Source organism: Paenibacillus sp. FSL R5-0473, assembly GCF_038004565.1.
Taxonomy (GTDB): Bacteria; Bacillota; Bacilli; order Paenibacillales; family Paenibacillaceae; genus Paenibacillus; species Paenibacillus amylolyticus.
On sequence record NZ_JBBORL010000001.1, the window covers coordinates 2825901 to 2941243 of the forward strand.

A 115343-nucleotide genomic window follows, 5' to 3' on the forward strand; every position below is an offset into this window, starting at 1 on the left:
CACTCTGATAGACCCGATCCAGAAAAACCGCCTTGATCTTGTCTTTCTCCATGGCGATAATATCTTGCTCATCAATCCGAAGCTCTTCGTAGATAATGACACCATCCACCCGCCGACCCAAAATATTACTCATAATAACGTGTTTATCCTTGGTCACAAATACATTCAAACCATACCCAAGACGATCACATTCGCGAGACATTGACTCAACCAGCTTATAGAAATACGGACCTGATACACTTGTGGTGAAAAAACCGAGCATTTTGGTTTGACCGGACTTCAATAGCTTGCCATTCAGATTGGGCACATAATTTAAACGCTCTGCCACCTTAAGAACATGTGATTTCGTCTCCGGGTTCAAGACATCCACACCATTCAAGGCGTTGGAGACCGTAGATATGGATACGCCCGCTTCCCTTGCTACATCTTTAATCGTTATCTTTGCCATAAGTTTTGTTCCTTTACTATAAAAACGTTTTTATAATGTTTAAATTATCATAAAACCGTTTTCATGGCAACACTTTAATTTGCGAGTTCAGGCATCATATACTTTATTCATAGCTATAGGCCACTGCGGGCGCAAAAAAACGGCTCATGTATGAGCCGCCGTTCATGAAGGTTTAGCTTTCTATTCCTCATCTTGGATATACATGGAGTGAATCTGTTGCAACTGCTCTTCCAGACGTTCCAAGCGAACAAAACGATCTGCTCGAATATATTCCTTCTGCTCCACAAGCATGATCATTGTTGGAACGGTAAAAATAAGAAACTTGGAAGCAACCTCTTCCACTTCATTAGCATTAATGTGACCCAGGTATACCGATGGATAAGGTTCAAGCAACATCCTGATCTTAGGAAGTAAAGCGTGACATACACTGCACTCTGGACGAGATACATACAAAAAAACCAATTCATGTTGTTGAATAACTTCTTCAACCATTTCTATGGATGTTAACTCATGAATATCTTTCATAGAAGCTCAACCCTTTCAGTCATTCAATAGCTTGCTCATTTAAACTTTTTCTTTTCAAGTGTAGCCTATATGCGTTAGAATCAAATGGAATATATCCCCATATGAAAGAGGTTATGGTATGAAAAAATCATTCTTATTTCTGTTCACTGCTCTGGTAGTTGTTACTTCCTTCTCAGCATATGCACCTGTGTCGAATGCCTCTGGCGATATTGGAGTCAGCTTATTGTCCGATCGTCAGCAAGGTACAGTAAAGTAGAACTTGTACAGAAAGTAACAGGCGACAATTCGGATAACATCTGAATTAGTCGCCTGCTTTCATTTATTCTTATTGATTTTTATTTCCAATCTCTCTTTCGAAGATAAGATTCGAATACAAAAGTACCAAACGGCAGTAGACCGGCGAGTCCACCCATTAACCAGCGTGTTATCTTCCACTTTTTGACCAGAGCCAAATGCACTAGTGCAATAAGATACAAAGGAAATAAAATACCATGAATCATGCCCATTACGGCTACAGCGGAAGAGATATCTGCAAAATATTTCAGAGGCATAGCAATAAAAATCAACAGAAGTAAGGATACACCCTCCCATATGCCCGCAATTCTGAATCGGCCTGTCACTGTCTTCATAAAGTCCATTCTCACCTTTCATGCTAATCGTTTGTGAAATATGTAACTTGTAACATGATACAAAAACCTCACGCCACATCTCTGTACAGATATGTCGTTCTGAAGCTCATATTCAGTATAACGTATGTGTCCGATTCGAAGATGCTTCAAATTTGAATAATTATTGAATCCATAAAACCAGATTCCCACATCAGGTCTTACGGATTCAAGTCGTCTCACGCTCAATCAGCTGGTATGTCAGCTGTTCGGTCTGTAACTCCGTTTTACCCAATACGGCCCACAATTGATGGAAAGCCTGGGTGGCTTGCTCCGCAATCGGATTGTGTATGGTCGTGATTCCAAGAACACGGGAAAGCTCGATATCATCAAACCCCACAATGGCGAGTTGTTCCGGTACCTGAATTTTCCGTCTGCGTGCTTCACTAAGAATGCCGATGGCTGCATAATCATTTGAACATAATACGGCCTGTGGCAGTTCTGGCCCCTCAGCCATTCTTCGCATCGCTTCTTCGCCATCGGAGGAGCTAAATACGGAATATTGATATGCTTCAGTCCACACATGCAACCCTCTGCTCTTCATGAAAGATTCATAGGCTTCACGGCGGCTCTGGGTATTCAAACTTTCAGCCCTGCCAAATGCATTTGCAATTCGGGTGTATCCTCTCGAAACCAGATGCTCCAGAGCTAACTTATACCCTTCTGCCTGATCCATAGCAACAGACGGAATCTCGTCATTCCCCATTCGCTGCCAGGAGACAATCGGACCGTATTCCATATACGCCTTTAATTTCCGAGGATCATTAACACAAGCAATAATAACTAGCCCATCGACTCGTTTACTGCGCAGATCTTCGAACGCCTGCAATTCAATCTCCGGATCTCCACGGGATGTATAGATAATCGTCTGAAACCCAAAATCCATGGCTGTATCAATGAATTGATTCATGAAGGTAAGAATGATCTCACCTGTGGTAGAGGTCACAATTCCAATCTGCTTTGTTTGCCCTGTCGATAACGATACCGCATTCCGGTTGGGAATATAATTCAACTGTTTCATAATATCCGTTATGATCTGTCTTGCTTCATCACTAACATGCGGAGAATGGTTAATCACTCGTGACACTGTCGCTTTTGAGTAACCAGACCGCTTCATAATTTCATCAAACTTGGACATCGGAGACTCCCTTCTTGCTAACGAACTATAGAATAATAGTATGCCTTAATTTGAGGTCAAAAGTAAAACTTGACGTGTAACCCGTTACAACGTTTAAGCTTTTTTTATGTCATATATGAATCATCTTAAAATCAATTTGATGAATGGAGCGATACACATGAGCAACTCTCAAAATCATACTTATCAATTCCCGGAAAATTTCCTATGGGGTGGCGCAATTGCAGCCAACCAGGCTGAAGGTGCATACAATCAAGGCGGCAAAGGATTATCTACTCAGGATGTAGCTCCCAAAGGCATCATGGGTCCAATCACGGAAGAACCAACCGAAGATAACATGAAACTGATCGGTATCGATCTGTATCATCGCTACAAGGAAGATGTGAAACTGTTTGCCGAGATGGGCTTCAAGGTATTCCGTACTTCCATCGCCTGGTCCCGTATTTTCCCAAAAGGGGACGAGCTGGAACCAAATGAAGAAGGTCTGCAATTCTACGACGATCTGTTTGACGAGTGTCACAAATACGGGATCGAACCACTGGTTACGCTATCCCACTATGAGACACCTCTTCACTTGTCCAAAGAGTACGACGGCTGGGTTAACCGAAAAATGGTTGGATTCTACGAGCGTTATGTAACTGCCGTATTTAAACGTTATAAAAACAAAGTAAAATACTGGCTTACTTTTAACGAAATCAATTCGATTCTTGAAGCGCCATTCATGAGTGGTGGTATCTACACACCTAAGGAGAAGCTTAGCAAGCAAGATCTGTATCAAGCGATCCATCATGAGTTTGTAGCCAGCGCTTCCGCTGTGAAGCTCTGTCATGAGATCATTCCTACGGCACAGATTGGTTGTATGATGCTCAGTATGCCTACCTACCCGCTGACACCGAATCCGGACGATATGATCAAAGTCATGGAATTCGAGCATAGCAACTATTTCTTCGGTGATGTACACGTAAGAGGTCGCTACCCTGGTTATATGAAACGTTACTTCCGTGAAAATGGAATCGAGATTCAGATGGAAGCTGGCGACGAGGAAATGTTGCTGAATACGGTAGACTTCATTTCTTTCAGTTATTACATGAGTATCTGTCAGACAGCAGACCCGGAGAAACAAATCGCAGGTGAAGGTAATCTGCTTGGGGGTGTACCTAACCCTTATCTGCCAGCAAGTGAATGGGGATGGCAGATTGACCCGCAAGGATTGCGTTATGTGCTTAACATGTTCTATGACCGCTATCAAAAACCACTGTTTATTGTAGAGAATGGTCTTGGTGCTGTTGATGAATTGATCACGGATGCGGACGGCGAGAAAACAGTTGAAGATGACTACCGAATCCAGTATCTGAATGATCATCTGGTTCAGGTTGGCGAAGCCATTGAAGATGGCGTTGAAATTATGGGTTATACTTCATGGGGTTGCATTGATGTTGTCAGTGCGTCTTCTGCCCAGTTGAAAAAACGTTATGGCTATATCTATGTGGATCGTCATGACGATGGATCAGGAACACTCGAACGTTATCGCAAGAAATCCTTCCATTGGTACAAAGAAGTGATCAGCAGTAACGGGAAAAGTTTGCAGCGTTAAGGATCTTTAAGCAAATGTAACAGATACCTTCTTCTATCCCTCAGACATATCACATGAAAAGTGGTCGGTCATACGATACCTTGGCATGTTTTCTGTCTGGGGGATTTTATTTTTATTTTCAAAAAGAAACACCCGATGATACACATCGGGCATTCTCATTAGCTACGATCACGTTGTTCACTATTTATTCTTCACTAGATGTTCTTCACTACATCCCTGCTGTACTTGGTTTTGTCTTCTTCCGTTATCTTGCGAAGGACCCTGCAAGGATTACCCGCAGCAATCACACCAGAAGGTATACTTTTGGTCACTACGCTCCCTGCGCCGATGATCGTATTATCTCCAATCGTCACACCGGCAAGAACTGTCACACCGCCACCGATCCACACATTATTGCCCACCGTGATGGGTCCAACGATCTCCAGACCTTCATTGCGCTGCTCAACATCATAAGGGTGACCTGCTGTATAAAATCCGCAATTGGGAGCAACAAAAACGTTATCTCCAAAACTGATTTTTCCTCCATCCAGCATGACAATATTATGATTGCTATAGAAGTTCTCACCAATTTCAATATTATAGCCGTAATCACATACAAATGGCTGTTCAATCAGGAAACGATCCGTCGTTTTCCCCAGCAGTTTCTTGATTAACGCTTCTCTTTCATTGATCTTGGCTGGATGGAGCTGGTTATAATCGTAACAAAGCCCTTTGGCATGTAAACGCTCTTGAATTAACTCTTGATCATAATTGGCGTTATACAAGAGCCCTAATTGAGATTTCTCTTTTTCAGTCATCATTTCGTAAGCACTTCCCATCTTCTATCTAAAATAAATTAAAGCTCAATCTCTCTAATAATTCTAGCAGGATTACCGCCCACGATCATATTATCGGGAACATCCTTTGTAACCACAGACCCGGAAGCAATGACCACGTTGTCTCCAATGATAACCCCCGGATTAATAACGGCTCTACCACCAATCCATACATTATTGCCAATCGTGACTGGCTTGCCATATTCTGCACCCGTATTGCGTTCATGCGGATGGAGTGGATGAGTAGCCGTATAGATATGTACATCTGGTCCCATTAAGCAATGGTCTCCAATACGAACTTCACACACATCTAATATCGTACAGTTAAAATTGCTATAAAAATGATTGCCTACATGAATGTTATATCCATAATCCACATGAATATTAGGTTCCATGCCCAGGTGTTCACCTGTAGATCCCAACAGCTCCTTCAATAACTTGGTGCGAAGCTCACCGTCCGTTTCCGTCGTTTGATTGAACATTCGCGTCATTTTCCTTGCATACTCTCTGTCCTCAGACAATTGAAGATCCGAAGCCATGTACAGCTCGCCATCCAGCATTTTTTGTTTTTCCGTCTTCGTAGTCATGATCACCGCTCCCTCAATACACATCATGTAATGCAACATTAAACAACACTTTTAAAAACTATTTTAATTATATAGATTAGTATGAATAAAGCAAGTTTTGCTCGATATGAAAATGGTTTATTCTACTGACGCGTACTCTAGCGAAACAGCAAAAAAACCTCTACACCCATTAGACTATGGGAATGCAGAGGTTCAAGCTTTTTGTCTAATTTCTTTATTCTAAGCAACCGCCTGAACGGTTTTTTCCTTAACGCTAATGGCATAGATGGCAGTCACCAAACCAAGCAGAATCAGAACAGAACCAACCCATCCGGTGTTCAGAATCGATGAATGATCGATCACCATGCCGCCGATATAGGTACCCAGTGCAATACCTGCATGGGCAATACCTGAGTTGGTGCTGATTAGCGTTTCGGCTGTTTCCGGCGAAGTTTTGATAATGAGACTATTCTGCACAGGCGTAACGGTCCAGCTCAGTGCACTCCAGATGCTTAACAACAGTAAGAAGGCGATCAAAGGCAATCCCACACTGAACGGAATGACAGCCATACTCACGATAAAGGGAATCAGCACAATGATAATGGCTTTAGCAGGATGCAGACGATCGGATAACATGCCCCCGATGCCTCCACCTGCAACAGCGGCGATTCCAAACATCATATAGATAAAGGTGACCATCGTCGCACTGGCACCCAGCGTTTCTTGCAAGAATGGCGTGAAATACGCATATAAAGTCAAATGACCCGCAAGCACAAGCAAAGTTGTAGCATGGATTGCCAACATTTTTGGATTCCACAGAGCCGTAAGCTGTTTCTTCAGGGATACAGCAGGAATAGGCTGCACACGATCCATCGCAATCCAGATGGCCACCATAACCACTGCTGTGAGAATAGCGATCAACATAAACACCTCACGCCAGCCTGCCAAGTTACCTACAAAGATTCCAAGAGGTACACCCAGGATAAGTGATGCACTACCTCCCATCGTAATGATGCCCACGGCGCGTCCTTTATACTGTGGTTCCACAATGCGAGCTGCAAGGGTCAGGGAGAGCACAAAAATAAGTGAGCCCGTGGCGGCTCCGAGCGCTCTGCCCGCCATCAGCATATAAAAGCTGGAACTAAATGCAGAGATCAGATTACTGATCAGAAATACAAACAACGTACACATATATACTTTTTTACGCTCGAATCTGGCCGTCATATTTAATAAAATCGGCGCAGACAACGCATAGACAAGTGAGAAAATAGAGATTAAATACCCGGCTTTCGCTAGGGAAAGATGAAGATCCGTAGCAATCAAGTCCAGAATTCCGCCCAAGATCAGTTCAACGGTTCCGACCACAAATGCTGCGATAGCAAGCACATATACTTTTTTATTCATTTTTGAATCCTCCTCAAAAAGTTACAACTACGATAGTAACCCATAAGAATGAAAGTTTCAATAGTTATTTTCATGACTGTTTTCAAACAAAGATATAACAAAAAAACTATCCTCCAAGAGAATAGTTTTAATAGATTAATCTGGTGAGCAGTTTCTCGATTTCAGCATCCTGTAACAGTTGGTCACCGTATTTTTTGGTAATCTGAGTAAGGGCAACATCATGGTAGAAATAATCAGTCATCGCTTTGACAATCGGTTTGGACATCGTCTTGATCGCTCGCCATGAATCGTGCTCCACACCGGCAAACAGCAAATACGCATGATCCACAATAAGCAGCTGTGAAGGTTCTGGCGCATCAAGCAATGGAATCAACGAGTATATCCGGTTTAAGGATGTCTCCATTCCCCCAACGGCAAGCACTTCAACGTACACGCCCTGCTTTTCCTTCTGCTCCAGCAGTTCACGATATTTCTCCATTCGCTCATTCCAGGCCAGAAAAAGAATTGATGAATCAGCTTCCTCGATCAGCTGTTCAATATTTGATGCGATGGACGACTCATCTTTTAACGTCCAGATATGTTCATCGGTGAATGTACGTTTGATTTTGTAACTCTTCAATTCCTCAATATCTTTCTCAAAATCAGCCTTGATCTTATGAATAATAGATTGAAGATCCACAGCCATATATAGTTTCTTCTTCCCATCCATCGTTGTCAGCACCGTTCCCTTGTCGATCAGACGGTTGAGCACTTCATAGATTTTGGCTTTGGGAACGTTGGAGTAATTAACAATCGATGTGGCATCAAGCGGTTCATCCTGGGCAAATATAGCCTCGTATACCTGACTTTCATATTGTGTAAACCCGAATTTCTGCAACATGGTTTGGATCGGCGCATCCCTTCTTAGTGTGTCTGGTCTATCTAGTTTAGACGCATGAACTTCCCATGTCCAGTTTATCCCACGTGGCTATGTCCGATCCCAAAAGCGCTGCTGGGTCATCGCTTGAATGAATTGCTCTGCAAACGCCGCAGGCTGCTGTTCCACAATGACGCCAGGTTTGCCTATAATGCCGACCGGCTGGATCACCGCTGCACCCGTCGGTGTAGCACCGATCGGTTTGAAATGATTGTACGTTTCGATCGCATAGGATCGGGTGTATTTCTGAACATAATCGTTTTCCTGCTGTCCTCCAACAATGAACAGACCATCATATACCAAGGGCGAGCCGGTCAAAAAGCTGTCGTCCACCTTGAGCTCCACATTCCCTGTTCCACGCACCACACCCTGTCTTTCATGTACAATGACCGGTTGAAGTCCCGCTCCCTTAAGCTCTTCCAAAATGTATTGTGTGCTCGGGCCATCGAATCCTTCCCCAACAATCACTCCGACACGCAATGTCTTGGGAGAAAACACCGTATTTGCCATGCTGAGCGCAGGTGACGACTTCGTCACTGGAGATTCAGGGACGTTAGGTACATTGACTCCGAGTTCCACGGCCAGAATGGTCGCCAGCTCCGTGCTGATATGACCTAACATATTGACAACCTGCTGACGAATGGAAACATCCTTTACCTTCCCAAGTTCAAACGTAAGTGCCTGAATGATATGGCTTCTCTCCAAGCCTGACATGCTGTTCCAGAAGAGACGTGCTTGCGAGAAATGATCCAGGAAGCTGGGTGCCGTTTTCCGTTCTTTAAGACCTTGCACTGGGGAAGGATATGTCACAAATCCCCCTTTTGTTCCCGGCACAGTATAAGGTGAGTTATTGGCAAGCGAATTGTCATGATAGGCGACTCTCCCCTGATCAATGGTATAGCGAGAGGCTCCATCTCTCTGGTTGTTATGTACAGGGCATATCGGACGATTGATCGGCAGTTCCTGATAATTTGTGCCCACCCTCGCCAATTGAGTATCCGTGTACGAAAACAGTCGCCCTTGAAGCAAAGGATCATTGCTAAAGTCAATGCCACGTACGATGTTCCCTGGATGGAAAGCAACCTGTTCCGTTTCCGCAAATACATTTTCGACATTGCGGTTAATCGTCATTTTGCCAATGATTCGCACCGGAATGTCTTCTTCAGGCCATAATTTCGTTGCATCCAAAATATCAAAATCAAACTTGAATTCATCCGCTTCCTCCAAAACTTGTATTCCGAGTTCAAACTCCGCAAAATTACCCGCATTGATGTTTTCCCACAGTTCCCTGCGATGAAAGTCCGGATCCGCACCTCCCAGCTTTTGAGCTTCATCCCACACAAAAGAATGCATGCCAAGTACGGGCCTCCAATGAAATTTCACGAATCTGGATTTGCCTTCATTGTTCACCAGTCGGAAGGTATGTACTCCAAATCCTTGCATCATTCGAAAGCTTCGCGGTATCGTGCGATCCGACATAATCCACATGACCATAGCAGCCGACTCCTGGTTATTCGCAATGAAATCCCAGAAGGTGTCGTGTGCAGTAGAGCCCTGTGGAATTTCATTGTTAGGTTCCGGCTTTACCGCATGAATCAAATCCGGGAACTTAACTCCGTCCTGAATGAAAAAAACAGGTATATTGTTGCCAACCAAGTCAAAATTGCCTTCCTCAGTATAAAACTTCACGGCGAACCCACGTACATCCCGATTCGTCTCGTTAACCCCTTTGGAACCAGCAACTTCGGAAAAACGCACAAACAGCGGTGTTTTCACTCCTGGATTCTGAAGAAAATGAGCCATCGTTAACTCTTCAAGTGATTCATATAACTCAAATTCACCGTAAGCTCCATATCCGCGAGCATGCACAACTCTCTCCGGGATGCGTTCCCGGTCAAAGTGAGACAATTTCTCACGCATCAGAAAATCTTCAAGCAGCGTGGGTCCGCGATCCCCCGCTTTTAGCGAGTTGCTGTCATCTGATATTTTAACCCCTTCGTTGGAAGACATCTCTTTCCCGTTATTGTCCCGAAGAAAGGTGTTTCTTTGCTCAATCTTTTTATTCTCATCCATAGGTTCCTTGCTCATCCCAATCACCTCCAGAATATATGTATGGGATTGAAAATGCATTTATGAGTATCTGTTATACCTATGAATTGTTGTGAATTCCACAGGCACTAGATATAAATGGAAGGTGTTAACCCCATTTATTGCTCATGACGTCTTTTGTCTAGCACCTTCTACTTCACATTGTCATTTACTATAGAGAATCTAATAGAAAAGAGATGATTAGTATGGCTCGTGTCAATGCTGTTCCGCAACCGGATCTGGTATTAATCTATTGGTCAAGAAATCCCCTCGTCCCTGGTTCTGCGCGCAGAATCCAAAGTGTGCGCGTGATTGGTAATACGTCTCCATGTACATTCACACTGGTTCCCGGTGCACGGCTAATCAATGCACTGAACTGTTTGCTGGACAATGATATTGGATTCAAAGTGGTCTATCGCCATAAAACGTCGGCAATCAGTGGCGTTCTGTTATTAAAACGCAGATAATCAGACCCAAAGAAATGGTGCCTTCCTTTAGGAGAGCACCATTTCTTCGTTCTTTGATCATCAATGGACAGATTTCGAACGCCAAAAAACCGCGATAACCGCGGTCTCTTGTTCACGATATGAATTTAATTCAGAATATCCATCACCAATACATTCACTGAATGAGCTGTTAAGTTAACGACCACCGATGTATCCGACAGTGTAATCTCCTGTTCTTGGGGAACCACTTTCTCATCATTCTTCTGATTCACATTCGGAATATGCACCAAATGATCTTCTCCAGTAAGCGTGATCAATCTGGCTGTAGTATCAACCTTTAGATCCTGAAGGCAAATCCGGGTTGATTTATCCACACCATCTGCATTCACCAGTTTCACAAACACATGCCGTGCGTCCTTCGTAACGGAGTGGAATACTTCCCGGTTGTAAGCTTCCAGCTTGTAATCCAGAACCTTGCTGGTATTACGTCCGTCTGTATAGGAGCAAACCAGATTTTTTCCTGTATCCCCACCATAGTTAACCGTGATTGTATAATGGGTTCCATTCTCGAGTGGTTCATAGTTGGCCGCTCTCAGGTTACCTGCTGCCGAGCTGGATGAATAGTCTCCCAGTGTATAACCCTCAATCCCTTGTTTGTACACCTTCACGCCTGTTGCGTTCCCGCCGTAACTAATTGCGTACTCAATGACATCCTTGTTCTCAGGCGAGATATCCGTCAGTCCCACACCGATGTAAAAACCATCCTCACCTGAAATTCTTTCAGCCTCAACGTGAACTTTGTAATTGGTCCATTCGTCATTCAGCAGATACAATCCATTCAATCCACTTGATTGTGCCTTCAAAATGAGTCCTTTTCCTGCGGTTAACGCATATCCTTCCGATCCGGGAATCTGTCTCCATGCCTCACTAGGCTCTGTACGTTCCCTGAAATCTTCATCAAACATCAAACTGCTATCCACATTGGACGTCACTGTAACTCGTTTCACCACGATGTCTGCATGACCCGTTGCAATCTCGATACCTCCACGAGGAATGAGATTCAACGGTTTGCCTTTGCTATAGGTGGAGAATGAAGTCTCAAGCACCTGATCCCCTACATATTTTGCAAAAAGCTGCTGTACATAGTAATTCGGTGTATACCACACGGTTTCATCATCAAACCAGATGCAGTCTGGCGTCCAGCGGTAAGTACCGTCCGTTAGTACTTTGTTGAACAATGGCGCATAGGCAGCCAAACGAACAACGTCTGCATTATTTTCAAATCCAGTCATGATCGCAGCTTCTGCGACCGCTCCTGCCAGCGTGTTTTTGTCCGTGGAAGCATATTCTCCAACAAATACTTTGGATGTTTCTTTCCAATCGATACTTCCGTCTTCAAGATAAGCCCGGTCATAGTAGTTGTATCGATCCGCGTTATTCAGCAAATATTCATTGGAGCGGTAGTAGTGCTCATCTGCAATGGTGTCCATATAATTGTCCTGGTTTTCATACCAGGTTACCGTCTCCTCAATCACCTCTGTGCCATCTGCAAAAGCAACTTGAGCCGATCCGGTCAGATTCCCGCTGAGGAATTTCCATCCTTCCTGGTACGCATCATCATCCGCCTGAGCACCAACCGTCGAGATAATGTGCAGCTCATGATCAGGATAGTTCTGCTCCATGTAGTCATCTATTGAACGTTTGAATACTTCGAAGTTGGCAAAAAATTCAGTGCCCCAGTTCTCATTGCCTACGCCCAGATAACGAAGATCAAACGGTTCAGGATGTCCCATCTCGCTTCGTACCGCTGCCCATTCGTTGTGTTCAAAGTCTGTACTGAGCGCAAAGTCAATCAGATCTGTAAAGTTGCGGATATAATAATCTCTTAAAGCGCCACCCGCAGGGTGAGCATAATCCGAGCGTGCCTGACACAACACACCGCAAGCCATGACTGGAACTGGAGCGGCATTCAGATCTTCCGCCAGTTGGAAGTACTCCATATAACCAAGCCCCATCGTCATCATGTAACCCCAGACATTATAATTCTCTTTGCGGAGCTCAACCGGACCCACAGAATCCTTCCAGTCATATACGTTATCCCAGATAAAAGACCCCTCCGAGATACATCCTCCCGGAAAACGCAAGAACTTCGGATGCAGATCTGCGAGTGCCTGGATTAGATCTTTTCTCAATCGATAGTTCGGATTACCTGTGTAGTTGGCATGTGCTGTAGCCGATATGCCTTCTTCTGTCGGGTCAGCTCCCCATACATTCTGAGGGACCAAGGACACCATATCGATAGAAATGTCACCTGCAAACATAAGTGCCAGTTGACCAAGTACAGTCTCCGTTCCGGTCAGAGACACACCGTATTTCTTCCATGTGTTCCCACCTTCAACATGCAGTGTTACCGAATCACTGATGGATGTGTCACTTCCATCCTGCAATTGAACAGTGATCGTTCCTGCCGATTCTGCTTTTGCCCATACGGTAAAGTCATATGATTCTCCCTGCTTGATGGACATGGCACAATGCTGGTTGGAGTCTGAGAATCCACGATTCCGAATCGTAGCCCCATCCTGAACCGTTACATAATAAGCATTTACTTCAGGGTCTTCCACGTTAAAGTGAACGTTTAGTCCATCCGTATGCTGTACGAGCATTTTCTCCGTATCGCCTGACCAGGCGAACAAAGGCTCACAATTTCGACCTGTCGAACAACCACACTCTCCAGAGTCATGCGAGTATGTATCAAATGCAAAAGATTCAAATGATCGATTCTGAACAAGCTCTGCATAGATTCCGCCATCTGCCGCATTGTTAATATCCTCGTAAAAAAGTCCATACATGACTTCACTGATATCAGCCACCTTCTGATCTCCATGTATGGTGACGGTATAGGGAGCGACATGTGCTGGCACAACAGACACGTCAAAGCTTTGGCTCAGCTTACGATCACCTCTGTTCAGAAGCGCCCGGAGTGTAACCTCTTGTGCCAATGTGATTGCCTGAACCTCTCCGTTCTCGGACAGAACTTCTGGAGCACTGGAGCTCCATTCAACAGACACTTTACCACCCAGCAAGTCTGCGGGTAATGATACATCCTTGGTGATGATTCGGTTGGGGAAGGACAAGTACTTGTCCGCCGCAAGCTTCACAATCGCTTCATCTGTCAGTGATTCACACATCACTTCAATGACTTCATCCATGGTGAGCGCTGCCCCATAGATCCGAAAGTCGGATAACGAACCTGCAAAGTCCACATCCGCTGCATACTGGGAACGTCCAATATAATTCTGGCTATAATTCTCAGGATCGGTGAACGAATCAAACCATTCGCGCAATTTGGCATAATTGCCGCTCGACGTCTGACTGATCGAGCCGTCTGCGGCCTTCTCCCCGTTCACATACACAATTGGACCCGCACTGCTCAACGTTCCCCCTTGGCTACCTGCCACGGAGAGCGCAATATGCAGCCATTCTCCACTTGCAACTCCTCCACTTGGGTGGACAACCAGATTATCGCCGGCATATAACGTTCCCAAAAGCTGACGTGTCAGAAACAAATACGGCCCCTTCTCCCCTTTGCCAAAGTCAAAAATGCGTTCCCACACATTAGACCCCTTGCCCAGAAACACCCAAGTGGCAATCGTGATTCCCGTGTTATCGCTTACATCACGAAGCAGATTCGAGGGTAATTGCAGATAAGAAGTTCCATTCGCTCCCCCGTTGAAAGTCACCGCCGTTCTGCCTTTCAACTCGGATATCACAGGCGGGATCTCGCCTTTGGCTATACCATCATGGCCCTTACCGGAGCTGTCCTTCCCGATCTGAACGGTATCTTCAAACGTGTATTGTGCAATTAATTGATTTTGATATGTGCTCATGTTCTTACCTCCTATGTAGTTGGGATTTGTCGGTTTACGCTTTTAATTCGTATTAATATAAAATGATTGATAAATAGTTAAACACATTTCTTAAACGTAATAATATCGCATCATCGATCCCCATTTCAATCCTAAATTTGAGAAAGACAACTGGTTTATTTGAATGTAATGACCTTTATCGGCTCTTCCCGTCTCTTATTTATTTTTCATTTTACTCTTATAAACATTAGATTTATGGTTTACAAACATATAAATCAATTGATAATATAACAAATGAAAGCGCTTGATATAATGAAATACTCAAAGGAGGTCTGCCGAACCTTTTATCGTGTGTTGCCAAGTATCGGTTGATTTTTCATTCCGGGGAATAGGAAAGGGGAAACGTATGAAACGTTATTGGGTTCGCGTACTTAACATTTCTGTACTAAGCACCACTTTACTTACTGCAACAACTTTGGCGCCGGTCTCGGTGTTCGCAAATGGTTCAGGGGCAACCATGGGTAACTCGCAGAGTTCCACCATACCTATCGCTAATCCTGCTCCAACATTTAAAAATGTTTCCGTTCATGACCCTTCTGTCATTAAGGTGGATGATACGTTTTATATTTTTGGTTCACATCTGCAAGTGGCTAAGTCCAAAGACTTTCTGAACTGGGATCTGGTCGCCTCCGGCGTTACAGATAACAACCCTGTTGTCCCCAATGTAACCAAGGAATTCGCTGAAGCGCTGGAATGGGCGCAGACAGATACGTTATGGGCAGCAGATGTCATTCAATTGGCGGATGGCAAGTTTTATATGTACTACAATGCTTGTAAAGGGGACTCTCCGCGATCAGCGCTCGGCATTGCTGTCGCAGACAATATCGAAGGCCCTTATAAGGATCAAGGCATTCTGTTGAAATCCGGCATGTGGGATCAGATCAGTGAGGATGGTACCATTTACGATGCAACGATTCATCCCAATGTGGTCGATCCGGATGTCTTTTATGATAAAAACGGCAAGTTATGGATGGTGTATGGCTCGTATTCCGGAGGGATTTTCATTCTGGAGATGGATGCAACGACAGGTAAACCACTGCCAAATCAAGGTTATGGCAAAAAGCTGACCGGAGGCAATCATAGTCGTATTGAAGCCCCTTACATGCTCTATAGTCCGGAAACCGATTATTATTATCTGTACTTGTCTTACGGTGGACTAGGTGCTGATGGAGGATATAATATTCGCGTTGCCCGCTCCAAAACACCGGATGGGCTTTTCCTCGATGCGGAAGGAAACGATATGATCAACGTTAAAGCGGACAAGGATAAACCGTTGTTTGATGATCGTTCTATTGAACCTTTTGGAGTTAAATTGATGGGGAACTTCCTGTTCGAGAGACAGATCGGTGATCCGGGCACAGGCCTAGGTAACGGCTATGTATCGCCAGGGCATAACTCTGCTTATGTTGATCCGGAGACTGGCAAACAATTTCTCATCTTCCATACCCGCTTTCCAGGGCGTGGCGAAGAGCATGAAGTTCGCGTGCATGAGATGCATATGAATGCAGATGGTTGGCCCGTTGTTTCGCCGTATCGCTATGCGGCTTTGGGAGAGGATACCACGCAACTGACAACTCAGGAGATCGCTGGTCAGTACCAATGGGTGAATCATGGTAAGGACATCACGGCGGACATCAAGCCATCCCAGACGGTTCAGTTCACGGCAGATGGGCAGATTCATGGTGCCGTGACAGGAACATGGAGTCTTGGTGCAGACAACAAGGTTCAGATCACTTCGAATAACGTTGTGTACAAAGGCGTTTTCACACATGAATGGAACTCGGAATCTCAAAGTACGGTTCTGACCTTTAGCGCCCTCTCCTTTTCCGGGATTGCCATCTGGGGAAGTCAAGGTGTTGAACAGACTGATCAGGACATTGTAGATGCGGTGAAAAAGGACCTGAGCATTAGCAATACGGATCACGTGTTCTTCAATCTGTCTCTGCCTACCAAGGGAACAAGTGATGCAGACATTACGTGGAAAAGCTCCAACACTTCGGCTCTATCCTCTACAGGTGTAGTGCAGCGACCACGCGCTGGTAAGGGCGATGCCAAAGTGAAATTAACCGCAACGATTCGTAAAGGAACTGCGGTAAGCTCCAAAACGTTTAACGTTATCATTTCACAGCAAGCGGTAAGCCCATTGCTCGGTGAGTTTACTTTTGAACACAAGAAAATTGGCAAAGTCGCACAGGATTACAGCAAAAACGAATATCACGGACAAGCCTTTAACGTGGTCAGTTCTGCTGCTAGTGGCAAAAATCAGGCTGCTACATTCAATGGGACAGACAGTTACATTCAGTTACCTGGACTCATTACAGATACAACGGATTTCACGTTTAGCGCCTGGGTCAATTGGGATGGCGGCGGGTCCTGGCAGCGTATTTTCGACTTTGGAAATGGTTTGACGAGGCATATGTTCCTTACTCCCTCCCAACATAATGGAGCATTACAATTCACCATTCATAATGAGGGACGGGATCAGAGCCTGATTGCTGCAAAACCACTGCCTCCCAAAGAGTGGGTTCATGTCGCTGTAACCCTTCAGGGTGATGTGGGCACTCTTTATGTGAATGGTACATCGGTTGCAAGCAGCTCTGAGATTACTTTTAACCCGAAAGATCTGCAGGCAACGGAAGCTTATGTAGGCAAGAGTCGTTATACGGCTGATCCGTTCTATAAAGGTAGCCTGGATAACGTAAGAGTGTATGATAAAGCTTTAACAGCCAAGGAAATCCAGCGTCAGGCCAAAGAAAAACCATAAGTTAGAGTCCTATCATAGGCGTTGGACTCCATAGCGAACAAACCTATAAAGCAGCCAACGTAATAAACTGCACCCATCTGTTAGAGACGACTAACAGCGGTGTTGCAGTTTGTTACATCAGGCTGCTTTATTTTCACTTCGAATAATGTATGACCATGCTTAACTTGATAGCCGAAGCTCCATGATTAATATAGGCATGGGGCCTGTCTGCTCGGAAACGGATTGACTCCCCTTGGTTCACTGCATATTCCTCCGTCCCTACCCGAATCGTAACTTCCCCTTCAAAGACCGTAATAAATTCTTCCGTACCTTCGATATGCGGTTCAGCATTCAACTCAGACTTAGGGTCCATTTCCATCATGTACATTTCAAAGCGGCGTCCTTCTTCAAAAGGAAAATGCGGATAAATCCGAACCCTTCCCTCATCCTCCATCAATACTTGAATATCATCCCCCGTTACAACGGTTGTATCTGACTTCGGCTCGTGAATCAAAGCAGTAAAGGAAGTTTTCAGGCCATTAGCAATCTTCCATACGGTTGCAATGGATGGATTGGATTCACCACGTTCAATCTGACCAAGCATGGTCTTGCTAATACCAGACATTTCGGCGACCTTGTCCAGACTGAGTTTTCTTTGTTCCCTAAGCTGTTTCAGGTTCTGAGCAAGAATACTATTAATGTTTTTCAAAAATCCATCCTCCTCATTTCATAATTTTGTTGTGCTATATAACGTACATGTTGTACAATGATAAAGACCGTACGCTATAACGTACATTTGAGGTCATTATATCACACAACTAAGAAGACGTGGAGGAACCATGAACATTATACCTTTAGTGACCTATGCAATCATCGCTTCATTTACACCAGGACCCAACAACATCATTTCCATGACGCATGCCAGAAATCAGGGGTTCCGCAAGACCCTTCCGTTTATTAGTGGAGTTGCAGCCGGCTGCCTGCTAATTATGTTTCTGTCCAGTTATTTCAACCTTATTCTTCATCAATATATTCCTAGGATCAAACCCGTCTTAAACGTGTTAGGGTGTGTGTACATGCTCTATCTGGCTCTCAAAATTATGCGAAGTAAACCTGCAGATTCGCAAGAAAACAAGGTTAATCATTATTCATTTCTATTTGGGTTCACCCTGCAATTCATCAATCCCAAAGTCATTCTGTATGGGCTTACTGCCATATCCGTTTTTGTTCTGCCTCTTGGGCAGTCCCATGTACAATTAATTGTATTTTCCTTGCTGCTCACCTTCATCGGGATTAGTGCCAATATGACCTGGGCGTTCGGTGGCATGTTATTCCAGAGCTTTCTATTAAGATACGAGCGTCCTGTTAATATCGTCATGGGTATGTTGTTAATTTACAGTGCACTATCAATCCTGATGTAAAATGTAATAGAAAAAGCGTCCACTCATTTGATGAGCTGAACGCTTTTATTTTTTTCATCCTAATTCCGGTCTCCACCATGGATGTGTAGGGTAATGCTCCGTATGAAGCACAACCTTCTCGCCGATTTTGGGAGTTGCAATCTTAACGTTCAAAGCATGTGCAGCCTTCGTGATTCGTTCAACCGGTTCATTCCAGGCATGATAGGCCAGCGTAAATGCGGCCCAATGAATCGGGATAAGCAACTTACCTCCTACATCCAAATGCGCTTGCACCGTTTCTTCCGGCATCATATGAATATTGGACCAACGCTCGTCATATTGCCCGCATTCCATCAACGTCAGGTCAAATGGACCATATTTACTGCCAATTTCCTTGAAATGAGGACCATATCCGCTATCCCCGCTAAAGAACACCTTCGTATGTTGTCCAGCGATGACCCATGAACACCACAAGGTAGAATTACGGTCAAATAATCCTCTGCCTGAGAAATGTCGCGCTGGCGTGCAAGCGAATGTTAGATTTTTGAACGATAACTCATCCCACCAGTTGTGCTCGGTAATCTGTTCCGAACGCACACCCAGTTGAATTAGCCGTCGACGGACGCCAAGCGGTACGATAAATCGCTTTGTTTTATCCTTTAATCTGCGAATGGAGTCATAATCCAGATGATCATAATGGTCATGCGATATAATGATTGCATCCAGCGTTGGGAAATCCTCCGGTTGAATCGGTAGATTGGTGCTGTAACGTTTGGTGCCCACCCAGGATACGGGTGATGGACGATTGCCCAGCATCGGATCAAAGAGCAATCTGTGCCCTTCAATTTCGAGTAAAAAAGCCGAATGCCCGAACCATGTAACCTGTGGATTATCGGATGCACTGAAGGTTTCAGCAGGTTCACATATCTCCATAGGCATGGTACCAGATGGCCTCCGCTCTACATTGCCACGCATGGAATCTCTCAATATACTGATCAGGGACTTGAAGTTCATGCCTGCCGATGTCGGGAGCTGATTTTCGTATTTTGTCATTGTGCATACCTTCTGTTCTATATAATCAATCTAGGTTCAATATTTGGAAGAGAACTATTCATATCGTAGCTATATATTAATTCATTGGCCGATGATATACAATTTTCACTAGAACACGCCCATCCCCCATGATCGGAAATAAATTCAATTAAGATAGAATTAAGACTCTGTTTTCTCTCCTATAAGATTGGGCATATATGATAGAGAAAATACATGGAGAGTATGTGAGAGAACATGAAGAAATGGCGCAAAAGATTAGTTAAGTTTTTGATATTTGACCTCGCGGTAATTCTGTTGCTTCTGGGTACTGGCGTGATCTACCAACAAGTGGGTTTAAGGCAGGATGCCAAAACACTCGTCCCCCCTGGTAAGCTGTACGAAGTCCATGGAGACAATATGCATCTATATACTGGTGGAGAAGGCGATGTAACAGTCGTACTCGCCTCTGGCTGGGGGACCGCTAATCCCTATGTAGATTATTATCCATTATATGAAAAGCTTGCTCCCAACACAAAATTCGCTGTATATGACCGATTTGGCTATGGATATAGCGATCAGACCGATAAAAAACGTGATGTCGATACCGTAGCTGAAGAATTACACGAGTTGTTGCAGGTATCTGGACAGAAGCCACCTTATGTATTAGTTGGACATTCGCTCGGCTCGCTGGAAACCATCCGTTTCGCACAAAAATACCCGGATCTCGTCAAGGGCATCGTCATGATTGATGGCGGAAGCCCCGAATATTATTCGAATGACGATGACTCTTTGGCAGACACAATTGGTGGTTTTGCGAATAAATTCCGTATCCAAACCGGACTATTCCGCCTCTCCATGCAATCTGACATGGTTGTCGAAACTTCTAATGCCAATCGTAATGAACTGAAACTTGTACCCGATGATCTGAAAAAAATGGATACAACTGCGCTGTTGCACAACTATGGTAATGTGAACACGTTGGATGAATTACGTGAAATAGCTGCCAATGCCAAAGTGGTTGTAGATCACAAGCAAACCTTACCGTTTCCACTCACCATACTGACGGCTGATTACCTTGGTGCAAGTGAACCCGAATGGGATAAATCACAATTAGAATTCAAATCCTGGTCAGATGATTCTAAACAGGTAACCATTAAAGATACCGATCATTACATCCATCAATATCGCCCTGACCTCGTTGCGGATGAGATATTGGCCCTGGTAAAGAAGTAACGTACACTCTGCAAAAGTAAGACTATGTTATATCATAAAAGAAACCCCAAAGATTCTCTAATATCTTTGGGGTTTCTTTTATGTGATTTATTGTGCTATCGCCAGTCTTGGCCGTTGGGACCTGAAATCGCTGAAAGCTTGTTCGATCTCTAATGAAGTCAACTGGTGACGATAAAAGTACTGTTTCATCGTCTCCATTTCGGTTCGATCGCCATTGTAGATGTTATCAATTCTTCGAATGACCTGGTTATATAAGTTCTCACGTCTGGAGTTTACAGGCTCACACAACCAAAAGTTCGTTCTTTTCACATCACCTGTCTTGGTCCAGAGCAGATTCTCATAACGGATGACATCCCAGTCCCAATATCCAACATGAATCTGCTGAAGTTCCGTCGTAAACATATCGTATATCAAGTTGGGAGGAATGTGTCCATAGGTTACACGGTACTCTTTCAGTTTGAATGCTTCAATCCACTCTGTCAGGGTGTACTCCCCTGGTGAATACGCATACAATTTAGGTGCATAAGAATTACTCTGCAATGCCCTAAGTGCCTCACTTTCCATCTCCCCATCCAATCTTGCCCGTGAAGCATATACCTTGAGACAATAGTCTTGCAATCTATATACAACCGAGCTATTACTAATAAGCGATGCCTGTAGAGTGAGATGGCCGTTTTTTTCGTAGTGCAACAGCATCTGTTCAATGTTATTACCAATGGGATTGATGATGATCATAATGAAGTCTCCTTGATTAAAAATAAAATATAAACCGTTTTCGAATTGGTTAAAAATTGTACTATTACATTCTATATTACCCTTTTATATTAGTATGAACATATACAATTTTGCCGGAACATGAAGTATTTGCTCTGAAATTCATTCTTTAAACCGCTGTATTCCGGCTACATTTTTACTCTAAAGGCTGTAACCCGTTTCACGTCAACACCAAAAAAGATAGAATAAGTACGCAAAAAAGCGATGCGTCCTTAAAGTTAAGGGACACATCGCTCAGATACAATATCAAATTGTTATTGTTAGTTATTGGATTAATGCATAGGACCTTGTTGTCCAGCTTGAGCTCCAACTTTGACCCGCTTCACGAAGATTGAAGTAATCAGACCCGTGATCGCCAGAACCAGTGCAAAAACAAATGCATTCTGTATACCTGATGTGAAACCAGCCAGTTTATTCTCCGGACTCTCCGGATTCGCCACACCGCTCAAGAAGCTGGACTGTCCTGCGCTCAGTATACTTACCGCAACAGCCGTACCGATTGCTCCGGATACCTGTTGCAACGTATTCATGATGGCAGTACCATGCGGATAGTACTCAGGTGGCAGTTGATTCAGACCATTGGTCTGTGCAGGCATCATAATCATCGAGATACCGACCATCATGAATACATGCAGCGTAATAATCGTTCCAAGGGAAGTCGTCGCTTCAATACCCGTGTACAAGAACAGGACAATCGCCACGATTGACATTCCGATAATAACAAGCCATTTAGGACCAAACTTGTCAAATAAACGTCCCATGACTGGAGACAAGAATCCATTTAACAGACTACCTGGCAACAAGACTAATCCTGCAGTCAGTGCCGTGACAGCCATCCCCTGTTGCAGATACATCGGCAGAATCAACATGGATGACAAAATAATCATCATACAGATGAAGACCAGGATCAAACCGACAGTAAACATCGGATATCTGAATACACGCAAATCCATCATTGGCTGTTTCATTCTCAACTGACGGATACTGAATAACAGCAAGGACAACACACCAATAACGAGAGTAGCAACAACTACCGGACTGGTCCAGCCTCCGCCACCATCCCCATGTCCACCTGCACTACTGAATCCGTATACGATACCACCAAAACCAAGGGTGGACAATATAATAGACAGTATGTCAATTTTGGGCTTGGTCAATTTCGAAATATTCGGCAAGAACAGCAAGCCACATACCAGTGAGATAATGAAAAACGGCAAGGAAATCCAGAAGATCCAGTGCCAGCTCAGATTAGCCAGGATCAGACCGGAGATACTCGGACCGCTTGCTGGCGCAAACATGATAACCAAACCGATCAGTCCCATGGCAGCACCACGTTTTTCAATCGGGAAAATAACCAATATCGTGTTAAACATCAGTGGCAGCAACAGCGCTGTACCTACAGCCTGAAGTACCCGTGCCACTAACAGAATTTCGAAGCTAGGTGCAAGCGCAGCAACGAATGTGCCTGCAATGGAGAAAATCAGGGACGTTGTGAACAGCTGTCTGGTTGTAAACCACTGTAACAGCGTTCCAGATACCGGTACCAGGATTCCCAATACAAGCAAGTATCCTGTGGTTAACCATTGAATCGTTGTAGGTCCTACTTCAAGCAGTCCCATAAGTGGCGTCAATGCCACGTTTAATGCCGTTTCTCCAAACAGACCAATAAAGCCGCTCAGCAGCATCGCGAACAAAATCGGAAATACCTTGTATTGCTTTGTTTCTTGTTGATTCTGTGCAGAATCAGCCTTCATGGAAACCTCCACGATCCCATCCTCCTCAAACGTATCGAACTTTCTTTTTCTCTGTCTCTTGGTATAAATTATTGAATCTGTTTGGCGTTCTTCGTCACAACCGACAAATACTCAGCAGCCGTCAGCAGAGGCTGTTTATCCTGATTCGTCAGGCTGATAATCAGTGCTCCCTCCATCAAAGAAATGATCAGAAGTGCCGTCTCCCGCGCCTTCTCTTCACCAACGCCATCCAGAATCAGTTGTTTCTTAATGACATCCTGCCAATCTGCAAATACACCCTGACATGCAATACGCAACTGCTGACTAATACACGATGTCTCCACAGCTGCCCAGAAGCTGAATGGCAGAAATCCGGTAAACCCGGCTGCTTCTGTTTCATGAGCCAAATCATGAATAAATCTCTGAATGGCATCCCCCGTATTGTCGTGGGCTGCAAATGTTTTCTCAAATGTCTGCAAGATTTGTTCATTGGCTTTTTGAATACACTCGTGCGCGAGCTCTTCCTTGCCTTGCGGGAAATAATGATACAACGACCCTTTCGGCGTACTACTCTCTTTGATGATCTGATTCAGACCGGTCGCATGATATCCTTGTGAAAAAAACAGTCTCGCTGCTGTGCTGACAATAGACTCTCTAGCATTAGACTTTTCACTCAACGAAAGCCACTTCCTTCAAATAATTATAACAATCGGTCTATATAATTAAACTCGTTCAGATAAGGACTGTCAATCATTTTTATTTCAAATTTTAATGTAAACGCTAACAGTTCAGGAGTGAGAAAATGAACCGAGCGACGGCTCATGGTCAGATCATGATAACAGCCGCTAATTTGGAGACAAAGCTCCAGATTAAGCGGCTGTTTGTTAGCTTGAGTATATTAAGGACTGTATATTAGTAGATATTGGAGTCATCTCCGTCTTAATGTACCTCCTCATGCACAGTTTTAGGAGTTTCACCTGTTCGTTTATTACCTGCCCACACGTCTTGCACGTAGCGTCCTTCGGCCTGAAGCTGAATGAGCCAGTCCTTCGCTTGCTGCACCGTTGCTCCCTGCACCTTCTGATACGCTTGTTGCAAAGTCTCTTCTACCGCAGGGGCCATCTGGCTTCCATCCCCGCATACGTAGAGTTTTCCTTTGCTCATCAGCATGTGAATCAACTGTTCGGAATTCTCCTTCATCAGATGCTGTACATACGTTTTGGGCTTGCCATCCGCACGAGAAAAAGCAGTGTGTAGCTTAACGATCCCTTCTCGCTCGTATTGTTCAAGCTCTTGACGATATATGAAATCTGAATCATTCCTGCACCCAAAGAACAGATGCGCTTCACTCAGAGACAAACCTCTCTGTTTCATAACAGCTCTCGCCTGGAGGAAACCTCTGAATGGTGCAACACCCGTCCCCGGTCCCACCATGATCATTGGAACATCAACCTCTTCGGACAGATGAAATTCGGATTCAGGTGTACGTACAAACATCAGAATATCTTCTCCGGATGAACAACCAGCGAGGTACGATGAAGCAACTCCCAGATATTCGCCCTTACCACTCCATGCTGGCTCTCTTACTACCGATACGGTTATGCTTGCTTGCTCGGAATTCAGACTTGGCGAGCTGGATATTGAATAATATCTGGGCTTAAGCGGAGGCAATAGTTCAAGGAACCTTTCGAAAGGCAACTCACACGCCTCATACCTTTCTAGCAGGTCCAACATGGTGATTCGATTGGCAAGAATATCATCCCTGTAGCTGTTTTCGTTCAACATGCCTTCCAGTTCACGCTTATGAGGTGGACATATCGTATGATTAGCTAACTCCTGCAACTGTGTTCTGGAGACTGGTGTCTGCAATTCCACACAATAAGCGAGCAACTCATGAATCTTGACGGGTCTGTTCAGTGGTAGGTGTGTAAGATGGCTGACGTCCGAAGTTAATTGGATCGGAGTATCCCCACGTAGTCCGAACCGACTGAGTATCCGATCCACATTCTGCTTCGGATTACTAGGCAACACGCCGAGATGGTCACCTTCTCTATAACTCATGCCTTCAGGCAATAACACTTCGATGTGACGTGTGCTTCTTCCACTTCCCAGCGCCTGAAGCTCTTTATTAACTACAACCGTGGCATAGCTGGCATCATAAGTTCGTGCAAGAGGCATATCCGTTTTCTCGCGGACAAACTCCATTTGAAGTCTGCTGGCGCTTGGCTTGGAGGATTTGATTGCTTCCTCGCTAATCCCCAAGACACTCAACACCTGAGGCCACAACATATGCTGCCACACCTCGACTTGTTTCTCCATATCACCTCCGGCATCGGCTTCACCACGGGATAACAGTCTTTTACCTCCCAATTCCTCAAGCCTCTCATCTATCAATCGAGGAATGCTCTGGTACGTCCCGGACCAACTCCGATCTCCACAACCCAGAACGGCATAGTTTACATCCTTTGCTTCCTCTGACTCTACTTCCTTCAACCAGTCTACAAATGCCGTAGCATTTTGCGGAGGTTTACCGTTATACGAAGCAGTGACGATGAGAACGACACCTTCGCGGGGTATGCGGCCAACCCACTCATTCAGAGTGGCTGCTTCACTTGGGATTCCATACAAACGCCCTTTCTCCACAAGCTCTCGGGCAATGCCTTCTGCCGTTCCCAGATTGGAACCATATAACACCAGGAGCGAAGGCTTACCATCTGCTTCAACGGCCAGGGTTTCTCCCCTCTGGCTGTCACTTGCTATATTTTTACGAACAACAGGAGCAGGTTTCTCTTTCGCAGTTACGGTCGACTTATTCCTTGTTTGCGAAGCCACGCGCGCTTTCACCTGGATCCGGAAGTCTCCCGGCTTCAACGTTAGCGTCTGTTTAACATCCAACTCATAGTTGCTATAATCGATCAGCTCAAAATGTTTGAGGACCATGCCAAGCACAAGTGTTGCTTCATATAAAGCAAACTGCATGCCTATACACGCTCTCTCCCCATTACCAAAAGGTTTATACGCATGATGAGGCACTTTCGCCGTATCTTCAAATCGCTCCGGACGGAAAAGCTCCGCATCCTCTCCCCATGCCTCTCTATCACGGTGAAGCTGAGGTAGAAGAATACTGCAACTTTCCCCTTTCTTCAACGGGTATTTGCCACCTATGACGGTGTCTTCTTTCGCATATACATCAAATCCCGGGGCTGTTGGCCAGAGACGAAGCGATTCACTAAGAATCATGCGAATATAGGAAAGCTGAAGAATTTCCTCGTACTGTGGTGAGTCACTGACCAATATCTGATCCACCTCGTCATACGCCTTTTGAAGCGATTCCGGATTTTTCAGTAGAAAGTAAAGAGCAAAAGATAATAGACCACTCGTGGTTTCATGTCCGGCAATGAGAAATGTAATAATCTGATAACGAATGTTCTCATCATCCAGCATTTCGCCAGTCTCCGGATCTTTGCCATTCAACATACGTGCGAGCAAGTCGACCTCTTCGGGTGCTGAACTCGCTTTACGTTCCTCTATAATCTGATCTACCAGAGAGAACATCGTCTGAATATCCGCTTGGAACTGTCGTTTGGTTTTCACCATAAGCAGATTCTGAATTTTCAAACGTGAACTCTTCTGCATAGCTTCATTTAAAGCCCGAACCATACTTTCAATAAAAGGACTGTGGTCCTGTCTGTAAAAACTGTTAAACCGATAATTGAATCCACATAGTCCAATGGTATCCAACGTAAGGCGTGTCATATCATCCGCAACATCAATCGTATCGTTGGAATTGAGGCGTGCCCACTTGTTGATCAACTGTTCGGCAATATCAACCATCATGGGATGATAACCTTTCATGGCCTGTTTGCTGAAGGTGGGAAGCAGAATGTTATGGGCCTTTTTCCAATTGGGCTCTGATGTTCTGCTTGTAAATAAACCATCGCCTCCAAAGGCACGTACATTTTCGAGTTCATTGTATACATATTTGTCAAAACGGGACACATCGCACAACTCAGCGACAAGATCTGGTCCAGATACGATTAAACCGGAATAACCGGGAACGGTAAGTCGATATATTGGTCCATGCTGTTCAGCCAGGACACCTAGCGACAGTGTTGGTTTATCTTTGTCTATCAAAGGCAGATTGCCAAGTGGTCCATACATTTTGGGCTGTGGAATGTAAGTTGCATCACTCATGATGATCACCTCTTAACTGTACGCCGTGGAGCAAGGTATTCGTTAGCCATATGATGGCTGTTCTGCTTTCATTCATAAGTGATCTCTCCTTTGATGATTTTATAAATGATAGTAATATGTATCATTTGATAATACAATAAACCACATTTAACTTAATATCAAATTTTCTTCCGGCTGAATTACTTTCAATTGAACCGTTCAACGTTTAAGTTGATAACAACAAATAGAGGATTGCATATGCAATCCCCTACTGTATGAACCAATGACACTATGATTTTATGACGCTTTTAATTTATTCTAATGATGACGTGGTTCATCCCACTTCTCGAAATTCAATTCATTATTAATGCTTACCGCAGACAATGCCCCCAGAGACGCAGCCGTGATTGCCTGATACATCTCGGATGCTGCATCACCAGCACTGTATACACCCGCTACGGATGTTTTGCCGGAAGCATCAACGATAACCGTTCCTGACTCTGTAATTTCACAGCCGATGGCCTTGGGCAGTTCTGATCCGGTAAACAGTTTCGGTTGGAAGAAAACTCCTGTGCATGGAATCGCTGTACCGTCATTCAGTACAACTTGCTGTACCATTCCTTCTTCAGAGTTAATGGATTGAATCGGTGCATCGAATACAGTAACATGATGCTGCTTCAGCTCTTCACGCTGCTCATCAGTTAAGGAATCTGATCCATTCGTACAGATCGTATAACGTTCTGTCCAGCCGGATATGACTTTTGCCATATGTAATGCCTTATCTCCACTAACGATGATGACCAGCGATTGGTCTCTTAACTCCCATCCATCACAATATGGACACACAAACGCACTTTTACCGTAAACCTCTGTTAATCCGTTAATATCCAAGGGAAGGTCTTTCTTACCTACCGCAAACAAAATCTTTTTCGTGCGATAACTTGCCCCCTGAGTAGTCTTAACTACAAAATCACCATCGCTACCTGTTATCGCTGTTGCCGTATCGGATGCAAATTGAACTGAGGGATAAGCTGCAATCTGTTCTTTGGCAGCTTTCCGGAATTCACGCGGACTTGCCCCATCTCTTGTCACAAACCCATGAGTCTCCCTTGTAACCCAGTTACGCGGTGTCTCATCATCAATGACCACAACGTTCTTGCGGGCCCTGCCGAGTACTAGGGCTGCATTAAGCCCCGCTGGTCCTCCACCAATAATAAGTACATCCAAGCGTTGATTCATATTACTCAAATTATTCACCCTTTCCAGACATTTAATATCTCTAATTGAGCTTTAAAAATAACCTCCGCTTTCTCTTAAGAAAGTAATATCGGAGATTTACAAGCACACATTCAAACATAACTATTAAAGATATCTTATGTCTACAATAAACAAAACCTAATCATTTTGCAACATATATCTTTAACTACTTTCTTCAATCCAGCCTGTGTGAGTTGAATAAAAGATTATTTACACTTACACTACAATGACAGAACAAACTTTAAATCACTGTTATACCCTGATTTTTTGATTCTCTCCTGTAACACAGAAATAATTATTTAACAATTAAAAAAAACCTTGTTTTTAAATTGTTCACAATCAAATGACATTATTTTAAATACTAAAACGTTAATTAAATCACATAGTGTATTGAATGGTATAATAGCGACATAATATATAAGTATAGATATAGGAAGTGAGTTCTTGAAAACATTGAACAATGGTTCACAGACCAATATCAGCCTGGAGTATAGCTCGATTCCGAAAGTATTCTTCGATACGATCAAAATCGGAATCATCAAGTCCAACCTGATCGCCATGTTTGCGGGTTTAAGTTTGGCTTTATATGTATTTGATGCTTCAATCTTAGCTAATATTGTACCAATCATCCTTTCCTTTATTGGGTCTTCTCTCATTATTGGAGCTGCAGGGGTGTTTAACAATCTGTATGATCGTGATATTGATGCGATCATGGAACGTACGAAGAAACGTCCTACCGTTACGGGACGCGTAGATACTAAGTCGGGTCTGATTCTCGGTATTGCAATCACCATCATCGGGGGCATCATGTTGTACATCGCTTCCCCATCCGCTGCTGTATTTGGTATTTTGGGTCTGTTGCTTTACGTGTTCCCTTACACGATGTGGACCAAACGTACAACGATCTACAACACGGAAGTGGGAAGTCTTTCGGGTGCTGTGCCTCCACTCATCGGTTGGGCAGCCATTTCACCGGAACTGGGTCATTTCGAGATCTGGGCATTGGTCGTTACGATGCTCTTATGGCAAATGCCTCACTTCTACGGGATTGCGATTCGTCGTTTTGACGAATACAAAGCTGCTGGTGTTCCGATGCTACCCGTTGTTAAAGGCATCAGACGGACATACATTCAGACAAACGTGTATCTGGTACTGTTACTGATCTCCAGCTTTTTATTCTGGCCGATGAGTCCATTTGTCGCTATTGTGGCATTTCTGGTTAGCTTGGCTTGGCTCATTCTCAGTGTGGCTACCTTTGACAAGAAAGAAACAGAGAAATGGTCCAAACGGATGTTTATCTTCTCCATTAACCATATCACTATTATCTTCCTGGTCATCATTGCGTATTCCTTGATTGCTCAGATGATGAGATAATAATATTCCATCTTTCCACTCGTTATAACGATAAAAAGCCTTACAGACTGTCCTCTTTCAAGGAGTCGTCTGTAAGGCTTTTTTGTTTTTTTATTATCTTTTCTAAATTTTTTAAGCTATCCAACTTTGGCGGGGGTTTGTTCCCCTTGCCACAGCAGCTGCATCTCTTCATTGGTGGCAAGCAATTCGGCCAAACTTCCCTCGGCTTCAATGCGTCCATCTTTCATCACGATAATGTGATCTGCTTTGGAAAGTGCTGCCCTGCGGTGAGAAACTGCAATGCAGGTGACATCCGGCTCTTGGAACAGCCCTTCCCATACTTGTTGTTCTGTCTCCACATCCAGTGCACTGGACAGGTCATCAAAGATAAACAGGTCCGCCTCCGTCATTAACATGCGTCCTGTGGCCGCGCGCTGAATCTGCCCGCCTGACAGCATCACCCCTCTGGGACCAACCGGGGTCTCAAGCCCCTGATCCAAATGTTTGATATCCTTCTCCATCACAGCCAGACGAATGGCTTTTTCAAGCGCTTGCTCGGTGTTCCCCTGTTTGCCTTGGACGATATTTTCTTTCAACGTATCACTGAACAGTCTTGGCACTTGCGGGGTATATGCGGCTCTAGGCGGCATCAGGAACGTGGCTGGATCAACAGCTTCTCGATTCCAGTGAATGTCCCCTTTTTGCTTGGGTAACAGTCCAAGAAGTGTTCGTACCAGCGTTGATTTACCTGATCCAATCCGTCCTGTAATAACAAGAAATTGTCCACGTTCCAGTCGGAAACTGATCTCTTCTATGCCATTTGCAGAATTCGGATATTGATAAGTCAGCTTATTCACCTCAAGAGATTGCAACTTCTCCTTAGGGTCCCTCTGTTCACTTACAAGCTCCGGGGGATCTTCATACAGATAGATTTCCCTCGAATCCATGATCTGGTCTTCTTCCCCTGGGCGGAATAGCTTACGCATACGATCATAGGATACCTTGAGCCTTTTGTGCTGAAACACCATATAACCAAACAGTGAAATGCTAAATCCGATATTGGCCAGATAACTGGTGAATAAGGCAAAATCACCTACGGTAAAGTTCCCTGCTTTCATCTCAGCTGCACACATCAGTAGAATCAATCCAGTACAGATACTTAGAACATGCTGATTCATCGATCTCATCCACTGCTTGAACAGATTGTCTCGAAGTGCAGCCTGGCGACGATCTTCATTCAACTGGTTGAAACGTGAAGAGACATTCTCTTCGGCCTGACCCAGTTTCAGGGCTTGCACGGCTCCAAACGTTTCCGCAATAAAACTGGTAATTCGCCCAGTCGCTTCACGATTAACCTGTGCATACTTCCGAGCCCGATTTCCGGACAGGTTGTTAAGTAAGGTAACGACCACCAATGGCAGCACAGCAACCAACGTGATCTGCCAATTAATGTTCGCCATAATGACGATGGACACAACAGCAAAAACAAGCCGTCCCCAGAAGTCTACCCATGATTCTACATACTCGACGACTTCATCCACATCATCCCGAAAACGACTCATCGCCTCCCCTGGTGAAGCCGGAAGATTACGTCCCGGCCAGCGCATGATTGCTGCGAGCATGTTGGTTCGCAAAATGGCCTGAACATGATACAGATACGTAACCCATGCATAGAAGGCTACAAAAAATGTGCCCACCCGTGCCATTCGGACCAAAGCAATAAAGATAAGCGGCACAGCAAGCCACATGTAGTCATTTGAACCCGCTGTTGTCCGATCAAAAAACCACTGCATCCCAATACCAATAGCTAACGGTAAGGAATGAAATATACACCATAACAATCCGTTGATTATAAACAACAAAGGCCTGAATCGAAACAAACGGCCTATAAATCCTGCTACAGTCATGCCAATTCCTCCTCTCGGCCTGTAATGAGCAGTCTGGCATAGTGAGATGCCGGGTTACTGGCAAGTTCTTCTCTCGCTCCAAACTCCAGTACCTTCCCATCACCTAGCACCATAATCCGGTCCACTTTCTCCAGTGTAGCCAGTCGGTGAGCAATGATGACTCCGGTGGATCGTTTCATTAACTGGTCAATTGCAGATTGCAGCATACCTTCGGTCGCGGCATCCAGACGTGACGACGGCTCATCCAGAATAACCAGACTCGGTTCGGTCAGGAATACGCGGGTTAGGGCAAATAACTGCGCTTCCCCTGCCGACAATGAAGCTCCACCTGCAGCCAGATACGTATTAAGTCCTTCTGGTTGTGAATTAATCCATTGGCTAAGTCCAAGGCGATCCGTCGTCTCCTTGATCATCTGATCCGATACATCCCCATTGAACAGGGTCAGATTGTCACGCAGCGTGCCATCAAACAGCTGTACATCCTGTGTCACCATACCCACCCGGCGATAGAGTGCTTGTAACGAAAGCTTTGTGATATCCGTTCCACCTACACGAATCGTACCCCGATCCAGATTATACAGCCGGAGAAGAACACGACTAAGACTCGATTTGCCGCTCCCTGTGCGACCGATGATTCCCAGACGTTCACCAGGCTTAATAGCAAAAGTAATGTCGTGCAATACCGGTTTATCCTGGTTATAACTGAAGTGCACCTGGCTGAATTCCAGACCAAGAGGTCCTTCCGGCAATTGCTCCTCTGTGCCTTCTTCAATCACACTTTGCATGGACAACAGCTCTCTGGAGCGCAGCATGCCTGATTTTGCTTTTTGAAACTCCTGCACCTGATCTCCAAGCATCTCAATCGGATCATTCAGCATCTGCGTATATTGATAGATCAGAAATAATGTTCCGATACTAATTAGACCTTCCATATAATAATGCACACCCAGCAAAAGCACCGCAGTGACCGCCAGAGCGAACAGGACTACTGTGGTATTCCACGGAATAACCCGTAGCAGCCAGGCTTTTCTCCCCTTACGGAATACCGTGCGCATCGTGCGGTAAAAGCGGTTCATCACATAGGGCAAATGACCATTTGCTTGCACATCTTCAATTCCGGCAATACGTTCTTCAATTAATCCGAACAGAGAGGCACTTGCCGCACGTTCATTTTTGGAAGAGTCCACGCCCAGATTTCGGATGAAGACCATGAATAGGATCGATAATAATGTGAAAACGGTCATAACCAAAGCAATAGGCACATTAACACTGAACATGAACCCGAGAATTCCGGCCAGCAGTACAAAACTCCCGATCACTTGCACAATAAACATTGCGAAAAAATTGGAGATACTCGTTACGTCACCATCCACACGTTCTATCATCTCTCCAGGTGTTTTCTCATTATGAAAACGCATATCGAGACGCAGACAGTGCTTCAGCAGATCTCCGCGCAGTTGATTCGTAGCCCGCCAGGCCACGTCATTCCCCAAATAACTGACCGCTACTGTGATGAGTTGATTAAACACGGCAACAACCAGAAATATTCCTGCAAGCTGAACAAGATTGGTGAGGACTCCCCCACTCGCTGCTGTATCAATAAATCGTTTGATAATCTGTGGATTTAGAAGCTGAAGCCCCGTTGATGTGAGCAACATGATCAAAAGTAAGGCCAGCCGTCCTTTAACTGGTTTTAGATAGCGCAGCAGCCAAGACATGGAGCGTTTCTCTGTTTTGGGCACAGGTCCCACCTCTTTATCGGTTTATTTACTTAAAATGAACTAAAGAACATTACATTGTAACTACGATGACAGAATAACCTTTCGATCGCTGTTACCCCCACTAGGATGAGTCATACATAATGACATTAAAATCGGGATTTCCCGCCCATAATTGATATGTAGAACAGATGTTGACCATTGTACATTCTCCTTTTTAACAAGTTAGTTTTTATAAATTAACGCTCCAAACGCTCCTTTCCATGTGAACAAATTGGGTGGAATGCATGCCAAAAAGCCATAGATGAACTAATGTTCATCTACAGCTTGTAGCCAAAAGAGATCGAATGAAATGCAAAGCATTTCCCGTATCTCCTCTGCATCGCAATAATGATGAGCGTCCACGACAGAGGTGCACAAACATGACTGTCCCAACGCGATCATTGCAAAAAAATTGGATTAATGTCACTATGCTCATGCGTATTCAGTTATCGATTCGAAATCTGTATAGGCATAAACATAATCATCATCCCACCCGTTTCACATATTTGTTGTTTATTGTATTCGCTGGACTAACATCTGTCAAGATAATTTTAACTGAATTGTTATTTAATTCATGCCATTAAACTTTTCAATTCTCGCTACATACTTAATGATCTAGGCTCTGTTTGTTTTTCTCTAACAACAAGACGTCTGTGTGCTATCAGAAGAAAAGGTACTCCCAGGGCAGTCGTCAGTGCAATCGGTAGAAAGACAGCGAGCCCATTCTCCGCTCCAAATTGACTTAACAACACCCCTCCCATGACAGGAGCAATGACACTACCGATATTATTGAAGCCGATAGTCCCGAAATACGTCCCTTTCCATTCCGGCTTCGCAATCCTGTCAATGAGCATATCCATCATGGTGAACAATAACACTTCCCCAATCGTAAATAGTATGACACTTATCATCATCATGAGTACACCTTCAGCGATTCCAACCATCATCAGACTGGTTGCAACTAGCAGGTTACCCACAATCAGAGGAACAAGCGGTGGGAAGTTTCGGAAGGTTCTCACAAGAGGATACTGAATAATCAGTACCGTCACGGCATTCAGGGACAGCATATACGAGAACATCTGGCTTCCATTCTCAAAGATTGGGCTTCTCGCCAAGTACTGTGCCAACGTAGAACTGAAGTGTCCGTAACCCAGCACACAGAATGTGGTACCAATCAATACCGGCAGAAATACCCGGTCGCGACCAGTGGTCATAAGTGCTTCACGCAAACGTGGTGCAGTTGCCTGATGACGCTCTGGCAGATTGGCATGCTGTAGCTTGAATTGCAGAAATAACACAAATCCATAGGCTATGTATACCAAGCCGGAAATCACAAACGGAAACGTCGATTCAGATGATCCCAGCTGAAATCCGATAATTGGCCCAAAGACCACACCGAGATTAATTGCAGCATATCTGAGGTTAAACACCAGCAATTTGTTCTGCGGAGAAGTAATATCCGATAACAGCGCTCTGGAGGTGGGCTCAAATACTGCGCGGCATAATCCGTTTAACGTATTGGCAACAAAGAACACCCATAGATGCTCTGCTGCTGAAAAAATAAAAAACACACCTGCCCAGCTAAATACTGAGATTAACATCACGATTTTGCGCCCGATCCGGTCCGAAATATAACCTCCATAAAAGCTGACCATGACACCTGCCAGCGAGCTAACAGCCACAGTAACACCGGTCTGGGTCGGTGTAGCATCTAGCACACGTGTCAGATAGATGGATAGAAACGGGATACTCATTGACGTCACAAGACGTCCAAACATGGTTCCGATAATGATCGTCCATGCCAAGGGGTGAATTTGCCTTAAATATTGCTTCATGCGAACTTCTCCTATTCTTTCTAAATGCTTCAAAAGTGAACTTTTTGAACTACCTCTTCTAATACGTGTTCAAAAAGTTCGGTTTTCAGTACCGAGAAGATGGGATGAAGCTAGAAATGGAGTAGCGGAGCGTAGGGAAAACTACGTGAGCAACTGCAATGTTTCCAAAGGAAACATACTTCGTAAGCCCCCACTCATTTCGGCTGAATTCCATATTCGATGCTGATGATGCCTTTAGGCATCTTTCGTAATCAAAAGCGGACTTTTTGAACAACTTCTACTAATGTATAATTGTAAGGATAAAAGGGGGAAGTAAAAGTGTAAACATATGATCACACTTTTCACCTTTAATAGAGGAGTCATGACCATGGATACCCTGCATACACACTTTATAAGGCTCGCCGGCGCTGAACAACTTTCATTCAAACTTCATGAACCTGTAGCGGTAACGATCGATAGCCTGTCCGCTGCCTTGTGCTGCACCCCTCGTAATGTGAAATTCATTCTCAGAAAATTGGAGGAACAAGGCTTTATCCATTGGCAGCCTGGGCGTGGTCGTGGACATCATTCGGAGTTAACGATGCTGCGTAGCATGAATGAAGCGTTGGAAGCGAGTTTTACCGAGCTTTTGAGTAAAGGCAAAATGAAAGATGCCATTGAACTCATCGGAACCGTTCAGATGGATGATACATTGCGAGAACAGCTCATGCTCTCCCTTCATCAACAGATGGGATTTCACGGCCACGATGAAACTGCCTCTGGTCAGGATATCCTGCGCATCATGAGGTCACGCCAGTTAGGTGGTTTGGACCCAGCCTTTGTTTATACTGCATTTGAAACCTACCTATTAAGCCAGGTCTGTAATACATTGATCACTTATGATGCCAAGACAGAATCATTCCTGCCAGCACTGGCGCACATGTGGGAGTGCAGCGAGGACCATCGCTTATGGACCTTTTATCTCAGGAAAGGTGTACGTTTCCACAACGGACGTATCATGACGTCCCGGGATGTGCAAGCGACATTGCAACGATTGATTGATGCACATAGTCCCTCCATCTGGTTATATCGGGATATCGAACGTGCGGAAGTAGCTGGCGATTACTGCATCAAGTTTGTTCTACATCGTCCTAATCGGTTTTTCTTGCATCTGTTCAGTTGTATTCGGATGACAATCCTGCCCTACGATTACAATGTAGCCAAGACATTAATTGGGACTGGTCCTTTTCAGATCTCTGATCTGAATGAAGATGTGCTGGAGCTTACCGCTTTTGATGCGTACTACGGCATCCGGCCACATCTGGATCAAGTCCATTTCTGGTTTGTGCCTGACCTGAGTCCAAATGATCGCTATTATGAGCTACCCGGTACAGATCGATTGAGTCTCGCAACAGGCTGTGATCAGACGAACAGCATCAATTATCCGGCGCTGGGTTGTCAGTATATGCTGTTCAATTTTCACAAGGAAGGCATCCATCATCATCCCCTATTTCGACAAGCCCTGCGTATCGTCTATGATTCGGTCGCGCTTGTCCGAGATCTCGGCGGGAATCGGATCACACCGGCCAGCAGCTTTCTGCCTTGGAGAAGTGCAGCCCAAGACTGGACCGCTGCCTCTCTTGAGCATGCTCGTGAATTACTGCATAACTGTGGGTACCAGGGTGAGACGGTAACATTATCCTATAAGCATAATAAGGATGCAGACGTTGCAGAGTGGTTTCAGTGTCGTGCGCAGTCCATCGGAATGAACATCAGCATGCAGGCCGTTGTGGATTATTTCAACTCAGACGAAACCACAAACGCACAATTGATTCTGGCTGAAGAGATACTGGAGGAAGATTGGCAGTACGGCATAATTCATTTTTTCAAAAACCTGTCCAACCATTTTCATATGTGTATGTCTCCTGCATTCCAGTCTCTACTGGATGACAAACTGGATCATTTTGCAAAGCTTCATCGGGCAGACCGTACTGCGCTCCTGGATGAAGCTGAAGCCTTGCTACGTGATCACTGCTGGATCTTGCATGGCTGTCACATGAACAAGCAGGCTGAACTGGATCAGAGCATCTTTGGCATGCAGATCGCAGAATTCGGATATATGGACATCTCCAAACTGTGGATCAAAAATCCTTAGGGATTTGTCCTTAGTCGCATCTGTGGGATGCAGGATGGAGGACAGAATCATGGAACAGCAAAAAAAGCTGCTAGCCTATTTTAAGCTAGCGGCTTTTTTGCTCATGAATCCATTTTTAGCGTGCTCAGAGATTATTTTTGATGTAATAGCTCTCCAATGCTTGCATAATGGACTCGATTTTAATCGGTTTGCTGACATACGCATCCATGCCTGCCTTCAAGCAGTTTTCCATGTCTCCTCTTACGGCATTTGCAGTTACCGCAATAATGAATGGACAACTCTCGGGGTGCAAAGCATTTTTAATCATTTTTGTCGCTTCGAATCCATTAAGTCTTGGCATATGCACATCCATGAAGACAATATCATATGAAGTGTGTTTGACCGCCTCGACTGCCTCAACACCGTCCGCCACATGATCCACGAAGTGCCCTTTTTTCTCAACGATTCTGCTAAGGACGAGTTGATTCACCTCATTGTCTTCTGCAATTAAAATCCGTAAGGCTGATGTTCTGCTCTTCTTCTGCTGTTGATCCAACCTGTTGCTCTCTTCACCGTTATTTAATTTAAATTGGGCGGTAAATATAAATATTGTACCCGGTTCATCCGATTCCTCGATCCAGATCTCACCCTGCATAAGCTCCACCAGTTTCTTGCTAATGGCAAGGCCAAGACCGGTACCTTGAGGTTTGCGGGTCATAAAATTCTCCAGTTGGTAGAAAGGTTCAAATAACTGTTGTTTCCTCTCAGCCGGAATGCCAATGCCCGAATCTTTTACCTGAAAATATAGCTGCACGGTATTACCGCACTGCTCCTTAACTCCCACTTTAACTTCCACGCCGCCTTCTGAAGTGAATTTGACCGCGTTGCCAATGATATTGGTAAGTACCTGTTTAAGACGATAAGCATCACCATACACCGGAGTTGGAATAACATCTTCTACGCACATACGAACATCCAACTTCTTTTCACGAGCGAGTGGTTTTACGATTTGCACCGTCTCGGTCACGATCTCTACGAGATCAAAAGGATCTTCTACCAGATCGGTTTTGCCTGATTCGATTTTGGAAAAATCAAGAATATCATTAATGATGGCCAGCAAGGAATCTCCACTCTTCTGGATGATTTCAATATATTCCTTTTGTTCCCCGCTAAGTCCAGGAGTATCCAAAAGCAAATCCGTCATCCCAATTACACCGTTCATAGGTGTGCGGATTTCATGACTCATCATCGCCAAAAATTCACTTTTTGCCTTATTCATTCTCTCCGCTGTCTCTTTGGCTACCAGCAGTTTTTTCTGCTCCGTAATATCCTTCGCAATCAGGTAAAACCCGACATTGGATGTATTAATAATGATTGGAGCAAGCGTAGCCAAGACTTCTGTCTCAGATCCATTCGTGTGCCGAACAGCGTTGATCTCCTTTTCAGCCATCTCATAGTTACTGCCCAGAATCAGACCCAGATTACTGGCTCCGATAAATCTGCTTATGCTTGTACCGATCATTTCAGCCACGGGACAACCCGTCATTTTCACCGCTACTGGATTTGCATTCATAATATTACCATCCATGTTAAACGAGATAATGGCGTCATGATTGTATTTCTTAAGCGAAGTGTATCGCTCCACAGATTCCTGCAATTTAAATTCGATGCGCTTGCGTTCAGTGATATCCTGTAGTGTTCCGTTCAGCTGAACTGGCTGACCATGCTCATCAAGCGTAATTAATCCACGCAAGTGAAGATACTTCTCATTTCCATCAGAGCTGATGTGTTTGTATTCAAAATCGAGCGGTTCACCCTGTTTTCCCCCTGCAATATGTTTTTGTAAAGAGGTTATATCTTCGGCATCCATAACATCAAAAACATCACTTATCCGATATGGTTTGCAGGTGCGTTCAAGTTCAAAAATCTCAAAGATCTGATCTGAAAATGTAATATGGTCTAAGACCATATCCCATTCCCAACTACCAATCAAGGCGATACGTTCAGCCTCTGCACTGATATCCTTTTGTTTTTTTCGCTCTGATATATCTCGTCCAATTGTAAAAATCTGCTGTTCATGCTCTGCATCACCAAAGACCTTGTATGTGGTTTCAAACCAAAGATAATGCCCGTCTTTATGGCGGACTCTAATATTCAACAGATTACCTTTAGTCAAATCCATCTGTGAGATCCGTTCCAGATCTTGTGGGTGAAAGGAATCATTATTGTTTTGGCCAATGACTTCTTCCGGGGAATAACCTAATATTTGTTGGACTGACGGTGAGCAGAACCGACAAACTCCCTCTGAATCGGCAATATAGATGATCTCCTGAGCATGATCCGTAATAAGTTTAAACATTTCTTCACGATGGAGAAGTTTTTGTTCAGACAGTTTACGATTGGAAATATCAACAATATGGCAAACGGAATAAAGAGGTTCATCCGTAATTTCGTTTCGAACCAAGGAAACATGTATTGAACACCATAAGATGTCACCATTTTTATTAATGTAACGTTTTTCGTATTGATTTTCTTTTGATTTACCTTCAAATAGCTCATAACTACAGATCATATCTTGTGAGAAATCATCCGGATGTGTAATATCCTGATACGTGAGATCCATTAATTCATCACTTGTATAACCTAGCATACAGCAAAAAGCAGGGTTCACTTTCATCCATTGCCCTGTTGGAGCAACGAGTGCAATCCCAATAGGCGCTTGGTTATAGATCTGCTCGAACAATTCATGATGATCGACCTTTTGAACCTGCATTGTAAGTTCTCCTTTGGCATAGACTCCATGTAAAGTTTGTCGAAATCTAAAATTTTTACTGATATAAGATGTTCTATAAAAATTAGTCAGTTTTAAAACAACAGTACCTGCTTAATACCCAGAATTTCAACCGTTGAAACAAATCTTTTTAAGAGATTTGTGTCTTTAAATCAAACAAGGCCCGGAATCCATCCACATGGAATCCCGAACTTTGTCATTATATATCATAATAAGTCATACGCAACACGGAATCGTTAGTTATATGAATTAGCGCTCGCGACCAACAAGATAATCCAATAGATGTCTCAGGAAGGTGATAGGCTTGGGCATCTCGTTCAATGCATCTGTAGCAAGACAATAATGCTCCCACATCGCTTTCTTCGCGCCTTCATCACCCAGAATAGACACAAAGGTTGAATTGTTGTTCCGCACATCCTGACCTGCAGGTTTCCCAAGAATAAGGTAATTTCCCTCGAAATCTAGCAAGTCGTCCTTGATCTGGAAGGCGATCCCCGCATGATAAGCAAACTTTTTCAGTGCAGCCATCTCCGGTTCCTTCACTTGAGCAAGTATCGCTGGCATAACCAGGGCAGCTTCGAAGGCAATGCCTGTTTTGTAAAAACAGATCATGTTCAACTGCTCCAGCGTCAATGCCTTGCCTTTGGAATTCAGATCCATGGCCTGCCCCATACACATATCCTCTGCTTTTTCAGCCGAATACTGGATGAGTCTGAGCACGGTCGCCGCATCAAAACGATCCAATGAGGATTGCTCTCCAATCGCCTTCTGGATAAGAAATAGACCGGTTAGCTCTGCTGTGGCACTATTGTGTACCTGGTGCAGCGTGGAACGTCCACGTCTTGTCGAAGCATTATCCTGCGTAGGCAGATCATCAAAGATCAGGGAAGCGGTATGCATGTACTCCAGCGATCTTAGCAGCGGAACGATGGATGACTCAGGTAGACCATACTCGCGCACGCCCATAACCCAAGTTAATATCGGACGTAGCCTTTTTCCGTCTCCCTGCAAGCTGTAATTGGCCGCATCGATCAGCGTTTCTTTCATCTCATGAAGGCCAACGGGCTTCGCAATCTGCAACTCCACATTAATCTGTTCGCGAACCGTTCGAATGGTCTGTTTGAACTCCTCTTTTTCCTGCTTGTCATTTTTCAATTGAAGCACAACCTGATCCCGTAACAATTTATCAAGGAAATCAACGTCATCTGCTTTTCGCACCATCTGTTGAACCAGTTGATTGAATTCAGGCTGCCCAGAGGCAAAGATCGTCATCACTTCATCATATTTTTGCTGCCCCAACCGTTCTTTACAACGCTTCAGCCCGTTAATGGCACGATCCAGTATGACCTCACGGGTCTTGGCATCCGAGTTGTAAACATCATGGATTAGATGAGAGATGACTGCCCAATACAATTCATATGGATTAATCAAATCGGGACGCAAATCTCGATACTTCAAATAGTACGTATACGGAGTTACTGCCCCTTCTTCCATATCGTCAAACATATCGGCAAAATCATCTGCCAACTGATTATATATCCCGTAATAGAACGTCCGCAGATCAAATCCTTCATCCACCGGTGCACTGAGAACAGACCGGACGATTAATCGGGAAGAAGAAGATTTGATAATAATCGGAATGTACAATTCTTCATTGCTATAATTCGCATTGGCTAATTTCTTGTTGCGATCAATCTCCTGAGACTGAAAAAACACATAGGATTGCTCTAAAAACGTGCGCTGTTTCTCTGGATGCTGGTAGTTCTTGATGTACTCAAATGCTTCCCGAAGCTCGGAATGTACATATTCAATTACTTCAAGATTGCTGCCTTTCCACTCTCCCAGATCAGGTACGACCCCGGTAAGAAGTGCATCACGTATCATCAGGGAATATTGTTCTTTTTCCTGAACAGTCAATGCTTGAGAATCCAGCAGATCATCCACAAATGGATACGTCAAACCGTACGAATAACCAAGTCGAATCGCCGCATCAAATCTCTGGGCACGTTCTTCAGGTGGTGTCTGCTCATTCATCTCATCGTCCACATGAAGGACCACGCCGAGAATGATCTTGATGAGCTTCCGTTGCGCCTGCTCTGCATCCAGCTCCTTCGGGATGTTGGATGCTACATTCTTTAATTTGTTCATCACCCAGATGACAGCCGTTTCAATGTGCTCCTTCTGTCCCCACCGGTACAACGCAGCCAGACTGATATAATCGGGCTGTCCTTTGCGCCCAGTGGCAGAGCTCATAAAGTATTTTTTAGTATTCTGGACAACGTTCTGAATTCGGGCCTGCGTACCCGGAGAATCAAGGGCTTGCCCCAGATCTCGCATATAAATATAGGAGATACTCCGATCCAGGTAATCATCCAGCTTTCCTGTAGTATTCAGCCAGTGGATATATCTATGAACATCCCGAGGATCCGGTTTTCTTTTGCTAGGTGATAAAAGAGAAAGCCAGGCAAAACGATGAATATGTTTCTTTTGCCATACATGAATATCTTGGGTAAGTGCTGTGGTATACGTATTATCCATAAGTTGCTGCCTAAGAGAAGTAAAATACTGAGATGCTTTCTGCTCAGCTAGCCGATATCCTGCATCAGCCTGTTCTGTAAGTACGTTATTCATAGGGTGGATACCTCAAATTCTATTAATGTTAAACATGTATCCATGAAAGGAGATGAGGTGCTCCATGGACGAAAACTGAACTCATTTGATCGTGTATCCAACGCTTCAGCTCATGTTCATAACCTTTATACGGCGATCCAACCGTTTGGTTACGAAATCGTCATTGTTCATTTCTACATACGTGATTTTACAGAATGGAAGACCAGACTTTGACCGCTGTGATGGCGATAAGTACGATTAATGCATATCGAAGTACCCTCACATTGATCATTGAACTAACCCGTGAACCAAGGGATGCTCCAAGCAGACTGCCGATCACCGTATAGATGATGGGTTCCATCGGAATGTCTCCACCCGTAATTTTCCCTATAACGCCGCCGATTGCGGAGATAAATACAATCGCCAGTGAAGAAGCAATCGTCGTTCGTACGGGGATATTGAGAATCGTCAGCATGATAGGAATAAGGATAAAGGCACCACCCGCACCAACAATTCCTGATACAATACCTACTGCAAAAGCCGTGCCTGCTGCAATCCATCGGTTAAACACCAGTGGAGCTGAGGTATCAAGCTTTCCCTTTCCGGGAATCAGCATAAGCACAATCGCCATGATCGCCAGAATGCCATAGATCAGATTAATAATCCTTCCGTCCAGATGACCGGATATGAACCCGCCGATCAGACTGCCAGCAAGAATGCTGGAGCCCATGTACAGCACCAATCCGCGGTGAACGATCGCCCCACCACTTCTACCCGTTTTTACTTTTCTCCGGAATGCAATCACACCAGCAAGTGAAGCGAAAAACACTTGAAACATACTAATCGACGATACCTGATGTGCTGAGAACGGCTCCAATCCCACCCAGGATGGAACATATAACAGTAGCGGATAATTGATAATGGCCCCACCAATACCCAACAAACCGGAGAAGAATGAACCGACCAGACCCAGTATAAACATGATGACAAAAAGCAGAAGATCCATCGGTTATGCGCTTCCTTTCGTGCAATATAAATCTCATTTCGATATCACTCAAAAGTGCTATACACAGCGAATATTATCCGTTATAATAAAAACCAAGTAAATTAATCCGAAATGAGTGATTAAGCATGTTTAACGTGTTGAAGACTCTTTTTGAAAATAAATGTCCACAGTGCAATGAAAAATTACAAGTTCATAACGATGCGTTATGTTCAACCAAAACTTGTTCTCAATGTCATTACAAAGAAGAGAGTTATGGCTCTCTCGGAGTTCGAATTGTATATGACACACCACAAAATGATAAAAAGATACAACCTTGTTAATTGTATCACGATCTCTGAAATTTCGGGATGATTCGACAAACTTATTTCCATCTCATATGCCATGATTACTTTATAATGAAAATACAAAAACGGTGCAAAACGAATTAATCGTTCTGCACCGTTTTTTTTCTGTTTTTTCGAGATGAGTTCTCTTAATTTTAGAAGGTTATTTATTTGGTTTTGAAGCTGAGGAATCCATCATCTACGGCTACAGTTGTACCATTAACTGCACTGGCTGCATCACTGAACAGGAATGTAACCACACTGGCTACTTTCTCCGGTTGAATGAGCTCTCCACGCATATGTTGAGTAGCAAGCGCATCCTTCATGGCTTGGTCATCACCCAGAATCGGTGTTTCGATAAAGCCAGGTGCTACACCAACTACACGAATTCCATGCTCAGCTAGTTCCAATGCACCGGATTTGGACATCATAACAACAGCAGCCTTGGCTGCGTTGTAGTTGAAGCTACCTACTGCAGCAACACTTCCATAGATCGAAGCTGTATTTACAATAGTACCTTGTACATTTAATTCAACCATTTTTTTCGCGCCATAATACATACCGTAGTATACACTGTGCTGATCTACATCAATGACTCTGTGATAGGATTCCGGGTCCATCTCCAGAAATGGCTTCACAAGTCCAATACCTGCGTTATTGAAAATACCGCTTAACGTACCATATTGCTCTACGGTCCAGTCGATCAGGACTTTGATCTCGTCTCCTTTGGATACATCCACTTTGTACGCGCCCGCTGTTCCGCCTGCTGCTTCAATCTCTGCCGCAAGCTTCTTCGCTCCGTCTTCATTATAGTCAGCGACAACAATAGTCGCACCTTGATCCGAAAGTTGAAGTGCTGTTTCTTTACCAATACCACTGGCTCCACCTGTAATAATGATTACTTTTCCATTGTGTTGAGTCATGACTCAGCTCTCCTTTGGCAAAATATATTTAGGCACAATTCATAACTTATAGTAAGTAACTATGTTTTATTAACTTATATACTTATCATACGCCTCTGTCCCAATCTTGTCAAACCATAGATCATCTTCACATAAATAAGAGATAAATGTCATATACATCTCCTATTTACATGATATAGTCTAGCTCCTGTGATATTAAATATGCACCGGTTTCGGAAAATAAAAAAAGCGAGCATAACGGTAATTCAATCATTCCGATATCTCGCCCTTCTCAAGTATTCGATTCCAAACTGGATTGTCTTAATGTGGTAAGATCAATTCAATTTATTCACCCTGAAGTCCGCTAAGCGGATCTTTCAAATTATTGATGTTGGTGATCAGTTCAGGAATGCCTGTCTTCTCCCAATTTTCTGCCGTAAAACCTTGTTCTGCAATTGTATTCTCGAAATTGTCCACGACTTCTGTTAATTGTGTATTGTAACTAACCAGATTTTCATGAATACTCTCTCCTATTGCAGGAGCAGTCAACTGAGAAAATTCACTTGCTTCTGCTTGGATCAGATCGATTTTCTCCTGAATCTGCGTTGTAATCTCCGGATTATTCACCGCACCCGATGCGAGCTCTTGCAGATCAGCCCCGGCGTTTGATACCTGTTCTATATAATCAGTAGCCCCACTCACATAATTTAAACTTTGATTAGCTTGTTCCACGACAGAACAGGCCGAAATCAAAAGAATACTTGATGCAATAAGGCCTGTCATCATTAATGTGTTCTTTCTTTTTCTTATAAACATGATCATCTCCCCTTCTCCTAATCGGAATCCTTGTTCCAAGTCCATAATACTTGTTCAGACTACTTCATTGCAAATGGGTCTGCAGCCAACGTTATTAACATGTATAATAGTAAAATCACACGGTAAAGGGATGTCATGATTATGCTTCAAGCTTTGAACCAACGCTTGAACCGCATCATGCCACTGATTACCCCAATCAGCATTATTATTGGCGTGTTATGCGGGAGTTTTCTTTCTTCTTATACCTTTTTATCCCCTTGGCTTTTTGCGTTCATGACGTTCGCTGGAAGTATCAGTCTTGGGATACGGGATTTTGTGAACGTGCTGAAGAAGCCGTTCCCCCTGTTTGTATGTCTATTTATTTTGCATTTGGCAATGCCTTTAATTGCTCTCGGTATGGGTCATCTGATTTTCCCTACAGATGCTTACACCATAACGGGCCTTGTTCTGGCAGCCGTGATTCCGACAGGAATAAGCAGCTTCATCTGGGTCAGTATTTATCGGGGCAATATCGCACTTACGCTATCCATCATCCTGATTGATACCATGCTTGCTCCTTTTGTAGTGCCCGGGGTGTTATCCCTGTTAATCGGAACCAGTGTCACACTGGACACAGCAGCCATGATGAGCAGTCTGTTCTGGATGATTGTTGTACCATCCCTGCTCGGTATGCTGCTGAATGAGTGGACCAAAGGCGCCATTGTCCCGGTCTGGGGACCAAGGTTGAACCCGTTATCCAAATTGTTCATGGCATCAGTCGTTGCGATTAACGGATCTGTCGTTGCGCCCTACTTGGCTGATTTCAACTGGAAGTTGGCTGGTCTTGCGGTCATCATTATTTTCCTGGCGTCATTCGGTTATGCGCTAAGTTACTTCATCGCCCGATTGCTAGGCTGGAACGAGGCCGATCAGGTCGCTCTGGTGTTCAATGGAGGCATGCGTAATATCAGCGCAGGCGCAGTACTCGCTGTTTCGTATTTTCCGCCACCTGTTGCTGTCCCGGTTGTGCTTGGCATGGTATTCCAGCAGATGCTCGCTTCCCTGACAGGTTATCTGCTCGGTCGTCGCTCTCAGCTTCTGCAAAAGTCGGATAAGACATCCGCTGCCTAACAAAATATTGGATGTAAAAAAAACGCCGAGAAGATTGTCGGCGTTTTGATTTGTGTTGCTATTATTACTATTATTGCTACGATACTGCTACGTTTCGTAAACCTAGTAATTTGTTTGTGAAAACATTGCTGTTAAACCTGTAGCTACGATAAGAATGTAGATTTACCAATGCTTGTCCACAATAGAAAAAACCATCAACGAGTGATGGTTTTCATCTGTTCATTCTTTTCAGAAATCTGTTGCTGCTCATGATGCCTTTGCACTTATTTCGGTTGAATATATCCTTCAGCTTTTAGCAGTTCTGCAATCAGAACCGCACCACCTGCCGCTCCGCGGAGCGTGTTGTGGGACAATCCAACGAATTTGTAATCGTAGAGTGAGTCTTCGCGCAGTCGGCCTGTGGAGACACCCATTCCGCGTTCGATGTCACGATCCAGTTTTGTCTGTGGTCTGTTTTCTTCTTCAAAATACGTAATGAATTGTTTCGGTGCACTTGGCAGAGCCAGTTCCTGCGGACGACCTTTGAACTGCAACCAACGCTCCAAAATTTCGTCTTTACTTGGTTTTTTCTCGAAGTTTACAAACACGGTCGCCAGATGTCCATCCGTTACCGGTACACGAATACATTGGGTTGTAATTAATGGAGCCGATGCTTTGACGATCTCATTATTTTCGATGCTACCCCAGATTCGTAGTGGTTCCTGCTCACTCTTCTCTTCTTCGCCACCGATGTATGGAATGACATTATCAAGCATATCAGGCCAGTCCGTAAAGTTTTTACCTGCTCCGGAGATTGCTTGATACGTGGAAGCCACGACCTGAGTCGGGTTGAACTCACGCAAGGCGTGCAGTGCAGGCACATAGCTCTGAATCGAGCAGTTTGGTTTTACAGCAATGAATCCGGTTTTTGTACCCAGACGTTTGCGTTGAGCTTCAATAACATCCAGATGTCCCGGGTTAATCTCAGGGATTACCATTGGTACATCTGCTGTCCAGCGGTGAGCCGAGTTATTGGACACGACAGGTGTGCCTGTTCTAGCGTAAGCTTCTTCGAGCGCTTGAATTTCATTCTTTTTCATATCAACCGCGCAGAAAATAAAATCAACCTGGCTGGCAAAAGCCTCAACCTGGGAAGCATCCTGAACAACGATTTTTTTCACAGCTTCCGGAATAGGAACTGCGAGTTTCCATCTGCCTTGTACGGATTCTTCATATGTTTTACCTGCCGAATTGGCGCTTGCAGAAATAGCTGTTACTTCAAACCATGGATGTTGATCGAGCAGGTCCACAAAACGCTGACCCACCATTCCCGTTCCTCCGACGATACCAACTTTCAATTTTGCTGACATTTAATCATCATTTCCTTTCGGTTTAAGTGATTCTTCTCTTCAAATCAATTTCATAACTCACCAAAACGTATTATGAAATTGACTTCCTAATTAACACTATTCAGGCAATTCCAAAGCGTGTAGTCACACCCCGGAAAAACCAAAAAATCCCATCCCCAAGACAATAGTCTCAGGGACGAGATTGAACTCTCGTGGTACCACCCAGATTCGCCAATATGTCACCATATCCGCCTCTTCAAGTAAAGGTTTACAACCATGTTGCTAGCTGTAGACCGTTCATACTCTAGCTCTGTAACAGGAGCTCCTGTCACACCATCCCTTAACGCTAAGTTCCGATGTGCTGCTCTGAGTCTTTATTCAATAAAAAGTTCTTTACTCCTTTTCAGCTGCCGGAGCTCTCTTTGAAAGAATGATTTTTATCTACTCGTCTCTTCGTCGCATTTGATATTGCGATTATAATATCAAAATTACTGTGATGAAGTAAACACATTTTTTTAGATCATGGAATTTATATGTTTCCAGCGGAGCTGAACCATTCAATTACCGCAAGAAAAATTTCAGCTACATGCGGTCAATCTTCTGTGATAGCACGTCGATAGACATCTTTATTATAACATACTACAAATGGCTATTTCCTTACTGCTTTTTGGCAACCATCGCATACGTTCCCAGTGGGCTCCGGGGCCCCGAGGCATGATGTGTCTTAAGTAATTTCAGTTCGGAAAGAAGAAGTGTCTTTACTTTGTCCGGGATCGGAAGCATTTTCAGTTCCACAGGCGCTTCTGCCAGTGTCATTTCGGTTTCCCAGCGACCGTCCTGCAGCTCAGGAGAATGGATCGAAGTCTCTTCCTTAATCGTCCAGCCTGCCGCAGAGACAAGCTCTTGGATATCCTCCGGTGTAAAAAGCGTGCGCACATTGGAGAAGCTGTTCTCCTTGTAACATTCGACCTGAGACTGAATCAGAACGGATAACCAATGGGAGAGCTGGCTCACATCTGTAACTCGGGCATCCCATTCTGCAAAACATAACTGATATCCCCACGTCCTAACCTTGCTAAGAATCTGGGCGAGTTCGTCAAACGATTTCAAGTACCAAGAACAATGGGAAAGTACAATAACATCAAACTCATTCTCGGCGAATTGAGTCTGATCACTCAGAATATCAAAATCATAATCCATTCGAATTCGATCACCCAGTGGAGATCTCCGCAGCTTGGCTGCCGCTTCGCCTACGGTCAGCGGTGTACCATAATCCTCCGGTGCAATATCTACACCATGAACGTACCCGTGCTCCCCCACCAGATGTGCAAGCACGGCCGTTGTATCTCCCTGACCACACCCGATTTCCAGAACCCGGCTGCCTTCCTGTATCCCCCAAAAGAGTCCCAGTTTCATCCGATGCTCGGTCTGAATGTACTGAATGGCGGCGTTGTCCTCCACGTCCATATACTTAATAAGGTCCCTGATGATAGATTCATTCATGATTCCTCACTCCTCAAAGAGCAACCTAAACTTCTTGCTAATTGTAGCGTTACTGGAATAATTGTACAACACTAGAGTCTATGACAGAACCATGGCACGGAGGAGAACTCGTCCTATAGCAGATCTAAACCTCTGCTACATATCAATTCCTATGCCCACTGAGTTGCAAGCTTCTGAAGATAGGGTGTCAGCATGGGCTGTAATTCCTTACGCAACAGTCCGATCTCCAAGATCACCTGAATATATCCGAATTGATCACCTATATCGTAGCGACGCCCCTCCAGTTCAAGGGCCAACAGTTCCTCCACCTGACTTACTTCTTTCAAGGCATCCGTTAACTGATATTCCCCTCCAGCACCTCTCTCGATCTGATCCAGGATTGGAAAGATGGAAGGTTTCAGAATGTATCGTCCCATTACAGCTGTTCGGGATGGCGCTTCTGCAAGGGAAGGTTTTTCGACCAGATTGGTGACTCGGTGAACCCGGTCCTCTGCACCATTCGAATCAATAATGCCATATTTGCTCACATTTGCCGCGTCTACCTGACGAACACCAATGATCTGGTTGCCTGTCTTTTCATAGAGATGGACCATCTGAGCAAGTGCAGGTGGATCAGACACCATTATGTCATCTCCCAGCAGTACAGCGAAGGCATCATCCCCTACAAATTGCCGTGCACACCCAATGGCATGCCCCAGACCCAGTGGTTCCTTTTGACGAATAAAATGAATATTTGCCATCTCGCTGATGGCCTGCACCTCTTCCAGTAAAGACTGTTTGCCTTTGGCATATAAAGAGTGTTCAAGTTCAACCGATTTATCAAAATGGTCCTCTATGGATTTTTTGTTGCGTCCAGTCACAATGAGGATATTCTCAATGCCTGATTGCACTGCTTCTTCAACAATGTATTGGATGGCCGGTTTGTCTACAATCGGTAACATCTCTTTGGGCTGTGCTTTGGTCGCTGGCAGGAAACGGGTTCCGAGACCCGCTGCCGGAATAACTGCTTTTTTAATTCGCATATCATCATACACTCCTTTCATTTGCTTCTTATAACCAATATTGCACGCTGTGGGCAGCTAAGTAGCGATACGAAACACCCAATATCTGCTGGCCATATAGTTCAGAACCATCCCCATCAAGGTCGCCAGGATCTTGCTCATCACGAGACTCCAACCCAGCATATCGTGCAAAGTCATCAGAATGAGGGTAGATAACGCGAGAACGATGAGATTGGTGATTAGAAAACGAATAAGTTTTGCTCTATCGCCACCTCCTCGTGCCGTATCTCGAAAAGTCCACCTGCCGTTCAGCCAATAACTGTTCGCAACACCGCAGCTGTACGAGATTACTTGAGCCATCAGAACCGGTACACCGACCACTGCAAGCAAAGCAAACACCACCGCATCCACTGTCGTATTTGCAACACCCACAATACCGAACTTGAAAAGTGTCACCAGACGCTTAGTCATGATGAGCAACTCGGGCTGTCAATCGGGATTGCGCTTGCTGGCCCTCGGCCTGCACCACATCTCTCACAATGTATAGCGGACGCGCCTTGGTCTCATCATAGATGCGGCCCACGTACTCGCCCAGAATGCCCAGCATGATCAGGATGAATCCGTTAAACATCAGCATGATACTCACAATGGATGGCCATCCCTTAATTGTTGAATCTGTAAAGATGGCCGAAACAATAACCGTTAACATATAGATGAATCCGCCAACCGACAGGATCGCACCTACATAACCTGCGAGCTTGAGCGGTTTATACGAAAATGAAGTAATGCCATCCAGGCTAAGCTTCAGCATGCGTTTCAGCGGATACTTTGTTTCGCCTGCCAGACGTTCATCGCGTTCATATTCAATAGCAGTCTGACGAAATCCGACCCAACTGACTAACCCGCGCACAAACCGGTTTTTCTCCGGAAGACGTTTCATCTCATCACATACCTTGCGATCAATCAGGCGAAAATCTCCAGTATCAACCGGGATATCCGTATCCGTTGAAGCACGAAGGACACGATAGAACAGACTTGCCGACCATTTCTTGAAGCGAGTTTCACCGCTTCGTCTGGTGCGACGGGCATATACGACTTCATAGCCCTCTTTCCATTTGGCGATCATATCCAGTATCAGTTCGGGAGGGTCCTGCAGATCCGCATCAATAATAACCACCGCATCCCCCACTGCATAATCCATACCAGCTGTTATCGCAATCTGATGTCCGAAGTTACGGGCAAAATCTATCAGCTTCACACTCTCGTCCCAACGGGCGTAATCACGGATCATCTGTGCACTTTGATCCACGCTGCCATCATTAACAAACAACAGTTCATAACTCTCTCCTGTGCTGCCCATGACCTTCTTCAGACGCCGATAAGTCTCCTCGATCACCGCTTCCTCGTTATACATGGGAATAATAATGCTGTACCGGTACGCGTGAGCCATGTTTGTCCCCTCCCTTTTCCAATGGACTTCGTTCGAGATTTTTTATTTCAGTTTATAATTTCACTTCGTACAAGGTGGTCTGTCCGCCAAATCCGAATCCGAATCCAAGTCCAAGTCCAAGTCCAGCTTCATTCTCCGTGTCACCGTTATCCATGGATCCGCTGTCTGTGCCTGTCTTCCATTCTGACGTTGGAATTTCGGTTCCGTGCTCTTTGATCCAATCGCTAATATCCGAGTTCCCTCCGCGGCCACCCATGCCACCAACCATGAAGTATTTCACTTGCCCGCTCTTGACGAGTTGCTCAAGTTCCTCTGTTGTGTACACCGGGTCTGAGCCGGAGAAACCTCCAAGTGTAATGACCGCTGCTCTTTCATCGATGATATAAGGTGCTGCCTGATTATAGTCCGTAGTGGCAAAGAGATACGTTTCGCCTGTATTGTGCTCTTTCAGATAATTCAGTGTGGCTGTATCCACTTCTTCGTTACGGTTACCCATTCCGCCACGGCCACCCATTGTAGGCATTTCTGTGTCTCCTGCACCGTTACCCATCGGCATGCCCATTCCTGCTCCACCAAACATACCATTGGAACCGGTGGGCCCTGCTGCCGGAATCATGCTGTTACCACCATAAGTAATAGGGGTGAATGCCCAGTAGATTGGACCGATCAGCATCACCATGAATCCTGCGATAATGAAGCCCTGTTTCCATCGATGTGTACGATGAAGCATAACGACCAGGATGACCGTGACCAGAATGCCTGCGATCAATTCACTAATGGACCAGCCTGCACCAATCGTATCGTTATACACCTGCATGATATACCAGCCGAACAGAGTCGTCAGCAGCACGGACACCGGAAGCAACCATGCCTGCCAGCCATTGCGATCACGATATGATTTCCACATCGCTACAAATCCTGCGCCAGTCAGCGCCGCAATTGGAGGTGCAAGCATAATCAGATAATATTGATGGAAGAAACCTGCCACACTGAAAAAGGCAGCAACGGGAAGCAGCCAGGCCAGCCAGAACAAGGCCTCCTTGTGCTTGTTAGTTATATTTCTCCGTCTTAATCCTGCAAATAGGGCAATGCACCCAAGCAGCACAACTGGCAACAGCCAGCTAGCTTGGCCTGACAGTTCAGTCTGGAACAGACGCAGAGGACCTTTTTCCCCCGTACCAAACATTCCGCCCATGCCTCCGCCGAAATTTCTTCCATTTGGCATTTCCATATCATTTGGCATCTGCCCGTTCGGGAAATTGCCATTCTGCCCATTCATGCTGCCCATGGTGTTCAAGCCGTTCGAACCACTCATATTATCGTTATCCGGTGCATTGACATCTTGCCCAACGCCAGGAACATCACTGCCTGTCTGATTAGGGCCTGAAGTCGAGTCTCCTCGATTGCCACGATTATCTCCCTGTCCCATACCATTTGGCATAGCTGCGTTACCTGCAGTATTCTGCTGACCCGTTAGGCGAGCCAGACCATTGTATCCAAAGGCGAGTTCCATGACCGAGTTTGTTTCACTGCTACCGATATAAGGCCGCTCGTCTTCGGGGATAGAATCCACAGTGACCGCCCAGGATAAGGAAACCACCGCCAGAATCGCCGTGCTGCCGATCAGCAGGATGATCTTCCTTCTCCATTTCGCCTGAAATGCGAGCAGATAGAACAAGTAAAAAGCCGGGAGAATCATGTAGGCTTGAAGCATTTTCATATTAAAGGCTACGCCTATTAACCCAAAAGCAACCAGAATGCGCCAAGTACTGCCTTGTTTGCTGCCTTTGAACAAAAACCATGAACTCAGCAATAGTGTAAACACCAGCATGCTGTCAATATTGTTGGTCCGGCTGACTGCCGCCACGACAGGCACAGTTGCCATCGCAAGTGCCGAGATTCGTGCTGCTGCAAGACCATATGTAGGTTTCATCATGAAATAGATCAGGAGCACCGAACCGATTCCCGCTAATACCTGCGGCAAAATAACGCTCCATCCATGCAGTCCAAAGACATAGGCAAAGGCCGTCTGAATCCAGAAGACAACAGGTGGTTTATCTACAGTGACCGAGCCTGCCGAGTCGAGTGAAGCATAGAAAAAGTTGTGGAAGTTGCTGAGCATACTCCCAACGGCAGTCGTATAATAGGAATTGGCATATTGATCGTTCCAGATACCGTACCCATTCAGAAATGCCGCCAGTAATACAATCGGCAGAAGGACAAGATCCATCCTTCTCTTGGTATTATTCAAAGTTAATCACTCCTTCAAAGTTCTTCATGTCTAGTATTGTGACATGCCAAAATAAAACTGGGATGAGTGCCCGCTGAATGTTGTCTGAGGATAATTCACAATCCTTTCAGCTAAATTTCAGTTTGGCAAGCGATAATACAACATACAGTCCCTCGCAATTGAGGGAGAAATCTAGATGGCTCAGGCAAGGAGAGAAGGCACATTATGAAGCTTAGCAGCGGAATTAAAATACTATTGGCTGATGACGAACCGCATATTTTACAATTTCTAGAGCTTGGATTAAGCAATGAGGGCTTCGATGTGCGCACCGCACCAGATGGAGCGGCTGCGCTTGAGTTGGCGCTTGAATTCAAGCCCCATATGGCTATTCTGGATGTCATGATGCCAGAGATGGATGGATTCGAAGTGGTCGAGCGTCTGCGTAAGACCGGTACCGAGGTTGGCGTAATTATGCTGACAGCGAAGGACGAAGTCGAGAATCGGGTTAAGGGTCTTTGGTTAGGTGCTGACGATTACATGGTCAAACCCTTTGCCTTCGACGAGCTGCTCGCCCGGATTCAGGCCAGACTGCGGAATCAATTTCCTTTATTAATAGGAGCCGTCACCCACGGTCCCTTCCGAATTGATGATCAGCGCAAAGAAATCACCTATCAGAATCAGGTCCTGGAATTATCTCCTACCGAATACGAACTGTTAAAATTTATTGTGCTTAATCATGGGATTGTACTGAGCAAAGCGACCATTCTGAGCCGGGTGTGGGGGTATGATTTTGGTGGGGAAGAAAATATTGTGGAGGTTTACGTTCGCTCCTTGCGCGACAAACTCGGGGATAAAGAGCATAAACTCATTCGCACGCTTCGGGGTGTCGGGTACAGGGTGGATCTCTGATGAACTCGCTGCCTAAGAAAAATAAACTTCGTTTAAGACGTCTTCACCAATGGATCTGGCCTCATTCACTGCGTTCTCAATTGCTCTCACGTTCCCTGTTCGTGCTTGCTGGGTTACTATTGTTAATCGGTATTCTGCAATTCTGGATCATGGAAAGCTTTCTCTACCGGAATCAGGCAAAAACCATGGAAGAACAGCTTATGTCCATGCCCCCGGTTTGGCTCGGAATCCAGTCACGTAGTGGCTCATCCAACAATCCTTTTGGTGGACAGGCAGGAAACGGGTCTGGCAATCGGGTGCTGTTTATTCCGGACCGTTCACTGGCCCTGTTTGATAACCAAGGTACGTTCGAGGATGTTTTTGGAGAAGATGGCCTGAAAGCCCCTCAACTATCAACCGCTGAATATCAGAACATTACAGATGAGTTGAAAGAACAAAAACATATTCCCTACCGGATCGTTACGGATACCCAAGGCAATGAGCAATTGATTGTATTCGCCTCACCCGGTCCACGCAATCGAGGCTTACCGATGGTCCAGATGGGCACGGCTACGAAGCCACTGAGAGACTTGATTATTAAACAGCTTCTGATATTCCTCATGTTATCGCTGTTGGCCATGGTAGCCGGTCTTGTTCTATACACTAAGGTATTACGCCGGACGCTGGTTCCCCTGTCCAATATGGTGAATAAAGTACAGCAGATCGACGCAGGCAGCCTCGCAGAACGCCTTCCCGTCGTTCAGGGACAAGAAGAAGTGGATCAGCTCGCCGTTTCATTTAATGGCATGCTTGAAAGGTTGGAGAATTCGTTTGCAGCGGAGCGGGAATCGAAAGAGCAGATGCAGCGTTTCTTGTCTGATGCTTCCCATGAACTTCGTACCCCGCTTACCTCCATACACGGCTTCATTGAAGTTCTACAGCGGGGTGCAGCGACCAATCAAGATCAATTGTATAAAGCGCTGGACAGCATGCACGGCGAATCCGTACGAATTAACAAGCTGGTTGAAGATTTGCTGTTACTAACCAAGCTGGATCAGGCTCCAAAGCAGGAGCGGGAGGTCATTCAGCTAGACAGTCTGCTGCTCAAAATGCAATCACAACTCGCCATGATGGCTCAGCAAAGATCCATTCATCTTGACCTGACGGCTGAAGTGTATGTACTGGCTGACCCTTACAAGCTGAAACAGGTTGTGCTGAATCTGTTCCATAACGCGGTGCAGCACACCGATCCAGAGCATGGAGCCATCTCCATAACGTTGTATGCCACGCACCATAAGGCTGAATTGTCAGTAAAGGATAACGGTACAGGCATTGAACCTGAACATCTGCCCTATATCTTTGAACGATTTTACCGCACAAGCAGTTCTCGTTCGCGCAAACAAGGTGGCGCGGGTCTCGGTCTAGCCATTACCCGCTCGATTGTGGAGTCGTATGGTGGTAAAATTACCGTACAAAGTCAGGTAGGCTTGGGAACTGAATTTATGATTTTAATGCCGCTGTCTAAGGCAGATGTCTAGGCTGAGCATAGCCTCCAAGTAGGCTATAAGTTGGCTATACGCAGCTTTACGTAAGATCTACTTGATCATTACACAAGCTCTAGTCAAGTTCTCCAAACGCTGCTTTACTTTCATTTTAATTCCGGCTTTTTATTGCATGACGAATCCCCCTCTCATTTCGGTTGAGGAATGAAGGGGGGATTCTTTTTGTATCCGATTGATAGAGTGGTAGAGTAGTGGCCCAGTTGGTTTCGGGCTTTCGCGTTTTCAGGCTAACGAATCTGAGACGTCTTATTCAAGGATTTGGAGCGTCCGCAGAGATCTAATGAATCTGAGCCACGTTATATTAGAATAAACAGCCGTTTACTGCGTTTTTCTAAGGGAATTTCGGGAAATAGCGTGTCTGATGTTCCTTACAATTTAAGTAACGTAGAGAAAGGCCGAATAAGACGTCCTATGTTCGTTAGAAAATCGTCTACCCAATCGTCAAGATCATCCAGTATGAACCTCAAAACTTTTTAGCCCCTCATATCCATCATCGTATGGCTTACCTGAGTCTGAGCTTGAAGACACACTCTAAAATTCATCCCCATCTATTGGTGCTTTTGGCAACGGTGGATTACCAAGGGTACACGCCATTCTCATCTAGGAATTCTCCGTTATGGCGTTTGCCATCCGTCGCATAGCGCACGATAATCGCAGCGCCGACTTCTTTTGATTTACCGCCTTCGGCATTGCCGTTAAGATCTGTTGATGTGAATCCGGGCGTTACTGCAAAGACTTGCGCCCTGCTGTTTTTGACTTCATAAGCCATCGATAGTGTCATGGCACTGTTGGCCGTTTTGGATGAATTATAGTCGAAGGCATTTAAAGTAAATTCCGCATTTTGCATATGGTCCAGAGAAGCCATGTCAGTTGATACATTAATGATTGTGCCTTCATTATCTTTGATTAACGGGAACAATCGCTGATTCAAACGGAAGGTGCCGAAAAAGTTCACTTCAAAGGCGTTCCGCAGATCTTCCTCTTCTGTATCCGTGAAGGAATGAGAGAAAGCACCCGGCATACCCGCGTTATTGATCAAAAGGTTTATTGTGGGATAAGTATTGTGAATTGTATCGGCTGCCTGCTCAATGCTCTTCAAGTCGCACATGTCGATCTGTACGAATTCTACATCTAACCCCCTGGAAGTTAACTCTGAAACAGCCGCTTCCCCCCGTTCAACACTACGTGCACCAAGGATAACTTTCCAACCTGCTTCACCCAATTGCTTTACGATTTCATATCCAATTCCTTTATTTGCTCCGGTTACAAAAACAGTCTTTTTCATGCAAATCCTTCTTTCCATAATTTGATTTATATTTAACAATGTATAAGTTACTATGCTACACTTAGTGTAGGTCAAATTATTTTTATAAAAAGGGGGATTAACATGTTAACGATTGGAGAAGTAGCAAAAAAAGTTGAAATCTCCATTGGAGCGATCCGCTTTTATGAAAGAAAGGGACTGCTGAAACCTGCTGCACGAAATGAGCAGAATAACCGTCTTTATTTGGAGGATGATCTGAACTGGCTGGTTTTTATCAAATGCCTTCGCGAAACCGGGATGAGTGTGGAAGACATCAAAAAATATTATGATCAGGTCAACGAAGGAACCTCCACGCTGAAGGAAAGAACCAAGCTGATTGAGGATCAAAAGCAAAAGTTGCTGAATGATATAGAGGAGAAAAAAGCGCAGCTTGTTCATTTGGACAACAAACTGGAGCGCTATTATCGTGGAGAAAATTATTAACATAAGTCTTGTCCAATAAACTAAATGACAGAAAAAGATCAGGCAGCCAGCAATAAATGTCTAACCTGATCCGAAATGTTGAACCTATAGCGATTTTCAATGAGGATAAAAGTTCAATCAAAAATGACCTTGGCGCTTACATAGTTGATAATGGATATAGGGTTCATCCTCGATCTCGATCAAGCTGACCCGTTCAAAATTATATTTCTGTATCACCTTATTGGATGCTTGATTGGTAGTCAAAGCAATGGCATTTAACACTGCAATGGCATTTAACACTTCCACGTTTGTATGTTCAAACAAATACTCCGTCATTCCTTTGAGTGCCTGCGTTGTGTAACCACGATTTCTGAAGTGTTTCGAAATACCGTACATAATCTCCCGATTGGGTGCTGGCAGTTCGTCCTTGATCCCTGAGCAGCACCATCCGATAAACTCGTCATTTTCTTTGAGAACAATAGCCATTCGTAAGTATAACTCTCCGATATCCTCTCCCACCATCACAGCTTGTTTAAAACGCTGATTCTCAGGGATTTCATATTCGGTGAGCCACAGGGTCCTGTCTTCAATCGTAGCGTTCCATCCCGGTAGGAATTCATACACCTCAGGTTGCCACGTAATTTCTTGCAGTTTCTCTAAATCTTCAATTCGATACTCGCGCAAATAAATATCCTTGCAATCGATGATTAATTCATCGGTTAGTATGGGTTGGTTCATAGTTCCTCCTACTACACACTTAATTTCAGCTTATTAGCTTTACTTCAAACAAGCCCCTCTTTTTCCATAAACTCATCTTTGGTTAATCCAAAGAGGATCATATCCTGGTATTTTCCATCCGTATAGATCACCTGGCGACGCACACCTTCCTGAACACATCCAAGTTTTCGCATCATCGCTGCGGAAGGTTCATTTCCTTGGAGTACAGAATCATTGAATTTGTTGAGCCTACGCTCGAAGAAAGCATACTTCAGCAAAATTCGTACGGCTCTGGTCCCGTATCCTTTTCCTCGATGATCCCTGTCAATTTGAATGCCAATGCTAAAGGTACCGTTCCTCTCATCAATACTGTTCAGATTCACACCTCCGACATTCTCACCATCCATGTTTACAATTGTAAACATGATCCGTCCTTTGCCTAAAGAAAAATCAGAGAAGTTTTCCGTGAAATTCTTAGCCTCAACATGAGTTGGCGGTAACTCTACTGCACACTCCAATAACCGACGGGCAGGTGTATCAAAGCGGTTATAATAATGGTCTTCCCAATCTTCCTCACGCAAAGCGCGTAATCTAACCTTGTCATCCTGCCAGAAATATTGACTATAATCGATCTCTCTCATTCCAAGTCCCCCCGTACATTCAACCAAATTTTTACTTCGAGCTACAAATATAATAACCCATAATGTGGAATTGGAGGAGATTTTTTTTCATTAAACACAACGAAAATAACCCCCGAACAGGATAAAACCTGTCGGAGGCTACGCTCTAATTTATATCAAAATCCCTTTACGATTCTTCCGTATATTGAGGCTTGGACACGTTATCCGGAACCGTTTCGTCAAAAACATCCTGACCTGGATAATCCCTTACGTCTCCCTCGTGAAGCTCATGATTTTCATAGTCAAAACGATGTGCAGACCGCTGGTCCACCCGCCACGGAGAACTTTTCCCAAGAGACTCGGATAGTAAAGATGAACCGTAAGGGCCCTCCGGGAATTCTTCGAGTGTGATATCGTTTCGCTGCGACTCCACCGTAGACACATCGGTATATTCTTGCCGTTCTTCTCGCAAAAACTTATCTTTCATCGTTTATCCCTCCTGATCCACTTCAGATGACCAACGTCCACTTATTGTGAGCGAGGACAAACGCATTTATGCATGATCTTTGGAAAACACTGCGTTTATGGTTCTAATCCATCGTCGTCTTATTCATCACCGGATTAATCACGTTAATCATCGCCATCATCATTAGCGAATCCATATTAATAGTACAAAAACAATGAGGCCAGCCATGCTAATCCAGGTATCACGTTTGGACCATACCAATAACGATGAACGTCCCCCGAGCGTAGAGTGCTCTCTAACTTTACGCATTTCCATCGCAATGGTCATATCCTCTGCACGTTGGAACAGTGCCATTAACAAGGGAATGACCATCGGACCCAGGTCACGAATTCGAACGGTATTTGGTCTTAAAGCCGCCTTTCCACGTGCCCGCACGATCAGTGAGAATCGCTGCCACTCACTCCAGATCATCGGGATAAACCGAAAGATTAACGATACAGCAAGAGCAAACGAAGCTACGGGCAACCTGATCTTTTTACCGATACCGAGTACCCAGTTAAGCCCTTCTACCATTCGCCCATAAGGTGTCGTCAACGAAAACCAAAGGCTTGCCAATGTGACGATAAACAAACGATACACATTCAGCAAAGTGCCCTCCGCCTGCATCAGGGAAAAGCCAAAGTGCAGACCTCCTCCCTCTGTTGAAAGAGTTGTCCCAGATAACGCCGTTGAGATGATGAAAAAGAATAATAATGGCTTCATTAACTTCATACATCCAGCCAAAGTCTGACGCGGGAGCACGGCAAGTGCTACTACTACCGGCACCAGTGTTAAAGTCAATCCCAGCCATCGCTGTTGAAGCATAGCTGCGGTGACCAGCAAGATATACAAAATCCATTTCAGACGCGGGTCCATAACGCCATATAATCCGCCTGAATGAGTCAAGGTGTTCGGAAGAAGCTTTGGATCATCTTCAGTTTCAACGGACGACAGCTTCTGTGCTTTTTTTTCATACTTCATTACATCGCTCTTGAGTTCCATCGTTACCGTACCTGATGTTTCTTTCGATTCGGTTTGAATCTGTAACTCAACTGACTTGGATTGAACAATACTTTCAGCCATCTCCTCTGGCGTCATCGCGGTCAAAGGCAGCTCTAGACCCGCTGCTCTAAACTGCTGTGCCAGTCTCATCGATGGTGGCAGTCCAATCCCTGTCTGCTCCAGCAGTTCAGGTCTTTTGTGAAGTTCTCTCGGCGTAAGATCGGCAATTAGACGGCCTTCCTGCAACAACAATACTCGATCCGCACAAGGCAAAAATGTATCCAGATCATGGGTCGCTACCACACCCCCACCACCTGCCAGACGATGTTGCTCCAATACATCCAGCAGAAGCCCGACACTTTGTGCTTCCAACCCTGCGCTCGGCTCATCCAGCAGAAGCCAGTGTGGATTGGTCACACTTCCGAGAGCAAGTCCAAGCCTGCGCTTCTCTCCCCCACTTAGAGCAAATGGCGACCTGTCCAGATGAAAACGTCGGCCCAACTCCGAGGATACTGGCGGGTCCCATTGGTTCAGTGCTTTTGTGATCTGCTCTTGTTGCTGTTTCTCTGAAAGTCGATAGGGACGCAGAGAATATGAGAATTCACGCTGAATACTTCGGGCAAACAGTTGTTGTTCCGGAAATTGAAACAATAGTCCCGTTTGCAATAAAATCGACTGCGGCACTTTTCCTTCTTTCCAGAAAGGAGTGTCATCCAATGTGATACTTCCTGCATCGGGCGGTCTTAGACCAGCCAACGTCTGTAGTAAAGTCGTTTTTCCTGAACCCGTACAGCCCAGCAACAAGGTGATTTCCCCACTGTTCAACTGTACACTCACATCTTCAAGCAGGGCACGTTTGCCCGATTCTGATGCTTCTATACGTATATCGGTCAGCTCAATCTCCAACGTGCGACCTCCTTAGCCAGTTGCTCGGGTCGCAGTGGCATGGCTTCTGGCATCATACCTTTTTGCTTGAGCAATAACGCAGTTTTTACAGTAAAAGGAGGGTCCAACCCTAACCGTTCACAGGGAGAGAGCTGTACATTTTCCCAAGTAGCCTTCTCATTCAACTCTGTTTCATAGAAAAAGGACTCAGGCGCCCCGTTGTACACACAACGTCCCCTCTCCATAGCAATGATTCGATCACACAGGGTTGCTTCCTCCAGATGGTGTGTAATCCAGATCACCGTTGTCCCCCGCTGGGTAATCTTCTGAACGATGGCCTCGATACGGTCTCTTGCTCCCGGATCAAGCATGGCTGTTGGCTCATCCAGAATCAGTATATCCGGTTTGGCTGCGAGCGCTACAGCAATATTAAGCAGTTGTTTCTGTCCACCGGATAATTGTGAGACCGCCTTCTCCGGGGGATATTGAAGTCCTACGGTATGTAATGCATCCTGCCTGCGCTCCAATTGCTCTTCTACAGATTCCATCAATGGTGACAGCGCAAAATGAAACTCCTCTTCAATCGTATCGCCTAGTACCTGTGCATCCGGTTGCTGCAGTACACCCCGAACGGTAAGTTCATCCGAGATATCCCGTACCCCTCCAGATAGTGGAATGAATCCAATCAGTAGTCCAGCGAGTGTGCTTTTTCCACTGCCATTCGCCCCTACAATACTAATCCATTCTCCTTGGTGCAGCGTAAGTGAGACCCCATCCAGTGCTTTTCTCACCTGACTACCTTCGGAAGCATAATGCACTCGAACATCTTCTAATGTAATTATAGGCAGGTTGCCTTGCATCGTAAATTAGTCCTTTCCCTTTCTATTGTTATGTGGTACGATCCTAATCGTTAACCACATTTATATAATTGGTTAACAATCATATTACCAAAATGGAGAGGATTGTTCAAACATGAAATTATCTTTGCGAGGCATTGTATTCAGCGCACTTATGGCCGCAATTTTAGTACTTTTTGGTTACATAAGCATTCCCATTGGCTTCTCCCCAGTACCGATAACATTACAGACCTTGGCTGTAATGCTAGCCGGAGGATTACTTGGTCCACTCTACGGTTTTCTAAGTGTCACGATGGTTGTTCTGCTCACCGCTCTTGGTTTCCCCTTGCTGCATGGTACCGGAGGACTTGCGGTACTGTTTGGACCTACCGGAGGATATGTGATGATGTGGCCGTTCTCCGCTTTATTGATTGGACTGCTGCTTGCACGAATCAACATCAAAGGTGTAACAGGATTCATTCTCGCTTTTGCTGTATTTGAACTATTTGGTTCACTGCTTGTGTATGTCTCGGGGGTCCCTTGGCTTGCCTATGCTTACAAAATGGACATACCTGAGGCCATGATTCAAGGGTTTTATCCTTACATAATTGGGGATTTGATCAAGGCTGCATTTGCTGCCATCATCATTGCGCCCGTGCGCATGGTTTTCCCACCTCAACGCCTCACAGGTAACATGCATTCCACGATTATAAAGGCGGATTCTTAATAGAAGCTACATATCCTATTAGATCACAAGCCTTCATATTCTAAAACAAAAACCGCCAAAATCACTTTGGCGGTTTTCGTTACTTCTCTTCCTCTAAGATTGTTCTGTCATCGGAGTGATCCGTGTAAATCTTCTTTAGTTCAACTTATATATTCACCTGAATTAACTGACGCTCTGTAATCTGAAATTGTTGATCCGCTGTATTTTCAATAAACCTCTGATCATGAGATACATACAGAATCGTTCCTTCATAGGCCTTAATAAAATGCTCCAACGCTTCCAATGCATGCATATCAAGAAAGTTCGTCGGCTCATCCAACAATAGAATGTTATATTGTCCAAGAAACAAGTGACATAATTGAAGACGAATCGCTTCTCCTCCGCTTAATGTCCCAACATTCTTCAGCAAGTCATTACCTGTAAACTGCATCGCATGCAACGCACTTCTCAGCTCAGATTTCTCATATTCCGAACGATTTTTCAGGAATTGTAATACGGTCTCTTTTGTCGTAAAACGATAGCTCATTTGCTGAAAATAACCGAGCTTTGCTTTTGGAGACATTGTGATGTGATCCCCAGCATGGAAAACATGGTTAAGCAATGTACTTTTCCCACTGCCATTGGCTCCGGTTATCGCTATTTTTTGTTTTAATGGAATTTGAAAACTTACATCCTCCAACAATATGTTTCCATCCACCTCAAGTGTAAGGCGATCTGCCATAATCGGAAATCGATTGTGCAGCTCCAGTGTCTTTGGCTGACGGAAGATCATAGGCCGATCCTCTTGCACCGCTTGTACCTCGTGAAGTTGTTGCATACGCTGTTCAATCGCTTTGGCTGCGCGGTGGACCGCTTTTTGACTGGTGCCTTTGGATTTGGTTTCAACCATACGGTTTGTTTTTGCCTTGGATTCTTTTTTGGACATGCTTCCGGCCTGCGTTATTTTCTCGGCTTTCTTCATTTTTTCACGGGCGGCCAGCTCCAATCGTCTTTTCTCCTTGGAAAACTGCTCATGGGCCTGGTTTTGTTGTTCACGCTCCAGCCTCTTCTGTGCCTGATAATCACTATAGTTGCCGGAAAATACGCGAACCTCACCTTGATGGATTTCCCAGATCGTGGTCACCAGTTCATCCAGAACCGCACGATCATGACTGATCAGCACAAGCGCTCCATAATAATAACGCAATTCATCCAGCAAAAATGTAATGCCCGCTTGATCCAGGTGTGTCGTTGGTTCATCCAGTAACAGTACTTCATGATAATGAGTGAACATTTGAGCCAGTTTTAGACGGGTCTGTTCTCCACCACTCCATGGCTGATCGTGTTGAGGTATCGCTAATTTACTGAGTAAAGCCCCGTCAACTTCGATACTTTCGTTAGACTGGGGCGGTTCCACTTGTTCCAAATAACCAAACTCTGCAAAACGTTTTACCTTTCCGACTGTTGGCTGGATCTGTCCCGCAATGAGTTTCAACAATGTACTTTTACCCTGACCATTACCACCCACTACACCAATGCGATCCAGTTGATGCACAGCCAGTCGCTCAATGTTCAGTATTACTTTATCCATATAGGTCATCTCAACCTGTTCTAATTCAAAACATATCTTTTCCATATTCGCTACCTCCGAAATAAGATTTATTTCGTATCGATAGCGAAGCACGCTTCTATCGATACGAGCTTATCGTGCCAGCTCGTATCAATAGAACAGTAACGTCATCATAGCGGTTACCTCCAGTAGTCTGTATTGAGCGCCTTTACCTAATTATTTAACTGATATAGATAATCAGAAGGAAAACAAAGAATCACAGGCCACGGCCTGTGATTCAACGTAAACGGGAAAGCGAGTATAACACTTATTTTAAGGTCAGGATGATTGAAAATGACAGACTGATCCCGTTTACTCTGAACCAATAGTCAGAGCCTTTGAACGTATTCAATTACCGATTCAAAGGAAGGAAGCGCAGTCTCATCGCATGTGTCATGTTCATTAATCCACCTTTCATTATCATGTATAGATGTACAATTCTAATTATAATTTTCCAATTCCACCATGTCAACGGAACCTTGAAAACACGACACCATCGGAATAGTACATCAATCTACTTTTGACCATTACCGCTACTTAATTTTAATAGAAGCTCTTGGCTACTAATCTGACCTGTAGCCTGCGGAATCACTTCTTCGTAGTTGGCGGAATTCGTTACGATAATCGGCGTTACCGTGTGATAACCAGCAGCCTTAATCTGTGTAATATCGAATTCAAGCAACAGATCTCCCGCTTGGACCCGATCGCCTTCTTTGATATGGGAAACAAAATGCTGCCCATCCAATTTAACGGTATCAACCCCCACGTGAACCAATATTTCAGCACCGGTGTCTGATACTACAGCCAAGGCATGTTTTTTCTTGAATGCAACGGTAACAGTACCGTCAAAAGGCGCTACAACTCTTCCCACAGTTGGCTCAATCGCAATCCCTTTACCCATTGCTCCCGATGCAAAGGCCGGATCTGGAACTTCTGACAATTCAACAATCGTTCCTTCGATTGGGCTAAATACATTTTCGTCTGAAGCATTTGTTGCACGAACAGATTGCTGAGCGGATGTCGTAGATTCGGTTTTTGTTTCTTCTTCAACCGGATCTTTGAAGCCCATGATGTACGTCAGTACAGCAGAAACAACAAAGGATACTACGATACCCAGAATCAATCCTGGGAAACCTTGTCCACCTGGTCCGTAGAAGATTGGCAGGGTCAGCAACCCTGGTGCACCGGATGCAAATGCCAATGTGCCCGCTTGACCAATGATAGCTCCACCAACTGCACCACCGATTACTCCTGCAATGAATGGACGTTTCAGTGGTAATGTTACCCCATAGATGGCCGGTTCCGTAATACCGAACAGAGCCGTCAACGTGGATGATCCAGCCAGCGTTTTCAGTTTTTTGTTCTTGGTTTTCAGCATAACCCCAAAAGCAGCACCCGTTTGAGCAAAGATCGAAGCTGTCGCAGCGGGTTTAACACCATCCTGTCCATACACTGCAACGTTGTTGATAAATACCGGAATCAGACCCCAGTGTATTCCGAAGATAACGAGCAGCTGCCAGCTTGCACCCATAACGGCTCCTGCGAGCAATGGACTGAATCCAAATGCGGCAACCAGTCCAGCTGCAATTCCATTACCAACGTATACGCCAAATGGTCCAAATACAAGCAATGTCAGAGGTACCATAATCACTAGCAAAAACAATGGCGTAACAAAGTTTTTCACACTATCGTGAAGTGTTTTATTAAAGAACTTTTCCAACTTGCTCATGACAATGACAGCTAAAATGATAGGAATAACTGTAGATGAATAGTTCATCAAGATGACAGGGATACCGAAGAAATCCGTTGGTGTTCCCTCTGATTTCAACGTGACGATGGACGGATAGATCAGTGCTCCTGCAATCGTCATCGCGACAAACATATTTCCCTGGAATTTACGTGCTGTTGTAACCGCTAACAACAGAGGAAGGAAATAGAAGAGACTATCTGCTGCTGCATACAAGATCGTATATGTTGTTTCTGTCGTTTCCAGCCATCCAATATTGCTCGCAATCAACAATAACCCTTTTAGAATACCGGCTCCCGCCATAACACCCAGAAGTGGTGCAAAGATGCTGGATATGATATCGATAATCCCCCCGAGCCCTTTGGCTGCTTTGCGAGGTTTTTCTTTATCAGTCGAATCGTCCAGAATGTTACTGATCTGTCCAATGGCACTATAGACTTCAGGCACCTTGTTACCAACAACCACCTGGAATTGTCCTCCATTTTCTTTGACTGCGATGATGCCTTCTGTTTTCTCAAGTTTGGCTTTGTCTGCCTTGGCATCGTCCTTCAATACAAACCGTAATCGTGTTGCACAATGAACCAGCGATTCCACATTTTTCTCACCGCCAACCAGTTCTACAATCTCTTTGGCCAGTTTCTCTTGACTCATACTCTGCACCCCCACTTTTTCTCAAACAGGCCTCTTACCGATTTTTTTGCACGCAAAAAACCTAAGCCTTGAGCAAGGGGACACAATGGTCCTGTCCTTCTCATGACTTAGGTTTTGCCTGCATAACCAGTAACAATCCCAGTTAAATCGTATTCAATTCCTGTTAATCACATATTATTATAATAAAACCATTTTTGTCAACATTTAAATATTATCGATTAACCACTCGTTCGATATGAACCGTCAGATATAATTTTTCTTCATTGGTCAACTCATGGTTGTATTCCTTTTTGACAAACAACTCAATTTTCTCCGTACACGCTGCGGCATCTGGATGTTTCTCCTTAATCATGTCATAGAAATGATCATAGTTGTTGTCGTAATGCGTACCACTGAGCACACGCTGGGAGAAGAACTTCAGATGTGTGATAAAGCGAAAATAACTGAGAGAGTCCTCATCAAATTCCATTTTGAAATGATATTTCGCTATATTAATAATCTGCTGGATAAACTTCGTAATATTCATCGTTGTAATAACTTCTTCGTTCATCTCTGCGTTAACAATATGAAGAGCAATAAAAGCGGCTTCATCGGGTGGAAGCTCAATATTCATACGGGTGTTGATCTGTTCCAGCGTCCTCAGGCCGAGTTCGAATTCGGACTTGTACAACTGTTTGATCTCCCACATTAATGCGTTCTTGATCTCCACGCCTTCCCGATAACGTTCGATGGCGAAGTTAATATGGTCTGTAAGAGATACATAGATGTTCTCATTCAGCTTTCGACCCAGATTCTCACGCGCATACGTGATAATCTCTTCCACAATTTCAATCAGTTCCATCGGAACTTCCCGCAGCAGCATTTTGAAATTATCGGATGTTTGTTTGTTTTTTAATGCAAATACTTTCTGGATGCGGGTCTCGTCTACTTTATCCCCCGGCTTTTTCTTAAAGGCAATCCCACGTCCCATCACCACAAGCTCTGCTCCATCCGCCTGATAGATGCTAATGACGTTATTGTTGATAACCTTTGCTATTTTCAATTCAATCCCCCCGTCACGTTCCACTCTCTTGGCAGTTATACATCGTCTTTTGGGCATACAAAAAAAACCTGAAGCATCACAAAATAAACAAGACATAGTGGTCTGCTTTTTTTGGTGCTTAGGTTTTGCCTACTTCAAGTAGTAACAATCCCAGAAACGATATAATTGCGTCAAGTATAGCGCGAACCTGACTATATGTCAACGCTTTCAATGTGAGGACAATCGGAAGTTCCGTGAATTTATGGTCCTTCCGATTGTTTGATGTCTGAACTAATCCAATTCACCTTTTTGACTACGCGTCACCCAAGTTTGTTCCGTTGGATTCGATCACATTTTTGTACCACTCAAAACTCTTCTTCTTCAGTCGTGTCAGCTCACCTTGACCTTCATTATTACGATCCACGTAAATGTAGCCATAACGTTTTCTCATCTCACCTGAGGAGGCACTTACAATATCAATAGGTCCCCAGCTGGTGTAACCAATGATGTTAACGCCATCCTGAATGGCCTCACCCATTTCAGCTACATGTCGTTTCAAGTAGTCAATCCGGTACGCATCATCCACTTCACCTTCCGGTGTAACCTCGTCATTGGCACCAAATCCATTCTCAACAACAAACAGCGGCTTCTGATAACGATCATGTAGTTGATTGGCGGTAATGCGGAATCCTTTGGGATCAATCGTCCAGCCCCACTCGGACTTCGCCAGATATGGATTGGCTACCGAGCCAAATACATTACCACTGGTCATATTTTTGATAACTTCCGGATCGGTACTGGTTGTACGACTTGAATAATAACTGAATCCGATATAATCTACGGTATGATTCTTCAAGATTTCCGCATCACCCGGCTGCATAACAATGTTCAACTCGTGATCTTTGAAGAAACGTTTGGCATAACCCGGATATTCACCACGTGACTGCACATCGATGAAGAAATAGGACTCTCTATCTTTTTCCATGCCCTGGAACACATCTTCCGGATTACAAGTATACGGATAGAAGCTTCCTGCGGCGAGCATACACCCAATCATGGCACCAGGAATAATCTCATGACATGCCTTGACTGCCAGTGCACTTGCAACCAGTTGGTGGTGAGCAGCCTGATATTGAATTTCCTTGATGTTATCCCCTTCATTAAACGCCAGCCCCGCCCCAAGGAACGGAAGATGTAACAGCATGTTGATCTCATTAAATGTCATCCAGTATTTCACCTTGTCTTTGTACCGAGTGAATACCGTTGTAGCGTATGTCTCGAAAAGAGTTACCAGTTCACGACTTCTCCAGCTGCCATACTTCTCGATCAGATGCACAGGCACATCAAAGTGAGCCAATGTAACCACAGGTTCAATGCCGTTTTTCAACAATTCATCAAATAGGTTATCGTAAAATTGTAATCCGGCTTCATTTGGCTGTGCATCTTCTCCTGTCGGGAAAATCCGTGCCCAAGCAATGGAGACACGCAGTGCTTTGAATCCCATTTCGGCAAATAAAGCAATGTCTTCAGGGTAACGGTGATAAAAATCGATTGCTTCATGCGAAGGATAGAACTCGGTAGCAAGCGGCGTAAAAGCTGGAACATTGCCTTTCATAATACTTCTGCGGTTCTCTCCTGTTGGCAGCAAGTCAACAATACTCAGCCCTTTGCCATCTTCCAGATACGCGCCCTCCGCCTGATTGGCAGCAATGGCTCCACCCCACAGAAAATCTTTAGGAAATTTAAAATTCGTCATCATCATTCTCCTTCCAAATATGTAATTCAGCTACCCGCTCAAATCGTTAGAATATTAAAAAGATAAAATAGAAAAAACCCGAACCAGCCTGGGTACACGATTACGTGTAAACAAGCCAGCTCAGGTTATGCCCATATCGGTAACATTCCCAGATCATGATTATGCGGATTGGATAAAACTTTAGCAAGAATCAGAACAGTTGTCAACTTCTTGAAACCGGTTTAGCTTCGGATTGCCCGCTACGATATTTGATAGAACGCAGCACATGTGCCGCCAAGAATCATCTGTTGATCTAATATAGGTAGGGCATTAATGTGATTCATAATGAGACCATATACTTCAGAATACGTAGCTGAAACGTTGCTCACGGGCCAGTCGGACCCGAACATTAACCTTTGCGCACCAAAGGCTTCTATGGCGATATTCAGATAGGCTGTAAAATCCTTTGGAGTCCAATTTGCCCAGTCTGCTTCCGTCACCATCCCTGAAAGTTTACAGTACGCATTTGGTTGTGCGGCCAATGACTCAAGCGCTTCTTTCCACGGTGAGAGTATACCTGATTTTATGTCGGGTTTGGCTAGATGATCAAGGACAAATCGCTGTTCAGGAAATGTCTTAACCAATTCAACGGCATAAGGCAGTTGCTCCTTGGATACCAACAGATCATAGGCCAAATCATACTCCTTAAGCAATGAAATTCCATGCTGAAAGTCTTCTCTCAATACATATTTCAGATCAGGTTCATCCTGTATGACATGACGTACACCCTTCAGATACGGATTGGACGCGAACAATTCAAGCTGATTCCGAACTTCATCCGAACAAAGGTCCACCCATCCGACAACACCTTTGATACATTCATGCCGATCTGCCAACTGCAGAAGCCACTCGGTTTCTGTCAGTGATTGTCTGGCTTGTACCGCAATACATCCATCCAGTCCGGATTGGACCAATAAAGGTTCAAGATCTTCCGGAAGAAAAGATTGACGAATGGCTTTCATCTCTTCGCCAATCCATCCGTACTCGGCGACATTGTATTCCCAGAAATGTTGATGTGCATCCAGTTTCATATTAGATCCCTCCCAGGGTATTTAAATCTAATTATCATTCAAAAGCAACCATATGATTTTCATTTCCAATGAAATAAACGCTCACTACGCAATCTATTCATATGACAAAATCACTGATTTTCACATGATTTTTATTCCAATTGTGCAGGTATTGTCCAATATTAAATCATGATATAGTAAATTACGAAAACGCTTTCAGTACATAAATCGGTGGTGATTCCAGCATTAGACAAGTGAACTTTTGTTTGCGTTGAGCTCTATTTCCACCCTGCTTAACCGCTATTCATGTTCAACCATTCTCTATTCGAAGGAGACTATATTAATGAAAAAAAACCGCAAATCAGTCTTATCTCTTACGCTCTTGACTGCCCTGATTCTATCTCTATTCTCCTCGGCTATGGCTTCAGCTGCAACTGACAACAGCGAACAGGCCAATACCTCAGCCGCTCCAAGCAAAATGCAGACCTACGTAAACGCCATGGAGCCTGGCTGGAATCTGGGTAACTCTCTGGACGCCGTTGGTGAAGATGAAACTGCCTGGGGCAACCCACGTATTACGAAGGAACTAATTCAGTCGATCGCAGCTGAAGGCTACAACAGTATCCGTATTCCTGTAACCTGGGAAGCCCACATCGGTGACGCACCCGACTACACAATTGATTCCGCTTACATGAATCGGGTTCAAGAAGTGGTAAACTGGGCCCTTGATGCGGATCTCTACGTCATGATCAATCTTCACCATGATTCCTGGCGCTGGATCAGTTACATGGAGAAAGACCATGACAATGTGCTTGCACGTTACAACGCTGCCTGGACTCAGATTGCGGACAAATTCAAGGATTCATCCGATAAGCTTATGTTTGAAAGTGTTAACGAACCACGTTTCTCCGAAGGCGGCACAACAGATGCAGCGATTGGATACCGCATGCTGGACGAGTTGAATACTTCTTTTCACAAGATCGTAAGAACTTCGGGTGGAAACAACGAGACACGTCCACTTGTGCTTCCAACGATGCATACCTCTTCCGCTCAACCTGATCTGGATGAACTGAATAAGACCATTCAGAAATTGAATGACACCAATATTATTGCAACCGTTCACTACTACGGGTTCTGGCCATTCAGTGTGAACATCGCAGGTTACACCAAGTATAACGAGGAAGTACAGAAGGACGTTACCGACACTTTTGATCGGGTATACAATGCTTTTACAGCGAAAGGCATTCCGGTTATCGTTGGTGAGTATGGCTTGCTTGGTTTTGACCAACACACAGGTGTCATTGAACAAGGCGAAAAGCTGAAATTCTTCGAATTTGTTGGACAATATCTACGTCAAAAACAGATGACAACGATGTTGTGGGATAACGGACAACACTTCGGTCGCACAAGCTTTACTTGGTCTGATCAGGAATTATTTGATACCATGAAAGCCAGCTGGACAGGTCGCTCATCCACAGCCGAAACGGATCTCGTATATCTTAAACAAAATGAAGCCATTCAAGATAAGAAGGTAAAACTCAATCTGAATGGGAACAAATTCAATTCGTTGAAAAATGGCACTACCCCTCTTGTCAGAGGTAAAGACTATACGATCAAAAAAGATGTGCTTACGTTAAAATCCAATCTGTTAACCAAATTGACAACCTCTGGTGATTTGGGCGTAAATGCCACACTCACGGCTGGATTCAATGAAGGTGCTGACTGGAACTTCAATATCATTAAATATGACACACCTAAGTTGAACGATGCAACTGGTACAACCAGTGCATTTGCCATTCCGACTACGTTTAACGGGAACCAACTGGCCACGATGGAAGCAACATATGCAAACGGAGAAAACGCTGGTCCACAGAACTGGACTTCGTTCAAAGAATTCTCCTACACATTTAGCCCAGATTACGAACGTAATGTGATTGAGCTGAAACCTAACTTCTTCAATGAAACCAATGATGGCGAAGTCACGCTTAAGTTCCATTTCTGGAATGGAGATGTGCTGACGTACAAAATCACGAAAAATGGAACCAGCGTTGTTGGCGTAACTTCATAATAGTTATAAGGATTCCCCACTTGATCTATACCTGTGGTAATCACGAAAACGTTCTGTCCAGAGCCATCGGTTCGAACAGAACGTTTTTCCTTTTAATCAGATATTCCTTCCACATCCATTATGAATGACCGTTCACAATAAAAACGAAACATTCCCACTCTGGCTATGAATGACATACGTCGCACCAAGCCCTTTATATACCAGACCAACTGGAGCCTTGTTACTGGAAACGACATAGAGATGTTGCGGATACCAGCTGTGACACAACTGGATATCCTGGCAACACTGAGGCAGATTATTCTCGAACACAAATGCATTGGTGACCATATATTCGGGTCGAGTCTGTTGCATCCCTTCCGTTTCTTGAATATAACGCACAGGAAATGCTCCAAGGGTTTGAAGTTGCTCCCGTTCCTCTTCACTGTGTACAAGCACAACGAAGGCTAGTCCCTTTTTCAGTAATAAATCTACAAAATTCATCCCCGCTACACTGTGTCCTGCTGATACAACAATCATTGCTTCATCCATTGCTGTCTACCTCGCCTTCACATCAGATCCTGCATATATCATCTCAAGTACGTTATGTGCGAATCATAGTCCTCTGTCTGCCTTTCCGCAATTGAACCGTATCCGATTCAGAACCTTCCTGATTGATTCCAGACCATATTCCTCTTTATATCCTGTCTAATCTGCCCTTTACGCTCTGGATCTCCTTATATCTCCGTTAATCATAAGCGATTAAAAAAATCTGATTAACCGAGCCTTAATCGAAGATATATCTCTTTTTAATCGCTTACATGCACAGATTCAAAGCAAACATACTTTGGCTAAAAGTAATACAAAAAGACAAAGGAAACCTGATGATACATCAGTTCCTTTGCCTTGTATGATTTGTATTTCTCTACATCCATGTTCCAGTACATTTCTATTTCAAACGATCACTTATTGAGGTTCTTTGAATTTCACTACCAGCACCGTTTCCCCATTGGCTTGCACACGACCGGTTGAGGTTTCTGTAACAGTTGCTATCGTTTCATTCCCGCTCGGAATCAGCACAGGTGTAATCACTGGCAGACCCGCAGCCTGAATGACATCCATGTCAAATTCAATCAACAATTGACCTGCAGTTACACGATCTCCGCTATTCACATGTGCGGTAAAACCGTTTCCTTTTAGTCCAACCGTATTAATTCCGATATGAACCAACATCTGTACACCCGTCTCATGCTCCAGAATCACCGCATGTTTACTCTTGTTCATGACATGTGCGATGACACCATCAAACGGTGCGTACACTTTTCCTTCTGATGGTTCAATGGCAATGCCCTCACCCATGTGTTTTTCCGAGAACGCCGGGTCAGGAACCTGCTCCAGAGCAACGACGGTACCGTTCATTGGCGAAGCGATTTCGAGAAAATCTACCTTAGGACGATTGCTTGTAACGGCTTCGGTAACTGAATTAATACGCGGATTAGATTCCTCTGCTTTAACTTCAGTTGATGTTACTCCACTGTTCTCATGGCTCAGCGACTCCTCTGCAACTGGTTGGTCCTTATAGCCGAAGAACCAGGTAAGTGCAAATGCAATCGCCATGGCAACTACGTTGGACAAGATATACAACGGCAGTTGGCTGTTCAGATAGAGCAGTGTACCGGGAATAACCGTTACAGCCATGCCCGTACCTTGCAGATGGAACAGGGAAGCGATGAAACCACCCACACCACCACCAACCAGTCCCATAATAAATGGTTTCATATAACGCAAGTTAACTCCGAAGATCGCTGGCTCCGTAATGCCCAGAAATGCGGACAAGGAAGAAGGTAATGCGAGTGCTTTGAGTTTCATATTTTTGGTCTTCAGACCGACTGCGAGACAAGCCGCTCCTTGTGCTGCCATGGCACAGGTAATGATGGCGTTGAACGGATTGAATCCCGTTTTCTCCAGTAGCTGAATCTCCAGGAAATTAAAGATGTGATGTACACCGGTAACGACAATAATCTGATGGAAGAATCCAATGATAATACCTGCAATGCCAAACGGAAGATCCAATACGGCAGTTGTTCCATGCAGCACCCACTCTTCTAGGGAATGGAATACGGGACCAATCGCGAATAATCCAAGTGTGATCATAACCGTTAACGTTATAAAAGGAGTCAGAATTAAATCCAGTGCCTCGGGTACCCGTCTTCTTAGTACCTTCTCAAACTTGGCTCCAATCAAACCTACAAAGAACGCAGGCAGAACCGAACCTTGATAACCCACGACAGGTATAAAACCGAACATATGCAGCGGCTGTGCTGATCCATCTGCCACCGCGTAAGCATTGGGTAATGCAGGATTGACCAGCATTAGCCCCAGTACGATACCAAGTACTGGACTTCCGCCAAATACGCGGAATGCGGACCACGCTACAAGTGCAGGTAGAAATGCAAATGCCGTATCCGTCAGGATTTGAGTGAACAACAGGAAATTGGCCGAGATATCATCCGGTGTTGCACCGAATAACGCCAGAATTTCATTCTGGGTAAGTAATCCGCGCAATCCCATGAACAGTCCTGTAGCTACCAGTACGGGAATGATGGGTACAAATACGTCACCAAACGTGCGGATAGCCCGTTGAACAGCATTTCCTTCTTTTTTCCCCTGACTCTTCACATCTTCCTTGGACGTTCCTTCGATGCCCAGCTTCTCAACCTCTTCAAAGATTCGATTCACTGTTCCCGTACCAAAGATAATCTGATATTGACCTGAGTTGAAAAAAGCACCTTTCACCTTCTCGATATTCTCGACCGTTTTCTGATCAATCTTTTCTTTATCTTTCACCATGATGCGAAGACGAGTTGCACAATGTGCAAATGATGCGATATTCTCTTTGCCCCCGATGGCATGAATGACTTCCTGGGCAATCCGTTGATTCTCCGACATGTTATCTCATTCCTCTCACGTAATACTTAATAATGCCATTGAGTTGCTTCAAAATCAGCTTTGCCTCCGCGTGTAAAGAAACGAATGTCCACGCTGTCCCGGCTTGGGAAAATCCGGCTGGTAAAGACCTCTTCCCCATCGTTCACAAAGATCTCGACCGAGGACGAATCTACGAACAGATGGAACTTAATCACGTCCGCAGTAAGTGTGCACTGTCGTACAACGCCATTCTGCTCTGCCAGCTCGGTACCAGACATCGTCCGATCCAAGACAACTTTCTGCTGAATCCGATCATACAGAAGAACCGTTTTTTCAGTTCCATTTGCCCGGAATTCGATGCCTACAACCTCTGCTTCTACATGGCTTATCTCACATATCAGCTCATAGGTAATCCCATTAAAACCAGTGAAAGATCGACTCTCATTGTCAATTGTTGCGCGAATATGTGTGCCTTTATCCCGCTGACGTAATTGGACCATCTCTGCAACCGGTTGTTGAATTAACTTGCCGTCTCTCAGTGACAATTGCCGAGGAATGGTCAGGCAATGAGCCCAGCCACTATCGTCTGTCGGATATTCCAGATCGGGAAGTCCCATCCAACCAACCAGAATACGTCTTCCGTCCGGGCCCTGCATCGTCTGCGGCGCATAGAAGTCGAATCCACGATCCAGTTCCTGAAATTCACCATGATTGAACTCTCTCGTCTGTAGATTGAGCGGCTCACCGATCAGATAACCGGATTGAAAAATATTCTGATAATGATCTCCCGCAGCGTCTAAGCCTTGTGGGGAAAAGACAAGTACACCTTTCCCGTCCATCTCTATATAATCCGGGCACTCCCACATGTAACCAAAGGAGGTTAACTGCGTGCGAATTTCACCAAGAAACTCCCAGTTGTTCAGATCAATGGAGCGATACAGCACTGTACATCCCGTCTCGTCTGTTCTCTGCGCACCAATTACACCATAATAAGTGTCTCCTTGTTGCCACACCTTGGGATCTCTAAAGTGTTCCGTGTATCCGGCTGGCACAGACGAGATCACGGGATCATTCAGTTTGGTTACTGAACCGCTTTCATCCATAACTGCCAGGCATTGATACGGATGTCTGACCCAATCCTCATCTCTGGTATTGCCCGTGTACAGCAAGTGCAGCTTGCCGTCTTTTTCAATTGCGCTACCGGAATAAGCTCCGTGTGAGTCATACCTGACACCCGGTTCGATTCCAATCCCGACATTTTCCCAGTTCACCAGATTCTTCGAGCGGGTATGATACCAGTATTTCATGCCATGTTCTGTCCCAAGTGGAAACCACTGATAGAACAGATGATAATAGCCTTGATAATATGCAAAGCCGTTAGGATCATTAAGCAGACCTGTTATCGGCTGAATGTGATAACTTTGTCTCCAAGGACATACGGATATCTGTGCTTCAAGCTTCGCAATCTCTCCAGGCTCTGCTTGCTCAATTCGTCTGTAGCGTTGCTCTCTAGTCATTTTCATAGCTGTTCTCCATTCAAAATATAGGAACCGGTTCCATTAGGCGCAAAAAAATAATTCCATATGGCACTAATGCCTGCCCGTGTTCGCATATCCGCATTGGATATTCATAATGGAACCGGTTCGATGGAATTATCATAAAGGATGTTTTTATAATTTGTCAACGCTTTCTCGAGGAATTAGTTCTACGTCCAGTGTTGTTCGTTCCTCCACCGACTCGCCTTTGACCAGACGAATAATGTGATTCGCCGCTACTTTGCCCGCCTGCAAATAATGATATTTCACAGTCGTCAGCGTGGGGTGAATCATCTCCGTAATATCATATCCGCCAAATCCCGTAACAGACAAATCTTGCGGTATGCGGATTTTATTGGAGAATGCAATCTTCATCACACCCAGTGCGATATTATCCGTGGCCCCCACAATGATCGTTGGTGTGATTTCTTTCAGAATGGCTTCAGCGGTAACGATGGCTTCCGACATCTTAAAGCTTGTCTCATAATACTTCACTTCACATCCACCACACTCGGCGATTGCTCGCTGGAACCCTTGTTTACGATAGATTCCTACCGCCCGATCCTTCTCGCTAACCCCCATATACACGATCTTGCGATGACCCTGTTCGACGACATATCTGCCCATCTCATAACCTGCTTGGTCATCATTGTGAACCAGACTGTGCAATTGCTCATGCTGCTGCCCTACCAATAACACCGGAATCCGTATATCCTCAACGGCCTTCAGATGTGCTTCGGTCACTTCAGCAGCCAGCAGAATAATACCCGATACCTTCTGTCGTGCAAAATCATAGATAGCATCAATCTCGCGCTGCATGTCCTGACTCGTGTTTGCGATCAGCATCTGATACTGATTACTCCGCAGTTCTTCATCAATTCCGATCAATGTCTGTGATGTTGCAAAAGAATCAAGACGTGGCACAACCGTACCGATGATACTGGTCTTCTTAGCCTTCAGACTCTGTGCAAATGTATTGGGAACATAGTTGTATTGTTTGATAATGCGCTCAATCTTCTGGCGTGTATCCTCACTAACCGATCCGCCATTCAGGAAGCGAGAGACCGTGCTTTTTGCCACACCTGCCATCTGAGCGATATCAGAAATCGTTTTATTCATAAAGACTCCTCTTGTTTCTATTAGCTAGTTTACCTTTTATTATACTTCGAATCGCAAACCCGTGGCGAATTTGATTCAACTCCATTTATCGTACATCTATTGTACATTCCCAATGTAATAGCAAAAGCCCGATGGTAATGTGACGTACATACCGAAGTATGATCCGACATTCATCAGGCTGTTTAGCTTCCATATACATGTTTGCACAGACGATCAGGGCAAGGATAATCCCTATCTCTGTTGACTCAAACCTCAATAATAATAGGCAAGATCATTGGTCTTCTCTTTGTTTGAGCGTAAATATAGTGACCGATCTCGTCTTTCAGCTTTCTTTTGATCACATTCCACTGATTCACCCCAGCCCCGGTCAACTCATCCATCCGGTTTAGAACAAGCTCATGGATCTCATGCATGAATTCTTCCGAATCCTTAACAAATACAAACCCTCGGGAGATAATTTCGGGTGACGTGACCATCTGTTTCTCCGTTTTGCTCAGTGTAGTCACAATCACCAGCATGCCATCGGAGGATAGTTGCCTGCGGTCACGCAGTACAATATTGCCGACATCACCCATGATCAGACCGTCTACGAGACTATTTCCTGATGCAATTTTGGGACCCAGCGAAGCAATACCGTCTTTGTACTGGACCATATCCCCATTATTCACGATAAACACATGATCACGCTCTATACCTACGGATTCAGCAAGCAGTCTGTGTTGATACAACATGCGAAACTCACCGTGGATCGGAATCAGATAATCCGGTTTCATCAGGGTAAGCATCAATTTGAGTTCTTCCTGACTGCCGTGTCCGGATACATGCATCCCAGCAGCACCACTTGAACCATATATCACACGTGCTCCGAGAACATACAGGTTATCAATTACATGTGCAAGATTTCGTTCATTGCCCGGAATGGCTCCGGCAGCAATAATGACCGTGTCCCCGGCGTTAATTCTTACGTGAGGATGTTTACCGGATGCCAAACGTGATAATGCTGCCATCGCTTCTCCCTGGCTGCCGGTACATAATACTACGACTTGTTCTGGTGGAAACTGATCCGAATCGATAGCTTCAATCAACAATCCGTCAGGAACTTGCAAATACCCCAATTCACTGGCCACCGATACCACATTCACCATACTTCTGCCCAACAGTGCCAGTTTGCGGCCCGTCTCGAATGCTGCATTCACAATCTGCTGTACCCTGCTGACATTCGACGCAAAGGTCGAGATGAATACTTTTTGTTTTGCACGGATAAAGGCATCCAGAATGTGATCCCCCACAACACGCTCAGAAGGTGTAAATCCGGGTCTTTCTGCATTGGTACTCTCGGAGAGCAAAATATGGACACCCTGTTTGCCAATCTCGGCCATACGGTGCAGATCTGGGAAGGGTCCATGTACAGGCGACATATCAAATTTGAAATCTCCGGTATGCACAACATTGCCTGCTGGGGTCTGAAAAAAGATACCAAGACAATCCGGTATACTATGACTGGTTGCAAAAAAGGAAACCTCGATCCCTCCCAGCGTAATGCTGGAATGCGCATCGATCGTATGCAGGTCCGCCTTGCGCAGCAGCCCATGCTCTTTCAGTTTAAGTTCGATCAGCCCACGCGTGAGCCTGGATGCATACACCGGGATGTTCATTTGTTTTAACAAATAGGGAATGCCACCGATGTGATCTTCATGTCCATGGGTAACCACAAGACCCCTTACTTTATCCAGGTTCTCCAGCAGATACGTTACATCCGGAATGATCAGATCAATACCAGGCAATGTCTCATCGGGAAACTTCGAACCACAGTCAATCACGATGATGTCCTGATGGTACTGGATGAAGTACATATTCTTCCCTATTTCATTCACGCCGCCAAGTGCAGCGATATACAGTTTGTTATGGGCTAGATTCAACTCTATTAACCTCCTCTGCGTGGCAAACGTATGCAATACGGATCTATATTCCTAGTATGGAAGCAATCGCCTCAGTTATGCATTTCAGCGTGATTATGCCAAAAAACCACCATGGAATTTTCATTCCATAGTGGTTTATACGAAAAATAAATGCGGTTACACCAATGATTTATCACGCTGTAGTAATACGTCTTGTTCATAGGTTTTGATATCGGTGATCCACTTTTCACGGACTGGAACACCTTGCTGAGCACAATAGTAATCCCAGATCGCGCCGAACGGATAGGATTTGAACTCTTCCGTTAAGGCAAGGCGCAACGTGTAATCCCCTTCCAGTTCGGCTTGTTTCAAGGCATCCACTGGTTCGAGCATCGCACGCAGAAGAGCTTTGATCGTGTTGCGAGTTCCCACAACCCATGCAGCTACACGGTTAATGCTTGCATCAAAGAAATCCAGTCCAATATGTGTGGTCCCCAGAAGATCATGTCGAACCAGTTCACGGGCAATTTCCAGCAGCTCATCGTCCATGATTACCACATGGTCACTGTCCCAGCGCATCGGGCGGCTTACATGAAGCAGAATGCCACTTGTAAACAAAGACAAGGACGACAGTTTATTGGAAATAACCTCTGTTGGATGGAAATGACCTGCATCCAGGCAGATTAACGTATCATTTTGCAAACCGTAACCCATATAAAATTCATGAGAACCCACCACATATGCTTCCGAACCCAGACCAAACAGCTTACTCTCTACCGCGTCCAGGTTGTGCTCCGGGTTAAGTGATTCGCCGAATACTTCATCCAGCGATTCTTTGAGACGTTTGCGTGGGGTCAACCGGTCAACCGGATTATCCTTGAATCCGTCCGGTACCCATACATTGGTTACACAAGTCTGACCAAGCTGTTCCCCGAAATAAGCACCAATCCGGCGGGATGCCTTGCAGTGATCAATCCAGAACTTGCGAATTTCAGGATCTGGATGACTGAGCGTGAACCCGTCACTTGATTTTTCATGGGAAAAACATGTTGGGTTGAAGTCCAGACCAAGTCCTTGGTCTTTGGCCCATTTTACCCAGTTCTCATAATGCTTTGGCTCAATCTGATCCAGTTCAACCTGCTCGTCTGTATCCGTGTAAATCGCGTGCAGATTGACCTTATGTTTGCCAGGAATCAGAGCAAAAGCTTGCTCCAGATCGTTACGAAGTTCTGCTGGGGTTGTCGCAGCGCCCGGATATTGACCTGTAACGGAAATACCCCCTGTTAACTCCCCATCTTTATTCAGAAAACCTTTGACGTCGTCGCCTTGCCAGCAGTGTACGGATACTTTGATCTCCGCGAGTTTGTTCAGTACCTCGTCCGTATCAATTCCGTGCTGGGCATACAATGCCTTGGCTGCTTCATACGCTTGCTTGACTTGGTTATCCATCCGCAAGAACCCTCCTATTTTAACGTGTAAATGCTGCCGGTACACCGCCATCAATGGTCATCATACAACCGGTTGTTTTTTCGGATTTCGAAGAAGCAAAGAATGCAATTCCTTCCGCAATATCTCTTGGATAGATATTCACGAGCAATGTCGTCCGTTTGCGATAATACTCTTCCAATTGATCCGGTTCAATTCCATATGCCGCTGCTCGTTCATTTCTCCAGGAACCGTTCCAGATCGCTGAACCCTGTAGAATGGCATCTGGAAGAATCGTGTTGACACGAATGCCATACTCTCCACCTTCTGCTGCAATACAACGTGCCAGATGCGCTTCCAGCGCTTTCGCTGAACTGTAAGCTGAAGCACTCTTACCTGCATACACCGAGTTCTTGGACCCGATAAATACCATGCTTCCCCCAATACCCTGCTGTTTCATCAGCTTGAACGCTTCACGAGCCACGAGGAAATACCCTGTACCCAGAACATTCATGTTCAGGTTCCATTCTTTCAGGGACGTTTCGTCAAATGGGCTGGATGTCGCCAATCCGGCATTGTTCACGATGATATCCACTCCGCCATACTGCACCGCAACATCAGCATACGCAGATTGAACGGCTTCCTCATCGGTGACGTCCATTTTCAGCGCATAAGCACGATTCTCACCGTACTGATCATTGATTTCCTGTGCTACCTTCTGTGCGCCCTCTAGGTTGAGATCAGCAAGCACCACATGTGCGCCTTCAGATACCAATCTGCGTGCTGTTTCACTTCCGATACCACCTGCGCCGCCTGTAATAAACGCCACTTTACGGGAGAATTCGGTTTCTGCTGGAGCCAGGGACAATTTGTACAATTCCAGCGGCCAGTACTCCACATTGTAAGACTCGTTTGCACTAAGTGATACGAATTGGCCCAAGCTAGTAGCCCCACGCATAACGGCAATCGCTCTGTGATACAACGCTCCGCTTACTTGGGAAAGCGCCCAGCTCTTGCCTGTGTTGATCATGCCCACACCTGGAATGAGGATAACGCGTGGTGCCGCTTCGAACATGACATCACCTTCGTTTTTGTTGCTCTCAAAATACTGTTGATACTGCTCTTTGTAGGCAGCCACACCTTCTACCAGCTTGGCTTTTAAACCTTCAATATCTTCCGCATCCGGTGTCCAATCGATGAACAAAGGTACCACTTTGGTATGTACCAGATGATCCGGGCAAGCTGCACCTACCTGTGACAATTCCGGTGAATCTGCTCCGCCCACAAAAGCAAGTACGTCCTCTTGATCGTCAAAGGACAAAATCATTTTTTTGCTATCCGATACCGCTCCACGAATTGTTGGCATTACACGTGATACGATCTGACGACGAACCTCTGCTGCAAGTGCCGGGTGTTTCACACCACCAAACAAACTTCCTTCATCCACCCGTGCTTCGATGAATGCTTCTGCTTCGTTGATAATCTTGATCGTTTGTGCGTAACATTCCTCGGATGTTTCTCCCCAAGTCACAAGTCCGTGTTTTTCCATCAGTACGAGTTCGGCATTGGGATTCGAGAATACGCTTTCAGCAATCATTTTAGATAAGGTGAACCCTGGACGAACGTAAGGTACCCATACAAAACGATCACCGTAGATCTCTCTCGCCAATTCCTTGCCGTTATGCGCACAGCACAAGCTGATAATGGCATCCGGGTGCGTATGATCCACATGTTTATATGGAAGGAATGCATGCAGCAGAGTCTCGATAGAGGCACGTGGGTGCTTGGCATCAATCATGCAATGTACCAGATATTCAACCATCTCTTCATCCGACATGGATTCACGTTCAATTAATGGTCGAATGTCTTCGAGCCCAAGTCCGGTAAAATGTTTCGCTTCCATGGAACCCAGATCAGAGCCGCTTCCCTTCACATACATTACTTCTACATCACGACCACGAAAATCCTTCACTGTCGTTTTGGTAGACGTATTACCACCGTAGATGTTACATACACTGCGATCAGTCCCAATCAGATTGGATCGGTAAACCAACTGCTCAAGTCCTGTTGTTTTCTCAGATGCCTGCGATGCATTCCATAAACTCTGTACCATTTGTTTCCCTCCGATAATGTTTGTTTTATTCCTAATCCGAGTTTAACATCTTTGTTTTATTTTGAAAACAAAATATTTTAAAACCAAACGGAAATATTCAAAAGTCATTATAGATTGAACTATTTTATTAAAAAAACACCCTGACGTAACCGTCAGAGTGTTCCTGTTTCAACGGCAGATTAGAAAATCCCCGCTTTTTGAGAAGTGTTTTTAATTCCATAGGTATCATTCACTACGGTGTTTCCGAAGCTCGTCAAACTTCCGTTCGGACCTGTAGCCATGTCCAGGTAGTTCAGACCAGAACTGTTTCCATACCAGGACCAGGCCAGCCAGCCCACCCCTTTTTCCTGACCATATCTCATGATGGCATACTCGTCCACATCACCGTTTGTGTGATATCCCCCGAATTCACCAATGATCAGAGCCAATCCTTTGTTCAGCACATTCTCCATATTGGCTTTGACCGTTGCAGCATCTTTGCCAGCATACTCATACATATGAATGGAGAAGACGGTATTTTTTTGAGAATCGGCTGCAAATACACTTTGTCCATAATCAACGATGGATTGAGGGAACTGTCCCCATCCGGCTGCATCCACAATTAGCGTATTTTTAATTCCCGCATTTCGGAGTTTCGGAATGGCTTTTTTGTAACCATCAGCCCACGCACTTCCATTCCACGTTCCATACCATTCATTGGCGATATTAACGATGACCCGATCCTCTTTGCCAATCAAAGCTTCCTTAATGCTAATCCAGTAGTTCACTGCCGCATCCAACGAATTATAATCATCTTTCCCTGTGGCGTCATGCACCTCGAGTACAGCTATCATTTTATTTTGGTTAACCACATTAATAATATTTTTAACAGCGTTCAGATCATCTTTGGTGTACAGGCTACCATTCGAAAGAACAATGCGTACCGTATTGGCACCTGTTTTGGCGATTGCAGGGATAGCGGTATTCAGATCATTCTTGAACCAGGAATGTCCGTGATTAACACCTCTCATGACAAAAGCCTTACCTGTGGAATCATACAATTTGTTACCGCTTACATAAAATCCTGTAGCAGCAGATGCTTTGGGGGCTACACTCCCTAATACCATGAACATGAGAGCAGCAATAACCGTGAAGATTGTACACTTTTTCAGATTAACCATTCGTTTGGAACCTCCTGTATTTGTTTTTTTATTTCAATTAACCCTGCTCTAGGCAATAAGTTAACTAAAATCATTGGTAATAGAAGTTTTTTTGTTAGTAAATAAATAACAATTAACTTTATAAAAGTTACGTTATTTAGTTTAAAAAACTTTATCGTTAAGGTTATGAAGTTATAATAAATTGAAAACGCTTACCAGTCAAGATCTTTTTACTATGATTAGGAATCATTTGTTTTTACATAACACAGCAAAAAAAGGTTCTCTCCCCTCACAATCGTTCGGAGAAAGAACCCTCTGTATTATTAACTAAAGTTAACTCTTGTTTAAATCTTGTTTATCTGTTATTTTGTTTAACTCCTGATTTAGACTAAGTGTCTTCTCTAACTCCCGCCAATACCAAACCAACCCGATACTGTGGTCTCACCCGAATTTCATTAAACTTTCCAATCTCCACGCCCTCAAACCGCTCCACATAAGCCTGATTCACATAACTCTCAGTCGTCCCTTTTCGAATTGGGGTTATAGACAGACGAAGCGCGTGATCAGCCAACAAATGACGGGATTGCTTCAAACCAAGCATCCAGCTGTGTCCATAGTGAATATGATCCGTTAACATCTGATGATGAATATGTGCTGTTGCAACGTCTCCTTCATAATCAATCTCAATCCACACGTCATCTACTTGTTCCGGCCACGCTGTGTCCAATCTCAGTGTTGCTGCATACTCTTTCGGATAATCAACCTCTACAGCAGGCTCGTAAGGAGAAACTTGGAATGTATACGTACCGAATATTCCCTGCTTCGACTGGGATGACACAGCATATTTCGAAGCTGAAACATGCTCTGGAGCCGGATAAAAGGATACCTCCATCTCTGGTTGCTCCACAGATGTACATAGGAGCATCTCATTCTGTACATACAGATGACTGCTGCTAATTACAAGCCTTTCTTCTCCGCCCACACGGAAACGGTAGGCATGTAATGCCTCTTCACGGGTTAATGTAATGATACGTATGGCTATACCGTCCGATGTTGTAATCCCCAGATGATGGTCCTTGCCGGCAATCGGATGTATCACAACTTCATTCCCCTGCTCTGATATTGTACCTTCGGGCATCTCCACATTTGTAACAGATGATGCATCAACAACATACTCAGGCGCCATGCCTTCATGGGCATAAAAGACAGCCGTAAGCTCCTGATTTACCATAAATCGGGTCAGTGGCTGAACGGTAGCACTAATGATCTTCATTCCACTCAGATTCATATGGAAAGGCAGAATGGCTGCCATGCCGGATTTCAGTTGCATCGTTCCTTCTCTTGGATATAAAACAGTCCCTTTGCTGGTATGCAGCTCCAATTGTATATCACGATCAGGCATCGCCACATGATCCTGATAATTATTCATGAACAGGAATCCCGAGCCATCTTGTTGGCGAACAGACCAACGCATATCCATCGTGTTCTCCGGTGTTATCGCATGTTGACCATCCGGTACAACACAGCCCATTGGTGCAAGTAACTCACCGTATCCTTCCAGGAACATGGACAAGGTACGAATGCGGTCATACGATTCACCAACACGCCCAAATTCCCCGAGTGGCGATTGGTAATCATACGTCATTTTCGGCAATGCCTGCTCGTTCATATATGAATTTTTTCCTATCGGATTGGTCCCCCCGTGATACATATAATACCCAACCAGATTGCTGCCGTTCGCAAGTTTCACAATGGTCATCGCCTCAACACTGTCCGCATCAACAACCGGACGAGCGTGATAACTGACCTGCATGCCTCCAGCAAGCTCGCAATACGCAGCAGGGTACTCCAGACTGTCATAATCCACTTCTTCCACAGGATTCATATGCAGATCCCGGAATAAATACTCCCGGCTTGGAGGCTGATTGGGAATCCATGGTGTGTACGCATACCCCGCTAGCATAGGCAATGTTCCTTCTTCCGGCACCGCAGCATTGCCCCAGGCCGTGGCAGTATAGAACATCGGCTTCATACCGACTTCTTCGGCAATATGGCGAAGCATCTTCAGATGTTCTCGCCCGTCCCGGCCGGAGGAAATGTATTTTTCGCGGGTATATCCCCAGGCATCCATGGGTGCGCCAGCGTGCATATACTCATTTTCCAACTGTACCCCGATAACAGGGCCACCCTCCTGATAAAAGCAGCCGTTGAGCTGACGGGCAATCTCCCGATATAATCGCTTGGCGTAATACAAATATCCTTCATCGTTCGACCTGACTTCGAATGGATAACTGAATAACCAATCCGGCATTCCACCATTACGCACTTCCCCATGACAGAATGGACCAATTCGTACGATCAGAGGCAGCTCATGTTTGCCACACAGATCCACAAAGTGCCGCAAATTCAGATTTCCTGACCAATTAAATTCGCCTTCCTGCTCCTCGTGAAAATTCCAGAAAACATAGGAAGCGACAATGCTCACCCCGCCTGCCTTCATCTTCAATAATTCTTCTTCCCACTGCAAGTAAGCAAATCTGGAGAAATGAAACTCACCTACCACCGGAATATGTGGTTTAACATTACGAGTCATATAATAGTTGGTAAAATCATACGATTCCCCTCGTGGGCTTTTGCCGCCACTGCCAGTCATGCGACCCGCACGAATCTCTTTATCTTCCGCATCCAATATGAAACGAATCTGGCTACCTGCTATAGTATCATTCATGGATTATATAACTCCTTCGATATAAATGGGATGTGTTGAAACGATTATCAATTATCGATGGATGATTGCCCCTTGATGATTCGGGTTTTTCTCCAATATCCGCTCCAACTCAAGTTTGGCTTCACTTGTCCGCCCCAGCCCCAGAAGACCCAATGCCCGCATATACCTGCAATGTTCTTCATTTCGCTGATTGAGATCGTCGTCAAACACTAGGAAATCGGGCAGAGATACCGCAAAATAATCCATTCGGATGTGATCATGCATATGTCTTTCCGCATAGTCTATGAGTTTGTTAAAGCGTCGGTTTTCTTCCTTCACATTGCCAAGTTTCTGCCAGGCCAGACCCTGATAATAGATGGATTCCGGCGGTTGATCATTATAAAACATCGCGCTTGCCGGTTCATTCAAACCGATGGATGCTTTGTGGAAACTTTCCTCTGCCGCCTGATTACTCTTCAGTTGCTGGTAGGCACAGCCAAGATAAAAGTAAACTGGGTTGTCTCCGGCTCCCTCCAATTTACCTTCACCTAAGTTCTCCGGGTAAACCAAAGCCTTCTTCAACAATTCCATTGCTAGTTCAGGTTGTTGTTTCTCCAGTTTTCGCTTCGCCAGTTCCGTCAGTGCCGTAACATATTGTCCTGTTACCTTGCCTTCTCCACCCTCCCATGGATGAAACCGCCGGGTCTGAAGGGCATTCCATGCTTCTTGATGACTACCTTGCATATTCAATAACGTCACCCACTCGATATAAAGATCATCACGGTGGTGAACCAACTCCATATGTTGTTCCAGCAATTTGACTCGATTCTTGCAGGAATACCCTATCTTCTTGTGCAATTGATCCAACTCGTAGAAAATTCGGGCATCCTGTGAATCCAACCGGAAAGCTTCCTCTAATGATGCCAGTGCAAGATCGGGGCGATTCAGCTTGTTATAATAAGCCAGTCCCAGATTCCGATGTACAGTCGAATATGCAGCATCCACCTCGCGTGAAGTTTCCCAATGGGTAATTGCTTCCTCGTAGCGTTTATGATCATATAACCAATTTCCCAGGTAATAGTGAGCACGCGCATCATTCGAATCCACTGCCAATGCATCCTGAAGCACCATGAATTCAAATAACGTATTAGGAAAACAATAATCCGTTGGAGCAGCTTTTCCCTGCTTTTTACATTCCCGGGCCTGCTCCACATCCCCCAGCTGACGATACGAGTAAGCCTGAGCATAACCAACCATAGGATACGGCTGTGCTTTTTCGGATTCAACATAAGAGAGTACCGTCAGTGCTTCTTCCCACAATCCACAATCCGCGTAGTCTGCGGCTAGATTCAGATAATTATAAACGTCTCCTCGCATCAGACGATGGAAATGCTCACGTGTTTGCCCCGCTTGTTCTCTCTCTGAAGGTGCAGTTGCTCCGCTGTAGGTCAGGACTAATTCATGTGCAGCTCCAAATTCAACCGGGTCCAGTTCCAATGTCTCACGCGCATATTGAATGGCCTGTTTATTTTGACCCAATCTACGTAACAGAGCCACCTTCAGATGGCGAGCCTTATAATTTCTGGTGTTACGAATCAGCGAACGTTCGATGTGATCCAAAGCTTCGATGTACCGATGTTGCCCCGTATCGATCTGAGCAAGCATGTAATAACCTGTATCCTGATACTGTGCAGACCATACGGCTTTATACAGGGCTGCGTAGGCTTCTTCCTGTTTCCCCTGTAATTTCAAACTCAGACCGAGTTGGTAAAACGCTTCACTATCATACGGATTTGTATTTTTCCACGTCAGCGATTGAATGGCCTGTCTGAAATGCTTCTCTGCATCTTGAAACAACCCTCTACGCAGCAACAATGTGCCATACGCTATGTTTAGACGAATATCCGTTGCATCACGCTTCAAACCTTCCAGATAATAAGGTTCCGGTTCATACGTGGCATGCCGATATTGTTCCAAATGAAGACCCGCCAGATATAGTTGTTCATTCGTACGAATCTCGGATGGTAGCGGGAGTGGTGTGGCCGGGTCTGGGACTTCCTGAATCTCAGAAGGTTCAGGTTGATAGGCTACAAGTACTTTTCCTTCCGCAGTTCGAACACTTAACTTCACCTGATGCCATTCATCTTGTCCGCTCCACGGGAATGAAGATTTATATAGTTCCGTAGGTGAGATATTACATCTCTCATGGAGATATACCGTGGTTGATCCTATCACTTCAACGGTCACTTGTTCAAAAACCGACGTCGCATATACCATCACGGTTACCATTCCGGTCGTTTCGTCCATTTCCAGATTAACCGCTGCATCAATCGTTGCATTTTTGACCATACCAATTCCTTTATACGGCATAAAATACTGCGAGAATGATTTCGCTTCATAGGGCTGTAACCACGTAAAATCAGGTTGATTATCGGTATAGATTCCGGTCATTAATTCAATATAAGGTCCATCCTCGTCCGTTAACTGACGATCCCAAGCTTGCCCGAATTCCCCGTTCCCCCAGGTCCATTGCTTCTTGCCCGGAGAAATATGATGATTGGCTACATGCAACAAACCCGCCTGAACCCCGTGGTCATAACCCCCTACAAAATTATAATCCGACTTATACGCCATATAGGATGTTGGAACCGGTATGTTTTTGTATCGCGAGATATCCACACCTTCGGAATAGTCCATCTTGTAATAGGTGCCGGTTGCGATGGGAAAGCGGGATACGTCCCGTTTTCCATGGTCTAGCACAGCCGTTACATCAGGTGGAAACACGGATTGCGTATGATCGTTGACAGCTACAGCCGGGTTGGCCCACCATAGAAAAGTTTGAGGTGCGCTGGTGCGATTGTATACCTCGGCATGGATTTCAAGATAGGCTTTGCCGGGATGTAATGTGAAGCCAGCGGTCATTTTGGTACCATACATGCGGTCAATCTCACCCACCCACACGGTAGCGCTTCCATCTTGATTACTGCCAAATGTATAATCGACTGGACCAAACGTGTTGGGCCGATGATGCTGTGGCCAGTTGAATTCAATTCCTCCGGAAATCCAAGGCCCTGCCAGACCTACAAGTGCGGGTTTAATCACCCGGTTATAATATACAAAATCGTAGTTGTTGGTCCGATCCAGCGCACGATAGATCCGTCCACCCAGTTCGGGCATCATCTCAATACGTACATATTCATTTTCAAGAATAATTAATCGATACGACTTCATTTTGGCCTCATCTTCAATGCTGTCGATCACAGGATGTGGGTATACCTTACCCGAACTTCCCTGGTAGATTCGCTTTTCAAGAAACATCGGATTTTTGTCCGGTTTACCTGTACCATAGGTTGGAATATCTCTGGTTTCTTCCCATATGCGAACATTTGATTTCGCTGTCACGTGATTCAATTCCCTCACTCCTCGGCCTCGTATATATTGTGATCATACGCTCCGACATGCAGGAAGAACATTGACATTAAGCGGTTCTTGATGGACGATCTTCGGATTCCCCCATAACCAAATAGAGCACCTATCCACTCAATAAAGCAGTGAAAGGTACTCTCTAATCGATCTTGATTAACTTATCTGCGACGTGCAAAATCCACAAATCTGAACTTGTCCGGTCGATGCCTCGACTCCGTATACTGAAATTGACTGGCATCCTCCAGGTACACCTGGCTCCTCACCACAACTACATTGTGGAACCCTTCAAGGTCAAGTAGTCCCCTGTCCTCTGCGGTGGGTTCTTCCACCAAAATCTCTTTTTTGGCAAACGAAATCGAAAGCCCCAGCTCTTGCTCAATGTACTGATAGATGGAATCATTACAGATCTCTTTGCTGAGCCCAGGAACAAGCCGCTGGCTAATATAATCTTTGTCCAGTATGACATGCTCTCCATCCACTTTGCGCACACGTCTGATCTCCCAGACCTGTTCATTCAGGCCAAAGTTAATTTTTTTGTGCAACGCCTGATCCACCTGCTGCTCCTCGAAAACCTTCACATACGTTTGAGCACGATGTCCCATTTTTTTGGCCAATTCCTTAAAGCTAACCAGACCTGAGATGGGAAAATCGATCTTGCGTATATCCAGTACAATCGAGCCCTTGCCTTGAATTTTCTGAATATAACCTTCTTCATACAACATTTTCAATGCTTTGCGAATAGTCTCTCGAGACGTTTGATAACTTTCCGATAGATCCAGTTCCGATTGAAGTAACGTCCCTGCCTCAATCTCTCCGGTCCGAATACGATCTGCAATATCTTCATATATCCGGATAAATTTATTATTCATTATTCATCACCATTGTTCATTACCCTTTTTTTATCATATTGGCAACCATTATAGCATTAAAAACCAATCAAGCGGTAATGTCGTTACTACCGATGATTGCAGTATCACATGTAAGAATCAATTCAATCTAGATATGACGATCAAACGCTGACGCTTTCTCCACTTGATCTGTACGGTTCTCATCCATAACTTGAATCAGCTTATTTAAACGGAAGATCAGCGCTGCAGCTTCTGATCTGCTTAAGTGCTGCATGGGACGGAAGCTGCCGTCTTCATATCCGGTAATCATGTACAAACCTGCAAGTTCCTGCACTTCTTCTTTGGCCCAATCAGATACATCAGTCTGGTCGGTAAACGCTCTTGGGGAAGTCAGCTGTTCCGGTCTGATTTTACGAACAACATTTGCTATAATCTTGGATGCCTGTTCCCGTGTCACCAGCGCATGTGGAGCGAATTTGCCGTTCCCCATGCCTTGAACCATCTCATGATGAACGGCTGCCTTAATCTCAGGAGCAAACCAATCCTCATCGTTCACATCCTGAAATCCATGTTGTTCATTAACCGTTGTGTCCACACCCATCAGACGCACGATTAATGCAGTGAACTCCGCACGGGTGATCGGACGGCGTGGCTCGAAGCGAGTTTCACTTACACCTTGAATGATATTTTGTTCCGCCAGCCAGGTGATCTGATCTTTATTGAATGTTTGGCTGATATCAATAAATTTGATGATTTTTTTCACAGGTACATCAGGCTGCTCAGACGGTTCTGGTTGTGAACTCACCTCATCGGCTTCTTCCGATGTACCGTTTGGACTCGGGGTTGCACCGCCACCGCTCCAGGAGGATGGTGGATACGGAAAAGTCATGGCTGCTGCCCGTTTTCTTTCACTTTTTTCACCTGCTGAATTCTCCGTCCATACTTCCACCTCATAATGCTGCTCGGCATTCAGTCCTGTCCATACATGACTGCGCTGCGTGCCACGGTAGATCTCACGATCTTTATGGGTGATCACAATCACCTCATTTATTGAATCCAGTTCCCAAGTTAGCTTAATCGCACTTGTGCCTTGCGCTACGGCTGCAACTGTCAGATCCTCGGAAGGTAGCGTCTCAAATTCCGGTACTTCAAGCGCCTCACCATCCCCTGCCTCGTTAAATGGAATAATGATGAAGTCAGGATAATGCTCTGCACTATTCAAATCAGACACATGTATGGATGTCTCCGTTGTCGTTCCGATAAGCTCTTCATTTCGATAAACTCGATAACCCACAGCACCAGGAATCAGTTCCCATACAATGTCTGCACCATACATGGTACGCCCCTCTACTACAGGAGATGAAGCAGCACTACCGGGCAAAGTCAGGGCATTAAGGTAATAACCACCATCACTACTGCCGGAGGCATTCATGGTCTTCACTGTATAGATATAGTTCACGCCCGGTTCGAGTTCCTTGTCGTCATAGAACAGTTCGTCTGCAGGAACTCGAGCAACCTCTACACCGTCACGATCAATGATAAACTGCTCGGCTCCTTCGACCCGGCTCTGTTCTAATAAAAGACGAATGTGGTCCTTCGCCGAATGATACTCCACTTTGACCGGAGCTGCTGGCTTGGTCAGGACAGAATACGCCAGCTTCTCCGATTCATCTCCCTGATCATTCTCTGTGTAGATTTCAATCGAGTACTGTTTGCCTGCATCCAGTTGATCAACAATAAACTCTTTTTGTTTGCCTCGGTATACTTCTGTACCATCCAGCAATACAACAAATATTTCGTTTACATAAGGGAAATCCCATTCCAAATTAGCATGATCTGTCTCCGGATATATCTTCATTTCCAGTGAATCAACATGAGGTAAGGTGTAAAAAGGAGTCACGGTCATTGGGCTTCCTGAACCAGCCGTATTATAAGGAATAATCTGTACCTGATCATATCTGGTTGCACTCTCCAGATGAGTTAATCTCACCTCTGTGATATCCCCTTCTTCAATCGTGGTGAACATCTGATCTCCGATACGTATGGTATATCCCTCCGCACCTTGTACCTTTGGCCAAGAGATCAATCCCTCCTTTTCCCCAATCTTGCTTGCATGTAAAGGTTCATGAATGGTCGCAGGCAACGTTCGCAAGTGAACTTCGAAACCGGAATCACTCTCTCCCGTTGCATTGGATGTTTTGATGATATACGTGTAATGCTCTCCTGGTGTCAGTCCATCATCTTCAAAAGAAGCTTGATCTGCTGGAACCTTAGCAACTTCAACACCATCTCGCATAATAATGAATTGCTCTGCTCCCCGTGTTGAGCTTCCAGTCAGGTCCAATACCGCAGTCTGATCTGTGATGTGTGTTATGCCTGCCGTCTGAGGTGATATGGGTTTCGTTAAAACTTGAATCTGAATAGGCTCTGACCGATGACCATCTTCATTAATCGCAACAAGTTCGAATTCATACGCTGTGCCATCCAGCATGCTATTGAGATGTACAGACGGTTCAGACACGCTCTGTACATCTCCCGTTACCCGATTACGAATCTCATATGCAGCCGCTCCCTGGACAACATCCCAAGCCAGATCCACTGCATGTGTTCCGGCTTTCACTGTGATACTTTCTGCAATCAATGGCAACGTTTGAGTCATTACACTGAAATTAAGCGGCCCACTCGTTCCACTCGCATTGACTGCCCGAATCACATAAGTGTATTTCGTTCCCGGCGACAGATGCTTGTCTACAAATTGGGTTTCACTTGAATCCATCTGAGCGATCTCTCTTCCATCCCGTTCAATGACATAATGATCTGCCCCTTGGACACCAGTGTTACTGAAATCCAGACTTAGGCTGTTTTTTGCCACATCATATACTGCAACCTTAACGGGTTTCTCAGGCAAAGTCAGTAGAGATACATCCGTCGCTTCAGAACGAGTCCCTTGTCTATTGACTGCCCATAGTTGATAGCGATGCCACGTTCCACCCTGGAGATCTGTAATCGTCGCTCCATTCTCCATTCCTCTATAGATCTCCTTGCCATTCTGCTCAATCACGTATTCAGCGGCACCTTCCACGACAGACCAAGAAACTTTTGCATGATGTACTCCTGAATCAACAAGTACTTCGGCAGGCAACACAGGTTTGGACAATCGGATGAGCTGCGCTGTCTCACCTGGACCAGAAGCATTCGTAGCCTGAACTTCCAAAGCGTACTCTGTACCTGGCAATAATCCCTCAACCGTGTAGGCCAGTTCTGATGTTCTGCCCACTTCTGTTCCATTGATTTTCACAATATAGAGATTTGCCGTATCTACAGCTTGCCATGCAAGTCCCATACTTGTCTCAGCAGTCGATGTAACATTCAGTCCTTCCGGCCTGCTAGGTAGCGTAAGAATTGTACTACTGGTGGATGCACCGTACCCGGCAGCATTGCCCGCCTGTACTTCATAGGTATACTCACGACTGCTTGACAGGTGGTGAACTGCGAGTTGTGTATCTGATATCTCATGGCTCTGTCCATCGATGACCACCCGATATTTCGTTGCCCCAGCTACAGGCTCCCAGCTCAATATTGCTCCCTGTTCAGTTACTTGAACAACGTGAAGTCCCGACGGGCTTTCTGGTAACGTTGTTCCTGATACCGAACTGTGCATCCCCTGTCCACTTCCGTTCACTGCTTGTACATCTAGTTGATAAGATGTTCCTGAACTCAGTCCCGCAAAGTTCCATTCTTGGGTTCCGGCAGGAACCGTTCCCGACTTCTCTCCATTCAACCATAAGTCATAACGATCGGCTCCACGTACTGTTTCCCAATTCAGACGAAGGCTCCCTGTGGAAGCATCTGATATCTGTAAGCCGGACACCTGCCCAGGTAAAGTCTTGAGCAAAGGTAATCCTGCCAACGGTCCTGGTCCTGTCTCATTTCCGGCAATTAACGTATAGCTGTACTCCGTTCCGCTATCCAGACCCGAGTCCAGATACTCCGACTGCTCTCCTTCATATATGGCTGTTCCATCGCGTGAAAGACCATAATACGTTGCAGAAGTCACTGTTTCCCATTTTACTGAAATATCATGCTCCTGAATTTGAACGGCCATAAATTCACCGGGCACTGCCGGCAGTGTGAGAAATCCAGTTCTACTACTACCACCTGCTCCGCTTTCATTCATTGCCGTTACCGAGATGTTATGAATGGTTCCTGGAACGAGGTTACTGACATAGGGAAGGCTACCAGAATCAGATACCGTCTGATCAAATACGGTGGCACCGTCCGAAGTAGTCGCGATGATGCGGTAAGCATCTGCTCCTCGTACTGAATCAAATTGAATTTCGGCTAAATTGGGCTGTGAATCTACTTTTCGAATGTGCAACGTTCCGGGAGCTGCCGGGGTAGTTAACACTTGAGCGCTTACTGCATCACTTACTCCGGTATGGTTTCTCACTCTAACTTCATATTCATAGACCTGACCACCGCTTAGGGAGTGATCGATTATACTGTGGTTAGGATAATCTAGTGTCCATGACTGTCCTGTTGTTTTATTCGTTATCTCATACTGATATCCATCTGTATACCTTTCCCCAGTTGGCAAATCCACTGTAAGTTCAGCTGATGTCTCAGCGATCTGTGTCATTCTCACATGATTCGGTTGCTGGGGCTTGCGTTGAATATGGTAAGGTGATGATGTTGTCTCATATGTATTCCCTGCTCTGTCCATGGTTTTCGCATGGATGTACCATATGCCTTCCGATTCGATGGATATTTTATGCTGGTCAGAGCGAGCTTCAAGCCAATGCTCCGGTGATTCTGCACTGTTCGTAACTTGATAGAATCGTTCCAGTTCCTGAATGCCTGAGTGGGCATCGGCATACTGAATGTTAGTGGATATATCCATGTCCGTCCAAGCATGTCCGTTCGGTGCAAATGTAATCGTTGGAGCCATCTGATCCACATAGGCGATTCGACTCACTTCCTTGCTTACATTGCCAACAGTATCCCTTGCTCTAGACCGAATGGTGGTAGCGCCGTTTGTGCTTACTGTACCCGTATTGCCTGCAATATAAGGAGCATCGTTCATGCTGTATTCATAGGATATCGCTTGTTCATCCACACTTCCAGCGATAGTGAATTGCACATGTTCTTTACTCCATCCAGAAGGGCTTAAACTAATCACCGGCTCGGTTGGAGCTGTCGTGTCAATTCGAACTGTAGCCTGAGCGGATGTGCTTATATTGCCTACACGGTCAAGTGAGCGTGCATATACGATCGTTTCTCCCTCATTGGTAACCGTCACTTCACCCGTATAATCGATCCAGGGACCTTCTTTGTTAAGTCGATATTGACTCTTGGCAAGTCCACTGCCCGCATCTTCACCACTGTTTATTGCAAAAGTTACATCCTGATTCGTCCAACCCTCTTCACTTAACGTAATCGTTGGTTGCTCAGGCCCAGTCTTGTCGATTCTGACTGTTGCCGAAGTGGAAGCACTGACATTGGCGGCTCGATCAACACTTCGTGCGTAAATCTCGGTTATTCCTTCTTCACTGAGTGTAAGAGGAGCCTTATAGTCGATCCATTCTCCCTCACTTCCTAACTTGTACTGTGTCAGACTAATGCCACTTGCTTCGTCCGTACCCTCCGTTAATGTCACGATTACCGCCGCTTTTGTCCAATCGGGCGGATTCAACGAGATGACAGGTGGCGTTGGTGCCGTCCGATCTACTCTGGCTGTCACAGCCGTTTCCTGTCCTGTATTACCAAACGCATCAATACTGTGTGCCATAACAGTTGTGTTTCCTTCACTGCTTACGGTAAACGGAGCGCTGTATTCACGCCATTCTCCTGCCGGACCAACTTTTACTTCAGTCTTCTGAGTTCCGCTCAAGGCATCCTTTCCTTCTTCAACCGTGACCAGAACATCTTCCTTGGTCCATGTGGATGGAGTCACTGTAACTGAAGGAGCAGTTGGACCCGTCGTATCTTTAATCATCTCTCCAGCAGATATAAACGGGGTCTGTATCCCTTCACCATTCAGTGCCGCCACAAATACTTCATATTTTCCGTCCGCGAGTCCGGTCAGGGCAAACGCTGTACGTGTGGACGTTGTTGTTCCCGTTGCGAGGACTTGCCCACCTGGACTGCGTATTTCCGTTTTATAATGGGTGCCCGCAGGATTTTCATTATTATTCCAGCTCGCTGTAACAGAGTTGCCTGATTGTGTCACAGCCGCAGCAGCGGGTGGATTCGCCAATGTATATTTGGTGGATGGACTGGAGTACCCCGTGAAGGAACCACTTGAATTTTTGGCACGTACAGCAAAAGAATAACTCGTATTCGGAGTGAGCCCAGTCACCTGCCGACTGTTTGACGCACCTGTATCCACGATCTGATTCGTGGTCATATTTTTCAGTTCATACGTAACGGATGCATCATTCGCCTTCTTTTCCCAATTTACCGTCAAGTTATTAGAATTAACCAATGTATATGTCGGCGTTCCCGGCACAACAAAACTCCTTACCGTAAAGTTAACGGTTCCTGCTGAGGACACCCCACCTTTGTCATCCATGACCCATACTTGCAATGTGTGTGTACCATCTGGCAGGGTGTCAGGCAATGTGTAATTGGTGTTGAAAGACTGATTTGAACCCGTTGCGGTCATCTGAGTCAAAATGTTCTCAGACCCACCATCAATGGACCATTTCACGGTCAACAGGTCGCCTACATCCGTATCTCGCGTTGTACCAGAGATCTGAAGTTGCTCGCCTTTGTAATACGTTTGCCCCGAAGAAGGAGCCGTTAGTGTAAATGAAGGCGGAACGTTCTGAGGGCCGATTCCCACGATCGTTGAAAATTTGCGTGAAGCCTGATTCGCTGTTGCTTTGGCATTCCACCAGAATTGTGCAGCTGTATCACTAGCCGTAACGGTCTGGCCTGGAGTGAATGACGAAGGTGAAGAACCCCCTGTTAGCTGCGCATTGTCCGGACCGCTGTACTGTCCCATGTATATGCGATCTGCATTCACAACATTGTACGTATTCGCATAAAAAGCCGTGACCTGAACGCCGCCGCTGTAATTGCGCCATCCATTCTCGATGACTTCAAACGGAGATGCATCATTACCATTCACCATCGTATCCCAATAAAATGTTCCACCCAGATTCAGTGCCGTTCCACTACGGTTGATAGCTTCCAGTTCAACCTTCATGTACCCACCTTGTGAGGTAGCATTAACGATAGATACACGCAAAATATATTCGACATTGTCCTTTTGCCGGGACATTTCAATCACATTATTGTTAATTCGGTAATAATTAAGCGGCAATGTTTTGAAGTTCACGGGTGATCCATTATGGTCGATAATCGTAGATACATTCCCTGTATCACCACCGTAAAATACATTTGTGTTTGGTAGTAATACAATTCTGTATTTACCATCACTGTTCATCTCCACTTTCACCTTGGAGGACTGTACAGCCTTCATGCTGGACGTATCGGATACAATCCCGATGGTTTCAACCGTTTCAGCCATTACCGTCGTTGCGCCCCATTCAAGCAACAGGGCTTGAGGTGATAATAACGCAAATGCCAGTACCACTTTGGTTAATTGTTCCGCTTGTTTCTTCACACGTTTTCCTGATTTCTTCAACGTCTACTCTCCTTTTTGGCACACAAAAAAAAGGAGGCACCCCAACAAAGGAACGATGTCCTAAGTTGGGGTGCCTCCCCTAACAAGTGTCATTTTTTCTTGATTATAACGATTAAGCGCATGAATGTAAACACTTGATCATGAACGCCTTACTTCTCATTTCTCATCTCTGATCTTTAATAACGCTTCGTCTAGTGCGCCAACGACCTTGTCACACCATACATCAAATTCCGGATCTTCGGTCTGTAATTCAGGATGCGCCAGAATGTGCTCAATCGTACGTCGAATGCCCTGATCAGCTCTTGTCGTTGCTACAAATTCCGGAACAAGCCGCTTCAGCTTGCTGTTATCAAACACAACGGTATTGGCTTTGTCACCCAGCAATCCGCCGCGAAGATCCTGATCACTGCATGCGGCCAAGAACTCAGAGGGTACATGTACCGCATGAAGCTTAACTCCCAACACACCAGCTATAATCTCATGAATCTGATTCCAGGTGACGGATTCATCTGAGGTGATATGTACCGATTCACCAATGGCATGGATATTTCCCATCAGCCCGATAAACCCTTTGGCAAAATCAGTATTGTGCGTAATGGTCCACAGTGAGGTGCCATCTCCGTGGATGATAACGGGTTTGCCTTCACGGATACGCTTGAGAACCTGCCAGCTGCCTTGAGCACCATGAACACCGAGAGGTACCGATTTGTCGCCATACGTATGGCTCGGACGCACGATGGTAACAGGAAACCCATGCTCGCGGTATTGTTTCATCAGATAGTCTTCACAGGCAATCTTGTTGCGTGAATACTCCCAATATGGATTCGATAAGGGCGTCCCTTCCGTGATCCGGTAATCAGCCAAAGGTGTCTGATATGCAGATGCCGAACTTATAAAAATAAACTGCTTGGTTTTATCCTTGAACAAACGGTAATCTCGCTCCAATTGAGACGGTACAAAAGCGATAAAATCCGCCACAACATCAAATTCCAGCTCAGCTATCAGTTCCGCTACACGTGCCTCGTCATTAATATCCGCTTGAAGTACCTTGACCTCACTAGGTAAGTCATCGTTCCGATTGCCGCGATTAATTAAATAAAGTTCACAGCCTTGCTGTGCAAGCATCTCCGTAATGGCCGTACTGATGGTGCCTGTCCCTCCAATAAATAGCGCTTTCATTTCGCCACCTCCTGATCGATTTTACCCACTTTTCCATGATATCACGCACCAAAAAAAGGAGCAAAGCTCGGTGACCCGAAACCTTGCTCCTTCTGCTTATACGACCTTAATCGTTGCATATATCATGTACATGCCGCAATGGATCTCATATTCTCCCTTGGGCAGATCTTTGTCGACCGTATAATAATTGGGTCCCTTTTGCATGTATAGATCCATGCCAAGCTTTTGTGATCCCACTGATTTCACATGTGTCACCGACCGGGTCAGAATAAAGTTGATTTTGGTCGGTACGCCAGCTTTCACCTCGATAACGTCTGGTCCAAAACCATCGTTGCTCACGTCCACATCAATGACTTCATATCCCTTCAAATCCTCCGGAGTCTCAGCTTGTGCTGTTACCGCACTTCCCGATCCGGGGGATACGTCTTTGCCCATAAAATAAACCAAAAATGATCCAAGCAGTACAACAACGGTCAGACCCAGCGTTAACCAAGGCCATGTTTTTCCAAACCAGCTTTTCATATAAACACTCCTCATTCGATGTCCCATCAATATTCAATTAACAGACGGATGTATTCTTTAAGCATACCTGATTCGCATGACAATGAAAATGACCCCTCTGGGCTATTGCGGTTGAGCAAAAATATTTCAATAGAAAAAGCCTGATTTCTCAGGCTTATCTACGGGTATTCCCGTTCATGCTTTGCAATATCCCTTTTGGTATAACTCAGGAATAGATCGGTGTATTTCGACTTCGTCTCATGCGTAATTTATACAACTCTGGCAGGGCTACACCAATAAGTACAATAATAACTCCGAACCATTGCAATCCGCTGACATGCTCATGGAGCACGATTGAGGATAACAATACTGCAATTGGAAGCTCCACTGCACCCAGGATTCCGGCCATGTCACCACCAATATGAGGAACGCCGATGGCGAACAGTACTGGTGGAATGAATGCCCCGAAGAATCCAAGCAGCAATCCAAATACAAGCAACTGGCTCCAGATCAATCCGTTAAAGAGGAATGTCGGTGGGAACAAAATGCACAGCAGGATCAATCCGCCTGTAACCATCCACGCACTGCGGAAGGCTGGATGTGCTGAAGGAACCGCTTTGCCGCTGAACAAGACAAACAGGGAATAACTTACGGCTGCCATTAGTCCAAGAGCAATACCCAGACCGTTGAACTCACCCAGTCCCTGTTCCAGGAAACCGGCTGCCAGCAAAGTTCCACCAAACAGAATGATCAACGTCAGGAATGTGACTTTGTCTGGACGTTGACGTTTGCTTATCGCCTGAATCAATACACTAATCCAAGTGAACTGGAACAACAGGATAATTGCAAGTGAAGCCGGAATGTAACGCAAAGACTGATAATACACGAGACCTGTTATTACCGTTGGTGTTCCAGCAGCCATCAATATCAGACGTTGTTTCCACGTCAACCGCTTGAATACCTGTGCCACGGCTCCTGATGCTTTGCCATTTGCCTGTGACTTACGTTTTGTTCTAAATTTTGTGTATAGCGCCAGCATCCAGGATAGAAGAAAACCCGTGATCAGCTGTGCTCCCACAACCTCTCCAAGTTTGTATCCTTCGCCGTACGCCAGAACCACAATCGTGGATAATATGCCATAGCTCATCGCTCCCGCGAGAACGGATAGATAATATTTCATTGTGAATAAACCTCCTGATGATAAGAAAAATACGCCTGCATGTTGGTTCATGCCAAGGTCACAGACACCATCTAAATGCAAAAAATCCTAACTACGAGCAAGGAATACATTGATTCCTTGGCATCGTAGTTAGGAAGTATAGGCTTCCCGTAGAGACCCTCGCCCTGTGTACACTTTTGGCCTGCGAGGTTATACGAAATGATATATGCAATTTGATGTAATTCGTGTGTGACGACTTTTCATATATTACATGGGAGGTGAGATGGTGTCAACCCTATTCCGTATAAAAAGTTGAACTAAATTATTACACCGAGTCGCTTCGATCGCTGTACTATACTTCGAGTATTCTGATTACGTAAAAACGTCATGTTCGATTGGAGCTTGAGGAGTCCCACTCCAATGTTTGTTGTAAACCTGCCTTCAATCCATCTAAATCTAACCCATCCACAGCAAAAGCCTCACGGATCAAAGGCGGCGCGACAAATTCATCATACTTGCCCAGATAAGGCGCTTCATCTTCAGCCAGTAACGCAGATGCGTCTTCAGCCGTTCGACACTCACTCATGATCTCGGCTAACAATGTTCGTTCGTCGACCTTGCCGGACACTACAAAATAATATGGCTCCATGGGCACAACCGAACGCAAGGCAAGTTTCTTGGACAGATTATGCTTCATCAGGCGCTCCAATGTACGGAATGATTTACTTCCTACCCAAGGAAGAACATACATCGAATCTCCCCCTGCCGGAATCACGACTTGCTTCAACAGTCCACTTTCACGAGCTAGGCGGCGTGCCCGTTCAAGTCGATTGACGGCTTGCGGTGACAGATAGGGATAGATGGTCGAGTCGGACAACACTTCACGCATTTTCTGTACGACCGACGTATGAATATCTCCTCCCGCGCCAAGCCATAATGTATCTACTTTACCTTTTGCAGACTTCACATACACAGCCTTGTGCTTGTGATCGACCTCTTCCACTTTCCACAGTTTGCCTGCGAGCGAGAAGCAATAGCCAGGTGGGGGCACGGTTGTAATCGAACCAATCTCTTCCGAGCCGTTTAGTACTTTATGTTCCTCATCGTCTTTAAACACGGCGTAGAAGCGATAATTATTCACAATTTTCTCACCTGTCAGACCGATAATCAATGTTCGATCCTCTGTCCATTGCAGATGATCCGTCTCAATGAGGTAATTCAGGAATACCTGATATTGATCAGGTCTAATCAACGCAAATGGAGCCAGCGAAAGGATGGCTTCCGCAAGATCTCTCGGCTCCGCCTCCCCCATACTTTTCAACATGCTCATCGTCTGATGATAGAGCACACCTATGGGCATTTTGCGGGCTTCAAGCGGCTCGACCCACTTCGTTTTTACATACAGTTCGATAACAGCAATCGCACGCATCAACGTCCACGGCATACGCGCTGGCAATTGCGCTTCCTCATCCTCTTCCTCCGGACATACAAAAAGCATCTCTGATGCCATGTCCTCTCGTCTCCCTGAACGTCCCAGACGCTGTACAAAGCTGGACGCACTATACGGTGCACCGAGCTGAACCACACGTTCCAGTTCGCCCAGATCGATGCCCAGTTCAAGCGTGACCGTTGCCGCAGCAACCGCGGGCCCCGATCCTGTGCGTAGGGCAGCTTCCGTCTCTTCCCTCAGCATGGCCGAGATACTTCCATGATGCACATGGAACACATCACGCTCTTGCCTGCGAGCCGCGACTCGCCGCATCTCAAGAATGGTGACTTCAGCATCCGTTCGGCTGTTGGTGAAGATCAACGCTTTTTTACGATGTGTGCTCTCATAGATGAAGTCGTAGTACGCTTTACGTGCGTTATGAAGCTGCTCCGCCTGCTCCTCGTCCTGTGCATCTGGAAAGGAGAAATGTTCCACCCGCAGTCGCAACTTGCGACCGCCCGGGGAAGAGACCACATCCACCCCCTGCTGCGTTCCCGCAGCAAGCCAAGATGTAGCCGCATCATAGTCACTAAGTGTGGCGGACAAGCCCACTCTTCGCGGTGCACAGCCAGCCATACGCTCGATTCTGGCAAGCTCGCTGAGTACTTGAATGCCCCGATCCGCTCCCATGAAAGCATGCACCTCATCGATGATGACATATCGCAAGTCATGAAACAGCGCCGGGATTGCATTCGGTCGATTCATGAGCAGACCTTCCAGCGATTCTGGCGTTATCTGGAGCACACCGGACGGATTTTTCATCAGTTTTGTTTTCTCCGCCTGAGGTACGTCCCCGTGCCAATGCCAAACCGGAATATTTCCTTCGGATAACAGATCCTTAAGACGTTCGAATTGATCATTAATCAGGGCTTTCAGAGGTCCAATGTACAAAATACCAACCGACTTGGAAGGCCGTTCATACAGCTCGGTCAATGCAGGAAAAAAAGCCGCCTCCGTCTTGCCGGAGGCCGTTCCCGCCGCAATCAGCATATGATGCGGGGTATGAAAACAGATATTGCAGGCCTCAATCTGGGCAGGACGAAGCGATTCCCATCTTTTTTTATAAATAAATTCCTGAACAAACGGCGCCAGCCGATAGAACGGATTATCACTCATAATTCAAACTCCGCCAGAAAGTCGTCCAGATCATCCGTATTTGCGGAAGCATCTGCCCCTTTACCCGTTTCCTGAGGTTTCGCAGCCCGCTCGCCAAGTAATTGAGTATAAGTCACTTCAGGATTCTGGTGTAACGTATGTAGTACATCCATAAAATCCCGTACCACTTCACGCGTGGTCAGCAATTCATCCGCACCCAGTCGGTTCACCGCCGTTTGCATAAAATCAACCAATTGTTCATCCGTCAGACTTGCGCTGTATCCAAAATGCAGGGCATGAATCTGCCGCAGCTTCTGAAGTAAAATCAGAATCTCTTCATGCGATAACATCGCCAGCTTCAGGATCGGACCTGTGTAATTCGCATACGCTTTGGCTGCATAACGACCATCAATAAGCCTGGAGCGAAGCGCCTCATAGCTGTATAATCCGCGCCGTTCATCCTCCACAAATTGCGGCGTACCACCTACAAATATGCCCAGGTGCTCCGCCTTGCCCTGCATCGTATCATTGAACATGGTCAGCAATTTCTCATAGTTGCTTTGACGGGAGACACTGTTTGTAATTTTGTACAGATTCACCGCTTCATCAATGAACAACAGCAATCCTTTGTAACCAATGCGCGCTGTGAATTCAGACCATAGTTTGAAGTAGTCATACCAGTTGTCATCATCAATGATAACGCCAACAGCCAGCTCTTTTTTCGCTTCCGTTTTGGTTGCGAATTCTCCTCGAAGCCAGCGAAGGGCCGCCTGTTTGCGATCATCATCAGCCAGCTTGTACCCGTTCCAGTATGACGCCAGTACTTTGGCAAAATCAAAGCCGTGAACCAGATTCTGCATCTCCCCCGTCACCGCATAAATCTGTTTCTCTACCTCAAGCGGCAGAGCGGGATCATCCGGGCGCAGGTTCTGACTCTGCATCGTGGATTGTTGCAACCCTGCGATCCATTTTTGCAAAATCGGCTCCAACGCTCCCCCATCCGGGCGTGTGCGTGTAGACAGGCGAGTCATCAGTTCGCGATATGTCGCAAGTCCCTGGCCTTTGGTTCCCACCAGTCGTCGCTCAGGTGACAGATCCGCATCCGCCACAACGAAATCACGATCCATCGCATAGTTACGAATCATCTGCAAAAGAAAGCTTTTACCGCTGCCGTAACGACCCGTAATGAGTTTAAACGCTGCGCCTCCCTCGGCGATATTGTCCATATCCCGCAAGATGGCTTCCACTTCCGGTTTCCGACCAACAGCAATCTGCTCCAGCCCAATTCGTGGGACAACACCCGCCGTCAATGAATTTACAAGTGCGGTGGTCAGCCGCTTCGGTATTTTAAGTTCTGTCACTGCGTATCACCTCTTCACATGTTCGAACACATCTATATAATCAGGAACAATCCGATCACCATCAATCAGAAGATCACCAATCGTTTCCATAGCCACATCATTAATTTCATCCAGCAGAAGCGTAGGCATCGTTCCATATTGCTCAGCCAGACGCATCAGCTCCGTATCTGGACTTGCGCCAAGTAGAACATGAATCGTTTGTACCTGCTGAGGGGAGAGTTCCTTGGCAAAGAGCAGCCATTCTTCATCCAGATCAGCCTCAGCAGACTCGTCCCACTGCAACCTAATCGATTCTACTTGCGCTCCTGTTGCAATCTCTACTGCGCATGGCTCCGACTCCATGGAACCTTCAGTTGGAGCGATCTCATCCCTTGCTTCTAGCGCATCTACTGAATTACTTGCAACATTTGCGTTGTTAACCTCTTCATCCTTCACTTCAGAAGGGTGATCTTCCTCAATTGTAAGCGCCAATCGCACGTACTCACTTTCCTGCTGTAACGATGCCAATTTCTCTGTGTCAATCCGAATCATCGGTTGTTCCACAGACTCCGCCTGCTCGATCGCATATGTTTTGTCCAAGTAACGTTCAATCAGATTTGCAAGTTCGGGTTCAAGAGTCTGTCCTCGCAATCGGCCTCTGAATCCGAGCAGTTCACGAAGTTTATTTTCAGTACATCGATAGATCCGCGTAACCATCTGCACAAATTCAGCCTGTTCACCTATGGGCATATATCTGAACGCTACCGATCTTCCATAGATCGAATCATCATAGACAGCTTTGCGAAACAGAATGCGCTCCATCGTGCGTTCATCGTTAGGATCACACTCAGGCAACAGTCCAACTTGTCGGGTACGTTCCAGGTACGAATCAACCAAGGCCATGACCCGCGGGATGTACTGCTCCATCACTTCTTTGCCGCCATCTCTGTAGAATTTACTGAGCGTAATATCGTAATCATAGTATCTTTGCAGCATATTCAGCGATATATCCGATACATTATCCTGTAAAATGCGTTGCAGCTCCCTATCCAGCATCTCTGCTGGCAGGTATCCGCCCGAAAGGCCCATGACCTCGGATAAGGACATCTCCATCTGATGGACCAGCACATAATCGACCATCCACTCTTGCATATATATATTTAATTGGGGCAGCCGTTCACGGTAGTTCACCCATAGCTGCTTCAATTGATCATAACCATCCTGAGGATTCTGCCAGTCAATCCCGTTAATTAACTCGTAGATATGAACAAATAGATAGGACAGATCGGTATCCGGGTATCTCCCCTGACGTACTTCCTTCCTCCAAAACATATACCACTTGCGCTGGGCTTCATTCATCACGCCATACGTTGGCCAGTAACTCATAAAGGGAACCCACGGGGATACATCCCCCTCCATCTCTGCCCACTGCTTTGCTTCCTCTACAAAACGTTTCTCTGAGGACAATATCCCTCCACGATGCGGCATCGTATCATCTGCAGACTGCACAATGGTTGAACGATCGGGAACCGGAACTGCTGCTGTTTCAGGTTCTTCACTCAGATCTATCTCCATAAATTCCAATTGTCTTGAGTTGTCTTTCATAGAACGTTATCTCACCCTCCTCCAAGACAGAATACGAACAAGTGTATCCATAGGGATCATTATATCACTTGTCCTGTGTCTGCGGTGACGAAATTTAGACATTCCTGGACACAAAAAAGAAGGCATATCTGCCCTCTTTTCATCATGTCTATTTAACTTTTCTCTGTCCTCTCCGTTAGGTGTAAATGTATTGTTTCAACTTATATAGGTTCCTTTTAATATATGAAAAAAGTCCGCCCTACGTATTAATCCATTGATCTAATAGTCGGAATGTCTCTGATGCACTGTGTACCATGTTGTCATGATCTTCTGGAGTGCTGATGGACTGCTGCAGCAAACCCGTAAACTCGCTCCATCTTGTTCTTGTCTCTGAGCCGTAAGCATTGAAATATTCCAAACCACGATCGGCCTCAATGGGCAGGAACTGCGACAAACGCTTGGTCATGATCTGTCCACCGTTCGTGGACCCCTCAATAACATACAGATATCCGAACAAACGGGCAGGTGTCGAAATATCCGGCAGTTCTTCACAGAGCGGAAGTTGGCTGATTTTCTCTTCACTGGCACCCAGATTTCGTAAATCTTTCTCCAACAGTACAGCCTTGCCTCTAATCTCAATATCCAATTCCGTACTTTCCCAGAAAGGCAGCAGAACAGCCTGATCTTCCAGTGGTTTCAGGAATCCATAAAATTTCTCTAAATATGTTCTATATTCTTCTATAGTCACAGTTTGATTCATAATGGCTTTTGCATAAGGGTTCTGTTCTACTTGTCTGTGATAATGAGCTGTCTCGCTCTTCAGACGTTCCATAATAGTTGTTGCAGTCATCTTAGTTATCCCCTTTCACAATCTGTTTCATTGTTGCAAATGAATGCTTATCCTCAACTGATTCTCATTGTGCCTTAAAATAGAACTACTTGCGCTGCACTCAGCTCCATTTAATACAAACAAAGACTCTATGTAAGTATACTTATTCTTGTTTGAGAAAACTATATGAATCCGTCATTGTTTCACGTTAGATTATTTCCCGCATTGTTATGATAACTTAGTTATAATTCATAGGATAAAAAAATAAAAAACGACCCCTGACGTCATGTTTGTCAGGAATCGTTTGATATAAAGATGATTTATTTGTTTATTTGTTTATGGGATCGGACCCCGAACCCCAGTTTTTTAACTTGTGTAATAGACTGATTAGAGCCGGAAGCAAGATTGGAAGCATGACAAAACTTAGCAAAACCAATCCGATGATGACAGAAATAGCTACTTCAATCAGCGTAACAACACCGGAAGGAATTAGTGCGGCGAAGGTACCTCCCAATATTACTGCCGCCGAGATCACGACCCCTCCTATATTACGGGAAGCTTCCGTAATTTTATGAATTGGATCTCCTTCAATCTCACGATATTTCATCATGAGGAAGATACTGTAGTCCACACCAAGTGTAACAATCATGATCAGACTGAAGAAAGGAACGTTCCAGCTCAGATAGTCAACGCCAAGCGGGCCAACCATCAGCAATTCATTCAGACCAAGGGCCACATAATACGTCAGGAATAACGCACCTATAATGATTACAGTCTGCCAAAACGAACGAATAATGAACAAAAGTATCAATCCAATTCCAATCAGCATGATCATGGACGTCCGATTCAGATCACCTCCGGATAATTCTTTCATATCCAGGTTCTGTGACGGTATGCCGCCCAGTGCCACTTTCGCCTCACTCAAATCCGTGCCAACCAAAGCCGTTTCCAACTGCTTGTTAAGATTTTGAACAACATCCATCGCTTCTTTCGAATATGGATTATCGGTCAAAATAATGGAGATTTCCACTGTCTTCCGATCCGAAGACATATACATGTCGAGTGAACTTAGAAACTCTTCTCCTTTTAATACCTCTTCTGGAATGTAGAAACTTTTCGCAGCATCAGACTGGCCAAGATGAGCCAAATAATCTTCGGCATCACCAAGCCCCTTCGACACATCTGAGAGTCCTTTTGTACTTTCGGTCAATCCGGATTTCAACTCACCCATTTTTTCCTGTAAATCGTTCAGACCGCTTAACAACTGACTCTGTCCTTCATTAATCTGACCCAGCCCATCTTTCACTTCCAATGTTTTACCCGCTATCTGCTTGGTTCCATTGGCTCCAGTCGCCAAACCTTTGGATAGCTCGCCAGCACCGTCTTCAAGCTGACCGACACCTACAGCAACCTGAGTCAGACCGCCACTAATTTGAGCCATTGACTCGTTGGCTTCCTTGAAAGAAACCATAGCCCCATTGTACTGCTGCATCAACGGGTCCAACTGTGTGTATAACGCGTTCAGTTCAGTTTGAGCCGCTTGAGAAATACTAATCACTTGTACAGCATCTTCTTCTTGTTGTAACTCAGGGTGATTCACAATTAGACGGGTCATGCTGCCTTCGATCTGAGCATAGGCATCAAGCGCTCCCTTAATAGCTGTCTTGATGCTTGTGAAAGTACCACTAAAGGAACCAAATCCCTGTTCAAGTTGCGTATACCCTTTTTGCAGATCATTGGCACCTTTAGACAGGACTCCAACCTTTTCTTTAAGGGTAGTAAGTCCGTTTTTCAACGTCTCTGCCCCTTCTTCCCCATTATTCAGCCCATCAGATACCTGATTCATGGCGTCTCCCAATGCATTTACTCCAACTTGCAACCGGCTTGTTCCATCAATCAACAGCTGTACGTTACTTAAATCATTCGAAGATTGAAGCTGTCCAGCTGCAGAGGACAAACCTTCCTTAATTTCGCCCACACCATCGTTTGCTTTACCAATACCCTGATTAAGCTCCTCTGCTTGATCGTTAATATACAACTCTTTAATTTGGACTCCAGTTGGTCGAGTGACACTGTAAACCTCAGAGACACCTTCCACCTTGGACATCTTATCCGTCAGTTCATCCAGTGCCTTCAGCAATGTCTGATTGTCCATTGCCTGCTCGGATTGCACAACCAATGTTGTTGGCGCTGAGAATCCTGGTGCATAATGCTCCATAATCAGATTAATCCCCTGTTTGGAATTGTAGTCATTATTGACTTCAAACAGATCATTATAACTTAGTCGATTACTGTAACTGAATAATAAAGGAACACTAATCACCGCAACCAGAATGATTGCCAGGAAAGGTCTTCGTACCGATTGGCGGGATAAAAATCCCCACAGTCGGCTGTCCGCATGGCCTTCGAATTTTTTCGATGGCCAGAACATTTTTTTGCCCATGACAACCATGAAGAACGGGTTCAACGTATTGAGGACGATAATGAGAACCGCTACTGCGATCGCCACCGCAGAGGTTGCCTGATATAACTGAAACTTGGCAAGCATGAGTGCAAGAAATCCGATGAATACAGCGATGCCGCTATACAATACGGTTCTGCCTGCTGTTTTAAATGTCGTTTTGGTCGCAAGAATCACATCGCCATTTTGTCTACTTAGCTCCTCCTTGAATCTGGTATATAACAAGATATTATAATCCGTACCAATACCAAAGAGGATAACGACCATAAATATCTGAGTAAAGTTCGAGAACGGAAAGTTAAACCAATCTACAAGATATCCCACAATAGCTAATGAAACAACGTAAGATACACCTACCGTGAGCAGTGAAATAACAGGTATGATCGGCGATCTAAAAATAATAATCAGGATAACGAGGATGAAAATGATCGCGATAATTTCTGTTTTCTGCACACCGTCTTCAATCGATTTACCAAAATCATCATCGATCAGGTCAGCTCCCGTCAGATATGTATCCACATCAGGGATGGTTGTAGATTCTTTTAATAGACTAATGACTTCCGAAAGAGGAATATTCTCATCTTTAGTGACGGTAATTTGAGTCAGGATCGTGGTTTGGTCCTCGGATATAAGCCGATCAGCTTGCTCTTCACCATCCAGATGGGTTGTGATCGTCTCAATATTCAGTTGCTTTTTCTGATTTTTCAGGTTGGATAAAACGGATTCGATCTCCGTCTTTTGCTGGTTCGTTAATGCTTGTGTATCTTCTCCACTATTAAATACAGCAATGAGGGAATAAGTATTCCCGCTATCCTTATCCATATCTTTCAACATAGTCGCAGCAACCTGGCTTTGTGCCGTTTCAGGAATTGAAATCTGTCCTTTTTCTTTTACCAGTTGACCAAAATCAGGCATCGCCACTACAGAAACGAGAGTAATAAGTATCCAAAAAATCAGGGAAATCGTTCTGGGATTCCTAAGTTTATTCATGATTTATCTTCACACACCTTATGTCTAGTATAGGAATGAATATTCATTCCGTTTATGTTGTAAAAAAGGCCAATAGAATCAATGGACTCTAATGGCATTCCACAGGCACTCCTCAAGCTGGTTCATTAGCTCCGGCGTCGCTTCCAGGAGACCTTTGTTAAAGTGTTCAAACAAATGTATGAAAGCACCGTAAACTATATTCATTAAAGCTTCTGTAGGCAGTATAATAATGGCTCCTTGCTGCTGCCCCTTATGTATGCATTCATTCAGAAACCCCATAAATTCATTGACACTTTCCTTGCTTTCATCGTGAAAATGCAATGCATTACCCGTAGAATTAATAAACTTTAGGCGATCCGGGTCGGACTCTGCGAACTTGAACAATCCACGAAAAATATGATGAAACTGGTCTCGTACAGGTATCGGCTCATTCGGAAATCCCTGTTTTAAGGCATCAAGAAACTCCCTGATACTTTTCTGAAAAAGTTCATTCAACAATACTTCCTTGTTCGTAAAATAACGGTAAATAGTGCCTGCCCCCACCTGAGCCGAATCAGCAATCATCGGCATGGTTGTTGCATCGAATCCCCGCTGGGCAAAAAGCGTTAAAGCAGCTGCAAAAATATCATCTTTTTTGCTGCTTTTAGCCATGTGGCTATCCCTCCTTTATATAGGAATGAACGTTCATTCCGTTATGTTTGATCAGTATAACTCCTTTTGTCACTTCAAGCAAGACCTTTCTATTCTACTGTTTATTCTTCAAAATGATACAATAACAATAAAATCTATTATTTTGGAGGACTTATGTTCATGAATATAACCATTCAAGACATTATACAGTATCTCACAGCCCATGTAGAGTTACCGGAGAACACGGTAGATCGGCTGATTACTGGCTCGTCCGACCAAACGGTCACAGGTGTGTTTGTTACTTTTATGCCCACTCAACATGTCATTGAACATGCCGTACAACGTGGGGCCAATCTAATTATCGCTCATGAATCCCCCTTCTACAACCATCACAGTCATACCGATTGGTTAGCCAATGATCCAGTTTATGAAACTAAAAAAAGCTTGATCACCGAAGCAGGCATTTCCATCTATCGATGTCATGATATCATCCACCGCTTCCAACCGGATGGCATTACCGAAGGACTGATTCAGGCCTTGGGGTGGTCCTCTTATGTGGAGCAACAACTAGCGGAAGCAGACATCCTTTCTTTTCCGGAAGGACGCACCGTTGAAGCTATTGCTCACCATGTGAAAAGTTCCCTGGGCATCGATTATGTACGCGTTGCAGGTAATGCGGAAATAGTCTGTAGACGTGCAGCGGTACTGGTAGGTTTTCGTGGCAATGGCCCTGTGACGATTCCCTTGATTCAGAATGAGCAATTGGATCTCATCATCGCTGGAGAAGGATTCGAATGGGAGACACCGGAATATATCCGTGATGCTGTGCAACAAGGCAAGTCCAAGGCATTGATCATGATGGGGCATGCAGAGAGCGAGGCTTCGGGAATGAAGTTATTGGCAGACAGGTTGGCAGAACGTTTTCCCGAATTGTCTGTTCGTTTTGTAGGCGAGAAGCCTGTTTACACTGTGATCAAGTAGGATCATTGGATTTGTACGGAGAAGATCTTCTAGCTGATTGCTTCTAATCTGCCTGTCCTACCCTGGAGCTTTGGATACTTA

General features: G+C 45.1%; 78 protein-coding genes, 1 riboswitch and 1 other annotated feature (1 of these 80 only partly in view). Of the genes, 15 read left to right on the forward strand and 63 right to left on the reverse strand.

Annotated elements, in window-relative coordinates; translation table 11 throughout:
• A protein-coding gene (locus tag MKY28_RS12260; protein WP_076317996.1) for a LacI family DNA-binding transcriptional regulator crosses the window boundary here: on the reverse strand, positions 1-448 show its 5' portion. 575 nt of this gene lie to the left of the window's left edge; 448 of the gene's 1023 nt are visible here — the first part of the coding sequence; the start codon lies at positions 446-448; the stop codon falls past the left edge of the window.
• A gap of 180 nt (positions 449-628) precedes the next feature.
• Positions 629-973 carry a thioredoxin family protein gene (locus tag MKY28_RS12265; RefSeq protein WP_340032895.1) on the reverse strand — a complete coding sequence of 115 codons (345 nt, stop codon included), beginning with the start codon at positions 971-973 and terminating at the stop codon, positions 629-631.
• A 118-nt stretch (positions 974-1091) separates the two neighbouring features.
• Here MKY28_RS12265 and MKY28_RS12270 point away from each other — a divergent pair, with 118 nt between their 5' ends.
• Positions 1092-1229 carry a hypothetical protein gene (locus MKY28_RS12270; protein WP_167350856.1) on the forward strand — a complete coding sequence of 46 codons (138 nt, stop codon included), beginning with the start codon at positions 1092-1094 and terminating at the stop codon, positions 1227-1229.
• Between the two features lie 79 nt (positions 1230-1308).
• Here MKY28_RS12270 and MKY28_RS12275 read toward each other — a convergent pair whose 3' ends face one another.
• Entirely contained in the window at positions 1309-1602 is a 294-nt protein-coding gene (locus MKY28_RS12275) for a DUF3817 domain-containing protein (RefSeq protein WP_036608336.1), read from the reverse strand.
• A 205-nt stretch (positions 1603-1807) separates the two neighbouring features.
• Positions 1808-2776, reverse strand: a complete 969-nt coding sequence (locus MKY28_RS12280) for a LacI family DNA-binding transcriptional regulator (protein ID WP_340032894.1) — start codon at positions 2774-2776, stop codon at positions 1808-1810.
• Positions 2777-2933: 157 nt separating this feature from the next.
• Here MKY28_RS12280 and MKY28_RS12285 point away from each other — a divergent pair, with 157 nt between their 5' ends.
• Positions 2934-4367, forward strand: coding sequence for a glycoside hydrolase family 1 protein (locus tag MKY28_RS12285; RefSeq protein WP_340032893.1), 1434 nt, complete (start codon positions 2934-2936; stop codon positions 4365-4367).
• A gap of 194 nt (positions 4368-4561) precedes the next feature.
• On the opposite strand, the gene MKY28_RS12290 is transcribed toward MKY28_RS12285, so the two are convergent.
• The 5 genes from MKY28_RS12290 to MKY28_RS12310 all read right to left on the reverse strand — a co-directional run bounded on the left by MKY28_RS12290 (position 4562) and on the right by MKY28_RS12310 (position 10156).
• A complete protein-coding gene (locus MKY28_RS12290) occupies positions 4562-5164 on the reverse strand; it encodes a sugar O-acetyltransferase (RefSeq protein ID WP_340033031.1) in 603 nt (200 codons plus the stop codon).
• A gap of 38 nt (positions 5165-5202) precedes the next feature.
• Positions 5203-5769 carry a sugar O-acetyltransferase gene (locus MKY28_RS12295; RefSeq protein WP_340032892.1) on the reverse strand — a complete coding sequence of 189 codons (567 nt, stop codon included), beginning with the start codon at positions 5767-5769 and terminating at the stop codon, positions 5203-5205.
• Positions 5770-5988: 219 nt separating this feature from the next.
• Positions 5989-7152, reverse strand: coding sequence for an MFS transporter (locus MKY28_RS12300; protein ID WP_076211793.1), 1164 nt, complete (start codon positions 7150-7152; stop codon positions 5989-5991).
• Between the two features lie 127 nt (positions 7153-7279).
• On the reverse strand, positions 7280-8032 hold the full coding sequence (locus MKY28_RS12305) for a TrmB family transcriptional regulator (RefSeq protein ID WP_036670754.1): 753 nt from the start codon (positions 8030-8032) through the stop codon (positions 7280-7282).
• Between the two features lie 87 nt (positions 8033-8119).
• Positions 8120-10156 carry a catalase gene (locus MKY28_RS12310; protein WP_445254851.1) on the reverse strand — a complete coding sequence of 679 codons (2037 nt, stop codon included), beginning with the start codon at positions 10154-10156 and terminating at the stop codon, positions 8120-8122.
• 206 nt (positions 10157-10362) lie between these two features.
• Here MKY28_RS12310 and MKY28_RS12315 point away from each other — a divergent pair, with 206 nt between their 5' ends.
• Positions 10363-10623 (forward strand): hypothetical protein, encoded by a 261-nt coding sequence (locus tag MKY28_RS12315; RefSeq protein ID WP_074094912.1) that lies wholly within the window; start codon positions 10363-10365, stop codon positions 10621-10623.
• A 125-nt stretch (positions 10624-10748) separates the two neighbouring features.
• Here MKY28_RS12315 and MKY28_RS12320 read toward each other — a convergent pair whose 3' ends face one another.
• Positions 10749-14489 carry an alpha-L-arabinofuranosidase C-terminal domain-containing protein gene (locus MKY28_RS12320; RefSeq protein WP_340032891.1) on the reverse strand — a complete coding sequence of 1247 codons (3741 nt, stop codon included), beginning with the start codon at positions 14487-14489 and terminating at the stop codon, positions 10749-10751.
• Between the two features lie 385 nt (positions 14490-14874).
• On the opposite strand from MKY28_RS12320, the gene MKY28_RS12325 reads away from it, so the two are divergent.
• Positions 14875-17292 carry a family 43 glycosylhydrolase gene (locus MKY28_RS12325; protein WP_340936064.1) on the forward strand — a complete coding sequence of 806 codons (2418 nt, stop codon included), beginning with the start codon at positions 14875-14877 and terminating at the stop codon, positions 17290-17292.
• 133 nt (positions 17293-17425) lie between these two features.
• Here the strand turns inward: MKY28_RS12325 and MKY28_RS12330 are convergent, their stop codons facing one another.
• A complete protein-coding gene (locus tag MKY28_RS12330; RefSeq protein WP_047842801.1) occupies positions 17426-17980 on the reverse strand; it encodes a helix-turn-helix domain-containing protein in 555 nt (184 codons plus the stop codon).
• A gap of 130 nt (positions 17981-18110) precedes the next feature.
• On the opposite strand from MKY28_RS12330, the gene MKY28_RS12335 reads away from it, so the two are divergent.
• Positions 18111-18692, forward strand: a complete 582-nt coding sequence (locus MKY28_RS12335; protein ID WP_340936065.1) for a LysE family transporter — start codon at positions 18111-18113, stop codon at positions 18690-18692.
• A 54-nt stretch (positions 18693-18746) separates the two neighbouring features.
• Here the strand turns inward: MKY28_RS12335 and MKY28_RS12340 are convergent, their stop codons facing one another.
• The gene (locus MKY28_RS12340; protein ID WP_340936066.1) at positions 18747-19724 is read right to left on the reverse strand and encodes an MBL fold metallo-hydrolase; all 978 of its coding nucleotides are present in this window, start codon (positions 19722-19724) and stop codon (positions 18747-18749) included.
• A 267-nt stretch (positions 19725-19991) separates the two neighbouring features.
• Between MKY28_RS12340 and MKY28_RS12345 the strand changes: the two genes are divergently transcribed.
• Entirely contained in the window at positions 19992-20936 is a 945-nt protein-coding gene (locus MKY28_RS12345) for an alpha/beta fold hydrolase (protein WP_340936067.1), read from the forward strand.
• A gap of 87 nt (positions 20937-21023) precedes the next feature.
• On the opposite strand, the gene MKY28_RS12350 is transcribed toward MKY28_RS12345, so the two are convergent.
• From MKY28_RS12350 to MKY28_RS12370, 5 genes are all read right to left on the reverse strand, one after another.
• Complete coding sequence (locus MKY28_RS12350; RefSeq protein ID WP_076249457.1) at positions 21024-21671, reverse strand: hypothetical protein; 648 nt, start codon at positions 21669-21671, stop codon at positions 21024-21026.
• 311 nt (positions 21672-21982) lie between these two features.
• A complete protein-coding gene (locus MKY28_RS12355; RefSeq protein WP_076249950.1) occupies positions 21983-23464 on the reverse strand; it encodes a DHA2 family efflux MFS transporter permease subunit in 1482 nt (493 codons plus the stop codon).
• A 68-nt stretch (positions 23465-23532) separates the two neighbouring features.
• Positions 23533-24120, reverse strand: coding sequence for a TetR/AcrR family transcriptional regulator (locus MKY28_RS12360; RefSeq protein ID WP_076249458.1), 588 nt, complete (start codon positions 24118-24120; stop codon positions 23533-23535).
• 262 nt (positions 24121-24382) lie between these two features.
• Positions 24383-27637 (reverse strand): bifunctional cytochrome P450/NADPH--P450 reductase, encoded by a 3255-nt coding sequence (locus MKY28_RS12365; protein ID WP_076249459.1) that lies wholly within the window; start codon positions 27635-27637, stop codon positions 24383-24385.
• Positions 27638-27934: 297 nt separating this feature from the next.
• Positions 27935-28855 carry an NAD(P)/FAD-dependent oxidoreductase gene (locus MKY28_RS12370; protein ID WP_076249951.1) on the reverse strand — a complete coding sequence of 307 codons (921 nt, stop codon included), beginning with the start codon at positions 28853-28855 and terminating at the stop codon, positions 27935-27937.
• 462 nt (positions 28856-29317) lie between these two features.
• Between MKY28_RS12370 and cyoE the strand changes: the two genes are divergently transcribed.
• Positions 29318-30247, forward strand: coding sequence for a heme o synthase (cyoE, locus tag MKY28_RS12375; RefSeq protein ID WP_036608378.1), 930 nt, complete (start codon positions 29318-29320; stop codon positions 30245-30247).
• Between the two features lie 116 nt (positions 30248-30363).
• Here the strand turns inward: cyoE and MKY28_RS12380 are convergent, their stop codons facing one another.
• The 3 genes from MKY28_RS12380 to MKY28_RS12390 form a co-directional block, all read right to left on the reverse strand.
• Complete coding sequence (locus MKY28_RS12380; protein ID WP_340936068.1) at positions 30364-32133, reverse strand: ABC transporter ATP-binding protein; 1770 nt, start codon at positions 32131-32133, stop codon at positions 30364-30366.
• Positions 32130-33875, reverse strand: coding sequence for an ABC transporter ATP-binding protein (locus MKY28_RS12385; protein ID WP_340936069.1), 1746 nt, complete (start codon positions 33873-33875; stop codon positions 32130-32132). Before MKY28_RS12385 ends, MKY28_RS12380 begins: the two co-directional genes overlap by 4 nt.
• A 617-nt stretch (positions 33876-34492) precedes the next feature.
• Positions 34493-35728: an MDR family MFS transporter gene (locus MKY28_RS12390; protein WP_340936070.1), complete on the reverse strand. Its 1236-nt coding sequence runs from the start codon at positions 35726-35728 to the stop codon at positions 34493-34495.
• A gap of 367 nt (positions 35729-36095) precedes the next feature.
• Between MKY28_RS12390 and MKY28_RS12395 the strand changes: the two genes are divergently transcribed.
• The gene (locus MKY28_RS12395; protein WP_340936071.1) at positions 36096-37862 is read left to right on the forward strand and encodes an ABC transporter substrate-binding protein; all 1767 of its coding nucleotides are present in this window, start codon (positions 36096-36098) and stop codon (positions 37860-37862) included.
• A gap of 124 nt (positions 37863-37986) precedes the next feature.
• On the opposite strand, the gene MKY28_RS12400 is transcribed toward MKY28_RS12395, so the two are convergent.
• From MKY28_RS12400 to MKY28_RS12420, 5 genes are all read right to left on the reverse strand, one after another.
• Positions 37987-40614 (reverse strand): PAS domain S-box protein, encoded by a 2628-nt coding sequence (locus MKY28_RS12400; protein ID WP_340936072.1) that lies wholly within the window; start codon positions 40612-40614, stop codon positions 37987-37989.
• Positions 40615-40881: 267 nt separating this feature from the next.
• Positions 40882-43263, reverse strand: coding sequence for a polyprenyl synthetase family protein (locus MKY28_RS12405; RefSeq protein ID WP_340029621.1), 2382 nt, complete (start codon positions 43261-43263; stop codon positions 40882-40884).
• 187 nt (positions 43264-43450) lie between these two features.
• The gene (locus tag MKY28_RS12410; protein ID WP_101314010.1) at positions 43451-44248 is read right to left on the reverse strand and encodes a sulfite exporter TauE/SafE family protein; all 798 of its coding nucleotides are present in this window, start codon (positions 44246-44248) and stop codon (positions 43451-43453) included.
• Between the two features lie 490 nt (positions 44249-44738).
• A complete protein-coding gene (locus MKY28_RS12415; protein WP_340029622.1) occupies positions 44739-45494 on the reverse strand; it encodes an SDR family NAD(P)-dependent oxidoreductase in 756 nt (251 codons plus the stop codon).
• Positions 45495-45818: 324 nt separating this feature from the next.
• Entirely contained in the window at positions 45819-46289 is a 471-nt protein-coding gene (locus MKY28_RS12420) for a DUF6376 family protein (RefSeq protein ID WP_133120472.1), read from the reverse strand.
• A gap of 141 nt (positions 46290-46430) precedes the next feature.
• Here MKY28_RS12420 and MKY28_RS12425 point away from each other — a divergent pair, with 141 nt between their 5' ends.
• A complete protein-coding gene (locus MKY28_RS12425; protein ID WP_339187693.1) occupies positions 46431-47399 on the forward strand; it encodes a bile acid:sodium symporter family protein in 969 nt (322 codons plus the stop codon).
• A 263-nt stretch (positions 47400-47662) separates the two neighbouring features.
• On the opposite strand, the gene asd is transcribed toward MKY28_RS12425, so the two are convergent.
• From asd to MKY28_RS12455, 6 genes are all read right to left on the reverse strand, one after another.
• Complete coding sequence (gene asd, locus MKY28_RS12430; RefSeq protein WP_017688716.1) at positions 47663-48748, reverse strand: aspartate-semialdehyde dehydrogenase; 1086 nt, start codon at positions 48746-48748, stop codon at positions 47663-47665.
• A 168-nt stretch (positions 48749-48916) separates the two neighbouring features.
• Positions 48917-49193: a binding site (T-box leader), on the reverse strand.
• Positions 49194-49384: 191 nt separating this feature from the next.
• On the reverse strand, positions 49385-50230 hold the full coding sequence (locus MKY28_RS12435; protein WP_340936073.1) for a class I SAM-dependent methyltransferase: 846 nt from the start codon (positions 50228-50230) through the stop codon (positions 49385-49387).
• Positions 50231-50379: 149 nt separating this feature from the next.
• Positions 50380-51252, reverse strand: coding sequence for a UTP--glucose-1-phosphate uridylyltransferase GalU (galU, locus tag MKY28_RS12440; RefSeq protein ID WP_340936074.1), 873 nt, complete (start codon positions 51250-51252; stop codon positions 50380-50382).
• A 57-nt stretch (positions 51253-51309) separates the two neighbouring features.
• A complete protein-coding gene (locus MKY28_RS12445; protein ID WP_340936075.1) occupies positions 51310-51702 on the reverse strand; it encodes a GtrA family protein in 393 nt (130 codons plus the stop codon).
• Positions 51695-52681 carry a glycosyltransferase family 2 protein gene (locus MKY28_RS12450; RefSeq protein ID WP_076318019.1) on the reverse strand — a complete coding sequence of 329 codons (987 nt, stop codon included), beginning with the start codon at positions 52679-52681 and terminating at the stop codon, positions 51695-51697. The genes MKY28_RS12445 and MKY28_RS12450 overlap by 8 nt, the downstream gene beginning before the upstream one ends.
• 52 nt (positions 52682-52733) lie before the next feature.
• Positions 52734-54911, reverse strand: a complete 2178-nt coding sequence (locus MKY28_RS12455) for a glycosyltransferase family 39 protein (protein ID WP_340937918.1) — start codon at positions 54909-54911, stop codon at positions 52734-52736.
• A 225-nt stretch (positions 54912-55136) separates the two neighbouring features.
• On the opposite strand from MKY28_RS12455, the gene MKY28_RS12460 reads away from it, so the two are divergent.
• Both MKY28_RS12460 and MKY28_RS12465 read left to right on the forward strand, forming a co-directional pair.
• Positions 55137-55820, forward strand: coding sequence for a response regulator transcription factor (locus MKY28_RS12460; RefSeq protein ID WP_036608910.1), 684 nt, complete (start codon positions 55137-55139; stop codon positions 55818-55820).
• Entirely contained in the window at positions 55820-57337 is a 1518-nt protein-coding gene (locus tag MKY28_RS12465; RefSeq protein ID WP_340936076.1) for a sensor histidine kinase, read from the forward strand. The genes MKY28_RS12460 and MKY28_RS12465 overlap by 1 nt, the downstream gene beginning before the upstream one ends.
• 598 nt (positions 57338-57935) lie before the next feature.
• On the opposite strand, the gene MKY28_RS12470 is transcribed toward MKY28_RS12465, so the two are convergent.
• On the reverse strand, positions 57936-58646 hold the full coding sequence (locus tag MKY28_RS12470) for an SDR family NAD(P)-dependent oxidoreductase (RefSeq protein ID WP_340936077.1): 711 nt from the start codon (positions 58644-58646) through the stop codon (positions 57936-57938).
• Between the two features lie 102 nt (positions 58647-58748).
• On the opposite strand from MKY28_RS12470, the gene MKY28_RS12475 reads away from it, so the two are divergent.
• A complete protein-coding gene (locus MKY28_RS12475; protein ID WP_076249478.1) occupies positions 58749-59108 on the forward strand; it encodes a MerR family transcriptional regulator in 360 nt (119 codons plus the stop codon).
• A 117-nt stretch (positions 59109-59225) separates the two neighbouring features.
• On the opposite strand, the gene MKY28_RS12480 is transcribed toward MKY28_RS12475, so the two are convergent.
• The 5 genes from MKY28_RS12480 to MKY28_RS12500 all read right to left on the reverse strand — a co-directional run bounded on the left by MKY28_RS12480 (position 59226) and on the right by MKY28_RS12500 (position 63676).
• The gene (locus MKY28_RS12480) at positions 59226-59825 is read right to left on the reverse strand and encodes a GNAT family N-acetyltransferase (RefSeq protein ID WP_340936078.1); all 600 of its coding nucleotides are present in this window, start codon (positions 59823-59825) and stop codon (positions 59226-59228) included.
• Positions 59826-59869: 44 nt separating this feature from the next.
• On the reverse strand, positions 59870-60445 hold the full coding sequence (locus MKY28_RS12485; protein WP_340936079.1) for a GNAT family N-acetyltransferase: 576 nt from the start codon (positions 60443-60445) through the stop codon (positions 59870-59872).
• Between the two features lie 166 nt (positions 60446-60611).
• Positions 60612-60911, reverse strand: coding sequence for a hypothetical protein (locus MKY28_RS12490; protein ID WP_036608432.1), 300 nt, complete (start codon positions 60909-60911; stop codon positions 60612-60614).
• A 162-nt stretch (positions 60912-61073) separates the two neighbouring features.
• A complete protein-coding gene (locus MKY28_RS12495) occupies positions 61074-62837 on the reverse strand; it encodes an ATP-binding cassette domain-containing protein (RefSeq protein WP_340936080.1) in 1764 nt (587 codons plus the stop codon).
• Complete coding sequence (locus tag MKY28_RS12500; RefSeq protein ID WP_340936081.1) at positions 62822-63676, reverse strand: ATP-binding cassette domain-containing protein; 855 nt, start codon at positions 63674-63676, stop codon at positions 62822-62824. Before MKY28_RS12500 ends, MKY28_RS12495 begins: the two co-directional genes overlap by 16 nt.
• Before the next feature lie 112 nt (positions 63677-63788).
• On the opposite strand from MKY28_RS12500, the gene MKY28_RS12505 reads away from it, so the two are divergent.
• The gene (locus MKY28_RS12505) at positions 63789-64379 is read left to right on the forward strand and encodes a biotin transporter BioY (protein ID WP_340936082.1); all 591 of its coding nucleotides are present in this window, start codon (positions 63789-63791) and stop codon (positions 64377-64379) included.
• Between the two features lie 145 nt (positions 64380-64524).
• Here MKY28_RS12505 and MKY28_RS12510 read toward each other — a convergent pair whose 3' ends face one another.
• From MKY28_RS12510 to MKY28_RS12530, 5 genes are all read right to left on the reverse strand, one after another.
• A complete protein-coding gene (locus tag MKY28_RS12510; RefSeq protein WP_340936083.1) occupies positions 64525-65994 on the reverse strand; it encodes an Msr family ABC-F type ribosomal protection protein in 1470 nt (489 codons plus the stop codon).
• 487 nt (positions 65995-66481) lie between these two features.
• Entirely contained in the window at positions 66482-68365 is a 1884-nt protein-coding gene (locus MKY28_RS12515) for a beta-glucoside-specific PTS transporter subunit IIABC (protein WP_340936084.1), read from the reverse strand.
• Positions 68366-68576: 211 nt separating this feature from the next.
• Positions 68577-69407, reverse strand: a complete 831-nt coding sequence (licT, locus tag MKY28_RS12520) for a BglG family transcription antiterminator LicT (protein WP_047842771.1) — start codon at positions 69405-69407, stop codon at positions 68577-68579.
• 292 nt (positions 69408-69699) lie between these two features.
• Complete coding sequence (locus tag MKY28_RS12525; protein WP_036670717.1) at positions 69700-71142, reverse strand: 6-phospho-beta-glucosidase; 1443 nt, start codon at positions 71140-71142, stop codon at positions 69700-69702.
• Between the two features lie 239 nt (positions 71143-71381).
• Positions 71382-72212: an amidohydrolase family protein gene (locus tag MKY28_RS12530; protein ID WP_340936085.1), complete on the reverse strand. Its 831-nt coding sequence runs from the start codon at positions 72210-72212 to the stop codon at positions 71382-71384.
• Between the two features lie 322 nt (positions 72213-72534).
• Here MKY28_RS12530 and MKY28_RS12535 point away from each other — a divergent pair, with 322 nt between their 5' ends.
• Positions 72535-74259, forward strand: coding sequence for a cellulase family glycosylhydrolase (locus MKY28_RS12535; RefSeq protein WP_340936086.1), 1725 nt, complete (start codon positions 72535-72537; stop codon positions 74257-74259).
• Positions 74260-74391: 132 nt separating this feature from the next.
• Here the strand turns inward: MKY28_RS12535 and MKY28_RS12540 are convergent, their stop codons facing one another.
• The 21 genes from MKY28_RS12540 to MKY28_RS12640 form a co-directional block, all read right to left on the reverse strand.
• On the reverse strand, positions 74392-74787 hold the full coding sequence (locus MKY28_RS12540) for a hypothetical protein (protein ID WP_340936087.1): 396 nt from the start codon (positions 74785-74787) through the stop codon (positions 74392-74394).
• Positions 74788-75201: 414 nt separating this feature from the next.
• The gene (locus MKY28_RS12545) at positions 75202-77184 is read right to left on the reverse strand and encodes a sucrose-specific PTS transporter subunit IIBC (protein WP_340936088.1); all 1983 of its coding nucleotides are present in this window, start codon (positions 77182-77184) and stop codon (positions 75202-75204) included.
• Positions 77185-77210: 26 nt separating this feature from the next.
• Positions 77211-78686, reverse strand: coding sequence for a glycoside hydrolase family 32 protein (locus tag MKY28_RS12550; protein ID WP_340936089.1), 1476 nt, complete (start codon positions 78684-78686; stop codon positions 77211-77213).
• Positions 78687-78833: 147 nt separating this feature from the next.
• Positions 78834-79817, reverse strand: coding sequence for a LacI family DNA-binding transcriptional regulator (locus tag MKY28_RS12555; protein WP_036670711.1), 984 nt, complete (start codon positions 79815-79817; stop codon positions 78834-78836).
• 245 nt (positions 79818-80062) lie between these two features.
• Positions 80063-81736, reverse strand: coding sequence for a ribonuclease J (locus tag MKY28_RS12560; RefSeq protein WP_127545704.1), 1674 nt, complete (start codon positions 81734-81736; stop codon positions 80063-80065).
• A 156-nt stretch (positions 81737-81892) separates the two neighbouring features.
• Positions 81893-83164, reverse strand: coding sequence for an L-rhamnose isomerase (gene rhaA / locus MKY28_RS12565; protein WP_340936090.1), 1272 nt, complete (start codon positions 83162-83164; stop codon positions 81893-81895).
• A 19-nt stretch (positions 83165-83183) separates the two neighbouring features.
• Positions 83184-85253, reverse strand: coding sequence for a bifunctional aldolase/short-chain dehydrogenase (locus tag MKY28_RS12570; protein WP_340936091.1), 2070 nt, complete (start codon positions 85251-85253; stop codon positions 83184-83186).
• A gap of 179 nt (positions 85254-85432) precedes the next feature.
• Positions 85433-86365, reverse strand: a complete 933-nt coding sequence (locus MKY28_RS12575) for a glycoside hydrolase family 5 protein (RefSeq protein ID WP_445253569.1) — start codon at positions 86363-86365, stop codon at positions 85433-85435.
• A gap of 415 nt (positions 86366-86780) precedes the next feature.
• Complete coding sequence (locus tag MKY28_RS12580) at positions 86781-89120, reverse strand: beta-galactosidase (protein WP_340936093.1); 2340 nt, start codon at positions 89118-89120, stop codon at positions 86781-86783.
• 51 nt (positions 89121-89171) lie between these two features.
• Complete coding sequence (locus MKY28_RS12585; RefSeq protein WP_340936094.1) at positions 89172-92510, reverse strand: DUF5107 domain-containing protein; 3339 nt, start codon at positions 92508-92510, stop codon at positions 89172-89174.
• A 173-nt stretch (positions 92511-92683) separates the two neighbouring features.
• Positions 92684-93394 (reverse strand): trehalose operon repressor, encoded by a 711-nt coding sequence (gene treR / locus MKY28_RS12590; protein WP_340936095.1) that lies wholly within the window; start codon positions 93392-93394, stop codon positions 92684-92686.
• Between the two features lie 127 nt (positions 93395-93521).
• Positions 93522-101024, reverse strand: a complete 7503-nt coding sequence (locus MKY28_RS12595; protein WP_340936096.1) for a fibronectin type III domain-containing protein — start codon at positions 101022-101024, stop codon at positions 93522-93524.
• A 156-nt stretch (positions 101025-101180) separates the two neighbouring features.
• A complete protein-coding gene (locus tag MKY28_RS12600) occupies positions 101181-102203 on the reverse strand; it encodes an SDR family oxidoreductase (RefSeq protein ID WP_340936097.1) in 1023 nt (340 codons plus the stop codon).
• 96 nt (positions 102204-102299) lie between these two features.
• A complete protein-coding gene (locus tag MKY28_RS12605; RefSeq protein ID WP_017688751.1) occupies positions 102300-102725 on the reverse strand; it encodes a cupredoxin domain-containing protein in 426 nt (141 codons plus the stop codon).
• Between the two features lie 205 nt (positions 102726-102930).
• Entirely contained in the window at positions 102931-103884 is a 954-nt protein-coding gene (locus tag MKY28_RS12610) for an EamA family transporter (RefSeq protein WP_017688752.1), read from the reverse strand.
• Between the two features lie 106 nt (positions 103885-103990).
• Positions 103991-104101, reverse strand: a riboswitch (purine riboswitch).
• Between the two features lie 147 nt (positions 104102-104248).
• Entirely contained in the window at positions 104249-106468 is a 2220-nt protein-coding gene (locus MKY28_RS12615) for a DEAD/DEAH box helicase (RefSeq protein ID WP_340904172.1), read from the reverse strand.
• A complete protein-coding gene (locus MKY28_RS12620) occupies positions 106465-107808 on the reverse strand; it encodes an ATP-binding protein (RefSeq protein WP_340936098.1) in 1344 nt (447 codons plus the stop codon). The genes MKY28_RS12615 and MKY28_RS12620 overlap by 4 nt, the downstream gene beginning before the upstream one ends.
• 6 nt (positions 107809-107814) lie before the next feature.
• A complete protein-coding gene (locus tag MKY28_RS12625) occupies positions 107815-109392 on the reverse strand; it encodes a TerB N-terminal domain-containing protein (protein WP_340936099.1) in 1578 nt (525 codons plus the stop codon).
• 238 nt (positions 109393-109630) lie between these two features.
• Positions 109631-110221: a biliverdin-producing heme oxygenase gene (locus tag MKY28_RS12630; protein WP_340936100.1), complete on the reverse strand. Its 591-nt coding sequence runs from the start codon at positions 110219-110221 to the stop codon at positions 109631-109633.
• A 307-nt stretch (positions 110222-110528) separates the two neighbouring features.
• Positions 110529-113651: an MMPL family transporter gene (locus tag MKY28_RS12635; RefSeq protein WP_340936101.1), complete on the reverse strand. Its 3123-nt coding sequence runs from the start codon at positions 113649-113651 to the stop codon at positions 110529-110531.
• Between the two features lie 78 nt (positions 113652-113729).
• A complete protein-coding gene (locus MKY28_RS12640) occupies positions 113730-114302 on the reverse strand; it encodes a TetR/AcrR family transcriptional regulator (RefSeq protein ID WP_340936102.1) in 573 nt (190 codons plus the stop codon).
• Positions 114303-114461: 159 nt separating this feature from the next.
• Between MKY28_RS12640 and MKY28_RS12645 the strand changes: the two genes are divergently transcribed.
• Positions 114462-115262, forward strand: coding sequence for a Nif3-like dinuclear metal center hexameric protein (locus tag MKY28_RS12645; RefSeq protein ID WP_340936103.1), 801 nt, complete (start codon positions 114462-114464; stop codon positions 115260-115262).
• Positions 115263-115343: the final 81 nt, after the last annotated feature.

Coding starts and splice junctions, on each gene's coding strand:
- MKY28_RS12265 (WP_340032895.1), bottom strand. CDS start 973: ATGAAAGATATTCATGAGTTAACATCCATAGAAATGGTTGAAGAAGTT.
- MKY28_RS12270 (WP_167350856.1), top strand. CDS start 1,092: ATGAAAAAATCATTCTTATTTCTGTTCACTGCTCTGGTAGTTGTTACT.
- MKY28_RS12275 (WP_036608336.1), bottom strand. CDS start 1,602: ATGAAGACAGTGACAGGCCGATTCAGAATTGCGGGCATATGGGAGGGT.
- MKY28_RS12280 (WP_340032894.1), bottom strand. CDS start 2,776: ATGTCCAAGTTTGATGAAATTATGAAGCGGTCTGGTTACTCAAAAGCG.
- MKY28_RS12285 (WP_340032893.1), top strand. CDS start 2,934: ATGAGCAACTCTCAAAATCATACTTATCAATTCCCGGAAAATTTCCTA.
- MKY28_RS12290 (WP_340033031.1), bottom strand. CDS start 5,164: ATGACTGAAAAAGAGAAATCTCAATTAGGGCTCTTGTATAACGCCAAT.
- MKY28_RS12295 (WP_340032892.1), bottom strand. CDS start 5,769: ATGACTACGAAGACGGAAAAACAAAAAATGCTGGATGGCGAGCTGTAC.
- MKY28_RS12300 (WP_076211793.1), bottom strand. CDS start 7,152: ATGAATAAAAAAGTATATGTGCTTGCTATCGCAGCATTTGTGGTCGGA.
- MKY28_RS12305 (WP_036670754.1), bottom strand. CDS start 8,032: ATGTTGCAGAAATTCGGGTTTACACAATATGAAAGTCAGGTATACGAG.
- MKY28_RS12310 (WP_445254851.1), bottom strand. CDS start 10,156: ATGAGCAAGGAACCTATGGATGAGAATAAAAAGATTGAGCAAAGAAAC.
- MKY28_RS12315 (WP_074094912.1), top strand. CDS start 10,363: ATGGCTCGTGTCAATGCTGTTCCGCAACCGGATCTGGTATTAATCTAT.
- MKY28_RS12320 (WP_340032891.1), bottom strand. CDS start 14,489: ATGAGCACATATCAAAATCAATTAATTGCACAATACACGTTTGAAGAT.
- MKY28_RS12325 (WP_340936064.1), top strand. CDS start 14,875: ATGAAACGTTATTGGGTTCGCGTACTTAACATTTCTGTACTAAGCACC.
- MKY28_RS12335 (WP_340936065.1), top strand. CDS start 18,111: ATGAACATTATACCTTTAGTGACCTATGCAATCATCGCTTCATTTACA.
- MKY28_RS12340 (WP_340936066.1), bottom strand. CDS start 19,724: ATGACAAAATACGAAAATCAGCTCCCGACATCGGCAGGCATGAACTTC.
- MKY28_RS12350 (WP_076249457.1), bottom strand. CDS start 21,671: ATGATCATCATCAATCCCATTGGTAATAACATTGAACAGATGCTGTTG.
- MKY28_RS12355 (WP_076249950.1), bottom strand. CDS start 23,464: ATGAAGGCTGATTCTGCACAGAATCAACAAGAAACAAAGCAATACAAG.
- MKY28_RS12365 (WP_076249459.1), bottom strand. CDS start 27,637: ATGAGTGATGCAACTTACATTCCACAGCCCAAAATGTATGGACCACTT.
- MKY28_RS12370 (WP_076249951.1), bottom strand. CDS start 28,855: ATGAATCAACGCTTGGATGTACTTATTATTGGTGGAGGACCAGCGGGG.
- MKY28_RS12380 (WP_340936068.1), bottom strand. CDS start 32,133: ATGACTGTAGCAGGATTTATAGGCCGTTTGTTTCGATTCAGGCCTTTG.
- MKY28_RS12390 (WP_340936070.1), bottom strand. CDS start 35,728: ATGAAGCAATATTTAAGGCAAATTCACCCCTTGGCATGGACGATCATT.
- MKY28_RS12395 (WP_340936071.1), top strand. CDS start 36,096: ATGGATACCCTGCATACACACTTTATAAGGCTCGCCGGCGCTGAACAA.
- MKY28_RS12400 (WP_340936072.1), bottom strand. CDS start 40,614: ATGCAGGTTCAAAAGGTCGATCATCATGAATTGTTCGAGCAGATCTAT.
- MKY28_RS12405 (WP_340029621.1), bottom strand. CDS start 43,263: ATGAATAACGTACTTACAGAACAGGCTGATGCAGGATATCGGCTAGCT.
- MKY28_RS12410 (WP_101314010.1), bottom strand. CDS start 44,248: ATGGATCTTCTGCTTTTTGTCATCATGTTTATACTGGGTCTGGTCGGT.
- MKY28_RS12415 (WP_340029622.1), bottom strand. CDS start 45,494: ATGACTCAACACAATGGAAAAGTAATCATTATTACAGGTGGAGCCAGT.
- MKY28_RS12420 (WP_133120472.1), bottom strand. CDS start 46,289: ATGTTTATAAGAAAAAGAAAGAACACATTAATGATGACAGGCCTTATT.
- MKY28_RS12425 (WP_339187693.1), top strand. CDS start 46,431: ATGCTTCAAGCTTTGAACCAACGCTTGAACCGCATCATGCCACTGATT.
- asd (WP_017688716.1), bottom strand. CDS start 48,748: ATGTCAGCAAAATTGAAAGTTGGTATCGTCGGAGGAACGGGAATGGTG.
- MKY28_RS12435 (WP_340936073.1), bottom strand. CDS start 50,230: ATGAATGAATCTATCATCAGGGACCTTATTAAGTATATGGACGTGGAG.
- galU (WP_340936074.1), bottom strand. CDS start 51,252: ATGCGAATTAAAAAAGCAGTTATTCCGGCAGCGGGTCTCGGAACCCGT.
- MKY28_RS12445 (WP_340936075.1), bottom strand. CDS start 51,702: ATGACTAAGCGTCTGGTGACACTTTTCAAGTTCGGTATTGTGGGTGTT.
- MKY28_RS12450 (WP_076318019.1), bottom strand. CDS start 52,681: ATGGCTCACGCGTACCGGTACAGCATTATTATTCCCATGTATAACGAG.
- MKY28_RS12455 (WP_340937918.1), bottom strand. CDS start 54,911: ATGGATCTTGTCCTTCTGCCGATTGTATTACTGGCGGCATTTCTGAAT.
- MKY28_RS12460 (WP_036608910.1), top strand. CDS start 55,137: ATGAAGCTTAGCAGCGGAATTAAAATACTATTGGCTGATGACGAACCG.
- MKY28_RS12465 (WP_340936076.1), top strand. CDS start 55,820: ATGAACTCGCTGCCTAAGAAAAATAAACTTCGTTTAAGACGTCTTCAC.
- MKY28_RS12470 (WP_340936077.1), bottom strand. CDS start 58,646: ATGAAAAAGACTGTTTTTGTAACCGGAGCAAATAAAGGAATTGGATAT.
- MKY28_RS12475 (WP_076249478.1), top strand. CDS start 58,749: ATGTTAACGATTGGAGAAGTAGCAAAAAAAGTTGAAATCTCCATTGGA.
- MKY28_RS12480 (WP_340936078.1), bottom strand. CDS start 59,825: ATGAACCAACCCATACTAACCGATGAATTAATCATCGATTGCAAGGAT.
- MKY28_RS12485 (WP_340936079.1), bottom strand. CDS start 60,445: ATGAGAGAGATCGATTATAGTCAATATTTCTGGCAGGATGACAAGGTT.
- MKY28_RS12490 (WP_036608432.1), bottom strand. CDS start 60,911: ATGAAAGATAAGTTTTTGCGAGAAGAACGGCAAGAATATACCGATGTG.
- MKY28_RS12500 (WP_340936081.1), bottom strand. CDS start 63,676: ATGCAAGGCAACCTGCCTATAATTACATTAGAAGATGTTCGAGTGCAT.
- MKY28_RS12505 (WP_340936082.1), top strand. CDS start 63,789: ATGAAATTATCTTTGCGAGGCATTGTATTCAGCGCACTTATGGCCGCA.
- MKY28_RS12510 (WP_340936083.1), bottom strand. CDS start 65,994: ATGGAAAAGATATGTTTTGAATTAGAACAGGTTGAGATGACCTATATG.
- MKY28_RS12515 (WP_340936084.1), bottom strand. CDS start 68,365: ATGAGTCAAGAGAAACTGGCCAAAGAGATTGTAGAACTGGTTGGCGGT.
- MKY28_RS12525 (WP_036670717.1), bottom strand. CDS start 71,142: ATGACGAATTTTAAATTTCCTAAAGATTTTCTGTGGGGTGGAGCCATT.
- MKY28_RS12530 (WP_340936085.1), bottom strand. CDS start 72,212: ATGAAACTGGATGCACATCAACATTTCTGGGAATACAATGTCGCCGAG.
- MKY28_RS12535 (WP_340936086.1), top strand. CDS start 72,535: ATGAAAAAAAACCGCAAATCAGTCTTATCTCTTACGCTCTTGACTGCC.
- MKY28_RS12540 (WP_340936087.1), bottom strand. CDS start 74,787: ATGGATGAAGCAATGATTGTTGTATCAGCAGGACACAGTGTAGCGGGG.
- MKY28_RS12545 (WP_340936088.1), bottom strand. CDS start 77,184: ATGTCGGAGAATCAACGGATTGCCCAGGAAGTCATTCATGCCATCGGG.
- MKY28_RS12550 (WP_340936089.1), bottom strand. CDS start 78,686: ATGAAAATGACTAGAGAGCAACGCTACAGACGAATTGAGCAAGCAGAG.
- MKY28_RS12555 (WP_036670711.1), bottom strand. CDS start 79,817: ATGAATAAAACGATTTCTGATATCGCTCAGATGGCAGGTGTGGCAAAA.
- rhaA (WP_340936090.1), bottom strand. CDS start 83,164: ATGGATAACCAAGTCAAGCAAGCGTATGAAGCAGCCAAGGCATTGTAT.
- MKY28_RS12570 (WP_340936091.1), bottom strand. CDS start 85,253: ATGGTACAGAGTTTATGGAATGCATCGCAGGCATCTGAGAAAACAACA.
- MKY28_RS12575 (WP_445253569.1), bottom strand. CDS start 86,365: ATGTTCATGGTATTAGGGAGTGTAGCCCCCAAAGCATCTGCTGCTACA.
- MKY28_RS12580 (WP_340936093.1), bottom strand. CDS start 89,120: ATGAATGATACTATAGCAGGTAGCCAGATTCGTTTCATATTGGATGCG.
- treR (WP_340936095.1), bottom strand. CDS start 93,394: ATGAATAATAAATTTATCCGGATATATGAAGATATTGCAGATCGTATT.
- MKY28_RS12600 (WP_340936097.1), bottom strand. CDS start 102,203: ATGAAAGCGCTATTTATTGGAGGGACAGGCACCATCAGTACGGCCATT.
- MKY28_RS12605 (WP_017688751.1), bottom strand. CDS start 102,725: ATGAAAAGCTGGTTTGGAAAAACATGGCCTTGGTTAACGCTGGGTCTG.
- MKY28_RS12610 (WP_017688752.1), bottom strand. CDS start 103,884: ATGAAATATTATCTATCCGTTCTCGCGGGAGCGATGAGCTATGGCATA.
- MKY28_RS12615 (WP_340904172.1), bottom strand. CDS start 106,468: ATGAGTGATAATCCGTTCTATCGGCTGGCGCCGTTTGTTCAGGAATTT.
- MKY28_RS12625 (WP_340936099.1), bottom strand. CDS start 109,392: ATGAAAGACAACTCAAGACAATTGGAATTTATGGAGATAGATCTGAGT.
- MKY28_RS12630 (WP_340936100.1), bottom strand. CDS start 110,221: ATGACTGCAACAACTATTATGGAACGTCTGAAGAGCGAGACAGCTCAT.
- MKY28_RS12635 (WP_340936101.1), bottom strand. CDS start 113,651: ATGAATAAACTTAGGAATCCCAGAACGATTTCCCTGATTTTTTGGATA.
- MKY28_RS12640 (WP_340936102.1), bottom strand. CDS start 114,302: ATGGCTAAAAGCAGCAAAAAAGATGATATTTTTGCAGCTGCTTTAACG.
- MKY28_RS12645 (WP_340936103.1), top strand. CDS start 114,462: ATGAATATAACCATTCAAGACATTATACAGTATCTCACAGCCCATGTA.